The organism is Pseudarthrobacter sp. L1SW, assembly GCF_020809045.1.
Taxonomy (GTDB): domain Bacteria; phylum Actinomycetota; class Actinomycetes; order Actinomycetales; family Micrococcaceae; genus Arthrobacter.
Window position 1 is genome coordinate 2849501 of sequence record NZ_CP078079.1, and the last position, 111857, is coordinate 2961357.

121 protein-coding genes, 1 tRNA gene and 1 pseudogene (2 of these 123 running past the window's edge) are annotated in these 111857 nt (G+C 63.8%); 49 read left to right on the forward strand and 74 right to left on the reverse strand.

What is annotated here, in order from left to right; all coding sequences use genetic code 11:
• The 3 genes in view from coaA to mscL are tightly spaced (at most 21 nt apart) and all read left to right on the forward strand, a layout consistent with a single transcriptional unit that may run on beyond the window.
• On the forward strand, positions 1–747 hold the 3' portion of the coding sequence (coaA, locus tag KTR40_RS13070; protein ID WP_228403998.1) for a type I pantothenate kinase. Its footprint begins 249 nt before the window's first position; only the last 747 of its 996 coding nucleotides appear in the window; the start codon falls outside the window, past its left edge; it ends in the stop codon at positions 745–747.
• Positions 748–752: 5 nt separating this feature from the next.
• The gene (locus KTR40_RS13075) at positions 753–1628 is read left to right on the forward strand and encodes a D-alanyl-D-alanine carboxypeptidase family protein (RefSeq protein WP_228403999.1); all 876 of its coding nucleotides are present in this window, start codon (positions 753–755) and stop codon (positions 1626–1628) included.
• Positions 1629–1649: 21 nt separating this feature from the next.
• The gene (gene mscL / locus KTR40_RS13080; RefSeq protein ID WP_228404000.1) at positions 1650–2054 is read left to right on the forward strand and encodes a large conductance mechanosensitive channel protein MscL; all 405 of its coding nucleotides are present in this window, start codon (positions 1650–1652) and stop codon (positions 2052–2054) included.
• A gap of 64 nt (positions 2055–2118) precedes the next feature.
• Here mscL and glmM read toward each other — a convergent pair whose 3' ends face one another.
• Complete coding sequence (gene glmM / locus KTR40_RS13085) at positions 2119–3480, reverse strand: phosphoglucosamine mutase (RefSeq protein ID WP_228404001.1); 1362 nt, start codon at positions 3478–3480, stop codon at positions 2119–2121.
• Between the two features lie 52 nt (positions 3481–3532).
• Complete coding sequence (locus tag KTR40_RS13090) at positions 3533–5434, reverse strand: DUF6541 family protein (RefSeq protein WP_228404002.1); 1902 nt, start codon at positions 5432–5434, stop codon at positions 3533–3535.
• Positions 5435–5568: 134 nt separating this feature from the next.
• Here KTR40_RS13090 and KTR40_RS13095 point away from each other — a divergent pair, with 134 nt between their 5' ends.
• Positions 5569–6807 (forward strand): bifunctional glycosyltransferase family 2/GtrA family protein, encoded by a 1239-nt coding sequence (locus KTR40_RS13095; protein ID WP_228404003.1) that lies wholly within the window; start codon positions 5569–5571, stop codon positions 6805–6807.
• Between the two features lie 209 nt (positions 6808–7016).
• Positions 7017–8729 (forward strand): glycosyltransferase family 39 protein, encoded by a 1713-nt coding sequence (locus KTR40_RS13100; protein ID WP_228404004.1) that lies wholly within the window; start codon positions 7017–7019, stop codon positions 8727–8729.
• A gap of 377 nt (positions 8730–9106) precedes the next feature.
• Here the strand turns inward: KTR40_RS13100 and KTR40_RS13105 are convergent.
• The 3 genes and pseudogenes from KTR40_RS13105 to rplM all read right to left on the reverse strand — a co-directional run bounded on the left by KTR40_RS13105 (position 9107) and on the right by rplM (position 11494).
• A pseudogene (locus KTR40_RS13105) lies at positions 9107–10359 on the reverse strand (IS256 family transposase).
• Between the two features lie 146 nt (positions 10360–10505).
• Positions 10506–11012 carry a 30S ribosomal protein S9 gene (rpsI, locus tag KTR40_RS13110; RefSeq protein WP_050684362.1) on the reverse strand — a complete coding sequence of 169 codons (507 nt, stop codon included), beginning with the start codon at positions 11010–11012 and terminating at the stop codon, positions 10506–10508.
• Positions 11013–11050: 38 nt separating this feature from the next.
• On the reverse strand, positions 11051–11494 hold the full coding sequence (rplM, locus tag KTR40_RS13115) for a 50S ribosomal protein L13 (RefSeq protein ID WP_015937805.1): 444 nt from the start codon (positions 11492–11494) through the stop codon (positions 11051–11053).
• A 295-nt stretch (positions 11495–11789) separates the two neighbouring features.
• Between rplM and KTR40_RS13120 the strand changes: the two genes are divergently transcribed.
• The 19 genes from KTR40_RS13120 to KTR40_RS13210 all read left to right on the forward strand — a co-directional run bounded on the left by KTR40_RS13120 (position 11790) and on the right by KTR40_RS13210 (position 27905).
• Positions 11790–12455 carry a prepilin peptidase gene (locus KTR40_RS13120; protein WP_228404005.1) on the forward strand — a complete coding sequence of 222 codons (666 nt, stop codon included), beginning with the start codon at positions 11790–11792 and terminating at the stop codon, positions 12453–12455.
• 278 nt (positions 12456–12733) lie between these two features.
• Positions 12734–12928 (forward strand): Flp family type IVb pilin, encoded by a 195-nt coding sequence (locus KTR40_RS13125; RefSeq protein WP_228404006.1) that lies wholly within the window; start codon positions 12734–12736, stop codon positions 12926–12928.
• Positions 12929–13097: 169 nt separating this feature from the next.
• Complete coding sequence (locus KTR40_RS13130) at positions 13098–13211, forward strand: hypothetical protein (RefSeq protein ID WP_255707955.1); 114 nt, start codon at positions 13098–13100, stop codon at positions 13209–13211.
• A gap of 79 nt (positions 13212–13290) precedes the next feature.
• Positions 13291–13698, forward strand: a complete 408-nt coding sequence (locus KTR40_RS13135) for a TadE/TadG family type IV pilus assembly protein (RefSeq protein WP_228404007.1) — start codon at positions 13291–13293, stop codon at positions 13696–13698.
• An 86-nt stretch (positions 13699–13784) separates the two neighbouring features.
• A complete protein-coding gene (locus tag KTR40_RS13140; RefSeq protein WP_255707956.1) occupies positions 13785–14741 on the forward strand; it encodes a Tad domain-containing protein in 957 nt (318 codons plus the stop codon).
• Positions 14742–14790: 49 nt separating this feature from the next.
• The gene (locus KTR40_RS13145; RefSeq protein WP_228404009.1) at positions 14791–15519 is read left to right on the forward strand and encodes a Flp pilus assembly protein CpaB; all 729 of its coding nucleotides are present in this window, start codon (positions 14791–14793) and stop codon (positions 15517–15519) included.
• On the forward strand, positions 15516–16715 hold the full coding sequence (locus tag KTR40_RS13150; protein WP_228404010.1) for an AAA family ATPase: 1200 nt from the start codon (positions 15516–15518) through the stop codon (positions 16713–16715). The genes KTR40_RS13145 and KTR40_RS13150 overlap by 4 nt, the downstream gene beginning before the upstream one ends.
• Positions 16712–18184 carry a CpaF family protein gene (locus tag KTR40_RS13155; RefSeq protein ID WP_228404011.1) on the forward strand — a complete coding sequence of 491 codons (1473 nt, stop codon included), beginning with the start codon at positions 16712–16714 and terminating at the stop codon, positions 18182–18184. The genes KTR40_RS13150 and KTR40_RS13155 overlap by 4 nt, the downstream gene beginning before the upstream one ends.
• Before the next feature lie 14 nt (positions 18185–18198).
• A complete protein-coding gene (locus KTR40_RS13160; RefSeq protein ID WP_228404012.1) occupies positions 18199–19128 on the forward strand; it encodes a type II secretion system F family protein in 930 nt (309 codons plus the stop codon).
• Positions 19129–19137: 9 nt separating this feature from the next.
• On the forward strand, positions 19138–20016 hold the full coding sequence (locus KTR40_RS13165) for a type II secretion system F family protein (RefSeq protein ID WP_228404013.1): 879 nt from the start codon (positions 19138–19140) through the stop codon (positions 20014–20016).
• A gap of 271 nt (positions 20017–20287) precedes the next feature.
• On the forward strand, positions 20288–20479 hold the full coding sequence (locus tag KTR40_RS13170; RefSeq protein WP_228404014.1) for a Flp family type IVb pilin: 192 nt from the start codon (positions 20288–20290) through the stop codon (positions 20477–20479).
• Positions 20480–20606: 127 nt separating this feature from the next.
• A complete protein-coding gene (locus KTR40_RS13175) occupies positions 20607–20981 on the forward strand; it encodes a TadE/TadG family type IV pilus assembly protein (RefSeq protein ID WP_228404015.1) in 375 nt (124 codons plus the stop codon).
• Positions 20969–22009 (forward strand): pilus assembly protein TadG-related protein, encoded by a 1041-nt coding sequence (locus KTR40_RS13180; RefSeq protein WP_370633137.1) that lies wholly within the window; start codon positions 20969–20971, stop codon positions 22007–22009. The genes KTR40_RS13175 and KTR40_RS13180 overlap by 13 nt, the downstream gene beginning before the upstream one ends.
• Before the next feature lie 35 nt (positions 22010–22044).
• Positions 22045–22803: a Flp pilus assembly protein CpaB gene (locus tag KTR40_RS13185; RefSeq protein WP_228404017.1), complete on the forward strand. Its 759-nt coding sequence runs from the start codon at positions 22045–22047 to the stop codon at positions 22801–22803.
• Positions 22800–23996: an AAA family ATPase gene (locus tag KTR40_RS13190; RefSeq protein ID WP_228404018.1), complete on the forward strand. Its 1197-nt coding sequence runs from the start codon at positions 22800–22802 to the stop codon at positions 23994–23996. The genes KTR40_RS13185 and KTR40_RS13190 overlap by 4 nt, the downstream gene beginning before the upstream one ends.
• Positions 23996–25513, forward strand: a complete 1518-nt coding sequence (locus tag KTR40_RS13195) for a CpaF family protein (RefSeq protein ID WP_228404019.1) — start codon at positions 23996–23998, stop codon at positions 25511–25513. The genes KTR40_RS13190 and KTR40_RS13195 overlap by 1 nt, the downstream gene beginning before the upstream one ends.
• A gap of 8 nt (positions 25514–25521) precedes the next feature.
• Entirely contained in the window at positions 25522–26454 is a 933-nt protein-coding gene (locus KTR40_RS13200; RefSeq protein ID WP_228404020.1) for a type II secretion system F family protein, read from the forward strand.
• 7 nt (positions 26455–26461) lie between these two features.
• Positions 26462–27346, forward strand: coding sequence for a type II secretion system F family protein (locus KTR40_RS13205; RefSeq protein ID WP_228404021.1), 885 nt, complete (start codon positions 26462–26464; stop codon positions 27344–27346).
• A gap of 94 nt (positions 27347–27440) precedes the next feature.
• On the forward strand, positions 27441–27905 hold the full coding sequence (locus KTR40_RS13210) for an Hpt domain-containing protein (RefSeq protein ID WP_228404022.1): 465 nt from the start codon (positions 27441–27443) through the stop codon (positions 27903–27905).
• Positions 27906–27912: 7 nt separating this feature from the next.
• Here KTR40_RS13210 and KTR40_RS13215 read toward each other — a convergent pair whose 3' ends face one another.
• A complete protein-coding gene (locus KTR40_RS13215; RefSeq protein WP_228404023.1) occupies positions 27913–28704 on the reverse strand; it encodes a response regulator transcription factor in 792 nt (263 codons plus the stop codon).
• A gap of 253 nt (positions 28705–28957) precedes the next feature.
• On the opposite strand from KTR40_RS13215, the gene KTR40_RS13220 reads away from it, so the two are divergent.
• Positions 28958–30628, forward strand: coding sequence for a cell wall metabolism sensor histidine kinase WalK (locus tag KTR40_RS13220; protein WP_228404024.1), 1671 nt, complete (start codon positions 28958–28960; stop codon positions 30626–30628).
• A 68-nt stretch (positions 30629–30696) separates the two neighbouring features.
• On the opposite strand, the gene KTR40_RS13225 is transcribed toward KTR40_RS13220, so the two are convergent.
• The 31 genes from KTR40_RS13225 to rpsJ all read right to left on the reverse strand — a co-directional run bounded on the left by KTR40_RS13225 (position 30697) and on the right by rpsJ (position 49319).
• Positions 30697–31590 (reverse strand): tRNA pseudouridine(38-40) synthase TruA, encoded by an 894-nt coding sequence (locus tag KTR40_RS13225; protein ID WP_228404025.1) that lies wholly within the window; start codon positions 31588–31590, stop codon positions 30697–30699.
• Between the two features lie 32 nt (positions 31591–31622).
• Complete coding sequence (gene rplQ, locus KTR40_RS13230) at positions 31623–32192, reverse strand: 50S ribosomal protein L17 (RefSeq protein ID WP_228404026.1); 570 nt, start codon at positions 32190–32192, stop codon at positions 31623–31625.
• A gap of 72 nt (positions 32193–32264) precedes the next feature.
• A complete protein-coding gene (locus tag KTR40_RS13235) occupies positions 32265–33275 on the reverse strand; it encodes a DNA-directed RNA polymerase subunit alpha (protein ID WP_013601812.1) in 1011 nt (336 codons plus the stop codon).
• Positions 33276–33406: 131 nt separating this feature from the next.
• Positions 33407–33808: a 30S ribosomal protein S11 gene (rpsK, locus tag KTR40_RS13240; protein ID WP_018760435.1), complete on the reverse strand. Its 402-nt coding sequence runs from the start codon at positions 33806–33808 to the stop codon at positions 33407–33409.
• Between the two features lie 57 nt (positions 33809–33865).
• The gene (gene rpsM / locus KTR40_RS13245; RefSeq protein ID WP_003803743.1) at positions 33866–34240 is read right to left on the reverse strand and encodes a 30S ribosomal protein S13; all 375 of its coding nucleotides are present in this window, start codon (positions 34238–34240) and stop codon (positions 33866–33868) included.
• Between the two features lie 183 nt (positions 34241–34423).
• The gene (gene rpmJ, locus KTR40_RS13250; protein ID WP_009358722.1) at positions 34424–34537 is read right to left on the reverse strand and encodes a 50S ribosomal protein L36; all 114 of its coding nucleotides are present in this window, start codon (positions 34535–34537) and stop codon (positions 34424–34426) included.
• A gap of 70 nt (positions 34538–34607) precedes the next feature.
• Complete coding sequence (gene infA / locus KTR40_RS13255; RefSeq protein ID WP_009358723.1) at positions 34608–34829, reverse strand: translation initiation factor IF-1; 222 nt, start codon at positions 34827–34829, stop codon at positions 34608–34610.
• Between the two features lie 167 nt (positions 34830–34996).
• Complete coding sequence (locus KTR40_RS13260; RefSeq protein ID WP_228404027.1) at positions 34997–35932, reverse strand: P1 family peptidase; 936 nt, start codon at positions 35930–35932, stop codon at positions 34997–34999.
• A 102-nt stretch (positions 35933–36034) separates the two neighbouring features.
• Complete coding sequence (gene map, locus KTR40_RS13265) at positions 36035–36862, reverse strand: type I methionyl aminopeptidase (RefSeq protein WP_139029935.1); 828 nt, start codon at positions 36860–36862, stop codon at positions 36035–36037.
• Between the two features lie 72 nt (positions 36863–36934).
• Entirely contained in the window at positions 36935–37504 is a 570-nt protein-coding gene (locus tag KTR40_RS13270; protein ID WP_013601815.1) for an adenylate kinase, read from the reverse strand.
• 5 nt (positions 37505–37509) lie between these two features.
• A complete protein-coding gene (gene secY, locus KTR40_RS13275) occupies positions 37510–38820 on the reverse strand; it encodes a preprotein translocase subunit SecY (protein ID WP_228404028.1) in 1311 nt (436 codons plus the stop codon).
• A gap of 215 nt (positions 38821–39035) precedes the next feature.
• Positions 39036–39521, reverse strand: a complete 486-nt coding sequence (rplO, locus tag KTR40_RS13280; RefSeq protein ID WP_066277850.1) for a 50S ribosomal protein L15 — start codon at positions 39519–39521, stop codon at positions 39036–39038.
• On the reverse strand, positions 39522–39728 hold the full coding sequence (gene rpmD, locus KTR40_RS13285) for a 50S ribosomal protein L30 (protein WP_078027228.1): 207 nt from the start codon (positions 39726–39728) through the stop codon (positions 39522–39524).
• Positions 39729–39730: 2 nt separating this feature from the next.
• On the reverse strand, positions 39731–40453 hold the full coding sequence (gene rpsE, locus KTR40_RS13290) for a 30S ribosomal protein S5 (protein ID WP_139029937.1): 723 nt from the start codon (positions 40451–40453) through the stop codon (positions 39731–39733).
• Entirely contained in the window at positions 40450–40833 is a 384-nt protein-coding gene (gene rplR, locus KTR40_RS13295) for a 50S ribosomal protein L18 (protein ID WP_079596676.1), read from the reverse strand. Before rplR ends, rpsE begins: the two co-directional genes overlap by 4 nt.
• 2 nt (positions 40834–40835) lie before the next feature.
• Positions 40836–41372 carry a 50S ribosomal protein L6 gene (gene rplF / locus KTR40_RS13300; protein ID WP_050054319.1) on the reverse strand — a complete coding sequence of 179 codons (537 nt, stop codon included), beginning with the start codon at positions 41370–41372 and terminating at the stop codon, positions 40836–40838.
• Positions 41373–41390: 18 nt separating this feature from the next.
• On the reverse strand, positions 41391–41789 hold the full coding sequence (gene rpsH, locus KTR40_RS13305) for a 30S ribosomal protein S8 (protein WP_041652213.1): 399 nt from the start codon (positions 41787–41789) through the stop codon (positions 41391–41393).
• Between the two features lie 95 nt (positions 41790–41884).
• Entirely contained in the window at positions 41885–42466 is a 582-nt protein-coding gene (rplE, locus tag KTR40_RS13310; RefSeq protein WP_102975105.1) for a 50S ribosomal protein L5, read from the reverse strand.
• Positions 42466–42828, reverse strand: a complete 363-nt coding sequence (rplX, locus tag KTR40_RS13315; RefSeq protein WP_228404029.1) for a 50S ribosomal protein L24 — start codon at positions 42826–42828, stop codon at positions 42466–42468. Before rplX ends, rplE begins: the two co-directional genes overlap by 1 nt.
• Before the next feature lie 3 nt (positions 42829–42831).
• Positions 42832–43200, reverse strand: coding sequence for a 50S ribosomal protein L14 (gene rplN, locus KTR40_RS13320; protein ID WP_009358299.1), 369 nt, complete (start codon positions 43198–43200; stop codon positions 42832–42834).
• 757 nt (positions 43201–43957) lie between these two features.
• A complete protein-coding gene (gene rpsQ / locus KTR40_RS13325) occupies positions 43958–44263 on the reverse strand; it encodes a 30S ribosomal protein S17 (protein WP_013601827.1) in 306 nt (101 codons plus the stop codon).
• The gene (gene rpmC / locus KTR40_RS19080) at positions 44260–44589 is read right to left on the reverse strand and encodes a 50S ribosomal protein L29 (protein WP_013601828.1); all 330 of its coding nucleotides are present in this window, start codon (positions 44587–44589) and stop codon (positions 44260–44262) included. The genes rpsQ and rpmC overlap by 4 nt, the downstream gene beginning before the upstream one ends.
• Positions 44590–44591: 2 nt before the next feature.
• Entirely contained in the window at positions 44592–45008 is a 417-nt protein-coding gene (rplP, locus tag KTR40_RS13335) for a 50S ribosomal protein L16 (RefSeq protein ID WP_013601829.1), read from the reverse strand.
• Entirely contained in the window at positions 45009–45845 is an 837-nt protein-coding gene (gene rpsC, locus KTR40_RS13340; protein WP_104184333.1) for a 30S ribosomal protein S3, read from the reverse strand. It abuts the gene before it with no gap.
• Positions 45846–46211 carry a 50S ribosomal protein L22 gene (rplV, locus tag KTR40_RS13345; protein WP_009358304.1) on the reverse strand — a complete coding sequence of 122 codons (366 nt, stop codon included), beginning with the start codon at positions 46209–46211 and terminating at the stop codon, positions 45846–45848.
• A 38-nt stretch (positions 46212–46249) separates the two neighbouring features.
• Entirely contained in the window at positions 46250–46531 is a 282-nt protein-coding gene (gene rpsS, locus KTR40_RS13350) for a 30S ribosomal protein S19 (protein ID WP_003803803.1), read from the reverse strand.
• A 12-nt stretch (positions 46532–46543) separates the two neighbouring features.
• Positions 46544–47383 (reverse strand): 50S ribosomal protein L2, encoded by an 840-nt coding sequence (gene rplB, locus KTR40_RS13355; RefSeq protein ID WP_066277871.1) that lies wholly within the window; start codon positions 47381–47383, stop codon positions 46544–46546.
• Positions 47384–47412: 29 nt separating this feature from the next.
• Positions 47413–47718: a 50S ribosomal protein L23 gene (rplW, locus tag KTR40_RS13360; protein WP_009358306.1), complete on the reverse strand. Its 306-nt coding sequence runs from the start codon at positions 47716–47718 to the stop codon at positions 47413–47415.
• Positions 47715–48338 (reverse strand): 50S ribosomal protein L4, encoded by a 624-nt coding sequence (rplD, locus tag KTR40_RS13365; RefSeq protein WP_139029938.1) that lies wholly within the window; start codon positions 48336–48338, stop codon positions 47715–47717. The genes rplW and rplD overlap by 4 nt, the downstream gene beginning before the upstream one ends.
• 4 nt (positions 48339–48342) lie before the next feature.
• Positions 48343–48993, reverse strand: a complete 651-nt coding sequence (rplC, locus tag KTR40_RS13370; protein ID WP_013601833.1) for a 50S ribosomal protein L3 — start codon at positions 48991–48993, stop codon at positions 48343–48345.
• 17 nt (positions 48994–49010) lie between these two features.
• A complete protein-coding gene (gene rpsJ / locus KTR40_RS13375) occupies positions 49011–49319 on the reverse strand; it encodes a 30S ribosomal protein S10 (protein WP_003803825.1) in 309 nt (102 codons plus the stop codon).
• 411 nt (positions 49320–49730) lie between these two features.
• Here rpsJ and KTR40_RS13380 point away from each other — a divergent pair, with 411 nt between their 5' ends.
• On the forward strand, positions 49731–51167 hold the full coding sequence (locus KTR40_RS13380) for a GH1 family beta-glucosidase (protein WP_228404030.1): 1437 nt from the start codon (positions 49731–49733) through the stop codon (positions 51165–51167).
• A gap of 38 nt (positions 51168–51205) precedes the next feature.
• Here the strand turns inward: KTR40_RS13380 and KTR40_RS19040 are convergent, their stop codons facing one another.
• From KTR40_RS19040 to KTR40_RS13415, 8 genes are all read right to left on the reverse strand, one after another.
• A complete protein-coding gene (locus KTR40_RS19040; RefSeq protein ID WP_255707989.1) occupies positions 51206–51331 on the reverse strand; it encodes a hypothetical protein in 126 nt (41 codons plus the stop codon).
• A 102-nt stretch (positions 51332–51433) separates the two neighbouring features.
• Positions 51434–52624, reverse strand: coding sequence for an elongation factor Tu (gene tuf / locus KTR40_RS13385; protein WP_104998637.1), 1191 nt, complete (start codon positions 52622–52624; stop codon positions 51434–51436).
• Between the two features lie 263 nt (positions 52625–52887).
• Positions 52888–55002, reverse strand: coding sequence for an elongation factor G (gene fusA / locus KTR40_RS13390; RefSeq protein WP_139029940.1), 2115 nt, complete (start codon positions 55000–55002; stop codon positions 52888–52890).
• A gap of 69 nt (positions 55003–55071) precedes the next feature.
• Positions 55072–55542 carry a 30S ribosomal protein S7 gene (gene rpsG / locus KTR40_RS13395; protein WP_026531948.1) on the reverse strand — a complete coding sequence of 157 codons (471 nt, stop codon included), beginning with the start codon at positions 55540–55542 and terminating at the stop codon, positions 55072–55074.
• Position 55543: 1 nt separating this feature from the next.
• Positions 55544–55918, reverse strand: coding sequence for a 30S ribosomal protein S12 (gene rpsL / locus KTR40_RS13400; RefSeq protein WP_009358312.1), 375 nt, complete (start codon positions 55916–55918; stop codon positions 55544–55546).
• A 460-nt stretch (positions 55919–56378) separates the two neighbouring features.
• Positions 56379–60278: a DNA-directed RNA polymerase subunit beta' gene (locus tag KTR40_RS13405; protein WP_139029941.1), complete on the reverse strand. Its 3900-nt coding sequence runs from the start codon at positions 60276–60278 to the stop codon at positions 56379–56381.
• A gap of 98 nt (positions 60279–60376) precedes the next feature.
• A complete protein-coding gene (gene rpoB, locus KTR40_RS13410) occupies positions 60377–63886 on the reverse strand; it encodes a DNA-directed RNA polymerase subunit beta (RefSeq protein ID WP_139029942.1) in 3510 nt (1169 codons plus the stop codon).
• Between the two features lie 324 nt (positions 63887–64210).
• Positions 64211–64693 carry a hypothetical protein gene (locus KTR40_RS13415; RefSeq protein ID WP_228404031.1) on the reverse strand — a complete coding sequence of 161 codons (483 nt, stop codon included), beginning with the start codon at positions 64691–64693 and terminating at the stop codon, positions 64211–64213.
• Positions 64694–64942: 249 nt separating this feature from the next.
• Between KTR40_RS13415 and KTR40_RS13420 the strand changes: the two genes are divergently transcribed.
• Together KTR40_RS13420 and KTR40_RS13425 are read left to right on the forward strand one after the other, a co-directional pair.
• Complete coding sequence (locus KTR40_RS13420; RefSeq protein ID WP_228404032.1) at positions 64943–66142, forward strand: acetyl-CoA C-acetyltransferase; 1200 nt, start codon at positions 64943–64945, stop codon at positions 66140–66142.
• On the forward strand, positions 66142–66654 hold the full coding sequence (locus KTR40_RS13425) for an aminoacyl-tRNA deacylase (protein ID WP_228404033.1): 513 nt from the start codon (positions 66142–66144) through the stop codon (positions 66652–66654). Before KTR40_RS13420 ends, KTR40_RS13425 begins: the two co-directional genes overlap by 1 nt.
• 137 nt (positions 66655–66791) lie before the next feature.
• On the opposite strand, the gene rplL is transcribed toward KTR40_RS13425, so the two are convergent.
• The 9 genes from rplL to KTR40_RS13470 form a co-directional block, all read right to left on the reverse strand.
• Positions 66792–67166, reverse strand: coding sequence for a 50S ribosomal protein L7/L12 (rplL, locus tag KTR40_RS13430; RefSeq protein WP_139029946.1), 375 nt, complete (start codon positions 67164–67166; stop codon positions 66792–66794).
• 77 nt (positions 67167–67243) lie between these two features.
• Positions 67244–67825: a 50S ribosomal protein L10 gene (rplJ, locus tag KTR40_RS13435; protein WP_228404034.1), complete on the reverse strand. Its 582-nt coding sequence runs from the start codon at positions 67823–67825 to the stop codon at positions 67244–67246.
• Positions 67826–68133: 308 nt separating this feature from the next.
• Complete coding sequence (locus KTR40_RS13440) at positions 68134–69252, reverse strand: GNAT family N-acetyltransferase (RefSeq protein ID WP_228404035.1); 1119 nt, start codon at positions 69250–69252, stop codon at positions 68134–68136.
• An 8-nt stretch (positions 69253–69260) separates the two neighbouring features.
• A complete protein-coding gene (locus tag KTR40_RS13445) occupies positions 69261–70400 on the reverse strand; it encodes a GNAT family N-acetyltransferase (RefSeq protein WP_228404036.1) in 1140 nt (379 codons plus the stop codon).
• A 123-nt stretch (positions 70401–70523) separates the two neighbouring features.
• Complete coding sequence (gene rplA, locus KTR40_RS13450; protein WP_115525236.1) at positions 70524–71231, reverse strand: 50S ribosomal protein L1; 708 nt, start codon at positions 71229–71231, stop codon at positions 70524–70526.
• Positions 71232–71416: 185 nt separating this feature from the next.
• Positions 71417–71848 (reverse strand): 50S ribosomal protein L11, encoded by a 432-nt coding sequence (rplK, locus tag KTR40_RS13455; protein WP_003803853.1) that lies wholly within the window; start codon positions 71846–71848, stop codon positions 71417–71419.
• A 129-nt stretch (positions 71849–71977) separates the two neighbouring features.
• Positions 71978–72790, reverse strand: a complete 813-nt coding sequence (nusG, locus tag KTR40_RS13460; protein ID WP_139029949.1) for a transcription termination/antitermination protein NusG — start codon at positions 72788–72790, stop codon at positions 71978–71980.
• A gap of 114 nt (positions 72791–72904) precedes the next feature.
• Positions 72905–73189 (reverse strand): preprotein translocase subunit SecE, encoded by a 285-nt coding sequence (secE, locus tag KTR40_RS13465; RefSeq protein WP_139029950.1) that lies wholly within the window; start codon positions 73187–73189, stop codon positions 72905–72907.
• Positions 73190–73271: 82 nt separating this feature from the next.
• Positions 73272–73344 (reverse strand) — tRNA-Trp (locus tag KTR40_RS13470).
• 275 nt (positions 73345–73619) lie between these two features.
• Here KTR40_RS13470 and KTR40_RS13475 point away from each other — a divergent pair.
• Positions 73620–74837 (forward strand): pyridoxal phosphate-dependent aminotransferase, encoded by a 1218-nt coding sequence (locus KTR40_RS13475; protein ID WP_228404037.1) that lies wholly within the window; start codon positions 73620–73622, stop codon positions 74835–74837.
• Positions 74838–74976: 139 nt separating this feature from the next.
• Here KTR40_RS13475 and KTR40_RS13480 read toward each other — a convergent pair whose 3' ends face one another.
• Together KTR40_RS13480 and KTR40_RS13485 are read right to left on the reverse strand one after the other, a co-directional pair.
• Positions 74977–75666, reverse strand: coding sequence for a response regulator transcription factor (locus KTR40_RS13480; RefSeq protein WP_139029952.1), 690 nt, complete (start codon positions 75664–75666; stop codon positions 74977–74979).
• Positions 75663–77090, reverse strand: a complete 1428-nt coding sequence (locus KTR40_RS13485; RefSeq protein ID WP_139029953.1) for an ATP-binding protein — start codon at positions 77088–77090, stop codon at positions 75663–75665. The genes KTR40_RS13480 and KTR40_RS13485 overlap by 4 nt, the downstream gene beginning before the upstream one ends.
• A gap of 124 nt (positions 77091–77214) precedes the next feature.
• Here KTR40_RS13485 and KTR40_RS13490 point away from each other — a divergent pair, with 124 nt between their 5' ends.
• From KTR40_RS13490 to KTR40_RS13510, 5 genes are all read left to right on the forward strand, one after another.
• Positions 77215–78801, forward strand: coding sequence for a PspC domain-containing protein (locus KTR40_RS13490; RefSeq protein WP_228404038.1), 1587 nt, complete (start codon positions 77215–77217; stop codon positions 78799–78801).
• Position 78802: 1 nt separating this feature from the next.
• The gene (locus KTR40_RS13495) at positions 78803–79102 is read left to right on the forward strand and encodes a hypothetical protein (protein ID WP_228404039.1); all 300 of its coding nucleotides are present in this window, start codon (positions 78803–78805) and stop codon (positions 79100–79102) included.
• Positions 79103–79105: 3 nt separating this feature from the next.
• Positions 79106–79360 carry a PspC domain-containing protein gene (locus KTR40_RS13500; protein WP_139029955.1) on the forward strand — a complete coding sequence of 85 codons (255 nt, stop codon included), beginning with the start codon at positions 79106–79108 and terminating at the stop codon, positions 79358–79360.
• A 164-nt stretch (positions 79361–79524) separates the two neighbouring features.
• Positions 79525–80550, forward strand: coding sequence for an ATP-dependent 6-phosphofructokinase (locus KTR40_RS13505; protein ID WP_139029956.1), 1026 nt, complete (start codon positions 79525–79527; stop codon positions 80548–80550).
• A gap of 99 nt (positions 80551–80649) precedes the next feature.
• A complete protein-coding gene (locus tag KTR40_RS13510) occupies positions 80650–81366 on the forward strand; it encodes a GNAT family N-acetyltransferase (RefSeq protein WP_228404040.1) in 717 nt (238 codons plus the stop codon).
• A gap of 51 nt (positions 81367–81417) precedes the next feature.
• Here the strand turns inward: KTR40_RS13510 and KTR40_RS13515 are convergent, their stop codons facing one another.
• The 5 genes from KTR40_RS13515 to KTR40_RS13535 form a co-directional block, all read right to left on the reverse strand.
• Positions 81418–81837 carry an ankyrin repeat domain-containing protein gene (locus tag KTR40_RS13515; protein WP_228404041.1) on the reverse strand — a complete coding sequence of 140 codons (420 nt, stop codon included), beginning with the start codon at positions 81835–81837 and terminating at the stop codon, positions 81418–81420.
• Entirely contained in the window at positions 81834–82919 is a 1086-nt protein-coding gene (locus tag KTR40_RS13520; RefSeq protein WP_228404042.1) for a folate-binding protein YgfZ, read from the reverse strand. The genes KTR40_RS13515 and KTR40_RS13520 overlap by 4 nt, the downstream gene beginning before the upstream one ends.
• A 98-nt stretch (positions 82920–83017) precedes the next feature.
• Complete coding sequence (locus KTR40_RS13525) at positions 83018–83755, reverse strand: flavodoxin family protein (protein WP_370633138.1); 738 nt, start codon at positions 83753–83755, stop codon at positions 83018–83020.
• Positions 83756–83772: 17 nt separating this feature from the next.
• A complete protein-coding gene (locus tag KTR40_RS13530; RefSeq protein ID WP_139029959.1) occupies positions 83773–84381 on the reverse strand; it encodes an FABP family protein in 609 nt (202 codons plus the stop codon).
• Positions 84382–84555: 174 nt separating this feature from the next.
• Positions 84556–85323 (reverse strand): permease, encoded by a 768-nt coding sequence (locus KTR40_RS13535; RefSeq protein WP_228404043.1) that lies wholly within the window; start codon positions 85321–85323, stop codon positions 84556–84558.
• A 339-nt stretch (positions 85324–85662) separates the two neighbouring features.
• Here KTR40_RS13535 and KTR40_RS13540 point away from each other — a divergent pair, with 339 nt between their 5' ends.
• The 11 genes from KTR40_RS13540 to asd all read left to right on the forward strand — a co-directional run bounded on the left by KTR40_RS13540 (position 85663) and on the right by asd (position 95800).
• Positions 85663–86361, forward strand: a complete 699-nt coding sequence (locus tag KTR40_RS13540) for a response regulator transcription factor (protein ID WP_139029961.1) — start codon at positions 85663–85665, stop codon at positions 86359–86361.
• Positions 86362–86394: 33 nt separating this feature from the next.
• A complete protein-coding gene (gene mshD, locus KTR40_RS13545) occupies positions 86395–87366 on the forward strand; it encodes a mycothiol synthase (RefSeq protein WP_228404044.1) in 972 nt (323 codons plus the stop codon).
• Between the two features lie 128 nt (positions 87367–87494).
• Positions 87495–89744 carry an RNA degradosome polyphosphate kinase gene (locus tag KTR40_RS13550; protein WP_228404045.1) on the forward strand — a complete coding sequence of 750 codons (2250 nt, stop codon included), beginning with the start codon at positions 87495–87497 and terminating at the stop codon, positions 89742–89744.
• An 11-nt stretch (positions 89745–89755) separates the two neighbouring features.
• A complete protein-coding gene (locus KTR40_RS13555; protein ID WP_228404046.1) occupies positions 89756–90724 on the forward strand; it encodes an NUDIX hydrolase in 969 nt (322 codons plus the stop codon).
• A 44-nt stretch (positions 90725–90768) separates the two neighbouring features.
• A complete protein-coding gene (locus KTR40_RS13560) occupies positions 90769–91572 on the forward strand; it encodes a thymidylate synthase (protein WP_139029965.1) in 804 nt (267 codons plus the stop codon).
• Positions 91569–92153, forward strand: a complete 585-nt coding sequence (locus tag KTR40_RS13565; protein ID WP_139029966.1) for a dihydrofolate reductase — start codon at positions 91569–91571, stop codon at positions 92151–92153. Before KTR40_RS13560 ends, KTR40_RS13565 begins: the two co-directional genes overlap by 4 nt.
• A gap of 3 nt (positions 92154–92156) precedes the next feature.
• Complete coding sequence (locus tag KTR40_RS13570) at positions 92157–92375, forward strand: NF038396 family protein (RefSeq protein ID WP_139029967.1); 219 nt, start codon at positions 92157–92159, stop codon at positions 92373–92375.
• Between the two features lie 111 nt (positions 92376–92486).
• Positions 92487–93473, forward strand: a complete 987-nt coding sequence (locus KTR40_RS13575) for a WXG100 family type VII secretion target (RefSeq protein ID WP_228404047.1) — start codon at positions 92487–92489, stop codon at positions 93471–93473.
• Between the two features lie 23 nt (positions 93474–93496).
• Positions 93497–94135, forward strand: a complete 639-nt coding sequence (locus KTR40_RS13580; RefSeq protein ID WP_228404048.1) for a hypothetical protein — start codon at positions 93497–93499, stop codon at positions 94133–94135.
• A gap of 2 nt (positions 94136–94137) precedes the next feature.
• Positions 94138–94554: a hypothetical protein gene (locus KTR40_RS13585; RefSeq protein ID WP_228404049.1), complete on the forward strand. Its 417-nt coding sequence runs from the start codon at positions 94138–94140 to the stop codon at positions 94552–94554.
• 103 nt (positions 94555–94657) lie between these two features.
• Complete coding sequence (gene asd, locus KTR40_RS13590; RefSeq protein WP_228404050.1) at positions 94658–95800, forward strand: aspartate-semialdehyde dehydrogenase; 1143 nt, start codon at positions 94658–94660, stop codon at positions 95798–95800.
• Between the two features lie 86 nt (positions 95801–95886).
• Here asd and KTR40_RS13595 read toward each other — a convergent pair whose 3' ends face one another.
• The 3 genes from KTR40_RS13595 to KTR40_RS13605 form a co-directional block, all read right to left on the reverse strand.
• Positions 95887–96849 carry a type IV toxin-antitoxin system AbiEi family antitoxin domain-containing protein gene (locus KTR40_RS13595; protein WP_228404051.1) on the reverse strand — a complete coding sequence of 321 codons (963 nt, stop codon included), beginning with the start codon at positions 96847–96849 and terminating at the stop codon, positions 95887–95889.
• 163 nt (positions 96850–97012) lie between these two features.
• Positions 97013–98149: a winged helix DNA-binding domain-containing protein gene (locus KTR40_RS13600; protein ID WP_228404052.1), complete on the reverse strand. Its 1137-nt coding sequence runs from the start codon at positions 98147–98149 to the stop codon at positions 97013–97015.
• A 95-nt stretch (positions 98150–98244) separates the two neighbouring features.
• Positions 98245–99312, reverse strand: coding sequence for a UDP-N-acetylmuramate dehydrogenase (locus KTR40_RS13605; RefSeq protein WP_139029973.1), 1068 nt, complete (start codon positions 99310–99312; stop codon positions 98245–98247).
• Positions 99313–99504: 192 nt separating this feature from the next.
• Between KTR40_RS13605 and KTR40_RS13610 the strand changes: the two genes are divergently transcribed.
• On the forward strand, positions 99505–100482 hold the full coding sequence (locus KTR40_RS13610) for a serine protease (RefSeq protein WP_228404053.1): 978 nt from the start codon (positions 99505–99507) through the stop codon (positions 100480–100482).
• An 86-nt stretch (positions 100483–100568) separates the two neighbouring features.
• Here the strand turns inward: KTR40_RS13610 and KTR40_RS13615 are convergent, their stop codons facing one another.
• Both KTR40_RS13615 and KTR40_RS13620 read right to left on the reverse strand, forming a co-directional pair.
• Positions 100569–101006: a MaoC family dehydratase gene (locus KTR40_RS13615; RefSeq protein WP_228404054.1), complete on the reverse strand. Its 438-nt coding sequence runs from the start codon at positions 101004–101006 to the stop codon at positions 100569–100571.
• 2 nt (positions 101007–101008) lie between these two features.
• Entirely contained in the window at positions 101009–101470 is a 462-nt protein-coding gene (locus KTR40_RS13620; RefSeq protein ID WP_228404055.1) for a MaoC family dehydratase N-terminal domain-containing protein, read from the reverse strand.
• Between the two features lie 127 nt (positions 101471–101597).
• Here KTR40_RS13620 and KTR40_RS13625 point away from each other — a divergent pair, with 127 nt between their 5' ends.
• Both KTR40_RS13625 and KTR40_RS13630 read left to right on the forward strand, forming a co-directional pair.
• Positions 101598–101978, forward strand: a complete 381-nt coding sequence (locus KTR40_RS13625; protein WP_139030049.1) for a metalloregulator ArsR/SmtB family transcription factor — start codon at positions 101598–101600, stop codon at positions 101976–101978.
• Positions 101975–103648, forward strand: a complete 1674-nt coding sequence (locus tag KTR40_RS13630) for a SulP family inorganic anion transporter (protein WP_228404056.1) — start codon at positions 101975–101977, stop codon at positions 103646–103648. The genes KTR40_RS13625 and KTR40_RS13630 overlap by 4 nt, the downstream gene beginning before the upstream one ends.
• Here KTR40_RS13630 and KTR40_RS13635 read toward each other — a convergent pair.
• The 5 genes from KTR40_RS13635 to KTR40_RS13655 form a co-directional block, all read right to left on the reverse strand.
• Entirely contained in the window at positions 103636–103860 is a 225-nt protein-coding gene (locus tag KTR40_RS13635) for a DUF3188 domain-containing protein (protein ID WP_228404057.1), read from the reverse strand. The two genes, KTR40_RS13630 and KTR40_RS13635, sit on opposite strands and share 13 nt — an antisense overlap.
• Before the next feature lie 22 nt (positions 103861–103882).
• The gene (locus KTR40_RS13640; RefSeq protein WP_228404058.1) at positions 103883–104815 is read right to left on the reverse strand and encodes a DUF2797 domain-containing protein; all 933 of its coding nucleotides are present in this window, start codon (positions 104813–104815) and stop codon (positions 103883–103885) included.
• A 29-nt stretch (positions 104816–104844) separates the two neighbouring features.
• Positions 104845–105708 carry a CoA ester lyase gene (locus tag KTR40_RS13645; RefSeq protein ID WP_139029979.1) on the reverse strand — a complete coding sequence of 288 codons (864 nt, stop codon included), beginning with the start codon at positions 105706–105708 and terminating at the stop codon, positions 104845–104847.
• A gap of 167 nt (positions 105709–105875) precedes the next feature.
• Positions 105876–106817, reverse strand: a complete 942-nt coding sequence (locus KTR40_RS13650) for an aldo/keto reductase family oxidoreductase (protein WP_228404059.1) — start codon at positions 106815–106817, stop codon at positions 105876–105878.
• A gap of 34 nt (positions 106818–106851) precedes the next feature.
• A complete protein-coding gene (locus tag KTR40_RS13655; protein ID WP_228404060.1) occupies positions 106852–108564 on the reverse strand; it encodes a glycoside hydrolase family 13 protein in 1713 nt (570 codons plus the stop codon).
• Positions 108565–108660: 96 nt separating this feature from the next.
• Here KTR40_RS13655 and KTR40_RS13660 point away from each other — a divergent pair, with 96 nt between their 5' ends.
• Positions 108661–109866 (forward strand): ROK family protein, encoded by a 1206-nt coding sequence (locus KTR40_RS13660; RefSeq protein ID WP_228404061.1) that lies wholly within the window; start codon positions 108661–108663, stop codon positions 109864–109866.
• A gap of 6 nt (positions 109867–109872) precedes the next feature.
• Here KTR40_RS13660 and KTR40_RS13665 read toward each other — a convergent pair whose 3' ends face one another.
• The 3 genes from KTR40_RS13665 to KTR40_RS13675 form a co-directional block, all read right to left on the reverse strand.
• Positions 109873–110523 carry an SDR family oxidoreductase gene (locus tag KTR40_RS13665; protein WP_228404062.1) on the reverse strand — a complete coding sequence of 217 codons (651 nt, stop codon included), beginning with the start codon at positions 110521–110523 and terminating at the stop codon, positions 109873–109875.
• Between the two features lie 16 nt (positions 110524–110539).
• Positions 110540–111097 carry a dihydrofolate reductase family protein gene (locus tag KTR40_RS13670; RefSeq protein WP_228404063.1) on the reverse strand — a complete coding sequence of 186 codons (558 nt, stop codon included), beginning with the start codon at positions 111095–111097 and terminating at the stop codon, positions 110540–110542.
• Positions 111098–111166: 69 nt separating this feature from the next.
• Positions 111167–111857: the 3' portion of an acyltransferase family protein gene (locus KTR40_RS13675; protein ID WP_228404064.1), read on the reverse strand. Its footprint extends 506 nt past the window's final position; only the last 691 of its 1197 coding nucleotides appear in the window; its start codon lies off the right edge, out of view; the stop codon is at positions 111167–111169.

Sequence of the window (111857 nt, forward strand, 5' to 3'; positions counted from 1 at the left end):
GGGCAGCTGCACGCCGCCACCACCACGTTCCTGGGTGAGCACACCCAGCGCACCCCGTTTGTGATCGGCGTGGCGGGGTCCGTGGCGGTGGGGAAGTCGACCATTGCGCGCGTGCTCCGTGAGATGCTGCGGCGCTGGCCCGGCACCCCCAATGTGGAACTGATCACCACGGACGGCTTCCTGTACCCGCTCGCCGAACTTAAGCGGCGGCAGCTGCTGGAGCGCAAGGGCTTCCCGGAGTCGTACGACCGGCGTGCCCTGCTGCGTTTTGTGAGTGAAATCAAGAGCGGCGCGGAGGAAGTACGCGCCCCGTGGTATTCGCACGTGACGTATGACATCGTCCCGGAAAAGGAAGTGGTGGTCCGCCGGCCGGATGTCCTGATTGTCGAGGGGCTGAACGTCCTGGCACCGGCGCGGCCGCGGCACGACGGCCGGCAGGGCCTGGCGTTGAGCGACTTCTTTGACTTCTCCATTTACGTCGATGCCAAGACCTCCTACATCGAGGAATGGTACGTGGACCGGTTCCGCAAGCTGCGGAGCACCGCGTTTGCCCAGCCGGAATCGTACTTCCACCGCTACGCCACTCTGTCCGACGAGGAAGCCGAGGTCACCGCGCGGGACATCTGGAAGCGGATCAACGAGCCCAACCTGGAGGAAAACGTCCTGCCGACCCGGGGACGGGCGCAGCTGGTGCTGACGAAGGAGGCGGACCACTCGATCCGCCGGATGTTGCTCCGGAAGGTTTAACCCAGGTGTGCCACGACTGCTCCGCTGGCCCCTCCCTTGCGGCAGCCGCGACCAGCCGGCGCAGCTTCACCCGCTTCCTCGCGGCCGGTGCCGGACTGACCGTTTTGGCAGCGTGCACGCCGGAGGCACCCGCGGCAGTGGCGCCGTCGTCCGCTTTCGCCTCTTCACCCATTACCTCTACGCCCGCTCCGGAAAGCACGACGGCGGCGCCCGCCACCGAGGTTGCCGCGCCTGTTGCGCCGTCCCCCGCGCCGTCGCCCTCCGCAGCGCTGCCGCGGCAGTTCTCCGTCACGGACCCTGCAAGCCCTTGGCTGGTGGTCAACAAGCACCGCCCCCTGGTCCCGGCTACCTATGTGCCGGCTGACCTGGTGGCGCCCGCCGTCGCGATGACCGCTTCCGGTGAGGCTACGCTGCTGAACAGCACGACGGCGGCCGCTGCGGAGGCGATGTTTGCGGCTGCCGCGCGGGATGGCGTTGCCATGGTCCTGGCCAGCGGGTACCGCTCCTACGCCACGCAGGTGGCAACGTACAACAATTATGTTGCTGCGCGGGGCCAGGCGGATGCGGACACTGCAAGTGCCCGGCCCGGCTACTCGGAACACCAGACGGGGTGGGCGTTCGACATCGCCGACGGCGCGGGGGCGTGCAGTTTCCAGCCCTGCTTTGCGGACCAGCCCGCGGCAGTGTGGGCTAAGGCGAACGGGCACAGGTTCGGGTTCGTGGTGCGGTACCCGTGGATGTTCCATCCGATCACGGGGTACTACTACGAGCCGTGGCACCTGCGGTACATCGGGGTCGAGGCGGCCACGGACATGGTCGCGCGCGGGATTTTCACACTCGAGGAGTACTTCGGCGTGGAGGCTGCGCCGGGATATCCGTAGGCGTGCGCTAGTTTGGTTCCTATGCTGACTGGATTCAAGAACTTCATTATGAAGGGCAACGTTGTTGACCTTGCCGTCGCCGTGGTTATTGGCACTGCCTTCGGCGCAGTGGTGACGGCGATGGTGAACAAGGTGCTCATGCCGTTCATCGCCGGGCTGACCGGTTCACCCAACTTCGACAGTTTTGCCCGTATCGATTTCAACGGGAACTTCATCGAGTTCGGCGTCCTGCTGACGGCAATCGTCAATTTCCTGTTGGTCTCGGCAGCCATCTACTTCGTTGTGGTGATGCCCATGAACCTCATGATCGAGCGCCGTAACCGCAGGCTCGGGATTGGCCAGGACGTCAAGAAGGAGTCGGCGGAGGACCCGCAGATAGCCCTGCTTACGGAAATTCGGGACGCTTTGAAGAGCCGGGCGTCCTAGCGTCTTTCCAGACGACAGTGGCCCGTTCCCCTTGGGAACGGGCCACTTCTTGTTTGCCGGCGTGTTACTCGCTGACCAGTTCGAGTGCCAACTCGGTGCGCACCACCTGAGCCAGGTGTTCGGCGATGGACTGCGCTGTGTTTTCGTCAGCGGCTTCCACCATCACGCGCACCACCGGCTCCGTGCCGGAGGGTCGGAGCAGCACACGGCCAGTATCGCCAAGCGCGGCCTCCGCCGCCGCCACGGCCTGGGCCAGGACGTCGTTGTTGCCCACCCGGGTGCGGTCCACGCCCTTGACGTTGATGAGCACCTGCGGAAGCTTGGTCATCACGGTGGCCAGTTCCTTGAGCGGCTTTCCGGTCAGGGCAATCTGGGCCGCCAGCTGCAGGCCGGTGAGGACGCCGTCGCCCGTTGTGGCGTGGTCGGCGAAGATCACATGGCCGGACTGTTCGCCGCCCAGGTTGAACCCGCCGTCGCGCATCTCCTCAAGGACGTAGCGGTCCCCCACGGCTGTTTCGCGGATGGTGATGCCCGCGTTGCGGAGCGCGATCTTGAGGCCGAGGTTGCTCATGACCGTGGCCACCAGGACGTCGTCCTTGAGTTTGCCGGACTTTTTCAGGGCCACAGCGAGGATGGCCATGATCTGGTCGCCGTCCACCTCGTTGCCTTCGTGGTCCACAGCGAGGCAGCGGTCGGCGTCGCCGTCGTGGGCAATGCCGAGGTCGGCACTGTACTTCAGCACCGCCTCCTTGAGGGGGCCGAGGTGGGTGGAGCCGACGCCGTCGTTGATGTTGTGGCCGTCAGGCTCGGCGCCGATGACGACGACGTCCGCGCCGGCGTCCTTGAACACCTGGGGTGAGCAGCCGCTGGCGGCGCCGTGCGCGCAGTCGAGGACCACTTTGAGGCCTTCGAGGTTGTGCGGCAGCGTGCGCAGGAGGTGGACGATGTAGCGGTCCTCGGCGTCGGAGAAGCGCTGGATGCGGCCCACGTCGGCACCGACCGGGCGCACCGCTTCCTTGGACATCTGCGCCTCGATGGCGTCCTCAACGTCGTCCGGGAGTTTCTGGCCGCCGCGGGCGAAGAACTTGATGCCGTTGTCCGGCGCCGGGTTGTGGGACGCCGAGATCATTACACCGAAGTCAGCGTCCAGGTCAGCTACCAGGTAGGCCGCCGCGGGCGTGGGAAGGACGCCAGCATCGTAGACGTCAATGCCCGAGCTGGAGAGCCCGGCCTCCACCGCCGCGGCGATGAACTCACCACTGGCGCGCGGGTCACGGGCCACCACGGCACGGGGCCGGGAGCCGTTCGAGTTGCGGTCGTGGCCGAGTACGACGGCGGCCGCCTGGGCCAGCTGCATAGCCAGCTCTGCTGTCAGCAGGCCGTTGGCCAGCCCCCGGACACCATCAGTTCCAAATAATCTAGGCACCGGTCAAGTCTAGTGGATGGGGGTTCAGCACCTTGTATCTACGAGTCGGTAGCTAGGAGTCGCAGCCGACAAACCTGTACAGGACCGCGTCCCCTTCCTGGTCTACCTTGACGAAGGCTGAAGAGTTATTCGGGACCTCTATGCCCGGGAAGTCGTTGACTTCCTTGCGTTTTGGATCAATGTATTGCCTGCCAAAGTCCAAGACGAACTGAATGTTCTCCCTTTTCACGGCCTTGCATACGTCAGATTCAGGGTTTGCCTGGTTAAGCTTTTCCGCCGCTAGCAGGCGGTCCGGATTGGACCCTGTATACGCGTGCGCGAAGAGAACTCGGCGGTCTGCAATGGCGTATGCCGTAGAGCTGCCGTCCCACGGATTATTGGCAATAACGGCACCTTTTGGTACATGAGCACCTAACCGGTTGAGCAACTCAAGTTCGTTGGGACTGAGCAGAGGCGACACGTCAGCTAAAGCGTAGGTTCGCTCCCGGCCGGGCGCTGTTTCGGAGTTCGTTGGCCAAATGACGATGGACAGGGCCAATGCTGCGAGGCCCACTGGAACGACCCAGCGGACCCTGTATCGCTTCAAGCTTTCGAAGATCCAAGCACTGGCTGCGCCGGCAAGTACCGCCCAGAACATCGGAAGGAGTGCTGCAAGGCGAGGAGGGTCGCCGAACCACGCGCCGATGATAATCTCCCTGACCAGGGGCGCCGAGGCCGGAACAGCGGCTGCGACCAAGTACAGTGCCACCGCGCCCCCATAGGACGCCAGGAACCATCGTGCAGTTGGCTGCCGAACTAGCTTTGCGGTGCCAATCAAAGTCAGTGCGGCGAGGGCCCAAGCCACATCGCCATGGGTAGGTGCGGTGAGAAGTACACTCGCGGCTGCGGCCGGGAAGGAATCAATTGGATCCCAAGTAGTGGTCCAAGGCCGTACGACCACCCACACTATGAGGCCCGAGGACAATGCGGTAATCCATATAGCCGTCCACTTCAGATATCCAAAGAGATCCGACCGCCGTTGCTTGAGCTCGCGGAATGACCTCCAAGCTGCCATCACCGCGAAGAGTGAAGAAAGCCCAACGAGAGCTACGAGGCCTGACATGTGCGTGTTGACTAGTCCCGGTAGCCCTAGCACGAGGGTTCCTGCGGCCAATGGCCATGGCATCGGCGTCCTGTCTCCAAACTTCAATGCCGTCGCCAGAACCGCAAGGAGCGGCGGCAGGAAAGTCACAGCCAGCATGTAGGGAAACAGCGGCCCGAAATCACTCTGCTGGCTCTGCATCACTGTGAACGGGAAGGCAAAGAAACCCGCACTGGCAACTCCAGCGCATAGCAGGGCAACAGCTTGAGGCCCGACAACCAAGTAAACAAAAAGAAGCACGCCAAGCGGCCAGGAGACAGCGACTATCGCGAAGTTGAGGGCGTTGGCGGCTTCAACCACTGGCAGCCGAGTCACCTGCGCCGTCAACGCCGCCAGAGCATGCCAGATTTGAGGATAAAAACCGGACGACTCACCCATCAATGCCCGTACGGAAAATGGCGAGCCATCCCCGGAATTGAGGATTTGCTGTACGAAATTCACGTGAAACGGCGTATCGATGCCCTGATTGATGTTGCCAGGCCGCTCAACAATCTGGACATAACGGACTGTCAGGAAGAAGCCGCTCGTCAACAGGGCAATCCAGTATGCAGCCCCCGCGGCGTCGCCGGCTGGCCGCCAAGCAAAGCTGTCCGGCCAACGTTGGCTTATCAAACGAACCACGGCTAGGACCAATCCTGCGAGCAATACAGCTGTGACGGCGAAGATGCCGGCATTCCATCCAATATGCAGCCACCAACTGGCGAGCGTGGACACCGCAACAAGTGATGCCGTCAGGACGGGTGCAAGTGAAATCATCCATACGTGCCGGAGTCCCAGCGCCCACCCCAGGAGCAGGCCTGGAAATAAAAGCACGGCGACCGCTCCTGCAAGGCCTGGCAAAGCTAAAACCCACTCCATCAAGGATTCCCCAAGTTTTCCATCAGTTAATACCCAAGATCCCACTCTGCGCTAGCGGGTCCCCCCCGCGCGTCTATAGCATACACAGCATGAAACTTAGCCACGGGGGCCTGGCGCTTGAAATTGTTGTACCGGTTTTTAATGAGGAATCAGTACTCGAAAAGAGCATCATCGAGCTTGCCAATTATCTGAAACTGGAAATGCCGGCGTCGTGGCAGATTACCATTGCTGATAACGCCAGCACTGACAACACACCCATTATTGCCACTCGGCTGGCAGAGATTATGCCCAACGTTGCCTATAGGCGTCTAGACGTAAAGGGCCGCGGGCGTGCCCTTCGGGATGCATGGAGCGCGTCCACAGCCGAAGTCTTGGCATATGTGGACGTAGACCTCTCAACCGACCTGGCGGCCCTGCCACCTCTGGTTGCACCCCTATTGTCGGGTCACTCAGATATCTCCATTGGCACAAGACTCGGTCAAAGTTCCCGTGTCAGCCGTGGTCCTAAACGGGAATTCATTTCGCGCTCGTACAACTTTCTCCTGAAGCGCACGATGCAGGTCCGCTTCTCCGATGCGCAATGCGGTTTCAAGGCTATCCGCGCCGACGTTGCCAGGACGCTGCTTCCTCACATCGAGGACAACGGATGGTTCTTTGACACAGAGCTCCTGATTATCGCGGAGCGGTCAGGACTTCGGATCCACGAAATCCCAGTTGATTGGGTTGACGACCCGGACAGCAGGGTGGATATCAAACAGACGGCGATCGACGACATTCGGGGACTTGTGCGTGTTGCAGGATCCTTGTTGAGGGGGTCGATTCCGGTTCAGGCCATCTACGCTGAGCTCGGGCGACGCCCGATCGTTCCGCAGTCCCGGCCGAGTTTCTTCGGCCAGGTCATCCGATTCGGCGTGGTCGGAGGCATATCCACAATGGCCTTCGCTTTGCTGTTCCTGCTGTTTCAAGGACCCTTGGGGGCCCAGCAGGCCAATTTCTTTGCCCTCCTCCTGACAGCGCTCGGCAATACAGCCGCCAACCGACGTTTCACCTTCGGTATCAGCGGACCCGAAAAGCTCTTCACGCAGCAGTTCCAGGGACTAGTTGTGTTCGCTTTGGCATGGTCGATTACGTCGTCGTCGCTTTTGGTATTGCATACAGTTGCGCCGGACTCGTCGTCTACGATGGAGCTCGTGACACTAACAGGCGCCAACATTCTTGCAACTCTGATGCGGTTTGTTCTGTTGCGCATCTGGGTTTTCCGGCTGCGTAATCCGGAAAACATTCCGCAGGCGAACCCTTCGACAGTCAAAGTGGCACGGGTCGCTTGAGGGCTGTGGGCGGGAACGCGGCAGGATCAACCGTACCTTCAGTAAAGATACGGACCAAGCCGAAGACCCTCAGTGACTGGCGTCAGCTGTTCCAGAAAGTGGGAACACAGCGTGGAGCCCTGTGGGCGCTATTGGCTCTGACAGGCCTCCTGTATCTATGGGGCCTAGACCGCAATGGCTGGGCAAATTCCTACTATTCCGCAGCTGCCATGGCCGGTTCCCAGGACTGGACCGCCTTCTTCTTTTCGTCTTCTGACCCGGGCAACGCCATTAGCGTCGACAAGCCTCCGCTTAGTCTTTGGGTGATGTCGGCGTCCGTATGGGCGTTCGGCTTGAATCCCTGGAGCATTCTGGTGCCACAGGCGCTGATGGGAGTCGCAAGCGTTTATCTGCTTTACCGCATGCTTCATACACATGTCAGCGCAACTGCTGGCCTCCTTGCTGCCACCGCCCTGGCTGTAACGCCCGTGGCGACCGTTATGTTTCGCTACAACAATCCCGATGCGCTGCTCACTTTGCTGATGATCGGAGTTGCATGCGCCACCCTAGAGTCAATCCGGTGCAACAGTGTGCGGTGGCTTATTTTGGCCGGGGCCCTCACAGGAGCAGCTCTGCTAACCAAGCAACTTCAGATTGCACTCATTCTGCCTGCTGTTGCTATCACCTACCTTATGTTTGCCAATGCCCCGATCCTGAAGCGTTTGCTTCACCTCGTGGCCGCCCTCTTGGCGGCTGGCGTCACGGGCGGCTGGTGGTTCGTGCTGGTACAGATGACCCCCGCTTCCAGCCGGCCCTTTGTAGGAGGATCCCGTTTCAATAGCGCCGTTGAGCTCACGTTGGGGTACAACGGCCTGGATCGGCTGACCGGTGAAGACGCCAGCCGCACCATGTCCCCGGCTGCAGTCAACCTCGCGGAAAAACTCGATCCGGGGTTTCAACGTTTCCTTCAGCCCCAATTTACCGGGCAATTCGGGTGGTTCGTGCCCCTAGCGATCGCCGGCCTTTGCCTGGCAATCTGGCACATCAAGCGGCGCAGCGGCAGCACGCTATACCGGGCGCTCCTGGTTCTTTGCGGCGTCTGGTTTCTTTGTTCGGCCACTGTCTTGGCGTTCATGTCCGGGATCGTCCACCCCTACTATTCGTTGACCCTCGTCCCTCCATTGAGTTGTTTGGCGGCCATCGGCCTGGTTCACATGCATCGTCTCCGACACCGCCGAGGCATGCGCATCGCGCTAGCATGCACCCTCCTCGCAACAATGATCATTGGATTCCTCTCCGCGAGCCGCTCAACTGCTGATTTTCCCTTGGGGCCACAGGTTGCGCTGGCCTTAGGGTCGGCTGCAGTCGCACTGACGGTTCTTCCTCCGCCTTCGCAAATTCTTAGAACTGTCTCCGTAGGGATACTCGCGGTGGCGCTCGTCGTCGGCCCTGTCGTGTGGTCCGTCAACACGGTGTTTAGCCCTCACATCGGCGCTGGCGTTGTAGCTGGACCCAGTATCCTGGGCATCAGGACAGACCACCCTGATCGGAAACAGCTCGGATCAGACGTACCGGCCAGCTTCATCGCGGTGATGTTCGGCGACGTTCCGGAACAAGCGGTAGTCTCCAGGCTTCGCGCCAGCCCTGAAAGCACACGATGGACAGCTGCCATGGTGGGGTCCGAGACGGCGGCCAACTATCAACTGGAGAGTGGACGATCTGTGCTGCCGATTGGCGGTTTTGATGGGACGGATCCCTATCCAACACTGGAGCAGTTTCAGACACTAGTCAGAGAGGGCAAGGTAGCTTCATTTGTCATCCAGGAGTTGCCTCCTCTCACTCTTGAAGGACGCGGCGAGTCGGCGAGGATTGTCGCTTGGGTACGGCAAAGTTTTGCTGTCGAGCAGATTGTCAACGCGGAGTATTACGACTTGCTTCAATAGGAATTACCACATTGCCACGCACTTTGGCGGGTAGCTCTTCCGATTCAAGCTAATCATCGTGAGCTCCCGCCGTCTGAACGGGAACACAAAACCGTCCCCCGCCCCCGCCGGATGAATAGCCAACCTCACCGATTCCGCCCCCTGTATCTACATCAGGATTCTTTGGCGCTGGGCCAACATCACCGACGACCTTGAGGCGCCTCAGGCAAATTTTGTCATCCGGAACTAGCGACGCGGAGCCGTAAAAAGGGCGCCACACACGCCCAACTCTGCACCACTGAAAAGACTGCCTGGCTTCCACCTTCGCCGCGGCTTTCCTACCGAATGGGGCAACGGGACTGTCCGATAAACGGTGTGTGGAGGCCGGCCGGTTTTCATTATTGAGCGGTTCTGTCGAACCGGCCCGTGAAGGTAATCGCGAACGCGTTTAGTGCAGGCTTCCACCTCATCGCCCAGCGTGCCCGGCCACCGCCGGTGGGATCAAGAGATCTGGTGACCAGGTACAGGCATTTTCAGGGCCGCGGTCTCGTTCGGAAAGTGCCCGCGGGCCCTGACCGCCCTTCGGTAGCGCGCGTTGATCGACTCGATCGTATTCGTCGTGCAGATCACCCGTCGAATCTCCACGTCATACTAAAGGAACGGCACGAACTCGGTCCAGGAGGATTCCCAGAGCCGAACGATCGCCGGATACCGCTGGCCCCACTCGGCCGTGAACTCGGCGAACCGGTCCTTAGCGGCCTGTTCGGACGGGGCCGTATAGGCGGGCTTGAGCGCCTTGACGATGCCGTCGCGGTGCTGGCGTCCGGCGTAGCGGAAGCTGTTGGGGATCAGGTGCACGATGCACTGCTGCACCACCGCTCGCTCCCTCGTGGTGGTGATAGCCTCCGGCAGGCCTTTGAGCCCATCGCAGACGGCGATCTGCACATCCTCCACGCACCGGTTCTTCAGCTCGGAGAAAACCTGCAGCCAGAACCGTGCACCTTCGCCACCGTCGCCGGCCCAGATGCCCAGGATCTCCCGCTCCCCGCTGGTGGTGACGCCCATGCCGACGTAGAACGGGGTGTTGCGCACCTGCCCGTCACGGACCTTGACCACGACCGCGTCAAACGAACAGCACCGGGTAGACCGGATCCAAAGGCCGGGCCGACCATTCGGCCAGTTCCCCGGCGACTTTCTCCGTGATGCGGCTGATGGTGTCTTTAGAGACTCTGGCCCCGTAGACCTCCTCGAAGTGGGCGGCGATTTCCCCCGTGGTCAGCCCTCGGGCAGAGAGGGAGAGCACGATCTGATCGATCCCGTCCAGACGCCGTTTCCGCTTGGGCACGATCACCGGTTCAAACGACCCGTCCCGATCCCGGGGCACCTCAATCTCGACCGGGCCGATCTCGGTCAGCACGGTCTTTGACCTGGTACCGTTGCGCATATTGGCTGCGACCGGTGTCTGGCCATGCTCGTGCCCGAGGTGCTCAGTCAGCTCGGCTTCCAAGGCCGTCTCAAGCACGTTCCTGGTGAGCTGGTTCAGCAGCCCGCCCGGGCCGACCAAGCTCACGCCCTGTTCCTTGGCCTGCGCGAGCAACCGCTCCGCAAGTTCCTTCTGGTCGATGATCTCTCCCGTCACAGGATCGATCATCACCTCTGTCATCTCGGTCGTGGACTCTGACACGGCCGTCTCCTTTCGGATCAGGCCGGACCCACACACCGTTATTCCGACAGTCCCGGTGCAACAACAGAAGCCCGCCCCGCCGAACGGCGGGACGGGCTTCTGTGCAAGCAGAATTAGCGCTTGGAGTACTGCTGGGCCTTACGGGCCTTCTTGAGACCGGCCTTCTTACGCTCGATGACGCGGGCATCACGGGAGAGGTAACCGGCCTTCTTCAGGGTGGCGCGGTTGTTCTCGACGTCGATCTCGTTCAGGGACCGGGCGATGCCGAGGCGCAGGGCGCCGGCCTGGCCTGAGATGCCGCCGCCGTGGATGCGGGCGATGACGTCGTAGGCGCCTTCGAGATCAAGGATCTTGAAGGGCTCGTTGACGTCCTGCTGGTGCAGCTTGTTCGGGAAGTAGTTGTCCAGCGCACGGCCGTTGATGGTCCACTTGCCGGAGCCGGGGACAACGCGGACGCGTGCAACAGCTTCCTTGCGGCGGCCAACAGCTGCGCCGGCAACGGTCAGGGCCGGGCGCTCCTTCTTCGGCGCAGCAGCGTCAGCTGCTGAGCTTTCAGAGGTGTAGCTGGTCAGGGTTTCCTCAGCCTCAACGGCTTCGGTGGTCTCTTCGTTCTGAGCCACGATTCTCCTTGTATAGATAAGTTGTTTGGTGGCCAGGACTACTGGGCGACCTGGGTGATTTCGAAAGTCTTGGGCTGCTGGGCGGCGTGCGGGTGCTCAGCACCGCGGTACACCTTCAGCTTGCCGAGCTGCTGGGCAGCGAGGGAGTTCTTGGGGAGCATGCCCTTGATGGCCTTCTCCACGGCGCGGACCGGGTTGGACTCCAGGAGCTCCGCGTAGTTGACGGAGGTCAGGCCGCCAGGGTAGCCGGAGTGGCGGTATGCGCGCTTCTGCTCCAGCTTGGCGCCGGTCAGGGCAACCTTTTCAGCGTTGATGATGATGACGAAGTCGCCCATGTCCATGTGGGACGCAAAGGTGGCCTTGTGCTTGCCGCGCAGCAGGATTGCGGTCTGGCTCGCGAGACGACCAAGGACAACGTCTGTGGCGTCAATGACGTGCCACTGGCGGTTGATATCGCCGGGCTTCGGGGTGTACGTACGCACGGTGTTTGCCTCGTTCTTGTTCTGGCGTTCTTGTTAAGGTGTCACTAGCTCGTGCACCTACTATCTGCGCGCTACCGGAACAGAGGTGAGGGCTCTATGTAACCAGTCATCCTTTGCTTCCGAATGTGCACGTTGAGTAGTCATCCTGCAACCGGATTCTCAAGCGGGCACGCACCATCGGAATAGGACACGCACAACGACTACCAAGATTAGCGCGTTAAGGGGTTCAGGGTCAAAATGGGGTAGCCGGACGCTGGTGCGCGCCGAGCCGGATCGATGTTCGCAGGGGGACACAGTGAATTCTTGGGTCAACGATGGGTCTGCTGTGTGGCTTTTCGTCGTCGGAGCCGGCGTCCTTGGCGGCATCCTCTCCCCCGTCACGGAAGTTGCCATCACCCGCTTCCTCCCCAGGGTTGGTGTCCGCCCCAGCATCCCCGTCCAAATAACGACGGCGGCAATTACCTTCGCAGCGTGCGCAGCCTTTTCCATCCGTTTCGGAATGAGCTTTAGCTTGCCCGCTTTTCTATTATTGGCGGTGGTGGGTACGCAGCTGGGGCGAATTGATATCGCCCGGCACCTTCTGCCCAACCCACTTGTCCTTACTCTTCTTGTGGGCGGCTTCGTGCTGCTTTTGTTGCCGGCACTCGTCGATGATCGGGTTGGCGACCTCGCGCGCGCACTTGCCGGCGGCATGATTTTGTTCTCCGCGTACTTACTTTTGGCCCTCATCTCCCCGGGGGGCATCGGGATGGGCGACGTTAAGCTTGCTGCGCCCATCGGCCTTTACCTTGGGTACTTAGGCTGGCCGCAGCTTCTCTACGGGGGCCTCCTCGGCTTCATTATCAACGGGCTGGTCTCGGCGCTGGCCGCAAGTAGAAACCGCCGAATCAGCGGGGCAGAAGTAGCCCATGGGCCATCTATGCTTCTTGCCGCTGCAGTCGCTGCCCTTGTCGTTGTCTAGTCCTGATCGAGTTACATTGCCCGGCCAGCCTTCCCCTGGCGTGGGGTCGCCCAAGTAGTCGAACGCGCCAAATGGCCGATACCTGAGTACAGCAACCTCCCTCTGAGTACGGCCATATCCGCCCTGCCAGAAAATTCGAGTACAACTACGCATTGTTGCCCTTCCCTCCTGCTGACAATCTTTTCTTAGCGAAGTCCAGCCGCTAAAGAATTATGGGGGCAGCTGGAAATTCGTTGAAATCAAATCAACTCCATTTCACCGAATTAAAGGAAATTACAATGACTTCACTTATGGTCTCGATGATGGCTTTTGTCGCCGGCGTCAAGGATCGTTTCAGCCGCGAAGAAAAGGGCGCCACGATGGTTGAATACGGCATCATGGTCGCGTTCATCGCCGTTCTCGTGATGGCAGTTGTCATCATCCTCGGACCTCAGATCGCTGCACTGTTCGGGAAGGTTGTCACAGCGCTGTAATCCCTGACCTCAGTGGGTGGGACCGACCAATTCGGTCCCGCCCACCGACTAATGCAAGTGCGGCTGCAGTTTCCGTCAGGAACGAAAGAATGAAGGCACTCACTGCAACGCTTACTCAGATTTTCATATCGTCCAATCGCGTCTTAACTCAAATAAAAAAGGCGCAACCATGGTTGAGTACGGCATCATGGTCGCCTTTATCGCAGTACTGGTTTTGGCGGTCGTCGTTATCTTGGGCCCGCAGATCGCGGGTCTCTTCACCTCGGTTTCAGCCGCTCTCTAGAGCAGCAGCTGTGGCAGTGGCCAGGCGGTCGCTGCCACAGTGAACCTCACCAACTTCGCGGGACACTCTGGGAGAAGTCATGAAGATAAAAGGGAAGGAAAGAGGCGCCGTAGCGGTCGAGATGGCAATCGTCCTCCCGCTACTGCTGCTGATACTTCTGGGGATTATCGAATTCGGCAGGGTCTTAAACATCCAGGTGTCCCTGACTCAAGCAGCACGAGAAGGTGCACGTTACGCGGCTATTCATCATGGCGACCCTGGTTTTGATGTCCGGGGAGCCACTCTTGCCGCGGCACCCACACTTTCGGGGCTCCCTGTATCCGTAACTGATAATGCCAGCAGTTGCGCATCTGGTTCCAACGTCCAGGTCCAGACAAAGGTGGCGTTGCCTTCACTGACAGGCTTTCTGGATGCCGGCTTCTTTGGAGCGCCCGGCATCTTTCCGCTGTCCATGACAGGAGTGGGGGTAATGAGATGCGGCGGATGACACGGCGGGCAACTCAAGCAGAGGATCGTTGCGTTACGGCAGAGGAGCCCCAGCGGGGAGCGGCCACCATACTGGTGGCAGTCCTCATGGTGGCACTGCTCGGCTTCGCTGCCCTGGCCGTCGACGTAGGAGCGATGTATGCGGAGAAGGCGCAGATTCAAAACGGGGCCGACGCTACAGCCCTCGCCATCGCTGGGGACTGCGCCAAAGGACTGAACTGCGCCACCGCCATGAGCGCCCCTGTCAACCGCTTGGCTGATGCCAATGCCAACGACCGCTCCACGGGGGTATTCTCCGTTACGCGCCCCAATCCCAACACCATCCGTGTTGAAACGAATGCCCGCGAGGCCGGCTCCGGGAGTGATAGCTTTTCCCTCTTTTTCGCCAGGGCCCTGGGCATCGAATCAACCGGAATAACAGCAGTTGCGGAGGCTTCCTGGGGACCCCCGAATTCCGGATCAACCCTGCCGTGGACAGTCAGTGAGTGTGTTTTCCGCAGATACCTGACCCCGAGCCAGCTGCATGAGCTCGACACGACAGGAAGCTTCACCGGGGACCCGACACCTACCCACATTCTCCTGCGATACGACGAGAACACTCCCGACTACCCGGGGTGCGCAACTCAAAACGGCTACCAGCCGGGCGGTTTCGGGTGGCTAGAAACTACAGACGGCTGTACAGCAGATATCGACGTCGACTCCGCAGTCGAGGGCCAACCGGGAAATCACTTCCCCACCGCGGCAGAGTGCGACGCCATCCTGGCCACCATCATGGACCAACCAGCCTTGGTGCCGCTCTTCGACTCTGCCACGGATGGAGGTTCGAACACCGTCTACACGTTGGTGGGCTTCGCCGCCTTCCAGGTGACTGGCTATAAGTTCGGCGGCTCACTTGAAATCGATGACGACCTCGCTCCCGACTGCAGCGGAAATTGCCGTGGACTCCAGGGCTACTTCGTCCGCTTCGTGACTTTGGAAGAGGGCGCCCTAACCACAGGGGGCGGCACCAATTTCGGCGCCATAAGGGTTCACCTGACCCAATGAACGGAATACCACGCATCCCGCATTCCACGTCCACAAAGGAGCAAACGAAGTGAAATCACGCCTACTGGGAGGCTTGGCTGCGCTATTACTGGCAGTAATCGGAGCGGTTCTCCTCTTTGTTTATGTACAAGGCGCATCGGCCAGGGCACAGGCAGGTCTTGAACCTGTGAACGTCCTTGTCGTCGCTGAACGAGTTCCCGCCGGAACTCCCTCATCAGATCTTGCCGGCAAGGTTCGTTCCGAGGCCGTGCCAAAGTCCGCGGTGCCTGAGGGCGCCTTGGCCACCCTCGACCAGCAGGAGGGTAAAGTCACGGCGGTTAGCCTGGAGCCGGGCGAGCAGCTGCTCTCCGCCCGGCTGGTCGACCCCCGCGAATTGGTGCCAGGCACCGTGCCTGTGCCAGACGGTTTGGAAGAGGTGACGCTCCTGCTGTCGCCTGAACGCATCCTCGGTGGCCGGCTTGAAGCGGGAGACAAGGTGACCATCTACACCTCCTTCGAAAAAACGGACCAGCAAACGGGCCTGCTCTTCTACGACGTCCTGGTGACTGCAGTGCAGAAGGCCCCGTCCGAAGCGAAAAACGCGTCGGGCGCCGGTTCGTCCGACGCCGCAGTAGAAATGCCGACGGGATCCGCCTTCATCACTTTTGCCAGAAGCGACGCCGATGCCTCAAAGCTGATATACAGCGCGGAATTCGGCAAGCTTTGGCTTGCCAAGCAGACCGACACAACAACAAAGACTAATCCTCCTGTGACCACCTTTGGAGGGCTGTACCAATGAGTCGCTTCGTAGCCATTACCGCGGTCCGCGACTTCGAAGGCCGCATCCGGCAGGCCATCACGGGCGCGCTCCACGGTGAGCTGCAGACCTTATCCCCGACAGTGCTGGCAGGCGGGCCGGACGACGTATTCAAACTGCTCAACGGCGCACCGCCGGAAGTGCTCATCCTGGGCCCTGGCGTCGCACCGGATGAAGCCCTCAAACTGGCAACGGTCTTTGATCTCCAATATCCAGAGGTCAGCCTTCTTCTTATTGCCGAGCCCAGTCCTGAACTGGTGATGCGCGCCATGCACTCGGGAATCCGCGACGTAGTGACTTCAGAGATAGGCGTCAGTGAACTACGCGTTCTTCTTGAACGAGCCTGCCTTGCATCGGCAAGCCGCCGCCGCGGTATGGCTCCCGCGGCCGAGGGAAACCAGGACCGAGGCAGGGTCATTGCGGTCATGTCGCCGAAGGGAGGCGTGGGTAAGACAACGGTAGCCACGAACCTGGCCATCGGACTGGGTAAAGTCGCGCCGATGAGCGTGGTGCTCGTGGACCTTGACCTGCAATTCGGAGATGTTGCTTCCGGCCTTCTGCTTGATCCGGAGCACTCCATCACCGAGGCAGTCAATGGAGCAGCTTCCCAGGATTCCATGGTCCTAAAGGCCTTTCTTACCGTCCACCCAGCTGGCATTTACGCACTTTGTGGACCTAGGACTCCTGCTGAATCTGACTTCATTACTGCCGAACACGTCAGCCGGCTCATCAATCAGCTGGCGAGCGAATTCAAATATGTGGTTGTGGACACCGCACCTGGGTTGGGTGAACATGTCCTGGCAACCCTGGAACAGGCTACGGACGGGGTCTGGGTTTGCGGGATGGACGTGCCCAGTATTCGTGGACTGCATAAATGCTTCGCGGTGCTTCGGGAGCTCCAACTGCTTCCCCAGGGGCGCCACACAGTCCTGAACTTCGCCGACCGTAAGAGCGGGATCTCAGTTCAGGATGTTGAAGCGACCATTGGAGTGCCCGTGGATACGGTCATTCCGCGCTCGAGGACCCTTCCCTATTCCACTAATCGCGGCATACCTATCCTGCAAAGCAACGCCAGGGACTCCGCGTCCAAGGGGCTAAAAAAGCTCGTGGACCGCTTTGATCCCCAATGGTTAGCCTCCGCACAGACCAAGCAACACAGACGGGTGGTTGTCTCATGAAACTCTCAGATCGGCTTTCACGGTCCAGTGGCACTCCGGCTGGGCCAGGGCTAAATCCGGCCATCCCGGAAGTCCCAGCCGAGCCGCAGGCCTCTGCTCTGGCCTCATCACCATCCGCGCCCCCGGCGCTCCTGTCAGTTCCGGCAGCAGCTTCAGTGGCCGCTGGAGCATCACCCGCTGTGGATGCTTTGGCCGGCCTCAAGCAGAGGGCCGCCCAAGCGCTCTTCGAACGCATGGGAACCCGGTTCAGCGACTCGGCTTCTACTGAAGAAGCCCTCCGCGCTTCGGCTGTCGAAGAGTTGTCCGCGGTCATTGACCAGGAACAGGTTCCCCTGTCGCCTGAGGAACGCCGCAGGCTGATCCGCGAAATTGCAGATGAGGTGATGGGCTACGGTCCGCTACAGCGCCTCTTGGAGGATCCTTCAGTCACGGAAATCATGGTCAACCGATTTGACCAGATCTACATTGAGCGGCACGGTCGGCTGACTCTCACGGGTGCACGGTTCAGCTCCGATGACCACCTTCGGACTGTTATCGAACGGATCGTGTCCAAGGTGGGCCGCAGGATAGATGAGTCGTCACCCTTGGTGGATGCTCGGCTGGAGGACGGTTCCAGGGTCAACGCGATTATCCCGCCGCTTGCAGTCAATGGGCCATCACTGACGATCCGGAAATTCAGCCACGTGCCGTTGACCGTGCAGAACCTGATCGACTGGGGTTCGCTGACCCCGGAGATGGCAGAACTGTTGAGCGCCTGTGTGCGGGCGCGGTTGAACATCATCGTTTCGGGAGGCACAGGCACCGGCAAGACAACCCTGCTCAATGTCCTGTCCTCCTTCATTCCTCCGGACGACCGCATCGTCACGATCGAAGATGCAGTGGAGTTGCAGCTCCAACAGGAGCATGTCGTCCGCTTGGAGAGCCGCCCTCCTAACATTGAAGGCAAGGGTGCAGTGAACATCCGCGAACTGGTCCGCAACTCCCTTCGCATGCGGCCGGACCGCATTATTGTGGGCGAAGTTCGGAGCGGCGAGTCCCTCGACATGCTGCAGGCCATGAACACCGGCCACGACGGCTCATTGTCCACGGTCCACGCCAACTCACCCCGGGATGCCGTCGCACGCTTGGAGACCTTGGTACTCATGGCCGGCATGGACCTTCCACTGAGGGCGATCCGCGAACAGGTCTCATCCGCCGTCGACCTCATCATCCAGGTGACCCGCCTCCGGGACGGTAGCCGCCGCGTAACCCATGTGACAGAGGTCCAAGGAATGGAAGGCGACATTGTCACCTTGCAGGATGCGTTCCTCTTCGACTACTCGGCAGGCATGGATGCCCAGGGACGCTTCCTAGGCAGGCCAGTAGCCACCGGCATACGCCCCCGCTTTCTGGACCGCTTCTCCGAACTTGGCATTTCCGTATCACCAGCCGTCTTCGGTGCGGGAGTGGCACCAGCAGGAAGGCGGTAGCCATGGACTCCCCAATGATTTTCGTCCTTGCCGTGACGCTCTGCCTGTCCGCCATAGTGCTAGTGGTTTTCGTCGTCTTAAAACCACGGTTCGGGTCTGTTCCATTGGAACGAAGGCGGCTCGGCCTCCAGCAAGACAAGTCAGCAGTTGCCCGGGTTTCGCAAACGGCGGTCAACGCTGTTGAGAATGTCATTGGTGAATCAGGCGGGCCCTATAACCGCGAAGTGCTTTACAACGCGGGCGTCAAGATGGCACCCGCGGACTTTACGGTAGGTGTTGCACTTGCCTCGTTTGCGGTAGCGGCATTTGCGGCGCTGCTGACACACCCCCTTTTGGGGCTCGTGGCCGGAGCAGCAACACCCTTTCTTGCCAAGGTTGTCCTCATCATTCTCAGGGACAGGCGCCGGGCCAAGTTTGAGGAACAGTTGACAGACACCATTCAGATGCTCATTGGCGGGCTTAGGGTTGGTCATAGTGTTCTTCGATCGGTTGAAGCTGCGGCTCAAGAGGCAGACGCGCCGACCTCAGAAGAACTCCTTCGCATTGTTAACGAGACCCGGATCGGCAAGGATGCCCGGTTGGCCTTTGATGATGTTGCCAATCGTATGGACAGCGAGGACTTTCGCTGGATCTCCCAGGCGATCCAGATCAACCGCGAAGTCGGCGGGGATCTGGCGGAAGTACTCGAACAGGTTGCCGGGACCATACGTGAACGCAGTGAGATCAAGGGCCAGATCAGGTCCCTGAGCGCTGAAGGAAAGATGTCCGCTTACGTCTTGATGGCAATGCCAGTGGGCGTTGCTTTCATCCTGGCCTTCATCAATCCCGGGTATCTCAACGTGTTCGTAGAGAAGCCACTCGGCCTTCTGATGCTCGCCGGCGCCATAGTCATGTTCACAGTAGGCGGCTTCTGGATGAGCCGCGTCGTGAAGATCAAGTTCTAGGGGGACACTATGACACCGATAGCGTGGCTCTACATCTCACTGGTGGTACTACCAGTGGCGTACCTGGTCTGGGCACTGGCCACTACTGACCGCAAAGCCGCAATGGCCGTACAAGCCAATCTCGCTCAAGGCTTTACACAGGACGGCGGAGTGGCAATCCAACGTCCGCCTGCGCTCCTGGACGTGTCAAAGCGACTGACTCCAAAAGGCTATGAGGCAAAGCTGGACCGTTGGTTGTCACTCGCAGGGCGACCAGCCTCTCTGCCTTTGGACCGGTTGATCATTGCAAAACCGCTGCTAGCCCTCGCGGGTGCAACGCTGGGACTGCTGATGTTTGCCAGCTCCCCATCAGCGCAGATCATCGCACTGGGATTATTTTTGTCGGCTTTCCTTTATTTCCTCCCTGACCTGCTGATCTACAACAAGGGCATCAAACGCCAACAGGAAATTGAGCTTGAACTGCCAAACACCCTGGACCAGTTGCTCATCTCTGTGGAGGCTGGACTTGGCTTCGAAGCTGCAATGGCCAGAGCCGGCGGCAATGGCGGCGGGGCCCTTGCCCAGGAACTTATGCGCACGCTCCAGGACATCCAAGTCGGGCGTCCGCGGCAGGAGGCGTACGAGGCGCTGGCCAAGCGTTCCTCGGTACAAGACCTGCGGAGCTTTGTGCGCGCCGTGGTCCAGGCCGATAAGTACGGAATCGGCATCGCCAAGGTTCTACGGACACAGGCGAAACAGGCCCGCGTCAAGCGTCGCCAAAGGGCTGAAGAAAAAGCGATGAAATTGCCGGTGAAGGTACTCTTCCCGCTCCTGCTGTGCATTTTCCCTGTGCTCTTCATCGTTCTCCTCGGACCGGCGGCCATCAAGATCGTCGAAGCCTTCACCTAGGCAATCCCAACTGCGCCCAAGTGGCGCCCCAAAGACCGGACCCCCTCGGCACCCAGAACCGAGGGGGTCCGTTTGCGTTCCCTACGATGGTCGCCCCCGGCCCCGCATTCACTTTTCCTCAAGACATACGCTGGAAAAGCGCAGGAAAGGCACACTGCGAAAAGCCTTTGCGCAGGATGTCCCAAGATGCGGCCCGACGCCGTAAACCCGTTGCTAACTTCGTATTAGCGCTGGTACAGGGCCAGCCATCCGTCTCGCTCAGGAGTACAGAATGCTTTCTCTTATCGCCACCCTTCAGACCCTCGGCTTCAACCTCAAGAACCGTCTCAGCAACGAAAAGGGCGCAACCGCCGTCGAATACGGCATCATGGTTGGCCTCATCGCCGTCGTCATCATCATCGCGGTCACCACTCTGGGCGGCCAACTGAACACGATGTTCTTGCAGGTGACCGCTAAGCTCTGAGCCGCCATTCAGAGTCAGCAAGATCTGACGACCTAACACTGTTCGACCGTTGTGCGGTGCAGCCCAAGCCTGCACCGCACAAACTGTATACACGCCTAAACGGTGGAAAATGGAGGGACGCGGGAAGATGCATGAACCATCGGAGCGCGGTGCTGCCGCAGTTGAATTTGCGATCCTGCTTCCCGTGCTCCTCATGCTCGTCCTCGGAACCATCGAATTTGGCCGGGCGTACAACGCCCAGATCACCCTCACCAACGCGGGCCGAGAGGGAGTTCGGGTCATGGCGATTGCCAACGACCCAATGGCTGCCAGGGCTGCAGCAAAGGATGCTGCGTCGTCCGTCAGCACAGCAATCTCAGATTCAGATATCAACTTAAGCACCGATGTTTGCAGCACGGGTAACCAGGTCACCCTCACGATCAGGTTCAACTTGTCAACCATCACCGGCATCGCCGGCCCTTTCCCCATGACGGGCAAGGGGGTGATGCTGTGCGGCGGATGACCACGGGCAATGCATCAGACGAACATGGCGCCATCAGCGTCATTGTAGCCATCCTTCTCGTGGCCCTCCTCGGCTTCGTGGCAATCGCTGTCGACGTCGGAGTGATCTATTCAGAACGCGCCCAGCTGCAAAATGGTGCGGACGCCTCTGCAGTCGCCACGGCTCAGAAATGCGCCCGGGACGCAAACGGAGTGGAATGTTCGACAACGTCAGCACTTGCCGACACCCTTGCGAACGAGAACGCACTTGACGGCATGAGCAAGGTACGCGCCATCGACCTCGATAAAACGACGAGGAAGGTCAGCGTTACCACGTCTGCCAAGGAAATCGGGGGCACAGACAACTCCGTCTCCCTGTTCTTTGCGGACGTTCTCGGCATTCCAACCAAGGAAGTCGGTGCCCGGGCATCAGCCGTCTGGGGTAGTCCCATGGCCGGCCGTACCGCCTTTCCTCTGGCCTTCTCCATCTGCCAGGTCAAGGACAACATCGGAGGCTCGCTCCAGCTCCTACAGGAACACGGCAAGAACTCCAACCTCGACTGCAACTACGGCCCGTCCGGGGCGGCTGTCGAAGGGGGTTTTGGCTGGCTGGTCCAGGACCAGGGTAAGTGCGGTGGAACCATAGACCTAGCCGTCAGTGAAGGCGGTAGCGACCCAGGCAACAACGCCCCGGGCAACTGCGGGACCACCCTGCAGAAGTGGGCAGACGATATCAACGCCGGCCGGAAGGTCATAGTCCTCCTTCCGATCTTCAACAAGGTCACCGGAACCGGCAACGGCGCCATCTATGGATTGGTGTCCTTTGCTGCCTTTGAGGTGACGGGCTGGAAATTCACGGGAAGCGCCGGCCTGCCCTACGAGTTCCGTAGCGAAAGTTCGACGACGACCGGCGTCACCTCCACGACGGCCTGCACGGGTGAGTGCCGCGGCATTATCGGCAAGTTCGTCAAGTACGTCTCCCTCGCCGATGGCTACACGCTCGGACCCGTGGACGAGTACGGTGCCACGATCGTCCGCATGTCCCCCTGACCCGAACCCAGTTACACCTCACCAGGAGCAAATAAGTGAAGTCTCGCCTAGTGGCAGGAAGCGCCGCGGTTGCCTTGGCGATTGTGGGTGCCCTACTCATCATTTTCTATGCGCAGGGCGCCGACCAGCGTGCCATTGCCACCACCCAGCCGGTTGATGTACTGGTGGTGAAGACCGCCATTCCCGCCGGCACCCCTGTTAACGACATGGTTGCCTCCCTCGTGGTGGAGAAGCTTCCCGCCGCCGGAGTATCCGATACAGCCTTGAGCACATTGGACAACAAGGCCGGCACCGTCAGCGCCGTGGACCTGGTTCCGGGCGAACAGCTCCTCGCCGAGCGGCTCGTCGCCCCTGCCGACGTCAAAACCCAAGGCGCCGTCAAGGTGCCCGCCGGACTGCAGGAAGTCTCCTTCGAGGTGGAACCAAAGCGCGTGGTGGGTGGCCGGATTGATGTGGGCGACCATGTAGGTATCGCCCTGAACTTCGAGAGCGGTGCCTATAAGGCCAAGGCAGATGACGCAACAACACAGCTCACGCTGCGCAAGGTCCTGGTTACCGCTGTCCAGCGGGCCCCTCAGCCTGTTAGCACCCAGAAGCCAGCCGAAGGCCAGGCAGATCCCGCGGACACCACCCTCCCAGAGGGCTCCCTCATGATCACCGTCGCCGTGACCGACGTCGAAGCCAGCAAGATCATCTTCACCTCCATCAACGGCACTCTGTGGCTCACCAAGGAACCCCTCGACGCCCAGGACAACGGACCCAAGATCGAACGCAAGGAAGTGGTCTACAAGTGAGCCGCTTCGTCCTGCTCTCCCCCAGCGCCGAGTTCGACCAGAAGCTGCGCGACGCCGTCGCCCACGGCCTCCGCGGGTCCGTCCAGACCATCGCCTCGGACATCCTCCCGGCCGGACCACACGAATTGTTCGCCCTCCTCAACCAGGAGCAGCCGGAGGTCCTGATCATCGGACCTGAGGTCCCCTACGAGGAGGCGCTGCGGTTCGCCAAGGTCTTCGACGTCCAGCTCCCCGGCCTCAGCCTTGTGCTGGTCAGCGACATTGACCCGTCGTACCTCGTCCACGCCATGCGCGCAGGAATCCGCGACATCCTCAGCCCGCAGGCCGATGCCGCCGAAATCCGCGTGCTGCTGGAGCGGGCCTGCCAGTCGTTTGCCACGCGCAACCGCGGCCCCGAATCCATTCAAACGGAAAACAGCGGCAAAGGCCTCGTGATCGGCGTCTTCTCGCCCAAGGGCGGTGTAGGCAAGACCACCCTGGCCACCAACATCGCCATCGGGCTCGGCCAGATCGCGCCGATGAGCGTGGTGATCGTTGACCTTGACCTGCAGTTCGGCGACGTCGCCTCCGGCCTGTACCTCAACCCCGAGCACACCGTCACTGACGCAGTCACCCCCGCAGCCGCCCAGGACTCCCTGGTCCTCAAAGCCTTTCTCACTGTGCATCCCGCCGGGATCTACGCCCTGTGCGCTCCGCCGAACCCAGTGGACGCGGACCACATCATTCCGGAACAGGTCAGCCACCTGGTGGAACAGCTGTCCCACGAATTCCAGTACGTAGTTCTGGATACGGCCCCCGGGATGCAGGAGATCGGCCTCGCCGCCATGGAGCAGTGCACCGACGCCGTCTGGGTCAGCGCAATGGACATCCCCAGCCTCCGCGGCCTGCGGTCCGGCCTTGAGGTGCTCCGCCAACTGGAGATCATGCCCGAGTCACGGCACGTGGTCCTGAACATGGCTGACGCCAAGGCCGGGCTCAGCGTTCGCGACGTCGAGTCCACCATTGGCGCGCCCGTGGACGTCAGCGTCCCCCGGTCCCGCGCCGTGGCCCTGTCCACGAACCGGGGCATCCCCGTCCTCCAGGAATCCAAAAAGGACCCCGCTGTGAAGAGCCTCCGCCAACTGGTGGAGCGGTTCAACCCGGCGTGGCGTACCCAGGCCCAGCGCAAGCTTCACCGAAGGGTGGTCATCTGATGAAGCTCTCCGAGCGGATCAGCGCGGTTCAGGACCGCAACCAGGCGTCCGGCAGCAGCATTGGGCTGCTCGAACCGCCGCGTCCCGTGACTTCCTCGGCCCCGACGGGGGAGAGCGATCCGGGGCACCTTCTTGCCCGTCCCGCCGTCGACCTTTCAACGCCCGACGCCGGTGCCCCCAGTGTGCCCAAGGCTCAGCCCGTGGATGTCTTCGCGGCGATGAAGAACAGGGCGGCCACCGCCCTGTTCGAGCGGATGGGCACGCGCTTCAATGACGCGACGGCGACGGAGCAGGAGCTGCGGACCACCGCGAAGGAAGAACTTACGCGGATCATTGACGCCGAACAGGTTCCGCTGACGCCCGAGGAACGCACGCGCCTGGTCCGCGACGTTGCCGACGACGTGCTGGGCTACGGCCCTCTCCAGCGGCTGCTGGATGATCCCGCAGTCACCGAAATCATGGTTAACCGCATGGACCAGATCTACGTGGAACGCAAGGGCAAGCTGACGCTGACGGAATCCCAGTTCAGCTCCGAGGAACACCTGCGCAAAGTGATTGAGCGGATCGTCTCGAAGGTGGGCCGCCGCATTGACGAGTCCTCCCCGCTGGTGGACGCCCGCCTCGAGGACGGTTCCCGTGTCAACGCCGTCATCCCGCCGCTGGCCGTGGGCGGATCCTCGCTGACAATCCGTAAGTTCAGCAAGACGCCGCTGACTGTCCGGAACCTTATCGATTTCGGAACCTTGACGCCGGAGATGGCCGAACTGCTCAATGCCTGCGTCAAAGCCAAACTCAACATCATCGTCTCAGGCGGTACGGGCACCGGCAAGACCACGCTCCTCAATGTGCTGTCCTCCTTCCTGCCCTCTGACGAGCGCATCGTCACCATCGAGGACGCCGTGGAACTCCAGATCCAGCAGCAGCACGTGGTCCGCCTCGAAAGCCGCCCGCCGAACACAGAAGGCAAAGGCGAGGTAACCATCCGCGAACTGCTCCGGAACTCCCTGCGTATGCGCCCGGACCGGATTGTGGTGGGTGAGGTCCGCGGCGGGGAATCCCTGGACATGCTCCAGGCCATGAACACCGGCCACGACGGTTCCCTTTCAACCGTGCACTCCAACTCACCCCGCGACGCCGTGGCCCGACTCGAAACCCTGGTGCTGATGGCCGGCATGGACCTTCCATTGCGCGCTATCCGCGAACAGATCGCTTCCGCCGTCAATCTCATCGTCCAAATCTCCCGGCTCCGCGACGGCTCCCGCCGTATCACCCACGTCACCGAAGTCCAAGGCATGGAAGGAGACATCGTGACTCTCCAGGACGCGTTCGTCTTCGACTACTCCGCAGGTGTGGACGCCCAGGGCCGGTTCCTCGGTAAGCCTGTGGCCACCGGCATTCGGCCCCACTTCATCGATCGGTTTGAGGACTTGGGTATCCATGTGTCCCCCAGCGTCTTCGCCGGGCCGCAGCCTGTATTGGGCCAAACCCCGGCCGGTCAAAACCACGGCGGCAGGTGACGTCCGCCATGATCCTCGCCGTTGGAGCAGTAGTCCTGCTCGCAGCCGTCATCCTGTTCGGGGCCGTTGTGCTCCTGCCGAGCACACCCGAGGTCCCCCTGGACCGCCGTCGTCCATTTGACCCGGAACCGTCCTCCTCACTGACTCGGGTGGCGCTCTCCGCCGTCCGGTCATTCGAACGGCTCCTGGCGGGCAGGAACATTACGCTGTTCGCTCGGGCCGAACTTGAGAATGCCGGACTTCGCCTCAGCCAGGCCGAGTTCTTCCTGCTGGTGGGAATCGGCGCCGGCGTGGGCATGCTGGTGGGCATCGTCACCGTTGGCCCACTGGTCGGGCTTCTCCTTGCGCTGCTGGCACCTTTTATTGGGAAGCTCGTCCTTGGATTCCTGGCCGGAAAACGCCGCGCCACCTTTGACAGCCAACTCGGCGACACCCTGCAACTCCTTTCCGGCGGACTCCGCGCCGGGCACAGCATCCTGCGGGCCATCGACGCGGCGGCTTCGGAATCACAGAAACCCACGTCAGAGGAGATGCGGCGGGTCATCACGGAGACCAGCCTGGGCCGCGACTTGCTGGCCGCCCTCAACGACACCGCCGACAGGATGAAAAACGAGGACTTCGTCTGGATCTCCCAAGCAATCCAGATCAACCGCGAAGTGGGTGGCAACCTGGCCGACGTCTTGGACCAGGTCAATGAAACCATCCGCGAGCGCGCCGAAATCAAGGGCCATATCAAGGCCTTGGCAGCAGAGGGCAAGTTCTCCGCCTACATCCTCATCGCCATGCCCTTCGGCATCGTGGCCATGCTGCTCGCCGTAAGTCCCAACTACATGAACTCCATGTTCACCCATCCCCTGGGCTGGGCGATGATCGGGGCATCGTTCGTCCTCATGACCATCGGTGCGCTGTGGATGCGCAAAATCATCGACCTGAAGTTCTGAGGAAGCCATGAACCTGACAGTTCTCCTCTCCATCCTGCTGGTGTGTGTCCCCTTGGCAGGGATGGCCTGGTCCGTCCTGACCGTGGACAAACAAGGCCGCCTGGCAGCCAGTGAGCTCTTGGCCCGCGGTGCCGCACCCGTCACCGCTGCCCCAACCGCCGAGCCCGGCATGCTCGAAGGCATCGGCCGGCGCCTGACCCCATCGGCCTACGTAGCGTTCCTGGACCGCTTGCTGTCCCTCGCGGGGCGGCCCGCGTCCATGCCGCTGGGCAAGGTCCTCGGTTCCAAGCTGGGAATCGGCTTGGCGGGTGTCACCGTTGGCATTTACTTGACGGCGATCGGAAGCTCGCCGCTCATGAAACTGGCGGGCCTTTTCGTCCTCTTCCTGGGCTACTTCATCCCGGACCTCCTGCTGTACAGCAAGGGAATCGAACGCCAGAAAGTCATGCAGCTGGAGCTGGCCAACACGCTGGACCAGATGCTGATCTCGGTGGAGGCTGGCCTGGGTTTTGAAGGGGCCATGGCCCGCGCCGGAGAAAACGGCAAGGGTCCGCTCGCCGAGGAACTGGTCCGCACCCTCCAGGACATGCAGGTGGGCCGCAGCCGCAGGGAGTCGTACCAGGCGCTTGCCGAACGGACCAATATCCCGGAGCTGCGCAGTTTTGTGCAGGCCGTGGTCCAGGCGGACACCTACGGCATTGCCATCAGCCGGGTGCTCCGGGTCCAGGCGAAGGTGATGCGCGTAAAGCGGCGCCAGCGCGCAGAAGAAAAGGCAATGAAGCTTCCCGTGATGATCCTGTTCCCGCTGCTCTTCTTCATTTTCCCGGTCCTGTTCATTGCCATTCTTGGCCCGGCCGTCATCAATACAGTGGTGACTTTCAGCTCGCAGTAGGGCATCCCAGTGCCGGCTGCAAAATCGCTCAAGGTTTCCACAGGATCACCCGAAATAGGACAACGGAAAGAATTACAGGAAGTAGCCTTGAACAATGCACAGTCAAGATCCCGGTTCCGGCAGCGAGGCCGCCGCTGCGGACTCCCTTCCGTCCGGGGTCGCTTCAGCAGCAGGAACCCCACTCTCACAGGAAGCGGCCGGACTCTTGCCGCTCGTTGACGCAGCCGTCCTCGAAGAGCTCGAGGACGAGCTCGCCGGCTCCGGCCTGGCCCAGCGATTCGCCCGCGACTACGCGGCCATGTGGGACCAGCGCTACGCCCGGCTGGCAGCAGCCGTTGCCAGCCAGGACCGGGCCTCAGCCCTGGATGCCGTGATCAGCCTGAAGATCACGTCAGCCATGGTGGGCGGGCTCCGGCTGGCCAAACTTGCGGAACTGCTGGAAGCGGTCATCCGGATGGGTGACTTCGGCCAGGGCCAGGTGCTGATGGCGCGGGTGGCCGAGGACGGCGGGCAGACGGTGTCCGAGCTCCAGGCCAACTACATCCTGGAAAACGACTGAATCCTGCTTACCTTTCCGGCGGCCTTGCGGGAGCCAGCCGGTAGCCCACGCCGCGGACTGTCTGCAGCCAGCGCGGGGATACCTGGTCCTCCTTGAGCTTGCGCCGCAGGTTTCCGACGTGGACTTCGACGGCGCGTTCGTCCGCCTCGCTGATGTACGTGTCGTGGTCATAGAACTCGCCCCGCACAGCCCGGACCAGGTCCGCCCGGGTGCACACTGCGCCGCCGCCGCGCAGCAGCACGTGGAGCAGATCGAACTCACTGCGTGTGAGCCCAAGCGGCTCGCCTTTGATCTCCACCGTTCGCGTGCGGTGGTTCAGCGTCAGTCCATTGTGCTGCAGGATGGCGGAGTCGTGGGTCCGCGGGACGGCGGCCGCCGCGGGCGGTGCTCCCCACCCGGGCACGGTCTGCTTCTGGGCGTGGATCTCATGCCGCGGCCTGCGCATCATGGCGGCAACGCGGGCGCGCAGTTCCCTGGGCCGGAAAGGCTTGGCGATGTAGTCGTCCGCACCTGCATTGAGTGCGGACAGCAGGTCCGGCTCCTCTGTCCTGCCGGTCAGCATCACCACGTAGGCGTTGCTGAAATGTCGGATCCGCCGCAGTACTTCAAAACCGTCGATATCCGGAAGCCCGATATCCAGCGTCACCACGTTTGCCTGCTTATTGCGGACCACTTCCACACCGGCCCGTCCGTCTGCCGCTGTATGTACTTCAAAACCTGCCTGCGTCAACACTCCTTCAAGGAGGTTGCGCACGTCGGCATCGTCTTCAATTACTACAGCCACACCAAGTTCGTCCATTGATATCCCCATGCCAGGCGGACATGGCCCCCCATCAGCCCAGCGCCAATGCCATACCCGCTCCAACCATTTATACGCTACTCGTTCACCCTGCTGATCACATCTTCATCCCCATTCATTTCAGAAAGTCAATTATCATGACAAGACATGTGGATTACGAGCCGAAAGGATGTGCTAAGGGTGACCCGCAGGAATTCGAACGCACTTGCCGCCCGGCCTCTCAATTCAGGTCCGCGGGGTTTGAAACGCACTCATGGCTGAGCACCTGTTCCAGCGTGGACCTGCACGGTTTTTCCGAGGTCTCGGACCCCGGGCCCAGGTAGTTCTGTGCCAGCTGCCGCTCACCTTGATCGTTGCCGCCCTGGCGGCCGCCACGCCCGCCGCCTGGCCAACGTTGCTGCACAGTCCCCTCTATATGGCCGGAATCCTCCTGCACGGCATCCTCTTCCTGGGCTGCTTCCTGGTGCCGTGGGAACGCCTTGCCCACCGGCCCTACTTGCTGGTCCCCATCCTGGACTTCGCCGCCATCGGGCTCCTGCGCAACGGCGCTGCTCCGCTCCTCCCGGGCCTGGCCGTCCTGGTGGTGTTCCCGGTGATCTGGCTTTCCGCCTCGGGAATGCTGACGCGCAGCAGCATGGTACTCAGCTTTGTTGGCCCACTGTTCATCATGGTCCCCACTGTGGCCGGACGTTTCCCCAACGTGACCGCCTCGGACGTCACCACCGTGGTCCTCTTCCCCCTCATGATGCTCGCCGTGTCCCTCGCCATCCGGTTCGCCAGTATTCACGTCCGCATCCAGCAGCGTGAACTCGCTGAGAAGGACAGGGAGCTCAGGAAGCTGCTGCGCGAGAGCCGGGAACGGGAAAAGCTGCTCCAGACGGTGCTGGACGCAACTGACGTAGGAATTGCCGCCGTCGACCGTTCCGGCCACTTCCTCGTCTCCAACGACAGGCAGCGGAACTTCCGCCGGGCCACCGGTGCCGACGATGCCGTGCCGGGGCAGGGACACCAGCTGATCTTCGGCCAGGACAGGCGGACCCTGCTGCCGCCGGAGAAACGCCCCATCAGCCGGGCGATCGCGGGCGAGTCCTTCGCCGACTACCTGGTGTGGGCCGGTGAAGGTGCAGAGCAGCGCGCCGTATCCACGGCCGCGCGGCCCTTGGTCAAGGAGGACGGCAGCTTCAACGGCGCAGTGGTGGTGTACAGCGATGTCACCGGCTGGGTGGAGGCCCTGGCGGCCAACCAGGAACTCGTCACCAACGTCTCCCACGAGTTCAAGACGCCCCTGAACTCCATCATCGGCAACATCGACCTTGTCCTGGACGACGTCGGCGCGGAACTGCCGCCGCAGGCAGCCCGGCGCCTGCTGGTGGTCCAGCGGAACGCGGAGCGGCTGATGGCCCTTGTGGCGGACCTCTCGGCGTCGGCGTCGGCTGCCCTCAACGTGCACCCCAAGCGGACAGACCTGGCCAGCCTGGTGGAAACCAGCCTCGGCTCCGCGCAGGCCGAGGCAGAGCGGGCACACATCGAGCTCAGGGCTGACGTTCCCTCGCCGCTGTGGGCCTACGCGGACCCGCTGCGGATCGGGCAGGCACTGGACAACCTCGTCTCCAACGCCATCAAGTACTCCCCCGACGGCGGCACGGTCAGCGTCAGCGCCAGCTTCAGTGAGGATTGGGTCCGGCTCAGCGTCAGCGACACGGGGATGGGCATGAGCAGTGAGGACACTGCCAGTGTCTTCAAGCGTTTCTTCCGGACGGAATCTGCGCGGAAGGCGGCCATTTCCGGCGCTGGCCTGGGCCTGTCCATCACCAAGATGATCGTGGAGGGGCACGGCGGCACCATCACCTGCGAGAGCGGCCAGGGAAAGGGCAGCACGTTCACGCTGACGCTCCCGGCGGACGGCCCGCCGCCGTCGTTCTAGAGAATCGAGTGCTCCGTAACTGCCCTTTTAGCAGCTCAAAACGGCGTCTACGCAGCAATCGATGGGGACTAGTGCTCGCGCAGCGCCCTGGTGAGTTCGGCACGTGCCAGCAGCTCGTCGTCGGACGGGTAGGCCACTTCCTCCAGCACCAGCGGATGCGGCGCGGCCAGCACGGACTTCGCGTCGCGTTTCCGGGCCAGCAGCCGCTCGTACAGCCAGCCCGGTTCTTCCACGCCCTCGCCCACATACAGGGCGGAGCCGATCAGGGCACGCACCATGTTGTGGCAGAACGCGTCCGCCTGGACGGTGGCCACAATGACGCCGTCCTCCGCGCGGGTGAACTCGAAGCGCTGCAGCTCCCGGATGGTGGTGGCGCCCTCGCGCGGCTTGCAGAAGGACAGGAAGTTCTGCAGCCCCAGGAGCTTGGACGCACCTTCGTTCAGCAGGCCAACGTCCAGCGGGTTCTTGTGCCACAGGGTGGAGTACCGGCCCAGCGGGTCCCACAGGGCAGGCCCGTCCGCAATGCGGTAGCTGTAGCGGCGCCAGAGGGCCGAGAACCGTGCGTCGAAGCCGGGCGGGGCCAGTGAAATCCGGTGCACCTCCACCGCCCCGGTGAGATCCCCGAGGATGCGGCTGAGGGCGCCACGGATCCTGCGCAGCATGGCGACGGCGGGATCCAGTTCGTGCCCGCGCGGGAGTCCCCGCCACTCGGCTTCGGTCAGGTCGAGATGGACAACCTGGCCGCGTGCGTGCACCCCGGCGTCAGTCCGGCCTGCGACGGTGACCCGGATCGGCCGGCGGACCAGCAGGTGCAGGGCCTCTTCCAGGACTCCCTGGACCGTCCGCAGCCCTGGCTGCAATGCCCACCCGCTGAACGGGCCGCCGTCGTAGGACACATCAAGCCGGACACGCAAAAACCCGCCGCCCCCCAAAACGGGGGCAGCGGGTTTTTGGTCGTTCATAGACTCAAGTCTATGCGAAGGAAGTCAGCGAATTACTTCGCGTCCTTCTCCTCGGCAGCGGGCTCTTCAGCAGTTTCCTCAGCGGCCGGAGCCTCTTCGGTTGCAGCCTCTTCAGCGGCAGGAGCCTCGGTGGTTTCCTCGGCCGGAGCATCGGTAGCCTCAGCCTCGGGTGCTTCCTCGGCAGCCGGAGCGGCCTTGGCAGCAGCCTGGGTAGCCTCGGCTACAACGGCCTGCTTGGCGGAAACGGGCTCGAGGACCAGCTCGATGACAGCCATGGGGGCGTTGTCGCCCTTGCGGTTGCCGATCTTGGTGATGCGGGTGTAGCCGCCGTCGCGGTTCTCCACTGCCTGGGCAATGTCGGTGAACAGCTCGTGGACGACGCCCTTGTTGCTGATCAGGCCGAGCACGCGGCGGCGGGAAGCAAGGTCGCCACGCTTGGCGAAAGTCACCAGGCGCTCTGCGTACGGCTTCAGGCGCTTCGCCTTGGTCACCGTGGTGGTGATCCGCTTGTGCTCGAACAGGGATGCTGCCAGGTTCGCGAGCATGAGGCGCTCGTGAGCCGGGCCGCCTCCGAGGCGCGGACCCTTAGTGGGGGTAGGCATAATTGTTTCTCCTCAAATGGAAGCCGTGGGCGCTGCACACCGTGGTGCCCTGCCCGCCGGCCAAGGTCTGGTTTAGAGTTCGTCGTCGCCGAAGGCGGCGTCGTCCTCTTCGATTGCTGCGGCGCGTGCTGCGAGGTCAAAACCGGGAGGCGAGTCCTTGAGGGACAGGCCCAGTTCAACCAGCTTTGCCTTGACCTCGTCAATGGACTTTGCACCGAAGTTGCGGATGTCCATCAGGTCAGCCTCGGAGCGGGCAACGAGTTCACCCACGGTGTGGATGCCCTCACGCTTGAGGCAGTTGTAGGAACGGACGGTAAGGTCCAGATCCTCGATCGGCAGTGCCATGTCGGCTGCCAGGGCAGCGTCGGTGGGCGACGGACCGATCTCGATACCTTCAGCTGCGGTGTTCAGCTCACGTGCCAGACCGAAGAGCTCCACCAGGGTGGTGCCTGCGGAAGCAACAGCATCGCGCGGGGCGATGGCCTGCTTGGTCTCGACGTCGACAATCAGCTTGTCGAAGTCGGTGCGCTGCTCAACACGGGTTGCTTCCACGCGGAAAGTAACCTTCAGCACCGGCGAGTAGATGGAGTCGACCGGGATACGGCCGATCTCTGCGTCGCCGGACTTGTTCTGAGCTGCCGAAACGTAGCCGCGGCCGCGCTCGATGGTCAGTTCGAGTTCGAACTTGCCCTTCGAGTTCAGCGTGGCGATGTGCAGATCCGGGTTGTGGAATTCGACGCCGGCCGGCGGAGCGATGTCCGCGGCGGTGACGACTCCGGGGCCCTGCTTGCGCAGGTATGCGACAACCGGCTCGTCGTGCTCAGAGGAGACCGACAGGCTCTTGATGTTCAGGATGATCTCAGTGACATCTTCCTTCACACCCGGAACCGTGGTGAACTCGTGCAGCACGCCATCGATCCGGATGCTGGTTACGGCAGCACCGGGGATGGAGGAGAGCAGGGTACGGCGGAGGGAGTTTCCGAGGGTGTAGCCGAAGCCCGGTTCCAGCGGTTCAATGATGAAACGCGAACGGTTTTCGGAGACTACCTCTTCGGAGAGGGTGGGGCGCTGTGCAATGAGCACTTAGGTTTCCTTTCGGCGAGCATCCGCTATATGACGCAACACAGGTGGTGGAAATTCGGTCTGAAGACTTAACGCGCTGGGCTTGCCCGGACCATCGACGGTCCGGGCAAGCTCAAGCGGCGCTGGAAGCCTTAGACGCGGCGGCGCTTCGGCGGGCGGCAGCCGTTGTGCGCAGCGGGGGTGACGTCCTGGATGGAGCCAACCTCGAGGCCGGCGGCCTGGAGCGAACGGATGGCGGTCTCGCGTCCGGAGCCCGGGCCCTTGACGAAAACGTCTACCTTGCGCATGCCGTGCTCCTGCGCACGCTTGGCAGCAGCTTCGGCAGCCATCTGGGCTGCGAACGGGGTGGACTTACGCGAGCCCTTGAAGCCAACCTCACCTGAGGAAGCCCAAGAGATAACAGCGCCGCTCGGGTCCGTGATGGAAACGATGGTGTTGTTAAAAGTGCTCTTGATGTGCGCCTGGCCAAGCGCGATATTCTTCTTGTCCTTCTTACGCGGCTTGCGAACCGCGCCACGAGTCTTCGGGGGCATTTTTTCTCCTACAGAAAGTTATTGGGGAATGCTCCGTAAAAAATCCCGGCCGGGATTTTAACGGGCCTTCTTCTTGCCGGCGACGGTACGCTTCGGGCCCTTGCGGGTACGTGCGTTGGTCTTCGTACGCTGTCCGCGTACGGGCAGGCCCTTGCGGTGGCGCAGGCCTTCGTAGCTGCCGATTTCAACCTTGCGGCGGATATCTGCTGCTACTTCGCGGCGAAGGTCACCCTCAACCTTGTAGTTGCCTTCAATGTAGTCACGCAGCTCAACCAGCTGGGCGTCAGTCAGGTCCTTGACGCGAACGTCAGCGCTGATGCCCGTGGCAGCCAGGGTTTCGTGTGCACGGGTCTTGCCCACGCCGTAGATGTAAGTAAGCGCAATTTCCAGCCGCTTTTCGCGGGGAATGTCTACGCCAGCGAGACGAGCCATAGTGGCAGTACTCCTTGATAAACCGGAGGTCCTAGGCAGTACACCCGCACGTTCTGTGCGGCCCCAGCCTCCGACCGGGGGTTAGCTGTCCGGACTCTTTCGAGCTCAATGTTCCAGATCAGCTTGTGCTGCCTTTATTTACTTGCGTGGGTTAGCAACCCAGGATTTCCCGGTGAAGGGAAATTAGCCCTGGCGCTGCTTGTGGCGCGGGTTCTCGCAGATCACCATGACCCGGCCATTACGGCGGATCACTTTGCACTTTTCGCAGATCTGCTTGACGCTCGGCTTGACCTTCATGGCATTCCTTTGCGTGTAACAGTTGGTCAGCTGGAGCGGCAGTCAGCATTCACTGAAGCCGCCCAGCAATTTACTTGTAGCGGTAGACGATACGACCACGGGTGAGGTCGTACGGGCTCAGCTCCACCACTACGCGGTCCTCTGGGAGGATTCGGATGTAGTGCTGACGCATCTTTCCAGAGATGTGTGCCAGAACGATGTGCTTGTTGGTGAGCTCAACGCGAAACATCGCGTTAGGCAGCGCCTCGGTCACAACGCCTTCGATCTCAATGACCCCGTCCTTCTTGGCCATACCCTCCGCTAACTGTTGTTGCCGCAGCCCTGCCGGATTGCACCGGGCATGGCCACGAACGTTTTGGTTGGATCGATTGCCGGTTCCAGACCCAAAAGGGCGTGGCAGTCCAGACAACCAACAAACAACACTACGCCACTTTGCGGCGAAAGTTAAATCCAGCCATGCTAGCGCATCTCGCCGCCGTACGCACCATAATCCCCCGCCGGAGTGCTCACTGCTTGGGCACTGGCCACCCCGTCGAGTATGGCCAGGCGTACGACGTCGGCTGCCGCGCTCTGCAGTGTAATAAGGCTGAGCTGCCGGGCAGCTTCGTCCGAGCGGTCCAGGTGCACGGCGCCAGTTGCGAGGCAGAAGACCGTATCACCGTCAGCAAGGGTGTGGGAGGGATTAAGCGCCCGTGCGATCCCGGCATGCGAAGCCGACGCCGTTCTTTTGCATTCCGCCACATCCAGGACGGCGTTGGTGGCGACAACAACGAGGGTGGTGTTCAGCGGCGCGTCTGCATCATGGTGATCGGGCTTTTCGAAACCAAACGGGAGTCCCAACGCGTTGACGATGGCTAGGGCTCCGACAATGACGCCGTTGTCCAGCGCGATGGAGGCCGTGCCAGCGCCGCCTTTGAACTGTCGCCTGCCGATGAGGGCCCCGGTGCCGGCACCCACGTTGCCGCGTCCGACGTCGTGCCCGTCCTGCTCCGCAGCCGCCGCGGCGGTGGCCGCGTAGCCCATGTCCGGCGTCGGACGTGCCTTAAAGTCGCCGCCCCGGCCGAGGTCGAAGATCGCGGCGGCCGGGACGATGGGGACTACTCCCCCGGGCACCGGGAACCCGCGGCCGTGCTCCTCGCACCAGCGCTGGGCGCCTCCGGCTGAAGCGAGGCCGTAGGCGCTGCCGCCGGTGAGGACTATGGCGTGAACGGTACTGACCAAGGTGGTGGGATCCAGCGCGTCCGTCTCGTGGGTGGCCGGTCCGCCTCCCTGGACTTCCACAGAACCTACCGTGCCCGGCGGCGGCAGGACCACCGTCACGCCAGTCAGCCAGCCGTCGTCGGATTTCTGCACATGGCCAACCCGGATCCCGGGCACATCAGTGATCGCTCCCATGGCACCCATTCTTCCCCCTCCCCCAACCAGGTAGCGCTAAGTGTCGTTTTGAACCCTCAAAACGACACTTGGCGCTACTCAGTTGGGAAGGCGGCGGAGAACTTAGGGGATCGGCACGGGGGTGACGCCGAGGGGCACCAGGTGCTCGGCGCCGCCGTCGGGCGCTGACAGCACCCAGATGCCCTTCTCATGGACAGCCACCGAGTGCTCCCACTGGCAGGAACGCTTGCCGTCCGTGGTGACCACGGTCCAGTCGTCCTCCAGGACTGCGGTGTCGATGCCGCCGCGCACCAGCATGGGCTCAATGGCGAGGCACAGGCCCGGCCGGATTTTCGGGCCGCGGTGGCTGGTGCGGTAGTTCAGCACATCCGGAGCCATGTGCATTTCCGAGCCGATGCCGTGGCCCACGTAATCTTCCAGGATGCCAAGCGGCTTGCCGGGAACGGAGGAGACGTAGTCGTCGATGGCCGCCCCGACGTCGCCGACATGCTTGCCGGTGGCCAGCGCCGCGATCCCCCGCCACATTGCAGCACGGGTGACGTCCGAAAGGCGCTGGTCCTCCGGATCCGCCGTGCCCACAATGACGGTCCGGGCGGAATCGGAGTGCCAGCCGTTGACGATCGCGCCGCCGTCTATCGAGATGATGTCACCGTCTTTGAGGACCCGGCTGCCGGGGATGCCATGCACCACCTCCTCATTGACCGAGGTGCAGATGGTGGCCGGAAAGCCGTGGTAGCCGAGGAAGTTCGACTTTGCGCCGGCCTCGTTCAGCACAGCGGCGAAGACGTCGTCCAGGTGCTTGGTTGTCACGCCGGGCACGGCGGCGGCTACGGCAGCATCGAGCGCGCGGCTCAGGACCAGGCCTGCCTCGTGCATGGTGCGCATCTGGGCGTTGGTCTTGTATTCGATGCGGGGCTGGCCAAAGGCCATGGGGTTCCTTCTTTCAAATGGCTGAGGCTCCTCCCGGATGACGGGAGGAGCCTCGATGTACTGCCGGCTGGATCAGGCTGCCTGGGCTGCCTTGATAGCCTCCATGACGCGGTCGGTGACCTCGTCGATGGGGCCGATTCCGTCCACCTGGGTGAGGATGCCGCGCTCGGCGTACTTGGCCACCACAGCTTCGGTCTGCTCGTGGTACAGGTCAAGGCGGTGGCGGATGACGGCTTCGTTGTCGTCGCTCCGGCCCGTTTCCTTGGCCCGGCCCAGGAGCCGGTGGACCAGTTCCTCATCGTCCGCAGTCAGCTGCAGGACGACGTCAAGCTTCTCCTCACCCTTGGCGAGGATCTCGTCCAGGTAGTCCACCTGGGCGGTGGTGCGGGGGTAGCCGTCCAGCAGGAAGCCGTTTTCGACGTCGGCCTCGCTGAGCCGGTCCCGCACCATCTTGTTGGTCACGCTGTCCGGAACGAAGTCGCCATTGTCCATGTACTTCTTGGCCTCAATGCCAAGCGGCGTCTCGCCCTTCACGTTCGCACGGAAGATGTCGCCGGTGGAGATGGCCACAACGCCGAGGCGCTCTGAAATCCGTTCCGCCTGCGTTCCTTTTCCGGACCCCGGAGGTCCAATAATCAGCATTCTCGTCATCGCAAAAGCCCTTCGTAGTGACGTTGTTGTAGCTGCGCATCAATCTGCTTGACGGTCTCCAGACCCACGCCCACCATGATCAGGATCGAGGTGCCACCGAACGGGAAGTTCTGGTTCGCGTTGATCAGTACCAGTGCCACGAGCGGGATCAGCGCCACGAAGCCCAGGTAGAGGGCTCCGGGCAGGGTGATCCTGGAGAGCACGTACTGCAGATAGTCAGCGGTCGGCTTACCCGCGCGGATACCCGGGATAAAGCCGCCGTACTTCTTCATGTTGTCCGAGACCTCTTCAGGGTTGAAGGTGATCGCGACATAGAAGTAGGTAAAGAACACGATCATGGCGAAGTACAGGACCATGTAGATCGGCTGGTCGCCGCGGACCAGGTTGTTGTTAATCCATTCAACCCACGGCTGCAGCTGCTCGCCCTGCTTGGGCTGGTTGAACTGCGCAATCAGGCCCGGCAGGTACAGCATGGAGGAAGCGAAGATCACCGGGATGACACCGGCCATGTTGACCTTGATGGGGATATAGGTGCTGGTTCCGCCCACGGTCCGGCGGCCGATCATCCGCTTCGCGTACTGCACCGGAACCCGGCGCTGCGACTGCTCAACGAAGACCACCAGGGCAACGGTGAGCAGGCCCACGGCAAGGACGATGAAGAACGTTCCGGGACCCTGCGAGGTCCAGATGGCGCCGAGGGAGGTGGGGAAGGTGGCGGCGATGGACGTGAAGATCAGCAGCGACATGCCGTTGCCCACGCCCTTCTCGGTGACGAGCTCGCCCATCCACATGATCAGGCCGGTGCCTGCCGTGAGGGTGATGATGATCAGGATGGTGGTGATCACGCTGTTGTCAGGAATGATCGGCAGGTTGCAGCCCGGAAGCAACTGGCCGGAACGCGCCAGGGACACCAGGGTCGTGGCATTGAGCAGGCCCAGTGCAATGGTGAGGTAACGGGTGTACTGGGTCAGCTTCGACTGACCTGAGGCGCCCTCTTCGTAGAGCTCCTGGAACCGGGGAATGACCACCCGGAGCAGCTGGACGATGATGCTTGCCGTGATGTACGGCATGATGCCCAGGGCGAAGATGGACACCTGGAGCAACGCGCCGCCGCTGAACAGGTTCACGAGCTGGTACAGCCCGCCTGCCGTCTGACCGTTCTGCAAGCATTGCTGGACATTCTGGTAGTTCACACCAGGCGAGGGAATGAAAGCACCCAAGCGGAAGATGGTGATGATTCCCAGCGTGAACAACAACTTGCGTCGCAGATCAGGCGTGCGAAAGGCCCGGCCAAATGCGCTAAGCAAGCGTCCTCCTGTGGTGTATATAAGAGTGGTGTGATGGGGATCTATAAATCCCAACAACCGAGTCTAACGGGTGTATGCGCCCTGCGAACAATCCGCGGAAGCGGCACTGCGCCGGATGGCGGCGAAAAAACGCCGGGCGGATGGAAAAAACTCCCGGCCCCAGGGCCGTAGCCCCGGGACCGGGAGTTCAACAACGGGCTTGGCGCCCACCGGCTCTAGAGAGCGGTGGTGCTTCCGCCTGCTGCGGCGATCTTTTCAGCAGCGCTGGCCGAGAATGCGTGGGCGGTGACGTCAACCTTGACGGTGATGTCGCCGGTGCCCAGCACCTTGACGGGCTGGTTCTTGCGAACGGCACCCTTTTCGACCAGGTTCTCCACGGTGACTGCGCCACCTTCGGGGAACAGCTCGTTGAGCTTGTCCAGGTTCACAACCTGGAACTCAACCCGGAACGGGTTCTTGAAGCCGCGCAGCTTCGGCAGGCGCATGTGCAGCGGCAGCTGGCCGCCGGCAAAGCCAGCCTTGATCTGGTAACGGGCTGCAGTACCCTTGGTACCACGTCCGGCGGTCTTACCCTTGGATCCCTCGCCACGACCAACGCGGGTCTTGGCGGTCTTGGCACCCGGGGCGGGACGCAGGTGGTGAACCTTCAGGGCGTTCTGCTTCTCAGCAGCCTGTGCCTTATCAGCAGTGTTCTCTGCCATTTACTTCGCCTCCTCTACCTTTACCAGGTGCGGAACCGTGTTGAGCATTCCCACGGTCACGGCATCGGCGGTGCGGACAACGGTCTGTCCAATACGCTTCAGGCCGAGGGACCGCAGGGTGTCGCGCTGGTTCTGCTTGCCGCCAATGGCGGACTTGATCTGAGTGATCTCCAACTGGGCGTCGGAGGGAATCAGGTTCTTAGCCATGACTAGGCACCTGCCTTCGGAGCCAGGAGAGCCTTCACCAGTGCCGCCGGAGCGATCTCGTCGAGGGGCAGGCCGCGGCGTGCTGCCACTGCTGCCGGCTCTTCGAGGCGCTTCAGGGCGTCAACAGTCGCGTGAACGATGTTGATGGCGTTGGAGGAACCGAGCGACTTGGAGAGGATGTCGTGGATTCCCACGCATTCCAGTACTGCACGGACCGGACCACCGGCGATAACACCGGTACCGGCGGAAGCCGGACGCAGCATTACGACGCCTGCGGCAGCCTCACCCTGAACGCGGTGCGGGATGGTGTTGCCAACGCGGGGAACGCGGAAGAAGGACTTCTTAGCTTCTTCAACGCCCTTCGCGATTGCGGCAGGAACTTCCTTAGCCTTGCCGTAGCCAACGCCGACCATGCCGTTACCGTCACCAACGACGACCAGGGCGGTGAAGCTGAAGCGACGACCACCCTTGACCACCTTGGAAACGCGGTTGATGGTGACGACGCGCTCTACGAACTGGCTCTTCTCGGCTTCACGGCCGCCGTCGCGGCCGCCACGGCCACCACGGTCGCCGCGGCCCTGGCCACGGTCGCCACGCTCGCCGCGACGAGCGCCACCACGGCGGTCATCGGCAGCTGCGGGGGCAGTGGTCTCAGCGGCAGCTACGGCTTCAGTAGCCTTCTGATCTGCAGACACAGTGTCCTTTTCCTTGTTTGCTTCCGTCACAGTGACAGCCCACCTTCACGTGCACCGTCAGCGACGGCGGCGATCCGGCCGTGGTACTTGTTACCACCGCGGTCGAAGACAACAGCTTCGATACCGGCAGCCTTGGCACGCTCTGCGACGAGTTCGCCAACGCGCTTGGCCTTGGCAGTCTTGTCGCCGTCGAATGCACGAAGGTCGGCTTCCAGAGTGGAGGCGCTCGCTACGGTCAGGCCCTTGGTGTCATCGACAACCTGGACAAATACGTGGCGTGCGGAGCGGTTGACGACCAGACGCGGACGTACAGCCGTACCGGAGATGCGCTTACGGATACGAAGCTGGCGGCGGCTGCGCGAAGCAGACTTGCTCTTGTTCGTACGCTTCTTGTTAATTGAGATGGCCATGGTTACTTACCAGCCTTTCCGACCTTGCGGCGGATGACTTCGCCGGCGTAACGGATGCCCTTGCCCTTGTAGGGGTCCGGCTTCCGCAGCTTGCGAATGTTGGCAGCAACCTCGCCGACCTGCTGCTTGTTGATACCTGAAACAGAGAGCTTGGTCGGGGTCTCAACTGCAAAGGTGATGCCCTCCGGTGCGGAGACATTGACCGGGTGGCTGAAACCGAGAGCGAACTCAAGGTCAGATCCCTTGGCCTGAACGCGGTAACCGGTACCAACGATTTCAAGCTTCTTCTCGTAGCCCTTGGTAACGCCCTCGATCATGTTGGAGATCAGGGTGCGGGTCAGGCCGTGGAGTGAACGGGAGGCGCGCTCGTCGTTCGGGCGGGCGACAGTCAGGGTGTCTGCATCCAGGGTGACCTCGATCGGGCTGGCCACAGTGTGGTTCAGCTCGCCCTTGGATCCCTTGACGCTGACGACAGAGCCGTCAACCTTGACCTCAACGCCGGCAGGAACGGTGATGGGGAGACGTCCAATACGTGACATTATTCTCTTCCTTTCCCGTTACCAGACGTACGCGAGGACTTCGCCGCCCACGCCCTTCTTGCCGGCCTGCTTGTCAGTCAGGAGGCCGGAAGAGGTGGACAGGATTGCGACACCCAGGCCACCGAGCACGTGCGGCAGGTTGGTGGACTTTGCGTAAACACGCAGGCCCGGCTTGGAGATACGGCGAACACCAGCGATTGAACGCTCGCGGTTCGGTCCGAACTTGAGCTCGATGGTCAGCTTCTTGCCAACCTCAGCGTCCTCTTCCTTCCAGCCGGCAATGAAGCCTTCGGCCTTGAGGATGTCGGCGACGCGTGCCTTGAGCTTGCTGTACGGCATGGTCACGGTGTCGTGGTATGCCGAGTTTGCATTGCGCAGACGCGTAAGCATGTCTGCGACAGGATCTGTCATTGTCATGGTGGGCTCTTGCCCTTCCTCGTAACGGTTTCCGCGGTGCAGCGTCCCCGGCCTGGGCCAGGGATCCGTACCGCCGGACCTTTTACGTAGTTAGATTAGTCTTCGGCCTTGAACGGGAAGCCAAGCGCCTTCAGCAGCGCGCGGCCTTCGTCATCGGTCTTGGCAGTGGTAACAACCGTGATGTCCATACCGCGGACGCGGTCGATCTTGTCCTGGTCGATTTCGTGGAACATAACCTGCTCGGTCAGACCGAAGGTGTAGTTGCCGTTGCCATCGAACTGCTTGCCGGAGAGACCGCGGAAGTCCCTGATTCGGGGCAGCGCCAGGGTGACAAGACGATCCAGGAATTCCCACATGCGGTCGCCACGCAGGGTAGCGTGTGCACCGATGGGCATGCCTTCGCGCAGCTTGAACTGTGCGATCGACTTGCGGGCCTTGGTTACCTGCGGCTTCTGGCCGGTGATCTGGGTGAGGTCGCGGACGGCGCCGTCGATCAGCTTGGAGTCCTTGGCGGCATCTCCAACACCCATGTTCACAACAACCTTCACGAGGCGGGGAACCTGGTTGACGTTCTGGTACTTGAATTCCTCAATGAGCGTGCTCTTGATGGATTCGGCGTACTTGGTCTTCAGACGAGGAACGATCTTCGTTGCCGGAGTCTCGAGAGTCTCAGTCATTAGATGTCCTTCCCTGAGCTCTTGGCCACGCGGATGCGGACTTCGCGCTGCTTGCCGTTGCGCTCAACGGTCTCAGTGCGGAAGCCAACGCGGGTGGGCTTCTTGGTGGACGGGTCGACCAGAGCCACGTTGGAGATGTGGATCGGGGCTTCAACAACCTCGATGCCACCGGTCTTGGTGCCGCGCTGCGACTGACCGACCTTGGTGTGCTTGGTTACGCGGTTAACGCCTTCAACCAACACGCGGTTGGTGTCGGTGAACACGCGCAGGACCTTGCCCTGCTTGCCGCGGTCGCCGCCGCGCTCAGCCTTGGCGCCAGTGATGACCTGAACCAGGTCACCCTTCTTGATCTTTGCAGCCATGGACTAGAGCACCTCCGGAGCCAGAGAAACGATCTTCATGAACTTCTTGTCACGGAGTTCACGACCAACCGGTCCGAAGATACGGGTACCGCGGGGGTCACCGTCGCCCTTCAGGATCACAGCTGCGTTCTCGTCAAACTTGATGTAGGAACCATCCGCACGGCGGCGTTCCTTCTTGGTACGGACGATGACTGCCTTAACAACATCGCCCTTCTTTACGTTGCCGCCCGGGATTGCATCCTTGACGGTGGCGACAATGACGTCACCGATGCCTGCGTAGCGACGGCCAGATCCACCGAGAACGCGAATGGTAAGGATTTCCTTAGCACCCGTGTTGTCGGCGACCTTGAGTCGCGACTCCTGCTGAATCACTATTTACTCCTTGCGTCGCGCCGGTTCTCAGACCGAAAATCTTCCTACGGAATGAGCCTTGCGGAACGGTTGATCGGGGTGTCTCTTGACCTGCCTGGATTTTGCCAGACCAGGCCTAAACTCCCGTGCCAGAAGCAGTTGCTCCCATCCGGTCCAGGACTGGTCCTGGGCGCAAGGGGGCACTATGCCGTGGCACGCTTGTTTACGAGGTTGATGACGGCGCACGAAAGGCGCCATACAAACTCAAAATCTTAGCACAGTTTCGGCCGGTTCCCATATCACCGGGAGGCGCTCTCCCGCAAGGCGGACGACGGCGGGCACGGCGGACTTCCGCGGGCACGGCGGACGACGGCGCCACGCGCGGCAGCCTCACACCCCGCCTTTGGTGCCACTCCCCCCGGGTCCCGCCCACCGCCGTCGGACGCTCTCTCACTTAACGCGCCCTTTCGGCGGACGCTCTCTCACTTAACGCGTCGTTTCGGCCGGCGCTCACTCATTTAACGCGTCCTTTCGGCCGGCGCTCTCTCACTCAACACGCCCTTTCGGCGGACGCTCTCTCACTTTCTTGAGGACAGTGAGAAAGCGTCCCGGAATTTCCCGCGTTAAGTGAGAGAGCGTCCGGGGAAGAGGCACGGCGGCGGGACGCGCCGTCGTGCCTTCGCCAAGGCCTGCCCCGCGTGGCGCGGTTGCATGGTTAAGCGCGGAAACCCCCGCTCCCAGAGGGAGCAGGGGCTTCCGGATACCGAAGCAGCAGGTGCTACTTGGCCTTCTCGAGGATCTCCACGAGCCGCCAGTTCTTGGTGGCGGACAGCGGGCGGGTCTCGGCGATGACAACGAGGTCGCCGATGCCGGCGGTGTTGTTCTCATCGTGAGCCTTGACCTTGGAGGTACGGCGGATGACCTTGCCGTACAGGGCGTGCTTCACGCGGTCCTCAACCTGGACAACGATGGTCTTTTCCATCTTGTCAGAGACCACGTAGCCGCGACGCGTCTTGCGGTAACCGCGCTGCTCAGCCGTGGCTGCGGTAGCAGTTTCCGTCACGTTCTCGTCCTTTTCACTCACTTGGCATCCTCCTCGGTCTCAACCGTTTCAGCCGGCTCGGCCTTCTTGGTTGCTGCCTTCTTGGACTTCTTCTCTTCCTTGGCTTCCACAACCGGTGCGGCAACCTCGGCACGAATGCCCAGCTCGCGCTCACGGAGAACGGTGTAGATGCGGGCGATGTCCTTCTTTACCGCGCGCAGACGACCGTGGTTCTCCAGCTGTCCGGTGGCGGACTGGAAACGCAGGTTGAACAGCTCTTCCTTGGCCTTGCGGAGTTCTTCAACGAGACGCTCGTTGTCGAAACCGTCCAGCTGTGCGGGAGCCAGATCCTTGGATCCTACTGCCATTTCTATTCACCACCTTCGCGACGCAGAATGCGTGCCTTCAACGGGAGCTTGTGGATTGCCAGGCGCAGGGCCTCGCGGGCTACCGATTCCTCGACACCGGAGATCTCGAAGAGAACCCGGCCCGGCTTGACGTTTGCGACCCACCATTCCGGTGAACCCTTACCGGAACCCATGCGGGTTTCGGCAGGCTTCTTGGTCAGGGGACGGTCCGGGTAGATGTTGATCCAGACCTTACCGCCACGCTTGATGTGGCGGGTCATCGCGATACGGGCAGACTCGATCTGACGGTTGGTGACGTATGCCGGGCTCAGGGCCTGGATGCCGTACTCACCGAAGGAGACCTTGGTGCCGCCCGTAGCAGCGCCGGAACGACCCGGGTGGTGCTGCTTACGGTGCTTGACTCGACGTGGGATAAGCATTTAAGCCTGTCCTCCTTCTACAGCTGCAGCAGGTGCAGCCTCAGCTGCCGGAGCCTCGGCAGCAGGAGCTGCGTCAGCGGCCGGGCGGTCGTTGCGACGGCGGCGGTCACCACGGTCAGCGCCACCCGGGCGGCCCGGACGGTCGCTGGGACCGCGGCCACGGGACGGGGCGGAAGCGGCCTGCTGGGCCAGTTCCTTGGCGGTGACGTCACCCTTGTAGATCCAGACCTTCACGCCGATGCGGCCGAAGGTGGTCTTGGCTTCGTAGAAGCCGTAGTCGATGTTCGCGCGGAGGGTGTGCAGGGGCACACGGCCTTCCCGGTAGAACTCCGAGCGGGACATTTCAGCGCCACCGAGTCGACCGGAGCAGGCGATACGGATGCCCTTGGCACCTGCACGCTGCGCGGACTGCATGGCCTTCTTCATTGCACGGCGGAATGCCACGCGTGAAGTCAGCTGTTCAGCAACGCCCTGGGCTACAAGCTGGGCTTCCATCTCGGGGTTCTTGACCTCGAGGATGTTCAGCTGGACCTGCTTGCCGGTGAGCTTTTCGAGCTCGCCGCGGATGCGGTCTGCTTCTGCTCCACGGCGGCCGATGACGATGCCGGGACGGGCCGTGTGGATGTCCACGCGGACGCGGTCACGGGTGCGCTCGATCTCAACCTTGGCGATCCCGGCGCGCTCCATGCCCGTAGACATGAGCTGGCGGATGCGGATGTCTTCGCGAACGAAGTCCTTGTACCGCTGGCCGGCCTTGGTGCTGTCAGCGAACCAGTGCGATACGTGATCGGTGGTGATGCCGAGTCGGAACCCGTGCGGGTTTACTTTCTGTCCCACTTAGCGAGCCTCCTCTTTCTCCGGGGTAGCGACTACCACGGTGATGTGGCTGGTGCGCTTCTTGATCTGAAATGCACGACCCTGGGCACGCGGCTGGAACCGCTTCATGGTCGGGCCTTCATCAACAAACGCTTCGCTGATGATGAGGTCACCTTCGTCAAACGCCACGCCGTCGCGGTCCGCGAGGACCCGGGCGTTGGAGATTGCCGACTGTACTACCTTGAATACCGGCTCCGAAGCTGCCTGGGGGGCAAACTTCAGAATTGCCAGAGCCTCATTCGCTTGCAATCCACGAACAAGGTTGACGACGCGCCGGGCCTTCATAGGCGTTACGCGGATGTGGCGCGCAATTGCCTTGGCTTCCATTGCTTTCCTTCTCTCGTCTTTGACGTAAGTGCAGGCGCCTAGCGGCGCTTGCCCTTACGGTCGTCCTTGACATGGCCGCGGAATGTCCGCGTGGGAGCGAATTCGCCGAGCTTGTGCCCGACCATCGACTCGGTGACAAACACCGGGATGTGCTTGCGTCCGTCGTGTACGGCGATCGTGTGTCCGAGCATGTCGGGGATGATCATCGAACGGCGGGACCAGGTCTTGATGACGTTCTTGGTGCCCTTTTCGTTTTCCCTGGCTACCTTCACAAAGAGGTGCTGGTCGACGAAAGGACCTTTTTTCAGGCTGCGTGGCATGTGTCCAGGCTCCTATCGCTTGTTCTTGCCAGTACGACGGCGACGAACAATAAGCTTGTCGCTCTCTTTGTTGGGGCGGCGGGTGCGGCCTTCCCGCTGACCGTTGGGGTTGACGGGGTTACGTCCACCGGACGTCTTACCCTCACCACCACCGTGCGGGTGGTCAACCGGGTTCATGGCGACACCACGGACGGTCGGGCGGACGCCCTTCCAGCGCATGCGGCCGGCCTTGCCCCAGTTGATGTTCGACTGCTCGGCGTTGCCGACCTCGCCGACGGTTGCGCGGCAGCGCACGTCAACGTTGCGGATTTCGCCGGAAGGCAGACGCAGCTGGGCGAAGCGGCCTTCTTTGGCAACAAGCTGAATGGATGCGCCGGCGGAGCGGCCCATCTTGGCGCCGCCACCCGGACGCAGTTCAACTGCGTGGATAACGGTACCCACGGGGATGTTGCGCAGGGGCAGGTTGTTGCCAGGCTTGATGTCAGCGTTGGCGCCGGCCTCTACGAAGTCACCCTGGGACAGCTTGTTCGGGGCGATGATGTAACGCTTGGTGCCATCAACGTAGTGCAGGAGGGCGATGCGAGCCGTACGGTTCGGATCGTACTCAATTTCAGCAACGCGGGCGTCCACGCCGTCCTTGTCGTGACGACGGAAGTCGATCAGACGGTACTGGCGCTTGTGTCCGCCACCCTTGTGACGGGTGGTGATCTTACCGGTGTTGTTACGGCCGCCCTTTTTGGGCAGCGGACGTACCAACGACTTTTCCGGCGTCGACCGCGTGATTTCGGTGAAGTCCGCTACGCTCGAGCCACGACGGCCCGGGGTAGTCGGCTTGTATTTACGGATTCCCATAATTTATTTCCTCGTTAAAGTGGTCTCCGCTACGAGAGCGGACCGCCGAAGATGTCGATGGTGCCTTCTTTGAGGGTGACAATCGCACGCTTGGTGTTCTTGCGGGTACCCCATCCGAATTTGGTGCGCTTGCGCTTACCGGCACGGTTGATGGTGTTGATCGATTCGACCTTGACGGAGAAAATCTTCTCCACGGCCAGCTTGATCTCGGTCTTGTTCGAGCGGGGGTCCACCAGGAAGGTGTACTTGCCCTCGTCGATCAGGCCATAGCTCTTTTCCGACACGACGGGTGCAAGCACGACGTCGCGGGGATCCTTGATGGTGGCTGCACTCACTTGGCATCCTCCTCGTTCTTTGCCACTGCCTTGCCGGCAACGAATGCGTCGTAGGCAGCCTTGGTGAAGACAACGTCATCAGACACGAGAACGTCGTAGGTGTTCAGCTGGTCTGCGTACAGAACGTGAACACCGGCGAGGTTGCGCACGGACAGTGCAGCAACATCGTTGGCGCGCTCGATGACGACCAGCAGGTTCTTGCGCTCGGAGACACCGCGCAGTGCTGCCAGTGCAGCCTTGGCGGAAGGCTTGGTGCCTTCTACCAGCTCGGCGACAACGTGGATTCGTCCGTTGCGTGCCCGGTCAGACAGTGCGCCGCGCAGTGCAGCAGCAATCATCTTCTTGGGGGTCCGCTGGCTGTAGTCACGCGGGGTGGGACCGTGGACAACGCCACCGCCGGTCATGTGGGGAGCACGGATTGAACCCTGACGGGCGCGGCCGGTGCCCTTCTGCTTGAACGGCTTGCGTCCTGCACCGGAAACTTCAGCGCGGGTCTTGGTCTTGTGGGTACCCTGGCGAGCAGCAGCGAGCTGTGCAACGACAACCTGGTGCAGCAGCGGCACGTTGGTCTGGACGTCGAAGATCTCTGCAGGCAGGTCAACCTGGACAGTGTTAGCCATTGGACTAAGCTCCCTTCACGGCGGTGCGTACGAGGACGACCTGGCCGCGGGCGCCGGGAACGGCACCCTTGATGAGGAGCAGCGACTTCTCGACGTCAACCGCGTGAACCGTGAGGTTCAGCGTGGTGTGACGAACGGCGCCCATGCGGCCGGCCATTTTCATGCCCTTGAAGACGCGGCTCGGGGTGGATGCGCCACCGATTGAACCGGGCTTACGGTGGTTCTTGTGGGCACCGTGGGAAGCTCCAACGCCGTGGAAGCCGTGACGCTTCATAACACCGGCGAAGCCCTTACCCTTGGTGGTGCCGATGACGTCGATCTTCTGGCCGGCTTCGAAGACCTCTACGGAGAGCTCCTGGCCAAGCTCGTACTCAGCAGCATCTGCGGTACGGAGTTCGACGACGTGGCGGCGAGGCGTGACGCCCGCCTTTTCAAAGTGACCAGCCAGCGGCTTGGTGACCTTGCGGGGATCGATCTGGCCGTAGCCGATCTGAACGGCGACGTAGCCATCAGCTTCTGCATTGCGCAGCTGGGTGATGACGTTCGAATCTGCCTGGACCACAGTGACGGGGATGAGCTTGTTGTTCTCGTCCCAGACCTGGGTCATGCCGAGCTTCGTGCCCAGCAGGCCCTTTACGTTACGGGTTGCGGTCATAGTCTCTCAGCACCTCCCTACAGCTTGATTTCGATGTTCACGTCAGCCGGCAGGTCGAGACGCATGAGCGAGTCAACAGCCTTCGGCGTGGGATCGATGATGTCGATAAGACGCTTGTGCGTGCGCATTTCGAAGTGCTCGCGGCTGTCCTTGTACTTGTGCGGAGAGCGGATCACGCAGTACACGTTCTTCTCCGTAGGCAGCGGCACGGGGCCGACTACCGTTGCGCCTGCGCGCGTGACCGTCTCAACGATCTTCCGTGCTGAAACGTCAATGACCTCGTGGTCGTATGACTTCAGCCGGATGCGGATTTTTTGTCCCGCCATGTCGCCTGACTCTCTTTCAGTCTGTGCTTCCCCTGGTTAGGGCTGCCCTGTTCATTTCTCGTTGTATGGCTGCCGAAGCATTTGAAGTCGTAACTACCACCCGCCGCACAAACTGAATCCGGATGAATCCGGGTTCCTCACCTTGCCGGCGCAACCGACCCCCGCGGTCGGGCGTGTCGCGCTTTTCACGCATACAAATCCGCTATCCATGGGGAGTGGGTTATGTTTGGTCTTCCACTTGGACCCTGGCATCCGGCATTATCCGGATCGGGACGCGAAGAAGCGCTTGAACAACTCATCTAGTATGCCGGAATTTGGCGGCAGAAGCGAATCGCGCCGCTAAGGCCTCCGCTGAGGGAGGCCCGGCCGGGGCCATTGCCCCCGGGTCCCTACCGAATGGATGATAGGGGCATGACCCTGGAACGCACCGAATCGGCGACGGAGCTCGCCAGCCGCATGCCGCCGTCGTTCACTTTGGGGGTAGCCGCCGCTGCCTTCCAGATTGAAGGAGCATTGGCCGACGGCGGGCGGGGGCCCTCCGGCTGGGACGCCTTCGCCGAGAAGCCAGGCGCGATCGTGGACGGCCACTCCCCCGCCGTGGCGTGCGACCACTACAACAGGTTGCCGGAGGACGTGGCCCTGCTGCAGGACCTGGGCGTGGACTCCTACCGCTTTTCGCTGTCCTGGCCGAGGATCCAGCCCGAAGGGCGGGGAGGTTTCAACAAGGAGGGCCTGGACTTCTACGACCGTCTCCTTGATCAGCTGCTGGCAGCGGGGATCAGTCCCATGGCAACGCTCTACCACTGGGATACCCCGCTGCCACTGGAACACCGCGGCGGCTGGATGAACCGGGAGACGGCCGAGCGGTTTGGCGAATACGCCAGTGCTGCGGGCGAACGCTTCGGGGACCGTGTGGCGCAGTGGGTCACGTTGAACGAACCTGTCTCGGTGACCCTGAACGGCTACGCCCTGGGCGTCCATGCCCCCGGCCACGCGCTCATGTTCGATGCACTCCCGTCCATCCACCACCAGCTGCTGGCCCATGGCCTCGGCGTACAGGCCCTGCGGGCGGCGGGCGTGGCCGGGGGCATCGGCGTGACCAACCTGCACGCGCCCGTGCGGCCAGCCACCGGCAAGATCGGCGACCGGCTGGTGGCCCACCTCTATGACCTGCTGATGAACAGGATCTACGCAGACCCGGTGCTGCTGGGCCGGTACCCGAAGCTTCCGCTGTATGCCAAGCCGTGGCTGCGCTCCATCGGCAGGATTTCCGATGCCGATCTGCGCACCATCCACCAGCCACTGGATTTTTACGGACTGAATTACTACTTCCCGGTGAAGGTTGCCCTGGGACGCGGCGCAGCATCAATCCCGGCGGACATCCACAAGGCGGTGGCGAGGCTGCCGTTCCACGAGGTGGGCTACCCGGAGTACGACAGCACCGGGTTTGGCTGGCCTGTGGCGCCGGACCATCTGGGCGTCCTGCTGAAGGAGCTCCAGGACCGGTACGGCGAAGTTTTGCCGCCGGTGTTCATCACTGAGGGCGGGGCCAGCTTCCCGGAGCCCGAGACAGTGTCAGGGACACTGCAGGACGAGGAGCGGGTGCGCTATTTGGCAACGCATCTTGGGGCGGCCCTCGATGCCACGGCTCCCGGCGGGATGGCATCCGGCGTGGACCTCCGCGGCTACTACGTGTGGACCCTTATGGACAACTTCGAATGGGCGGCCGGGTATTCGCAACGCTTTGGACTGGTCCACGTGGACTTTGACTCCCTGGCGCGCACCCCGAAACAGTCCTTCTACTGGTACCAGGCACTCAGCCAGGCAAGGAAGGCCGGCGGGCTTTAGCCTGCGCCCTGCCGAGGACAGTGATACTGCGGGAGCAGCTACAAGTCCTTGTTTGACCTGTTGATGCGCTTGGCGCGGTCGATCTCGTGGCGGAAATACTTCTTCGCCCAGAAGACGCCGGCAACGACGGCAACAGCGATGATCAGGAAAATAAGCCAGCCCATGGTGAGCTCCTTTCGGTCCAGTAACAGTATCAGGGCCCTGTTAACAGAAAAGAACAGCCCCGCTGCAGTAGCAGCGGGGCTGTTCTTCAGTTCAACAAGGAATTACTTGATGATCTTGGTAACGCGTCCTGAACCAACGGTGCGGCCGCCTTCGCGGATTGCGAAGCCGAGGCCCTCTTCCATTGCGATCGGCTGGATGAGCGCAACGGTCATCTCAGTGTTGTCGCCAGGCATAACCATTTCCGTGCCCTCGGGCAGGGTGATAACGCCGGTTACGTCCGTGGTACGGAAGTAGAACTGCGGGCGGTAGTTGGAGTAGAACGGGTTGTGACGTCCGCCTTCGTCCTTGGAGAGGATGTAGACGTTAGCCTCGAAGTCGGTGTGCGGGGTGATGGAACCCGGCTTGACGACAACCTGGCCACGCTCGACATCGTCGCGCTTCAGACCGCGGAGCAGGAGGCCACAGTTCTCGCCGGCCCATGCTTCGTCGAGCTGCTTGTGGAACATCTCGATACCGGTAACCGTGGTCTTCTGGACCGGACGGATGCCGACGATCTCGACCTCGGAGTTGATGGCGAGGGTTCCACGCTCGGCGCGGCCCGTAACAACGGTGCCACGGCCGGTGATGGTGAAGACGTCTTCGATCGGCATCAGGAAGGGCTTGTCGCGGTCGCGGATGGGGTCCGGAACGGACTCGTCCACAGCAGCCATCAGGTCCTCAACGGACTTGACCCACTCGGGGTCGCCTTCCAGGGCCTTCAGGCCGGAGACGCGGACAACCGGTGCTTCGTCGCCATCGAAGCCCTGCGAGCTGAGGAGCTCACGAACTTCCATTTCAACGAGGTCCAGCAGTTCCTCATCGTCAACCATGTCAGCCTTGTTCAGGGCGACCAGCAGGTAGGGAACACCAACCTGGCGGGCGAGCAGAACGTGCTCGCGGGTCTGTGCCATGGGGCCATCGGTAGCAGCAACCACGAGGATTGCGCCGTCCATCTGGGCAGCACCGGTGATCATGTTCTTGATGTAGTCAGCGTGACCCGGGGCGTCTACGTGTGCGTAGTGGCGCTTTTCGGTCTGGTACTCCACGTGGGAGATGTTGATGGTGATACCGCGCTGACGCTCTTCGGGAGCAGAGTCGATCGACGCGAAGTCGCGCTTCTCGTTGAGATCCGGGTACTTGTCGTACAGCACCTTGGAAATGGCGGCCGTCAACGTCGTCTTACCGTGGTCAACGTGACCAATGGTGCCGATGTTAACGTGCGGCTTAGTCCGCTCGAACTTTGCCTTTGCCACAGGTTCCTCCTAGAACGTTTTCAAATGACGTACCCTTCAGCCGCGCTTGTCGCGGCGGAAACTCAGGTAAGTCTACTTGGGGGGCTTTGGATTGGTGAAATTGCAGATTCAGGAACTAATACTAGTGCCTTGGACCTGTTCGTGCAGATGGCCGGAACCCGGCTTGACCGGATGAATCCGACCGGCCCGGCCACCTGCACCGGCTGCGCTGTCCGTTTCCGGCCAGGCGCACCCGAGGTTGTTCGCTTTGAAAAGTCCTAGGACTATTCGCCGCGGCTCTTCTGGATGATCTCGTCGGCAACAGCCTTCGGGACCTCGGCGTAGCTGTTGAACGTCATGGAGTACACAGCACGGCCCTGGGTCTTGGAGCGCAGGTCACCGATGTAGCCGAACATGCCGGACAGCGGGACGTGTGCACGGATGACCTTGACGCCCTGTGCATCCTCCATGGACTGCATCTGGCCACGGCGGGAGTTGAGGTCGCCGATAACTTCACCCATGTATTCCTCAGGGGTGCGGACCTCGACATCCATCAGCGGTTCGAGCAGGACAGGGTTCGCCTTGCGTGCAGCTTCCTTGAAAGCCATACGGCCGGCGATCTTGAATGCCATTTCCGAGGAGTCGACATCGTGGTACGCGCCGTCAACCAGCGTGGCCTTGATGCCGACAACCGGGTAGCCGGCCAGGACGCCGTCGTTCAGTGCATCCTGGATACCCGCATCAACCGAAGGAATGTACTCGCGGGGAACGCGGCCACCGGTGACCTTGTTCTCGAACTCGTACAGCTCGCCCTCGGCAGTGTCCAGCGGCTCGATCGCGATCTGGATCTTTGCGAACTGGCCCGAACCACCGGTCTGCTTCTTGTGCGTGTAGTCGTGACGCTCTACAGCACGCTTGATGGTTTCGCGGTAGGCGACCTGCGGCTTGCCCACGTTGGCCTCGACCTTGAACTCGCGGCGCATGCGGTCCACCAGGATGTCCAGGTGGAGCTCGCCCATGCCGGCGATGATGGTCTGGCCGGTGTCTTCGTTGAGGGACACCTGGAAGGTGGGGTCCTCAGCGGAGAGCTTCTGGATGGCCGTGGAGAGCTTCTCCTGGTCACCCTTGGTGTTCGGCTCGATGGCAACCGAGATCACGGGCTCCGGGAAGCTCATGGACTCGAGGACGATCTGGTTCGCGGAATCACACAGGGTGTCACCCGTGGTGGTGTCCTTCAGGCCGATCGCTGCGTAGATGTGGCCGGCGGTAGCGCCCTCGACGGGCATTTCCTTGTTGGCGTGCATCTGGAACAGCTTGCCGATGCGTTCCTTCTTGCCCTTGGTGGAGTTGACCACCTGCGCGCCTGCTTCCACGTGACCGGAGTACACGCGGATGAAGGTGAGCTGGCCGAAGAACGGGTGGGCCGCGATCTTGAACGCGAGAGCGGAGAACGGCTCGTCAGCGGAAGGCTTGCGGGTCAGTTCCTTCTCTTCGTCGCGGGGATCGTGACCGATCATCGGGGGGACGTCGAGCGGGTTCGGCAGGTAGTCCACAACTGCATCGAGCATGGGCTGGACGCCGCGGTTCTTGAACGCGGAGCCGCAGAAGATCGGGTACAGCTCGGAGTTGATCGTCATCTTGCGGATGCCGGCCTTGAGCTCGTCGATCGAAATCTCTTCGCCCTCGAGGTACTTCTCCATCAGTTCTTCGGAGGACTCTGCGACGGTCTCAACCAGGTTCGCACGGTACTCTTCAGCCTTGGCCTGGAGGTCGGCAGGGATCTCGCGGATCTCGTACTTCGCACCCATGGTCACGTCACCCTTGGCATCGCCGGGCCACACGAGGGCGCGCATGTAGAGCAGGTCCACAACGCCGATGAAGTCGTTCTCGGCACCGATCGGCAGCTGCATGACCAGCGGCTTGGCGCCGAGGCGGCTGATGATGGTGTCTACGGTGAAGTAGAAGTCAGCACCCAGCTTGTCCATCTTGTTGACGAAGCAGATGCGGGGAACGTTGTACTTGTCAGCCTGGCGCCAAACGGTCTCAGACTGAGGCTCAACGCCTTCCTTGCCATCGAAGACGGCAACGGCACCGTCGAGGACGCGCAGGGAGCGCTCAACCTCAACGGTGAAGTCAACGTGGCCGGGGGTGTCGATGATGTTGATCTGGTTGTTTTCCCAGAAGCAGGTCACGGCGGCAGACGTGATGGTGATGCCGCGTTCCTTTTCCTGTTCCATCCAGTCAGTGGTCGAAGCGCCGTCGTGCGTTTCGCCGATCTTGTGGTTCACACCCGTGTAGAACAGGATGCGCTCGGTGGTGGTGGTCTTGCCGGCATCAATGTGGGCCATGATGCCGATGTTGCGGACCTTACTAAGGTCGGTAAGCACGTCCTGTGCCACGGTGTCTCCCTTTCGGATGGACTGCACGTTCGCCGCCGGCTCGGTTGAGCCGGCGGCGTCCGGGAAGTATTACCAGCGGTAGTGTGCGAAGGCCTTGTTGGACTCGGCCATCTTGTGGGTGTCTTCGCGACGCTTCACAGCGGCACCGAGACCGTTGGACGCATCCAGGATTTCGTTCTGGAGGCGCTCGGTCATCGTCTTTTCGCGGCGGGCCTTGGAGTAGCCAACCAGCCAGCGCAGGGCGAGTGCGGTGGAACGGCCCGGCTTGACCTCAACCGGAACCTGGTAGGTGGCGCCGCCGACGCGGCGTGAGCGGACCTCGAGGGAAGGCTTGACGTTGTCCATGGCCTTCTTGAGGGCTGCTACGGGGTCGCCGCCGGACTTGGCGCGAGCACCTTCGAGGGCACCGTAGACGATGCGCTCTGCAGTGGACTTCTTGCCGTCAACAAGCACCTTGTTGATGAGCTGGGTGACCAGCGGGGAGCCGTAAACGGGATCTAGTACGAGCGGCCGCTTGGGGGCCGGACCCTTGCGAGGCATATTACTTCTTCTCCATCTTTGCGCCGTAGCGGCTGCGTGCCTGCTTACGGTTCTTGACACCCTGGGTATCGAGGGCGCCACGGACGATCTTGTAGCGGACACCCGGAAGGTCCTTCACACGACCACCGCGAACGAGCACAATGGAGTGCTCCTGCAGGTTGTGGCCAACACCGGGGATGTAGGCGGTAACTTCCACGCCGCCGTTGAGGCGCACACGTGCCACCTTACGCAGAGCCGAGTTCGGCTTCTTCGGGGTGGTGGTGTAGACGCGGGTGCAGACACCGCGGCGCATGGGGCTGCCCTTAAGCGCGGGAGCCTTGGTCTTTGAGACCTTAGGCGTGCGGCCCTTACGGACCAGCTGGTTAATCGTAGGCACTCTCGTGTTCTCCGTTTTATCCGGAGTGGCCGCTTCCGGCCACTCTCTTGTTGCGTTGCCCCGCCGCCCGGGCCTTGAAGAAGTTCTCCATGGCGGCGAAGGCGAAGCCTTAATAGTCGGATCGCATCCATAGGGACTGACTCACGTCTTCAATGGTCCCTAGGCATGCAAAAATGTGGCATACGTTGCACAAGAACCCTGCAAACCGGAAACGTCGCTCTGGTTCAGCTTTTCAGCTGGTACCGGCGCACTCATCCACTGCCACAATAACAATTGGTAACAAGTCTAGCACGGACGGCCCATACCCCTTAATCAGGGCCCCACTCCCCCAAGTAGGTAGCGCTAAGTGTCGTTTTGAACCCCCAAAACGACACTTAGCGCTACCTAGTTGGGTTAACGGGAAGACCCCGCCTCCCCCTGCCGGCAAGCAGGTTGAGGCGGGGCCCACGCGGACTGCCTTTTAGCGGAAGTCGTTGCCCAGGTCGTAGTCATCCAGCGGGATGGCGTGGAACTCAGGAGCTCCGTCGCCGCCCAGGGTGTCGTACGAGAAGTCACTGAATGCGCTGGGGCCGGTGAACAGGTTGGCCTTTGCTTCTTCAGTGGGCTCCACGGTGACCTCGGTGTAGCGCGGGAGGCCCGTGCCGGCCGGGATCAGCTTACCGATGATGACGTTCTCCTTGAGGCCCAGCAGCGGATCGCTCTTGCCTTCCATGGCCGCCTGCGTCAGGACGCGGGTGGTCTCCTGGAAGGAAGCAGCGGACAGCCAGGACTCGGTGGCCAGCGACGCCTTGGTGATGCCCATGAGCTCAGGACGTCCGGATGCCGGAGTCTTGCCCTCGGACACAACGCGGCGGTTGGCGTCCTCGAAACGGCTGCGCTCGGCGAGCTCGCCGGGCAGCAGGTCCGATTCGCCGGACTCGATGACCGTGACGCGGCGCAGCATCTGGCGGACGATAACCTCGACGTGCTTGTCGTGGATACCGATGCCCTGGCTGCGGTACACGCCCTGGACCTCGTCCACCAGGAACTTCTGTGCCGCACGCGGACCCATGATGCGCAGGACCTGCTTGGGATCCACCGGTCCGTTGATCAGCTTCTGGCCGACGGTGACGTGGTCGCCGTCCTCGATCAACAGGCGTGAACGGCGCAGGACCGGGTAGGCGATCTCTTCGGTTCCGTCATCCGGGGTGATGACCAGGCGCATCTGGCGCTCGGACTCTTCGATGGTGATGCGGCCGGCTGCTTCTGCAATCGGTGCAACACCCTTCGGAGTACGGGCTTCGAAGAGCTCCTGGATACGGGGCAGACCCTGGGTGATGTCGTCGCCACCGCTGGCGGAGACAGCACCACCGGTGTGGAACGTACGCATGGTCAGCTGGGTACCGGGCTCACCGATGGACTGTGCGGCGATGATGCCCACGGCCTCGCCGATGTCCACGGTCTTGCCAGTGGCCAACGAACGGCCGTAGCACAGTGCACAGGTTCCAACGCTGGACTCACAGGTGAGTACGGAGCGGACCTTGACCTCGGTGATGCCTGCCTTGAACAGCTCGTCGATGACGACGTCGCCGCAGTCGGTGCCGGCGGCTGCGAGAACCTTGCCCTCGGAGTCCACGACGTCGACGGCGAGGGTACGTGCGTAGGCACTGTTCTCGACGTTCTCATCCAGGACCAGCTCACCGTTGGAATCGGCGACGGCGATCGGCGTGACCAGGCCACGCTCCGTGCCGCAGTCCTCTTCACGGACGATGACGTCCTGCGAGACGTCCACCAGGCGACGGGTCAGGTAACCCGAGTTGGCGGTACGCAGCGCGGTGTCGGCAAGACCCTTACGGGCACCGTGCGTGGCGATGAAGTATTCCAGAACCGACAGGCCCTCACGGTAGGAGGACTTGATGGGACGGGGAATAATTTCACCCTTCGGGTTGGCCACCAGGCCACGGATACCCGCGATCTGGCGGACCTGCATCCAGTTACCACGTGCACCGGAGGACACCATGCGGTTGATGGTGTTCATCGGGGACAGGCTGTCACGCATCGCCTGGGCGATCTCGTTGGTTGCCTTGTTCCAGATCTCGATCAGTTCCTGGCGACGCTCGTCGTCGTCGATCAGGCCCTTGTCGTACTGGCCCTGGATCTTGGCGGCGCGCTCTTCGTAGCCGGCGAGGATCTCCGGCTTTGCGGCCGGAACCTCGATGTCCGAGATGGCAACGGTGACGCCTGAGCGGGTGGCCCAGTAGAAACCGGCGTCCTTCAGGTTGTCCAGCGTTGCCGCGGTGACGACCTTCGGGTAGCGCTCGGCGAGGTCATTGACGATGCGGGACAGTTCGCCCTTGTCGGCAACAGCCTCAACCCAGGGGTAGTCCTCGGGCAGGGTCTCGTTGAAGAGAACCTGGCCCAGGGAGGTCTGGACGAGTGCGGGCTGACCCGGCTCCCAGCCTTCCGGAGCTTCCCAGCCTGCGTACGGTACGAAGCCTTCGAGGCGGATCTTGACCTGCGAGTTCAGGTGCAGCTCGCGGGCGTCGAAGGCCATGATGGCTTCGGAAACCGAACCGAAGATGCGGCCTTCGCCAGCTGAACCGACACGCTTGGTGGTCAGGTGGTAGAGGCCGATGATCATGTCCTGCGAGGGCAGGGTGACCGGACGTCCGTCGGAGGGCTTCAGGATGTTGTTCGAGGACAGCATCAGGATGCGGGCTTCAGCCTGGGCTTCGGGGCTCAGCGGCAGGTGGACTGCCATCTGGTCGCCGTCGAAGTCGGCGTTGAAGGCGCCACAAACCAGCGGGTGGAGCTGGATTGCCTTGCCTTCAACAAGCTGCGGCTCGAAGGCCTGGATGCCGAGGCGGTGCAGGGTAGGTGCACGGTTGAGCAGCACCGGGTGTTCGGTGATGATCTCTTCCAGCACGTCCCAGACCTGCGGGCGGTAACGCTCAACCATGCGCTTGGCCGACTTGATGTTCTGGGCGTGGTTGAGGTCAACCAGGCGCTTCATCACGAACGGCTTGAAGAGCTCCAGCGCCATCTGCTTGGGCAGGCCGCACTGGTGCAGCTTCAGCTGCGGGCCGACGACGATGACCGAACGGCCGGAGTAGTCCACGCGCTTGCCGAGGAGGTTCTGGCGGAAACGGCCCTGCTTGCCCTTGAGCATGTCGCTCAGGGACTTCAGCGGACGGTTGCCCGGTCCGGTGACCGGACGGCCGCGGCGGCCGTTGTCGAAGAGGCTGTCAACAGCTTCCTGAAGCATGCGCTTCTCGTTGTTGACGATGATCTCCGGAGCACCCAGGTCAAGCAGGCGCTTGAGGCGGTTGTTGCGGTTGATCACACGGCGGTACAGGTCGTTGAGGTCGGAGGTCGCGAAGCGGCCGCCGTCCAGCTGGACCATGGGGCGCAGTTCCGGCGGGATCACCGGGACGGCGTCGAGGACCATGCCAAGCGGGCTGTTGTTGGTGGTCAGGAACGCATTGACCACCTTCAGGCGCTTGAGGGCACGGGTCTTGCGCTGGCCCTTGCCGTTGGCGATGATGTCGCGCAGCAGGTCCGACTCGGCCTGCATGTCGAAGCTTTCAAGACGCTTCTTGATGGCTTCGGCACCCATGGAGCCTTCGAAGTACATGCCATAGCGGTCGCGCAGCTCGCGGTACAGTCCTTCGTCACCTTCAAGGTCAGCGACCTTGAGGTTCTTGAAGCGGTCCCAGACCTGCTCGAGGCGCTCGATGTCGGCGTCGGCGCGCTTGCGCACGTTGGCCATCTGGCGGTCGGCGGAGTCGCGGGCCTTCTTCTTGTCGGCAGCCTTGGCGCCTTCGCCTTCGAGACGGGCGATTTCGCCTTCGAGGTCGCGGGCAATGGCCGCGATGTCGGAGTCGCGGTTGTCGATCAGCTGCTTCTTCTCGATGTCGTGCTCAACCTGCAGGTTGGGCAGTTCCTCGTGGCGGGCGGCTTCATCAACGCTGGTGATCATGTAGGCAGCGAAGTAGATGACCTTTTCGAGGTCCTTCGGTGCCAGGTCAAGGAGGTAGCCCAGGCGGGAGGGAACACCCTTGAAGTACCAGATGTGCGTGACGGGTGCGGCCAGTTCGATGTGGCCCATGCGCTCGCGGCGGACCTTTGCGCGGGTGACCTCAACGCCACAACGCTCGCAGATGATGCCCTTGAAGCGCACGCGCTTGTACTTGCCGCAGTAGCATTCCCAGTCCCGGGACGGGCCGAAGATCTTCTCGCAGAAGAGTCCGTCCTTCTCGGGCTTGAGCGTGCGGTAGTTGATGGTTTCCGGCTTCTTAACCTCGCCGTAAGACCAGCCGCGGATGTCTTCCGCGGTGGCGAGGCCGATCTGCATGAGGCCGAAGGAGGATTCGCTGGACATATGGTCCCTGTTCTCTCTTGTTCTCTAAATTCTGAAGTCTTGGGTGCGGGATGAGGAAGGAGGACGACGACGGGCGCGGCCCGCCGTCGTCGGGCTCCTTAGACCTCTTCTACGGAACTGGGCTCTGCGCGGGACAGATCGATACCCAGTTCCTCCGCAGCCGTGAAGACTGCGTCATCAGAGTCACGCATTTCAATTGTGGTTCCGTCCGTGGAGAGGACTTCCACGTTCAGGCACAGCGACTGCATTTCCTTGATCAAGACCTTGAAGGACTCGGGAACACCCGGCTCGGGGATGTTCTCGCCCTTCACGATGGCTTCGTAGACCTTCACGCGACCATGGATGTCGTCAGACTTGATCGTGAGGAGCTCCTGGAGCGTGTAGGCGGCGCCGTAAGCTTCGAGCGCCCACACTTCCATTTCACCGAAGCGCTGGCCACCGAACTGTGCCTTACCACCCAGCGGCTGCTGCGTGATCATGGAGTACGGGCCAGTGGAGCGCGCGTGGATCTTGTCGTCCACCAGGTGGTGGAGCTTCAGGATGTACATGTAGCCGACCGAGATCGGATCCGGGAACGGCTCGCCGGAGCGGCCGTCGAACAGGCGGGTCTTGCCGGAGGAGTTGATCAGGCGTTCGCCGTCGCGGGTCACGTTGGTGGAGTCCAGCAGGCCCGTGATTTCCTCTTCGCGGGCACCGTCGAACACCGGCGTTGCAACAGTGGTCTGGCCACTCTCGCGCGGCAGGTTCGGCAGCTGCTTGACCCACTCGGGCTCGCCTTCGATCTTCCAGCCGGTCTTGGCAACCCAGCCGAGGTGCGTCTCGAGCACCTGGCCCACGTTCATACGGCCCGGGACACCCAGCGGGTTCAGGACGATATCAACGGGGGTGCCGTCGGCAAGGAAGGGCATGTCCTCAACGGGGAGGATCTTGGAGATAACACCCTTGTTGCCGTGGCGGCCGGCGAGCTTGTCGCCGTCAGTGATCTTGCGCTTGGCAGCGACGTAGACGCGGACCAGCTGGTTGACGCCCGGGGGCAGCTCGTCGTCGTTGTCGCGGTCGAAGACGCGCACGCCGATGACCGTACCGGACTCGCCGTGCGGCACCTTCAGGGAGGTGTCGCGGACTTCGCGGGACTTCTCACCGAAGATCGCGCGCAGCAGGCGCTCTTCCGGGGTCAGCTCGGTTTCACCCTTCGGGGTGACCTTTCCGACCAGGATGTCCCCTGCCTCAACCTCGGCACCAATGTGGATGATGCCGCGCTCGTCCAGGCCAGCCAGGACTTCCTCGGACACGTTGGGGATGTCACGGGTGATTTCCTCGGCACCAAGCTTGGTGTCGCGGGCATCGATCTCGTGCTCCTCGATGTGGATGGAGGAAAGGACGTCCTCGGCAACAATGCGCTGCGAGAGGATGATGGCGTCCTCGAAGTTGTGGCCTTCCCATGACATGAATGCCACGAGCAGGTTCTTACCGAGGGCGAGCTCACCCTGGTCCGTTGCCGGGCCGTCGGCGATGATGCCGCCAACTTCCAGGCGCTGGCCTTCGTTCACCAGGACACGGTGGTTGTAGCAGTTGCCCTGGTTGGAGCGGGCGAACTTGTTGATGCGGTAGTTGGTCTCGGTGCCGTCGTCGTTAAGCATGATGACGAGCTCGGCGGAAACCTCGGTGACCACACCGGCCTTCTTCGCGATGACAACGTCACCGGCGTCGACGGCTGCGGCGCGCTCCATGCCGGTGCCCACGAAGGGAGCCTCGGAACGGACCAGCGGCACGGCCTGGCGCTGCATGTTGGCACCCATGAGTGCTCGGTTTGCATCGTCGTGCTCAAGGAACGGGATCAGGGCCGTAGCCACGGACACCATCTGGCGCGGGGAAACGTCCATGAACTCGACGTCCTCGGCGGGCACGAGGACAGGCTCGCCTCCACCACCGCGGGCACGCACCAGGACGGTGTCTTCGGCGAACTTCTTGTTCTCGTCCAGCGGCGCGTTGGCCTGGGCGATCAGCACCTCAGCCTCATCGTCGGCCGTCAGGTACTGGACGTCGTCGGAAACAACGCCGTCCTTGACCAGGCGGTACGGGGTCTCGATGAAGCCGAACGGGTTGATGCGACCGTAGGATGCCAGCGAACCGATCAGGCCAATGTTCGGGCCTTCAGGCGTTTCGATGGGGCACATACGTCCGTAGTGGGACGGGTGCACGTCACGGACTTCCATGCCGGCGCGGTCACGGGACAGACCACCCGGGCCAAGGGCCGACAGGCGGCGCTTGTGGGTCAAACCCGAGAGCGGGTTGTTCTGGTCCATGAACTGCGAGAGCTGGGAGGTTCCGAAGAACTCCTTGATCGCGGCGACCACGGGGCGGATGTTGATCAGGGTCTGCGGCGTGATGGCCTCGACGTCCTGGGTGGTCATACGCTCGCGGACAACGCGCTCCATGCGGGACAGGCCGGTGCGGACCTGGTTCTCGATGAGCTCGCCGACGGCGCGGATGCGGCGGTTGCCGAAGTGGTCGATGTCGTCGATTTCGACGCGCAGGTCCACTTCCTGGCCATCGCGGGTGCCCTTGATGGTCTTCTCGCCGGCGTGCAGCGCCACGAGGAACTTGATCATGGCAACGATGTCTTCAACGTGCAGGACCGAGGCTTCCTTGTCGCCAAGGGAGCGGTCGATGCCAAGCTTGCGGTTGATCTTGTAGCGGCCAACCTTGGCCAGATCGTAGCGCTTGGAGTTGAAGTACAGGTTGTCCAGCAGCGACTGGGCAGCCTCGACGGTGGGCGGCTCGCCCGGGCGCAGCTTCCGGTAGATGTCCAGCAACGCGTCTTCGCGGGTTTCGGTGGCGTCCTTCTCCAGGGTTGCCCGCATGGAGTCGTACTGGCCGAACTCTTCGAGGATCTGGCCTTCGGTCCAGCCGAGGGCCTTCAGCAGGACGGTGACGGACTGCTTGCGCTTGCGGTCAAGGCGCACGCCCACCTGGTCGCGCTTGTCGATCTCGAGCTCGAACCAGGCGCCGCGGGACGGGATGATCTTCGCGGTGAAGATGTCCTTGTCGCTGGTCTTGTCAGCGGCACGCTCAAAGTAGGCGCCCGGGGAACGGACCAGCTGGGAGACAACGACACGCTCGGTGCCGTTGACGACGAAGGTGCCCTTCTCGGTCATCAGCGGGAAGTCACCCATGAACACGGTCTGCTGCTTGATTTCGCCCGTGTTGTTGTTCATGAACTCGGCCTTGACGTACAGCGGAGCCGAGTACGTAGCGTCCCGGTCCTTGCACTCGGCCATGGTGTACTTGGGGTCAGCGAACTCCGGATCGGAGAAGCTCAGGGACATGGTGCCCTGGAAGTCCTCGATCGGGGAGATCTCTTCGAAGATGTCCGACAGGCCGGACGTGGTGGCGACGCTGAGATCGTTTTCTTCGACAGCCTTCGCTACGCGTGCCTGCCAGCGCTCATTTCCGACCAGCCAGTCGAAGCTGTCCGTCTGGAGGGCAAGCAGATTCGGAACGTCAAGAGGTTCGTGAATCTTTGCGAATGAGAGCCGGCGAGTGGCACCATCAGTGCTGTCGGCGGTGTTAGCGGTTTCGTTATTAGAGGTGCTCGAGGCGACCAAGAGGGATCCTTCCACAGACCTTCAGGCGTTTTCAGATCTCCCCCGCTGTGCACCCTGCGGAATGCTCCGCAGTGCTACCAGTCCGGTTCCGCTATATGACCCGGGGCCCGTGCTGACCATGCTGTGACGTTGTTGACGGCACGTTGATTGTCAGCTGCCAGGCAAAGCCCACCGCTATATGAAGGCTGAAGGTAAACAGGGAAGACGCAAATATCTACGATACGGCAAAATAACCTACATGTCTACCCCACATCCGGCCCGATTGCAAGCACTGAATCCGGGGCAGCTCCTGCGCAGGTCCGCGACGCCCGCCCCGACGGGCCGCTAGAGGGTCAGAGTGACGCCCTCCGCGGTGCACGTCCCGGCATTGGCGAAGACGGCATCCCGCATGGCGTCCTTTGATTCCTGCTGGGGCTCCCCGCCGGAGGCTGCAGCGGCTGAATGGTCAATCGCGAGGAGGCTGAGCGAGGCGAACAGTCCGCGGAGGTCGCCTGACACAGTGTCCTTGGCGCCCACGGCCCTCCGGTAGATGTCCTCATACCCTTCGGCGTCCCCGGAAGGGACCGCTGCGTAGCCAGCAAAAAGGGAGTTGAAGAGCAGGCATGCTTCCTTGGCGCCGCTCGAAGCGGACGACGACGGCGGCCTGGCAGTGCCGCCTCCCGCGCCTGTGGAGGGGGCGGACTGGGCCGCGGTTGGCTCCGGCTGGACCGGCGCAGTTGCGCGGTCCTCCTGGACGGGGGCGGATCCGGAGCAGGCGGTCAGCCCCGCGAGGGCGGCGACCGCCGCCGTGGCCAGGAATCTTGTCACGCTGCTGCTCCAACCGCCTCCGGAACACGGACCTGCCGTACCCCTGCAAAAGTTTCCGCTGCCCACCCTACGCAGGCCGCCGTCGTCGTGCACTCTGCGCGGATGGGGACCCCTCCCCCACAGTGCCGTCCGCTTTCCGGGATGCCCCTCGCGGAATGCAGCCGGCGGCACAGGCGTTTGAATAGTTAGGTGACCAGGGTCACGGTAGCCTTGATGGCCTAGACCGAAAACGGACCGGAAGAGATAACCATGGGCAACTCTCCTGACAACACTGACGTTGTCATACTCGCAGCAGCGCGCACACCGCAGGGCCGGATCAACGGGCAACTTGCAAGCTTCACAGCGGTGGAGCTTGGTGCCCGCGCCATCACGGCTGCACTGGAGGCCAGCGGCGTGGACGCCGCCGATGTGGACGCCGTGATCATGGGACAGGTGCTGCAGGCGGGCGCCGGCCAGAACCCCGCGCGGCAAAGTTCCATCGGCGCCGGCATCGGCTGGGACGTCCCTGCCGTGACCGTCAACAAAGTGTGCCTCTCCGGGCTCACTGCCGTGATTGACGCCGCCCGGCTGATCCGGAGCGGGGAAGCCGAAGTTGTGGTGGCCGGCGGCCAGGAATCCATGACCCGGGCTCCGCACCTGTTGCCCGGATCCCGGCAGGGGTGGACGTACGGCTCAATCCAGGCTTTGGACGCCGCCGCCCACGACGGCCTGACCGACGCCTTCGACGGGCAGTCCATGGGCCTTTCCACCGAAACCCGCAATCTGGCACTGGGGATCGACCGGACGTCCCAGGACAACGTGGCTGCCCAGTCCCACCAGCGTGCCGCGCTGGCTGCAAAGAATGGGACGTTCGACGACGAAATCGTCCCGGTCAGCGTGAAGCAGCGCAAGGGCGACCCCATCGTGGTGGCCATGGACGAGGGGGTCCGGCCCAACACGTCGGTGGATTCACTCGCCGGCCTCCGCGCGGCCTTCGTCACGGACGGCACCATCACCGCGGGCAACTCCTCTCCCCTGTCCGACGGGGCCGCGGCGCTGGTGCTCGCCTCCCGCGGCTATGCGGAGAAGCACGGCCTGGAGTACCTGGCTGTGGTCGGGAAGCCCGGCCAGGTGGCTGGGCCGGACAACTCCCTGCACTCCCAGCCGTCCAACGCGATCCGGAACGCATTGGCGCGGGCGGGCTGGACCACCGCCGACCTCGACTTCATTGAAATCAACGAGGCCTTCGGTTCGGTGGCGGTTCAGTCGCTGAAGGACCTGGACTACCCCCTCGAGAAGTGCAATATCCATGGCGGGGCCATTGCGCTGGGCCATCCCATCGGGGCTTCGGGCGCGCGCCTGGCCGTGCACGCCGCGCATGAGCTCAAGCGCCGCGGAACGGGCAAGGCGGCGGTGTCCCTGTGCGGCGGCGGCGGGCAGGGCGAAGCTCTCCTGCTGTACCGCGACTGATGGCGGAGGCAACTGCCGCCGGCAATGGCACCCAGGATGGCGCCCCCGTCGGCCGGGAACGCTTCCTGGCGGACGCCGCCGCGCGCGGACTGCAGGTTGACGTTGTGGAACGGCCAGCCGCCAGGAGCCTGGAGGAGGCGGCCGGCATCCTGGGAATCACGGCGGCGGACATCGTGAAGTCGCTGGTGGTCAAGCACAAGGACGGCTCGTTCCTGTTTGCGCTGATCCCCGGCGACCGCCAGATCTCGTGGCCCAAGCTGCGGACCCTGGTGGGCGTCAACAAGCTGTCGCTGCCGCCCGCGGACGTGGCCCTGGACGCCACCGGCTACGAGCGCGGGACCATCACTCCGCTGGGCAGCACCAACAGTTGGCCGGTGTATGCGGACGCCACCGTCACCGGACGCAGGATCTCAATGGGTGCGGGCGCCCATGGCTACAGCGCTTTCGTGGACGCCGACGCCCTGACCGCAGCCCTGGGTGCCGTGGTCGCGGACATCAGCGACCCCGCCTGACCTCCCCGGACCCAACTGGGTAGCGCCAAGTGTCGTTTTGAAGCCCCAAAACGACACTTGGCGCTACCTACTTGGGCTGGGAACGCAAAAGCCCCGCCCACACAACGTGGACGGGGCTTTTCGCGGAAAAGGCGTTGTTACTTGAGGGTAACGGTGGCGCCTGCAGCCTCGAGCTGCTCCTTGGCCTTCTCGGCAGCTTCCTTGGTAGCACCTTCGAGGACAGCCTTGGGAGCGCTGTCAACCAGGTCCTTTGCTTCCTTCAGGCCCAGGGAAGTGATGGCGCGAACTTCCTTGATCACTGCGATCTTCTTGTCACCGGCTGCTTCGAGGACGACGTCGAAGTCAGTCTTCTCTTCAACCTCTTCAGCAGCAGCGCCGGCGGGGCCAGCAACAGCTACGGCAGCAGCGGTAACTTCGAAGGTCTCTTCGAAGAGCTTGACGAACTCGGAGAGCTCGATGATGGTCAGTTCCTTGAAAGCTTCAATGAGCTCTTCGTTGCTGAGCTTCGCCATGGCAGGCGTCCTTCCTGTTGTGGTGTTCAGCGGCGCGGGGCCGGGCATCACACCGGAGTCTGGTGGGGTGAAGAGTCTTAGTTCTCTTCAGCTGCGGGAGCTTCAGCCGGGGCTTCAGCTTCTGCGGCAGGTGCTTCTTCAGCGGCGGGCGCCTCGGCAGCTGCCGGTGCACCGTTCTCTTCTTCAAGCTTGAGGCGCAGTGCGTCAATGATGCGTGCAGCGGCGGCGGCAGGGGCCTTGAGGACGCCTGCAACCTTGGCGAGCTGCAGCTCACGGGACTCGAGGGCTGCCAGTTCGGCAACCTCGCTGGCGTTCAGTGCCTTGCCCTCGAAGTAGCCGGTCTTGATGACGAGCTGCTTGTTGGTCTTGGCAAAATCCGTCAGGCTCTTGGCAGCGGCAACTGCGTCACCCTTGATGAACGCGATTGCAGTGGGGCCGGAGAGCTGGTCGTTGAATGCTTCAACGCCGGCTTCCTTGGCTGCAATGGCGGTCAGGGTGTTCTTGACGACCGCGAACTTGGTGTCCTGGCCGAGAGAAACACGCAGCTGCTTGAGCTGTGCAACGGTGAGCCCGCGGTATTCGGTCAGGACAGCGGCGTTCGATTCCTTGAAATCGTTAGTGATCTCAGCTACTGCTGAAACCTTGGTAGGCGTTGCCATAACCCTCCTTCCGGGGATAGTGCCGGTATTCGACGGTCCCCGCTCAAGGTGAGCTAAAACTAAAAACGCCCCGCGCAGATGCACGGGGCTTGGCTCAACACGGATAATCCATGGAGCTGCTGCTTCGTTCACCTGCGCTGGCCGCCCTACGTTGAGGGTCCTTCGTCCAGAAATCCACTGCATCTCCCGCGCACAACTGCAGAGTTGAGCCATGTTCGAGAGAGTGGATTTCCAACAACCGACGGTCTTTGGTCCTTCAAGTCTACGGGAGAGCCTGCAGCTCCGCAAAATCGGGTCAAATCGCGCCCTCAGCTGGTGCTTGTGCCCAGGTGCGGGAGTTCCTTCTGCCAGATGCCGGTCACGCCTGCCGTCTGGAACCCCAACTGCTTGTTGACCGTGAGGAGGTACCGGTTTTCCGGGGCATTCCAGGTGTAAATGATCCGGGCGTCGGGGAACTGTTCGGTGAGCCGTTCCATGTTGGCCACCTTGATCAGCAGGCCGAGCTTGTTGCCTCGGTGTTCCTGCAGCACCAGCGTGTCGTCCTGGAAGACAACATCGGCGCGGTGCGCCAGGACAGTGATGGTGGTGAGGCCCACGAGGGCTCCGGTGGCGAGATGCTCCACGGCGGTGACCACCGTGCGCCGTCCCTGCGCGATGGCGACGTCTTCCGCTTCCCGGAGGATGCCGCCGTCGAACACCATGTCCTGCTCTACGGGCGCTTCCAAGGCGGGATCGACGTCGGCGCCCGCCTGGTTCTCAAGGACGGCGACAGCTTCGAGCCACTCGTCCGGGCATCGGTCCGTCCAGTGGTGCAGCCGGTACCGGCCGTTGTTGGCCTCCTCCGCCTCCGCCTGCAGGTCAGCCACCAGCTTCGAGTCCAGCGGCAGGAGGCACGAGCTGAACTGCTCGATGTGCTGCAGCGTGTACCCGGTCTTCTGCGCGAACTCCACTTCGCGGCTTTCCAGGGGCACGAAGCCCTGCCCCGAGCCGGGGACCAGCTGCGCCTTTTCGAACTCGTGAAGGGACGCGCCCGGATGGTTGGTGTCCACCAGGATCATGGTGCGGCCTTCGGCGCGGGCCAGCTGTTCGGCGGCCTGGAGCAGCCGCCTGCCCACGCCCTGGCGCTGGAACTCCGGCAGGATGTCGAGCGTGAACTCCGCGAGGTCCAGGTTGTCGGTGAGGGGCAGGGCGATGTCCACCGTGCCCACGATGTCGCCGTCAATCTTGGCCACCAGGATGAGCTGCCGCTCGTAGGGATCTTCAAATTCCAGGAGCTTTTCCAGCGGCCCGTAGGCGAGGTCGTCGCTCCCCCAGGTCTGCATCCGGACCTTCCGGCCCACCTCCACGGCGGCAAGGAAGTCCGCGGCGTCCGGTGACTCCAGGGAGTCCGGGATCCAGAGCTGTTCGATCTTCACGTCTTTTGCCATTGGCGTCTTCATCCCAGCCGTTTCTGCCACTCACCTTCATAGCCGGCGGGCCTGAATCCAAGGGCAATATTAATGGCCAGCATATGTTGGTTTTCGGTGGCATTCCATGTCAACACCGAGCGGGCCGAGGGCCACCGGGCCTGGGCCCGCCGGAGGTTCGCCGCTTTGATCAGGAGCCCGAGCCGGTGGCCGCGGTGCCTTCCGACGACCAGCGTGTCCTGCTGGGCGATCGTGTCGGGGACTCCGGGCCGCCAGTTCAGGACGGTGTAGGCAACGAGTTCTCCCGTGGTTTGGTGGCGGGCCGCCGTCACAGCGGACTGGACTCCGCCCTGGACCAGCGCCCGTTCCTCTTCACGCACCCGGGCCGCATCCCAGTCCTCCCCTTCCCAGTCCATGCCGGCGATGGGAACGTCCTCGGTCATCGTGGCCTTGAGCCGGGCGTAGGCGTCAACCAGGCCCTCCGGGCAGTGGTCGTCCCAGCCGGTGAGTTCGTAGCCTGCAGCCCGGGAAGAGGCTTCAGCCTCCAACCGGTCCAGCAGTTCCGGCGCCACCGGCAAGGGAAGGCGGCTGGAGCACTCCACCTGCTCCAGCTCATAGCCGGAAGCAACGGCAAAGGCCACGGCGGGTTCAGCGAGCGGCAGGCCACCCGCACCGGATTTGGCCGGCAGCAGTTCGGCTCCGTCCCCACTTTCCAGCGGAACCTCATGATAGGCGTCCAAGGATGTCCTTCCCCGCTCCCTGGCTATGGCCTCGGCGTGCTCCAGAAGGATGCGCCCAAAGCCGTGGCGCCGGTGGGCCGGGGAAATGAGGACGTCGATTCCGGCGGTGGACGTGTTCTCCCGGAGCGGGAGCGTCACGGAGCAAAGGCCTACCGGATCCCGGCCCAGCCTGGCAAGGAAAATCTGCCGTTCCTCGTACTCATTGCCCCGCCAGAATTCCACAGCTTCCGCCAGCGTGGGGCAGCGGTCCAGGTTGCCCCAAAGCTCCAGCTCGTGTGTCACACGCATGGCGTGGCAGGCGTTGAAGTCGGCGGTTACCTCCCGGGGATCCGCCACTGTTTCGCTACCTGGCGCCAGGAGGACGTCCACCGGGGAGATGGTGAGGTCAGGGGGCGTTCCTGGGACGGCGTCCAGTTCCGGTTCAGCCATTTCTCCAGCTTAGGCAAGCGCACCCCTTCCGGGACAGGCACGTTAAAACACAACCGCCCGGCACGGGTGCCGGGCGGTTGTGTTTGCTGCGGACGGGTCCGCAGCAGAAGTTCAGGTGAGGATTTACGCCTCGGTCAGAACCTTGGTGACGTTCGGGTCAACCGAGATGCCGGGACCGAACGTGGTGGCAACGGTGGCCTTCTGGATGTAGCGGCCCTTGGAAGCGGACGGCTTCAGGCGAAGCACCTCTTCCAGTGCTGCTGCGTAGTTCTCGGCCAGCTTGACGGCGTCGAAGGACACCTTGCCGATGATGAAGTGCAGGTTGGAGTGCTTGTCGACGCGGAAGTCGATCTTTCCACCCTTGATGTCGTTGACGGCCTTGGTGACGTCGGGGGTCACGGTGCCCGTCTTGGGGTTCGGCATCAGGTTACGCGGACCCAGAACCTTACCGAGGCGGCCAACCTTGCCCATAAGGTCAGGGGTGGCGACGGCGGCGTCGAAGTCGGTCCAGCCGCCGGCGATCTTTTCGATCAGGTCATCGGAACCAACGAAGTCGGCGCCGGCAGCGATTGCTGCCTCAGCCTTGTCACCCGTGGCGAAAACCAGGACGCGGGCAGTCTTACCGGTGCCGTGGGGCAGGTTGACCGTGCCGCGGACCATCTGGTCAGCCTTACGGGGGTCGACGCCGAGGCGGAATGCAACCTCAACGGTGGCGTCGAACTTGGACGGGTTGGTGTCCTTGGCGAGCGTTACTGCCTCGAACGGCGCGTAGAACTTCTCCGCGTCGATCTTGGCGGCTGCTGCCTCATATGCTTTGCTGCGCTTTGCCATGCTGCTTGTTTCTCCTTGTGCAGTTGTGGTCTGCGGACCGCGCTGGGCCCTGCCACAGTTGGTGCTCCGGACCGTTATCCGTGCCGGATGTCCAACATCTCAATAGTGATGGTGCCGGTTGTCCCGGCGGTGACGCCCGTCGTCGTGATCGGTTCCCCGACCAAAATCCCAAGCGGCGGAAACGACTAGCCTTCGACGGTGATGCCCATGGAGCGGGCGGTGCCGGCGATGATCTTCGCGGCGCCTTCGAGGCTGGTTGCGTTGAGGTCTTCCATCTTGGTGGAAGCGATCTCGTTGACCTGGGCCTGGGTCAGCTTGGCCACCTTGACGGTGTGCGGGGTAGCTGAACCCTTGGCAACGCCTGCAGCCTTCTTGATGAGCTCTGCAGCCGGCGGGGTCTTGGTGATGAACGTGAAGGAACGGTCCTCGTAGACCGTGATTTCCACGGGGATGACGTTTCCGCGCTGGGCTTCTGTCGCAGCGTTGTACGCCTTGCAGAATTCCATGATGTTGACACCGTGCTGGCCAAGTGCAGGACCGATCGGCGGAGCCGGGTTAGCGGCACCTGCCTGGATCTGCAGCTTGATGAGGCCGGTGACCTTCTTCTTGGGAGCCAATGTAGGGTCCTTCTCTCAATAACGTCCTGGGGCACAGGAGCGTGCCTCAGGTTTTTGGCCGCCATGGCGAGGCGGCCGGCCGTTCCGGTGCTGCTAAGCGGGCAGCGCCGGGACGAATTCTTTGGATAATCAGATCTTGGTGACCTGGTTGAACGCCAGGGTGACCGGCGTTTCGCGCTCGAAGATGGAAACCAGCACCACGAGGGTCTGGGATTCGACCTTGATCTCGGAGATCGTGGCGGGAAGGGTCTCGAACGGGCCTTCCTTGACGATGACGGACTCGCCGACCTCGAAGTCGACGTCCACCGGGGCCTGGTTCTGCTTGTTGACCGGCTTGCCCTTCTCCGCCTGCTCTTCCTCGAAGACGGGGGCGAGCATGGAGAAGACCTCGTCGAGGCGCAGCGGCACGGGGTTGTGGGCGTTGCCCACGAAGCCGGTCACGCCGGGGGTGTGCCGGACGGCGCCCCAGGAGGCGTCGGTCAGGTCCATGCGGACCAGCACGTAGCCCGGGATCCGGACGCGGTTGATGACCTTGCGCTGAGCGTTCTTGATCTCAACGACTTCTTCCATCGGCACCTGGATCTCGAAGATGTAATCTTCCATGTCCAGGGTCTGGATGCGGGTTTCCAGGTTGGCCTTCACGCGGTTTTCGTAACCTGCGTAGGAGTGGATGACGTACCAGTCACCTTCCTGGCGGCGCAGCTTGGCTTTGAACTCTTCTGCGGGGTCAACGTCAGCCTTGGCGGCGGCAGCGGCGAGGGCGTCGGTGGACTCTTCCTCGGTGCCGGCCTCGTCATCAGCCTCTGCGTCGAAGTCATCGGAATCGGCGTCATCGGATTCGGGCGCGGAGGACTCAACCTCAGACTCGTTACCGGCTTCTGCCGTGATGTCCGCGGACTCTTCCAGCTCAGTCTCGGTTACCTCGAGCTCCTGCTCAGACACTTGGTCTCCTGCTTCCTCATTGCCTAACATGCCTATTTAAATGGCTCAATTCCGCACACCGGTGCTTCCCTCCGGATTCCCGGACGGAACACTCGGCCTGCGGACGGTGCAGCCTTAGCTGTCCGTGGGGCCTTTACCGCCGAAGAGCCAGCCGACGGCGGATCCGAAACCAACGTCCAGCAGGCTGACGATGACCATCATGATGCCCACGAACACCAGCACCACGAGTGTGTAATTAATCAGTTCCTTGCGGGTTGGTGCAACAACCTTCTTCAGTTCGCCAATGATCTGGCGGACAAAGAGTGCAATGCGGGCGAAGAAGTTTGCCTTGGCGTCCTTCTTAGCTGGGCGGCCCTTGGAGCTGCTGGCAGCTGTTTCGGTCACCTGGTCCTCGCTCATCTTTGCAATGTTGGATTACCCGGCCCTGATCAGAACCATGGTTGCTGCGCGTGCCCCGGACCCTGGTCCGGGGCAGCTTGCGCAGGGCAGACAGGACTCGAACCTGCAACCTGCGGTTTTGGAGACCGCTGCGCTACCAATTGCGCCACTACCCTATGGAGTGAATGCCACTCTCCGATGACCGACCGCCAGCTGCACTGGGGCGCACGTCATCATCCGTGTTTTCAACACCGGTGAACCAGTCTACGCAACAACTTCGCGTTCGTCGAACCGGCCCGTTTCCGGCCCCCAACCGCCGCCCTGGCTGACATTGACTGCAACAGTCACAAATCAAAACGGGCAACCCGGAGGGTCCGGTGAACAGCATAGAGTAGAACTCGTCGAATCCCACATTCCAGCCGCCAGGCTGCAAGCGAAGAACGGACCTGCCATGTCTGCCGCCCGCGTTTCCCAGCGCATTTCCGCCATTGCCGAATCCGCAACCCTCGCCGTTGATGCCAAGGCGAAGGCGCTGAAGGCAGCAGGACGGCCGGTTATTGGCTTCGGTGCGGGTGAACCCGACTTTCCCACCCCGGACTACATCGTCCAGGCTGCCATCGAAGCGGCAAGCCAGCCCAAGTACCACCGCTACTCCCCTGCTGGCGGGCTGCCCGAGCTGAAGAAGGCCATCGCCGAGAAGACCCTGCGGGACTCCGGCTACGCCGTCGAGCCTTCCCAGGTCCTGGTGACCAACGGCGGCAAGCAGGCCGTCTACAACACCTTCGCCACGTTGGTTGACCCGGGCGATGAGGTCATTGTTCCCACTCCTTTCTGGACCACCTACCCGGAGGCCATCCGGCTCGCCGGCGGCGTGCCCGTGGAGGTCTTCGCCGGACCGGAGCAGGACTACCTCGTCACGGTTGAACAGCTTGAGGCTGCTGTCACGGACAGGACGAAGATCCTGCTGTTCGTCTCGCCGTCGAACCCTACCGGTTCTGTCTACTCCCCCGGGCAGGTGGCCGAGATCGGCAAGTGGGCAGCGGCGAAGGGCCTGTGGGTGGTCACCGACGAGATCTACGAGCACCTGACCTATGACGGCGTTCCCTTCACGTCCGTCGCAACCGCCGCCCCCGAGCTGGGCGACAAGGTGGTCATCCTCAACGGTGTTGCCAAGACCTACGCCATGACCGGGTGGCGCGTGGGCTGGATGATCGGCCCGGCCGACGTCATCAAGGCCGCCACCAACCTGCAGTCGCACGCCACGTCCAACGTTTCCAACATCATGCAGATTGCCGCCCTCGCCGCGGTGTCCGGCCCGTTGACCGCCGTCGACGAGATGAAGGTTGCTTTCGACCGCCGCCGCAAAGCCATTGTCGCGGGCCTGAACGCCATCGACGGGGTGGAATGCCCGACGCCGAAGGGCGCCTTTTACGTGTACGCGGATGTCCGCGCGCTGCTGGGCAAGGAATTTCCGACGGCGTCCGGCACCGCCACGCCGCAGACCTCCGCCGAGCTGGCTGCATTGATCCTGGACGAGGTTGAGGTGGCAGTGGTTCCCGGCGAGGCCTTCGGCCCCTCCGGTTTCCTCCGCCTTTCCTACGCGTTGGGCGACGACGACCTGGCCACAGGTGTGCAGCGCCTGCAGGACTTCCTGGGTAAGGCGCAGTAAGACCCTCTCTCACTTAACGCGGGAAAAACGCAAACGCTCTATCACTCCCTTCGGGAGAGTGATAGAGCGTTTGGGTTTAATGCGCATCGAGTGAGAGAGCGTCGGGGGAAAAGCCGCGTCAAGTGAGAGAGGGACTGGGTCAGAGGAGGCGGCGTTCGGCGGCCCACTTGGTCAGCTCGTGGCGGCTGGACAGCTGGAGTTTGCGGAGCACTGCCGAGACGTGGGTTTCCACCGTCTTGATGCTGATGAAGAGCTCCTTGGCCACTTCCTTGTAGCTGTAACCGCGGGCGATGAGGCGCATCACCTCGAGCTCCCGCGCGGAGAGCCTGTCCAGCTCGTCATCGGCGATGTCCGCTGGCGCGGTGCCAAAGGCGTCCAGGACAAAACCGGCCAGCCGCGGCGAGAAGACGGCGTCTCCCCCGGCCACCCGGTATACGGCGTCGGTGATTTCGGCCCCGGAGATGGTCTTGGTGACGTAGCCCCGGGCTCCGGCCCGGATGACCGCCACCACGTCCTCCGCGGCGTCGGAGACGCTGAGCGCCAGGAACCTCGTAGTGGACAGGAGGGCGGCAGAGCCGGCGATGACCTCCCGGCCACCGCCGCCGAGGCCGCCGGGGAGGTGGACATCCAGCAGCACCACGTCCGGCCGCTCCTGCGCGATGACGGCGATGGCTTGCTCCACCGTGGCAGCTTCGCCCACCACCTGGACGCTGGGGTCGAGGTCCGCTTTCAACCCCGAACGGAAAATCGCATGATCGTCCACGAGCACCACCCGGACAGACTGTGCGGCGCGGCCGGTCCCGCTGCCGGCTCCTTGTGCTGGGTTCATGGCTTGCCTTCCATGTTCTGCAGTTGCTTGTCCGCCTGCGCGGCCGGGAATCCCAGCCGGACTTCCGTGCCTTCACTGGTGCTGGTGATGATGGCCGAGCCTCCGTGCCGGTTCATCCGGCCGATAATGGATTCCCGCACGCCCAGCCGGTCTTCGGGGACATCCTGGAGCTCGAAGCCGGGGCCGCGGTCCTTGACGAACACTTCGGCGCGTCCGCCGGTGACCTCAAGATAGACCGCAACCGCACCGCCGCCGTGCCGGGAGGCGTTAAGCATGGCCTCACGGCTGGCCTGGATCAGCGCTTCGTGGCCTTCGGTGACTGCAGTGTCTCCCACGCTGACCACCTCCACCGCGTTGCCCAGCAGGTCCTCAACTTCCGCGGCGACTGCCTTGATCCTGTCCGAGAGCTGCCCGGCGTCCTTTCCGGGGTCCTCGAACAGCCAGCCCCGGAGTTCGCGCTCCTGCGCCCGGGCCAGGCGGATGACGTCGTGCTCGTTTGCGGCGCGCCGCTGGATGAGTGCCAGCGTCTGCAGTACCGAATCGTGGAGGTGTGCCGCGATTTCCGCGCGTTCGGTTTCGCGGATCCTGCCCGCGCGCTCAGCTTCGAGGTCCCGCCAGAACTTCAGCGCCCACGGCAGCAGGACCAGCACCACCCCGCCAAGAACCGCCACGGATGCCAGCAGCGCCAGCCAGGTCTGCTCCCAGGAACCGGAACCGGACACCATCACCAGGACGCCTGCCACCACCAATGCCAGGCCGGCGGCAAGCCGGGCCCAGCCGCCCGCCTGGTTGGCTTTGGTCTTGTCCACCAGCCCGGCCCTCCGGGTCTCATCAAGCTGCATCCACGCGATGGAGGCTCCGCCCAGGACCGCAGCCGCGGGAATGATGGTTCCCAGCGGGACGTCGACGCCCAGCAGCTGCGCGCTCAGGATGCCCGCCACCAGGAGCAGCCCCACACCGAGCAGGATCTCCTTGCCGTACCGCATCTCGCGGAAGCGGAACCACGGCGCGGGCACGGCCTCCGCGGGGAGCGCGGCGCCAGGAACATTGCCCGGGCCGGCATCCGCCGGCGGCGCGCCTAATCCGGCGCCGCCCGTCCCGGCTCCTGCTGTCCCGGCGCCGCCCGCTCCTTGAAGGTGCTCCACCGGGATCCCGGCGGGCACGGGCTCGAGGCTCACGGCTGGAGCAATGGGCGACGCCGGCCGCCGTTCCTGGCGCCGGGCGCTTTCGTAGGCGGTGGGCACCATAATCCAGAGCCAGGCGTAAAACACGACGCCGGCCCCTCCTGCGAATGACGCCAGCACCATCGCCACGCGCACGGTATTCACCGGCAGCCCAAGATGGGCAGCGAGGCCTGAGCAGACGCCCGCGATGAAGCGGTCGCTGCTCCGGACCAGCGGCGGGCGGGCGGGGGCGGATGTCATGGTTCAATCCAAGCACGGATCAGGGCAGCCCGGACCGGGTTGGCACGGGAACCGGGGGCCTCTCAGGGACGGCTCAGGGTGTCCCCCAGTAGAGCGGACAGGGAGGCAGCGGCAGGATCGAGGTATGAACTCGCTAACCCCAAACCCCCATGACGGCCAGCCGGACGAGCCCCCAACCAGCCCGGAAAAAGAAAACCCCACGGAGCCGCTCCCCCGGCGGGAAAACCCAACGCAGCCCCTGGTGCCGCATCCTTCCCCGTCCGCATCTTCACAGGAGTCCTCCACGCCGGGCCCGGCACAGGACACGGCCTTCGGCACGCAGCAGGAATCCGCCCAGGACTATCCGCATGCTCCCCGGTCCCAGGATCCTCCGCGGCAGGAAACCCCGGGCGGAGGCGGCTACTCCTATGCCGGGATCCCGGGCCAGCAAACTGATTTCTTCACCTGGGTCCGCAGCCAGGGAATAACGCGCGGCCAGGACCGCTGGGTGGGCGGCGTTTCCAGCGGCATCGCGCAACGTATGGGAATCGACCCCTTGATTGTCCGCGGCATCTTCATCATCCTTGCCCTCTTCGCCGGGATCGGCGTGCTCCTCTACGGCCTTGCCTGGGCCTTCCTGCCCGAGCCCGACGGGCGGATCCACGTCCAGGAGGCCGGCGCGGGGCGCTGGACCACCGGCATGACGGGTTCCCTGATCGCGGTCGTGGCAGGATTCAGCGGCCTCGGCAACGGCTTCTGGGGCTGGGGCAACCAGGGTGTGGGCCCCTTCCTGTGGTCCCTTTTGTGGGTTGGCGGTGCCATCTACCTGGTCTATTACCTGGTGCAGCGCAACAAAACAGCCGCCGGCACGCCGACGCATTCCGCCGCGGCCGGCACCACCGCCTACTCAGCGGGCACGTCCACCCCAACGACGCCGCCATACTCGGACGTCGCCGGCAGCGGCCCCTTTGCCGGCAACGCGTACGGAGGCAGCGGTACAGGCAGCGCCACAGGCGCCGGTTCCGGCGGTGGCGGATGGGCCGGCGGCGGGTACGGCGGCAGCCAGCCCTCGCCTGTTCCACCCCCCGCACCCAAGGTGCGGGCCGCAGGTCCCGGCACACCCGCCGTCGCAATCGCCGCAGGCAGTGCCCTGTTGGTGGGCGCTGGCCTGAAAGCCCTGGACATCACCAACGTGATCGACCTCGGTAACTCCGCCAATGCAGTTGCCTGGGCCAGCGCGGCAGCCGTCCTGGGCCTGGGCATCCTCATCCTTGGCCTCCGCGGCCGCACCGCCGGAATCCTCTCGTTCTTGGCGGTGGCGGCCCTGATCACAGGGGGAATCTTCAACGTGGTGGGCAACAACGGAGACCGCGTCCGCTTCCAGCAGGTTGACTGGGCGCCGACGAGCATCCAGCAGGCCAGCGGCGGGTTCGACATCACGGCCGGCAGCGGAACCGTGGACCTCACGGCCATGTCCCTGGATACTCCGCTCACGTCGGAGGTCCGCGTCCCCCTGGACATCACCGCCAGCAACGTCACGGTGATCATTCCGGGCGACGTGCCCGTGGACATCAAGGCAGACATGACCCTCGGAAACCTGAACGAACGAGGGAACCAACGGGGCGGCATCACCACCCGGCAAAGCAGCTACAACTCCGACAAGCCCGGCAGCCATCTGGTCGTCCAGATCAACGGCACCGTCAGCAACGTCACCATCCAGGAAGGCAACTGACATGAGCAGCCAAACTCCGGGCCCAAACCCGTACGTTCCGGATCCCTATGCGCAGGCAAGCACGACGGCGGCAGGCGCCTCTCCTGCCCCAGCTTCCGGGGCACGCGTGGGAACCATCGTCTGGGGCCTGATCGTCCTGGCCCTCGCCGCACTGATCATCATCGCCCAACTGGGCATCGTCACCCTCAACGGGACCTACGTCCTGATAGGACTGATGATCGGAGCGGGCGCGGCCCTGGTGCTGGGCGGCCTCCTGTCCGCCCGGAAACGTGACAACAACCCAACAACACGGAAGTCTTGAATCATGGACAAGTTTTTCAGCATCGTCAGGGGCCTCGGCCTGAAACGCGGACCGGAACGCTGGCTCGGAGGCGTGCTGGGAGGCATAGCGGCCAAGCTCAACGTGGACGTCGCCTTCGTCCGCATCGCATTCCTGGTCTTCTGCCTGCTCCCCGGCCCGGCCGTCATCTTCTACCTCCTGGCCTGGGCGGTCCTCCCGGACCAGAAGGACGTCATCCCGCTCCAGGTATTCCTCGAGAGGAGGTCCCTGAACGGCTAGGAACCGTCCCCGGCAACAGCATTCAAAGGCCCCCGCTCCGACTGAAACGGAGCGGGGGCCTTGTGTAACCGGTTTGTGTCGTACCCCACACACGCCACTAGACTCTATGTGAGCTCAGCGTGGCGCTCTGCCTGTAAACCCTCTCCCCAGGATTTGAGCGAGACATGAAAATTGGAATCCTTACCAGCGGTGGCGACTGCCCCGGATTGAACGCGGTCATCCGCGGCGCCGTCCTCAAAGGCATCGCTATCCATGGCCACGAGTTCGTTGGTTTCCTCGACGGCTGGCGCGGCGTTGTTGAGGGCGACATCATCGACATCCCCCGGACCATGGTCCGCGGCATCGCCAAGCAGGGCGGCACCATCCTTGGCACCTCACGCACCAATCCGTTCGAAAACGGCGGCGGCCCTGAGGTCATCAAGGCCCACATGGACCGGCTGGGAATTGATGCCATCATCGCAATCGGCGGTGAGGGAACCCTGGCCGCGGCGAAGCGCCTCACCGACGCTGGCCTGAAGATCGTGGGCGTCCCCAAGACCGTGGACAACGACCTTGACGCCACGGACTACACGTTCGGCTTCGACACCGCCGTGCAGATCGCCACCGAAGCGATCGACCGCCTGCGCACCACCGGCGAGTCCCACCACCGCTGCATGATTGCCGAAGTCATGGGCCGGCACGTGGGCTGGATCGCCCTTCACGCCGGCATGGCCGCCGGCGCCCACGCCATCCTCATCCCGGAGCAGAAAGTAAGCATCGACCAGATCACCGAATGGGTGAAGGAAGCCCATGCCCGCGGCCGTGCGCCGCTGGTGGTGGTGGCGGAAGGTTTCGTCCCGGAACACATGGAAACCCCGCATTCCGAGCGCGGCCTGGACACGTTCGGCCGGCCCCGCCTGGGCGGCATCGCAGACCAGCTCGCCCCGGAACTGGAAGCCCGGACCGGCATCGAGACCCGAGCCACCATCCTTGGCCACATCCAGCGCGGCGGCGTGCCCTCCGCTTTCGACCGCGTCCTGGCCACCCGCCTGGGCATGGCGGCCATCGACTCCGTGGTGGAAGGCTACTGGGGCACCATGGTGGCGCTCAAGGGGACGGACATCGAGCACGTTGCGTTCCAGGAGGCCCTCGGCCAGCTCAAAACGGTGCCGCAGAAGCGCTACGACGAAGCCGCCGTCCTGTTCGGCTGAGTTGCCCCGGGACGCCGGCCCTCCATGTAAGTCCGGTTCTCCCTGGCGGCGCGTGTGGTCCTGTTCAGCGGCACGCGTTGCCCGCCCTAGGCTGGAGGCATGACACTTGACCCCGGTTCCGCCGCCATCATCCAGCTCGCGTGGGCCCGGCACCTGGGACTCGACGACGACGCCTTTGGGTCCGCCCTGGCGTCCGGGGAACGGATCGTCCGCGCAGACAACGACGCGCGGACAGTGGAATTTGTCAGGCTCTTTGGCAGCTCTGCCCTGGTGGGGCCGCAGTGGGTCATTGACGCCGCGGAGGGCATCTCCGACGAGGAGATGGCCCAGCATGTCACGCTCCTGACGCTGACGCGGACCCACGGCGGCCACGGCCTGGGCGCAGCGGCCTTGTTCTTCGCTGACGACCTCCCCCTGAAGCAGCCCCCGGAAGAGATGACTGTTTCGCACGGCAACCCGGAGGCTATCGAGCTGGAGGGCAACTGCCCGCCGGACGACGTCAATGAGGTGGGCCTGTCGGACCTTGAGAACCGCTACACGATCGTCCACGAAGTGGAGGGCCGGCGCGTGCCGCTTGCCTGCGGAGCCTACTCCGAGTGGGAGGGCCTGCTGGCCCACTTGGGTGTCCTGGTGGATCCGGAATGGCGGCGCCGGGGCCTGGGCACCCTGGCTGCCTCCATCGCCGCCCACGAGGCCCTGGCCGCCGGGCTTACCTTGCAATGGCGGACGGACGTCAGCAACACCGGAGCCTTGGCGCTGGCGCGCAAGCTCGGCATGTCAGCCGGCGGAATCCAGACCAGCGTCCACCTTGGCTGACCCCGGACTGGCGCCGCGCCCGGTCACCCAAATGACCGGGCTGACGTCCACCTAGCCCAGGAGATCTAGGATCTCCGCGCGGGCGAACATTTGGGCAGCTGCGCGCGCGGACGGCGAGCCCGCCTCCGGATCGGCTCCGGCGTCGAGCAGGACGCGGGCAACGTCCGTGTAGCCCTTGAATGCGGCGCCAGCGAGCGGGGTCTGGCCCCGGTCGTTGGCGGAGTTCGCGTCGGCACCGTGTTTCAGGAGGAGCTGAACGGTCTCCGCGTGGCCGTGGTAGGCGGCCAGCATCAGCAGCGAGTCCCCCGCCGCATTGGTCAAGGTGGCGGGAGCACCTGCGTCGAGATAGGCACGCAACAGTGCAGTCTCCCCCTCCCGCGCCGCCTGGAAAAGCGTCTGCGCCAAAGCCAGCGTCTCGTCGTCGGGCGCTGTGTTTTGCGTTGCTGGGTTCGGTTCGGCGTCTTCGGTCATGAGCGTGGCCCCCTGAGGAATCCGGTCTGGCGCCCCACCACCTGGCCGGCGTCCGGGGCAACGATGAGTTCCTGGGCAGCGGGGTACGGCTCGTCGCCGTCCAGGACCGTCAGTATCTCATCGGGTGCAACCGAACGCTTGATGACTGCCAGGGCCACCGGGCCCATCTCGTAATGCTGCGCCACGGACGTTACGGTCCCCACCTTCCGCTCGCCCGCCAGCACGGGGCTGCCGGCCTGGGGCAGCGTGTGCTGGGAGCCGTCCAGCTGGAGGAAGACGAGCCGCCGGGGCGGGTGGCCCAGGTTGTGCACCCGGGCGATGGTTTCCTGGCCTTTGTAGCAGCCCTTGGCCAGGTGCACGGCAGTCCGGAGGAGGTCCAGTTCGTGCGGAATCGTCTTGTCGTCCGTCTCGGCCCCGATCCGGGGACGCCACGCGGCCACGCGCAGCGCCTCCGCGGCGAGGACACCGGCAAGGGGGCGCTCTCCCACCCTCTGCTCCAGCTCGTTGGCCGGCACCAGGTACTCGAACCAGGGCCGCTCCAGCCCGGGATGGCTCGACTCCGGGACCGTGGCGTAGGAGTAGCCGCCCGCCCCCACATGCGGCCACGGGTCCTGCCAGGACAGCAGGTCCTGCCATTCGGGGACTGCCTTCGTGCTGCCAACAACCGCCCAGTCGGCTGAGACATCGGCGATCTCGACGCGCAGCATGAACTTCATCCTGTTGAGGAACTCGGCCAGCGGGGCGGCCTCGGCGGCCTCGACGATCAGCCAGGTGGTGCCGCCGTCGTCAATGACCCGGGCGTCAAAATCGATCCTGCCCTGCACGCTCAGGAGGAGCAGCTCGCTGGACTCACCCGGCTGCAGGCCCGTGACCTGCTGCGAAGAGAGAGTGTTGAGCCAGCTGAGGCGGTCCGGGCCGATCACCGTCACCACGCCCCGGGAGGAGAGGTCGACGACGGCGGTTCCGGCCGCGAGGGCGCGCTGCTCGCGGAGCGGCTCGCCGTAATGGGCGGCAACACCGGCGTCGGCACCGGCCGCCTCGACGGCGCCAGGGCGCGACAACAGTGGGCTGGGAGTAGTCATACTTGGGGCAACGTCCTTCAGTCAGTGGGTATTCCGGTTTTCGGAGGCTCGCTGGCCAGGGCCCCCGACCGCAGGGTTCCCTGGCAAAGCCTGCGAGGTTAGGGAGCGGTTGGGGAGCGATATTCCGGATTTTCGAAGCCGAACCGGGTTCCTGCCGACCATTCCTGCGGAAGGTTGCCGTAGGCAGGCAACCCGTCCGCATCCTTGAGGATCCGGGCGAGGTGCAGGAGGTTCCAGGTCATGAAGGTGGTGTTCCGGTTGGTGAAGTCGCTTTCGGGACCGCCCGAACCTTCGTCGAGGTAGCTGGGCCCCGGACCCACCGGCCCGATCCAGCCCGCGTCGGCCTGGGGCGGAATACTGAACCCGATGTGCTGCAGGCTGTAGAGAATGTTCATGGAGCAGTGCTTGATGCCGTCCTCGTTGCCGGTGATCAGGCAGCCGCCCACTTTCGGGTAGAAAGCCCACTGGCCCTTGCTGTTGAGCTGGCCGGAGTGGGCGTACAGGCGTTCTATCAGCTTCTTGGTCTGGGACGAGTTGTCGCCAAGCCAGATGGGCCCGGCAACCACCAGGATGTCTGCCTCCTGGACCGCAGGGTACAGCTCCGGCCACTCGTCAGTCTCCCAGCCGTACTGGGTCATGTCGGGGTAGACGCCGCTGGCGATGTCGTGGTCCACGGTGCGGATCAGGCGGGTGCTGACGCCCTGCTTTTCCATGATCCGCCGGCTGATGGCGATCAGGCCGTCAGTATTGCTGACCTGGGGCGACCGCTTCAGTGTGCCGTTGAAGAAGACAGCCTTGAGGTCGCTGTAGTCCCTCAGGTTTCCCACGTCATCCACGGCAACGCTCCCTCTGCCTAGGAAACCCTCTTCAGGAAGGCCGAGGCATGCGCTTCCAGGCCTTTTCCTTCCTTGCCGCCAACGGCGACGTCCCAGCGCCACAGGAGGTTTCCGTCCACAAGGCCGAAGATGCGCGTGGCGGCGCTGTAGTCCTTGGAATGGCTGCCCCGCATCACCATATCCGTGGTGAGCTGGATCTGCGGGCCCTTGATCTGGCCGTAATAGAGCTCCGAAATGCCGCCGGGATGCGAGATCGACACCGAGATGTCGAACCCGCCCTCGCTGTTGCGGAGGGCCTCCACCTCGTCGGCACTCTTCAGCGCGGGGACGATGTCCGCGGGGATCAGGCCGGGGCCGCCGTCGGCATCAAGCTGTTTGCGCTCCAGCGCCCAGAAGCCGGTCTCGACGGTGAGCGGCCGCAGGCGCGTGCCGTCGTCGTCCGTCAGCCAGCTCTCCGCGCGGTACTGAAGGTACGGCAGCCCGTTGTGCGTAAAGGAAACGTGCTGCAGGAAATGCTCCGAGTCCTCGTCCCCGCTGCCGAGGCGGCCGCGGCCTTCCCACTCACCAATGAGCCAGGAAAGCGGAACAAGTTCTGGAGTCAGGTCTGTAGGAATCTCAATGGGCACTGCGATTACCTCGGGAAACGGCTAGCTCCGGAAAGGAAGGGGACTACTTCTGGCCTTTGAACAGGCGGTAGACCACGAAGCCGGCAAACCAGGCCATGGCGAGGCTGGCAACGCCGAGCAGGACAAGGAAGAAGATTTCAAATGCAAGTACGGACATGATGCCATCCTAACGCGTTAGTAGATGAGTAGTTTGTCTATGAAGTAGGCCAGTGAACCCACCGCAGCAACGGGGGCAAGGCCAATGCTAAGGGCTGCCTGGACGTTCAGGGGTGCACCCCGGAGCGTGACCAGCCGCCGGAAGCTTGCCAGCACAGCGCCCACCACCACACCGAAAATGGCGGCCGGCAGGACCGCTATGTCCGAGAACACCAGGCCGGCGAGGGGCCCGGCAAGGCCGGCCATCACGATTCCGAGGGGCGCCACGATGCTGTCCGGCCAGCGGATCAGCCCCGCGAGCAGGGCGACGGCGGCACTGATTGCCGCCACCAGGAGCATCTCGCGGACACCGTTGAACCGCGCGCCCGCTATCCATCCCGAGCCCAGGCACGCGAGCAGCACCCCTGCGCAGCAACCCAGGGTGGATTCCAGCCGCTGCGCCTGCCCGGTTCCGCGGACCAGCTGCACCACGAACACGGCGATCATGCCCAGCGCGATGAACGCGGGGGTCCAGTCCAGGTACCCGGGAGCGGGAGCGAGGGCCGCACCAACCGCGGCGCCCGCTCCGGGCACGGCAATCACAGCGGCAAGGGTCTTCTTGGCAGGAATACGGAGGAAGTGGGGCCAGCCGGCCCCGATGGCGGCGGCGATGGCCACCGCGACACCCACGAGGACCTCGCGGGACGTGTAGACGCCGGCAATGATCGCGGCCAGGCCGGCCATTCCCACCACGCCGATGGTCCACGAGCCCAAGGACCGCGCAGGAGCCTGCAGTTCCGCCGTCATGCGGAACCCGGCCTGGACTTAGTTTCTGCACTCACTGCGCTGCAATCCCATCCTGGCGTCGACCTGGAAAGGCGGGCCGCCCTTCGCGGAGGGCGTCGGGGCCCCTGGCTCAATCCTGCCTTATATGAACGGCATATGTCGCAAAACGTACCCGCATCCGGGCCGGATCCATGGCTGCGAAGGCGCCGCCGGGTATACTCAAAGCTCAGCTACGCTCCCTGCTGAGGTGGCCGGCCGGCGCCCTGAACAATGGCCCCAGACCCCAGCAGGAAGCCAGTACCGGCCGGTGGAAACCCGGTTCAGTCGCCCAATGATGCGCGGACGGCCCTTGGAGGAACAATGTCGCACATCCTGCTCTTGACGAACAGCTCTGGCTCTTCGGTGGACATCCTGCCTGCCTTGGAATTGCTGAACCACCGGGTCCACATCCTCCCTGCCGAGCCCACGGCGCTGCTGGAGACCGATCCCTGCGACATCGTGCTGCTGGATGCCCGCAAGGACCTGGTGGGCGCCCGCTCCCTTACCCAACTGCTGAAGGCCACCGGCCTGAGCGCTCCCCTGGTGCTGATCCTGACCGAAGGCGGCATGGCCGCTGTTTCCTCAGCGTGGGCCGTGGACGACATCGTCCTGGACTCCGCCGGGCCGGCTGAAGTGGAAGCCCGCATCAGGCTGTCCGTTGCCCGTGCCGTCCCCGACCAGGAGGACACGCCAACAGAGATCCGCGCCGCGGGCGTCGTCATCGACGAAGCGAGCTACACCGCCCGCGTGAACGGCGCACCGCTGAACCTGACCTTCAAGGAATTTGAGCTGCTGAAGTACCTGGCGCAGCACCCCGGCCGTGTTTTCACCCGGCAGCAGCTGCTCACCGAAGTGTGGGGCTACGACTATTACGGCGGCACGCGCACCGTGGATGTCCACGTCCGGCGCCTGCGGGCGAAGCTGGGCGCCGACCACGAGAACCTCATCAGCACCGTACGCAACGTGGGCTACCGCCTGACCTTGGTGCGGCAGCAGGAGGACGAGCTCACCGAGGCCTGAGCACCGGCGCCGCTTCCCGTATAGCCTTGCCTCATGACTCCAGCGCACCCAGAGAAGTGGCCCGTCCATGCTGAACGGGGCGGGGTTGACCGGCAGCTCCTGAAGGACTGCCGGAACCTCCTGGCCGCGGCAGAGGAATCGGACGGCAATCCCTCCATTTCGGAGCAGACCCAGGTGACCATGCGCGCCGGGGATTCTGCGGAGCACTCAGTGCTGACCCTGGCGCTGTATGCCCCGGACGAGGACAACGATCCCTCAAGCGGGCAGGACCTGGCCGGGTTTGCCGTGGTGGTGGAATCCGCGGACGGCAGCGGGGTGCTGGAGATCGCCGTCCACCCCAGCTACCGGAACCAGGGAGTGGCGGACCGCCTGGTTGCCGCGCTGAAGGACAGCCGCGGTCTCGACGGGCTGAAGGCGTGGTCCCACGGCAACCATGAGGCCGCCGCGGAGCTGGCCGCCCGCTACGGATTTGGGCCTGTCCGTGAGCTGTGGAAGATGAGGATGACGACGGCGGGGGCGGACCTTCCCGAGGCCGTCCTGCCGGAGGGCGTGTCCCTCCGGGCCTTTGTCCCCGGCCAGGATGAGGACGCCTGGCTGGCCCTGAACCGGGCCGCCTTCGCCCACCACCCGGAACAGGGCAGCCTGACCCGGTCCGACCTTGAAGCCCGGATGGCCGAGGACTGGTTCGATCCCGAAGGCTTCCTGCTGGCCGAGGACCGGCAGGGCCGGCTGCTTGGTTTCCACTGGACCAAGGTCCACCCCAAGCACGGTCCCCACCCCGCCATCGGCGAGGTTTATGCCGTGGGTGTTGCACCCGAAGCGCAGGGCATGGGCCTCGGCAAGGCACTTACCGTGGCCGGGATCAGGTACCTCCAGGACCTGGGGCTGCACGCCGTCATGCTCTACACCGACGCCGACAACGCCACGGCCGTTTCGCTGTACCGGCGGCTGGGGTTCACCCGCTGGGACATGGACGTGATGTACGGGCCGGTGGCAGCGGGGTAGTCCTGCAGGCGGATTATCCGGTGCGGGCTGGAAATCAGCGGTCGTCGGCGTGCTGAATGCTTGTAAGGTTGAAGCAGGACCGCGCAGGCCGGAAGCGCCAGCATCAACCGCCAGGTAAAGGAGATGCCATGAACCCGGAACCTTCCGGATCAGCCACGTCACAGGATGTTGCAGTGCCGGTGCGTGCCCGCTTCGGCTCCTCGGAGGTTCCAGCGTCCAGGGCCACCCAGGACCGCATTGACATCCCCGAGTTCGCGCCGAACCTGCAGCCTGAGGGCGACATCCGGCCGGACCGTTTCCTGGACCGCGAGCTGAGCTGGCTCAGCTTCAACTCCCGCGTGCTGGAACTGGCCGAGGACGCCACCCTCCACCTGCTGGAGCGCGTCAGCTTCCTGTCGATCTTCGCCTCCAACCTGGACGAGTTCTTCATGGTCCGGGTTGCCGGCCTCAAACGGCGCATCGCCACGGGATTGGCCGTCCCCTCCCCCGCAGGCCTCAGCCCGGTGGAGGTGCTGGAGCGGATCAGCGAAGAGGCCCACCGGCTCCAGCAGCGGCACGCGCAGGTCTACGCCGAGCAGATCCGCCCCGCCCTGGCCTACGAACACATCCACCTCATGCACTGGGACGAGCTGGATGAGACGGCCAAGCAGCAGCTCAGCGTGATGTTCGCCGAGAAGGTGTTCCCCATCCTCACGCCCCTGGCAGTGGACCCGGCCCACCCCTTCCCCTACATTTCCGGGCTTTCACTCAACCTCGCCGTGGTGGTCCGCAACCCGGTCAGCGACAAGGAGCTCTTCGCGCGCGTCAAGGTGCCGGACCAGCTCCCGCGCCTGATCTCCATCGACGGTCCGCGTGCCGGCGCCGTGGCCGGGCGCGTGGCCCGGTTCATCGCCCTTGAGGAAGTCATCGCCGTCCACCTGGACAAGCTCTTCCCCGGGATGGAGGTCCTGGAGCACCACACCTTCCGCGTCACCAGGAACGAGGACGTGGAGGTGGAGGAGGACGACGCCGAGAACCTCCTGCAGGCACTCGAGAAGGAACTCCTGCGGCGGCGCTTCGGCCCGCCCGTGCGGCTTGAGGTCACCAACGACATCAACCCGAACATCCGCGCGCTGCTGATCCGGGAGCTGGGCGTCGAGGAATCCGAGGTGTACTCCGTTCCGGCCCCACTGGACCTGCGCGGACTGTCCGTGATCGCCGGCATCGACCGTGCCGACCTCCACTACCCCAAGCACGTCCCGCACACGTCCCGGTACCTCAACGAGTCGGAGACGTCCAAGGCTGCCAACGTGTTTGCGGCCATGCGCCGGCGTGACATCCTGCTCCACCACCCCTACGACTCGTTCTCCACCTCCGTCCAGGCGTTCCTGGAGCAGGCCGCCGCGGACCCCAAGGTCCAGGCCATCAAGCAGACCCTGTACCGCACATCCGGCGACTCGCCCATCGTGGACGCGCTGATCGATGCCGCCGAGGCCGGCAAGCAGGTCCTGGCCCTGGTAGAGATCAAGGCGCGGTTTGACGAGCAGGCGAACATCTCCTGGGCCCGCAAGCTGGAACAGGCCGGCGTGCACGTTGTCTACGGCATCGTGGGCCTCAAGACGCACTGCAAGCTCTCGCTGGTGGTCCGTCAGGAGGTGGACGGGCTGCGCCGCTACTGCCACATCGGCACCGGCAACTACCACCCCCGGACTGCCCGCTACTACGAGGACCTGGGCCTGCTGACCGCCAACGAGCAGGTGGGCGAGGACCTGTCCAAGCTGTTCAACCAGCTCTCCGGCTACGCCCCCAAGTCAACATTCAAGAGGCTGCTGGTGGCGCCTCGTTCCGTCCGTTCCGGGCTGATCGACCGCATTGAAACCGAGATCCGCAACGCCCGGGCCGGGATCCCCGGCCGCGTGCAGATCAAGGTCAATTCCATGGTGGACGAGGCCATCATCGATTCCCTGTACCGCGCCTCGCAGGCCGGAGTGAAGGTGGACGTGGTGGTCCGCGGGATCTGTTCCCTCCGCCCGGGAGTGCCGGGCCTCAGCGACAACATCACCGTCCGCTCCATCCTGGGCCGGTTCCTGGAGCACTCCCGGGTGTTCGCCTTCGCCAACGGTGGGGATCCTGTGGTGTATATCGGTTCCGCGGACATGATGCACCGCAACCTGGACCGCCGGGTGGAGGCCCTGGTCCAGCTGGCCAGCGCCGACGACATCACCTACGTCCTTGACCTGCTGCGGCGCTACATGGCTCCGGAAACCGCCAGCTGGCACCTGGACAACCATGGGGTCTGGACCCGGCACCACCTGGACGACGACGGCAACCCACTGGAGGATGTCCAGTCCTGGCTGCTGGCTTCCCGCCCCCGGCAGCGCAGCCTGAGCCGCCGGTAAGGGCCACTGTTTTGTCGAGCGATGCACTTGTAGCAGACCAGACAGACCACCCGGGGGAACCAGTAGCCGTAACGGCTGCCGGGGCCCTGCCCTGGCGGGTGGTGAAGGACAAGCTTGAGGTCCTGCTGATCCACCGCCCGCGCTACGACGACTGGTCGTGGCCCAAAGGCAAGATTGACGACGGCGAAACGGTGCCTGAGTGCGCGGTCCGGGAGGTGCAGGAGGAAATCGGGCTCGTCGCGCAGTTGGGCATTCCCCTGCCGCCCATCCATTACCACGTGGCCTCCGGCCTCAAGGTTGTCCACTACTGGGCCGTCAAGGCCAACGGGGTCAGGCTGCTTCCCGATGGCAACGAGGTGGACAGCGTCATGTGGTGCGCCCCCGAGAAGGCGGCCGCGCTGCTGTCCAACCCCTCCGACGTCGTGCCCCTCCAGTACCTTTCCGCGGCGCATAAGCGCGGGGAGCTGGACACCTGGCCGCTGGTGGTGCTCCGCCATGCCAAGGCGAAGCCCCGCTCATCCTGGAGCAAGGCCGAGGGCGAGCGGCCCCTGGCCGCCACGGGGACGCGGCAGGCGCAGGCGGTCAGCCGGCTGCTGCACACCTGGATGCCGCTCCGCGTGGTGACCAGCCCCTGGCTGCGGTGCGTCGCAACGGTGGCGCCCTACGCAAAAGCCGCCGGCGCGAAGGTGAAGCTGGCGGAAGCGCTCACGGAGCACCGGCACCAGCGCAGCCCCAAGAAAACGGCCGCCGTCATCGAGGGCCTGTTCGACAAGCAGCGGCCAGTGGTGGTCTGCACGCACCGCCCTGCGCTGCCCACCGTGTTCAGCCAGCTCGGCGAGCACATGCCGCCGCACCTGCGTGACCTCCTCCCGGGCAAGGAGCCGTACCTTACCCCCGGCGAGTTGCTGGTGTGCCACGTGGCCCTGGACGGGCGGAAGCGGGTTGTGGCGGTGGAGCAGTTCAAGCCGTTCGATGATTGAATGTCGCGCAGCTGCTCCAGGGATCAGCCAAGTAGACTTTAGGCGTGAGCATCCCAACCCCCTATGAAGACCTCCTGCGCGATGTCCTGGCTTCAGGCACGCACAAATCGGACCGCACGGGAACCGGAACCACCAGCGTTTTCGGACGCCAGATGCGCTTTGACCTGACGAAGAGTTTCCCGCTGATCACCACCAAGCGGGTGCATTTCAAGTCCGTGGCAGTGGAGCTCCTGTGGTTCCTGCGCGGTGAGACGAACGTGAAATGGATGCAGGACCAGGGCGTCACCATCTGGAACGAATGGGCCGACGCCGACGGCGACCTGGGCCCGGTGTACGGTGTGCAGTGGCGCAGCTGGCCCACCCCCGACGGTGGCCACATCGACCAGATCGCCGAGCTCATTGAGAACCTGAAGTCCAACCCGGACTCACGCCGGCACATTGTGTCCGCCTGGAACGTCTCCGAACTCCATGACATGGCCCTGCCCCCGTGCCACGCGTTTTTCCAGTTCTACGTGGCGGAGGGCAAGCTGTCCTGCCAGCTGTACCAGCGCTCCGCGGACATGTTCCTGGGCGTCCCCTTCAACATTGCCTCCTACGCGCTGCTCACCTGCATGGTGGCCCAACAGGTGGGGCTGGAGCCCGGCGAGTTCATCTGGACCGGCGGGGATGTCCACATCTACGAGAACCACATGGACCAGGTCCTCAAGCAGCTCGAGCGGGAGCCGTATGAGTACCCGCAGCTGAAGATCACCCGCAAGCCGGCGTCGATCTTCGACTACACGCTTGAGGACTTCGAAGTGGTGGGCTACCGGCACCACCCCACGATCAAGGCACCGATCGCCGTATGAGCACAGAGAACTTCACCGACCCGCAGTCCTTTACTGAAGAGCTCGCCGCCTCGGTGACGGGCGTCGGCCTGGTCTGGGCGCAGACCCCGGACGGCGTGATCGGCAAGGACGGGGACATGCCCTGGCACCTCCCCGAGGACCTCAAGCACTTCAACCGGCTGACCATGGGCCACCCCGTGATCATGGGCCGCAAAACCTGGTTGTCCTTTCCGGACAAGTTCCGCCCCCTGCCCGGCCGCACCAACATCGTGGTCACCCGGCAGAAAAGCTGGGCCGAAACGCCCGAGGCGGAGGGCGCCGTCGTGGTTCCTTCCCTGGATGACGCCCTGCTTGAGTCCCAGTTCGTGGACGGCGGGGACACGGTCTGGATCCTGGGCGGCGGCGAGATCTTCCAGCAGTCCACTGAGCTCGCCAACGTTGCGGTGGTCACCACCATTGACGTGAAGGCCGACGGCGACACGTTCGCCCCCGAGCTGGGCACCAGCTGGGAGGCGTCCGCCTCCGTCCCTCCCGACGGCTGGCTCACCGCCGCCAACGGCACGCGCTACAGGTTCACCAAATGGTCAAGGACGGAGGGCTAGGACATGCTGAAGAAACCCGAAACCCTGTTTGTGCTGGGCTACATGCTGCTCCCGCTGCTGGCGCTCCTCTCCGCAATTGTCGGGCTGACCATGATCCTGGGCGGCAACAAGATCGCGGGAGCCATCGTGCTGGTGGTGGTCACCCAGGTGTTCGCGTTCGGTGCGTTCTTCGCGTTGCGCGCCCGAAAAACCGCCGTGCGGGAGGAATCCGACCGCGGCTAGCCGCCCTCGCGCACATGGGGAGGACACCCCATCGCGCACGCCCCGGGTTGTTCACTAGGCTGGGGCCGGCAGCGTCAGGGACGGCTGTTTTCGAAGATTGGGGGATGCCTGGTGGCAGGAAACTTGTGGGGCGCGGACGCAGCCCAGTTGCGGACGCTCGCGCGGCAGTTCAGCTCAACGGCAGACCTCCTGCTGCAGCAGTCCACGCAGCTGAGCAGCCAGATCAACAACAATCCGGCATGGAAAGGCCAGGACGCGGAACATTTCCGTTCCGACTGGAACGGCAACCACCGGGCACTCCTCCAAAAGACGGCTGCACGCCTGAAGCAGGAATCGAAGCTTTTGCTCACCAACGCCGAAGAGCAGGAGAATGCGAGCCGTTCCGAAGGTGCAGGATCTGGCGGCGGCCTGCAGGGTGTCCTCCCGGCGGGCTTCCCGGGCCGCCCCTCCGTCGCGCCCGGTGCACCCTTCCAGCTCGGCCCCGACTGGATTGCCGACAATGACAACTCTCCCTTCCGCAAGGGCTGGGACATCTACAACCTGGCCAAGGCCCTTCCCAACCTTCGGGCTGGTCTCTTTGATCTGCCACACTTCATCACGAAGGCAGACAGCTTCGCCGAGTTCTTCTCCAAGGACTTCCGCGACGTGGCAAAGGCATTTCAGGACACCAACATGCTCAGCCAGTATTTCAACACTTCGTCCGAGCTGTTCGACGGCCGGTGGGATACTGCCTTGAACCTCGTTGACGGCGGCAAGGCTGCAACGTTCTTCGAGTTCGGCGGCAAGGCCCTCGGAGGGCTGGGGGTTGGACTCGATGCCCTCGACGCTTTCAACAACTTCAGCAACGGCAACCAGGATGACAACGGCGCAGCCTACTATTCGACCGCAAAGGCAGCCCTGGGCGTATTGGGCTTCGCGCCGCCACCTGTTGGAACCGCCGCAATGGTTGCATCCGGCGCGCTCGCCATCTACGACAACGTCCCGGTGGTCAAGGAGACTGTCAATGCCATCGGCGGATCCATCGCTGACGGTGCCAAAGCGGCGTGGGAAGGTGCCGGGGACGCGGCCGAAAATGTCGGCGACTTCTTCGGGTTCTGAGCACACTAAGAGAGGTACTGACGATGACTGAAACACCAGCACAAGGCATCCCCGACGCCATCGGTTATGGATTTGCCGAGATGGCCGCCCTGGCGAGCTTGCGGGGCGGTGACGCAGCTGTGCTCAGCGCGGAGGCCTTGCGGGTTGGCAGCTACCTTGGCGATAGGGACATGGTGAGCGCCGGCGCATCCTCCCTGGTGGCCCGCGGCCTGGCAACCGCCGGAAGTGACGGGCTTCTGGCGGTGGCAGGACCCACCGCGGCAGTTGCCACCGTCCTTTCTTCGGCCAGCCGCCGCATGGAGATTGCGCTGCTCACTGCAGAAGGAGGCGACAGCGTGATCGCGATGGAAAGCGCGGACATCCACCTTCTGTTCCAGCCGCGCTCCTACTTCACCTGGTGGGCCATGGCGCAGAGGCCAGACGTCACAGCTGCCGAGGCCAACCTCATGGTTATCAAGCAGCACCTGCACAGCAACCCGCAGGGCGGCGCAACAGTTCGCCGCCGGGAGGAACCCACGGGGCAGACCCTTTACGTGAAGAATGGCGGTGGCGGAACCTGGACCATCGGCACCTCCAACGCTCAGCAGAAGGACATTGTTGAGGCCACTGGCCTTGACGACGCTGCCCTGCTTGACCAGATCCGCACCATCCGTCAGGACTGACAATGACATTCGATCGCGAGCGTGAGCGCCGCAACGATGAGGTCTATGCCGAGCACAAGGCGGCCCTCGCCCGGGGAGAGAAGCGCGTCCTGCGGCGAACCGATGCCGGCGAGCTGCACAGCTACCCCGGCGACGAAATCGGTTTTTCTCCCGGCCGGGGCCAGGTGCAGGTCCGATCCTGGTGGGGCATGGGAATTGTGTCAGCCTTTCTGGGCCTCCTGTTCCTCGGTTCTTCGGTGGTGTTCCTTGCCTCGTTCGGGCAAGGTGGGGGGCCGGAGTGGGGTGCATTGTTCCCTATCGTGCTGGGGGGTTTCGGCGCCTGGTACACCTTTGGCATGGCCAGGGACGAGTACCGGGCCAAGAAGATAAGGAAGGAACGGCACGCCCCTGAGCCAGGAGCAGGGCATGTCTCCCAGTGATCCTCCCGCCAGGCACGCGGCGCCGTCCGCCGGTGGCCTCCTTCCGGTCCGGCAGTGACGTAACCGACTGCGCCCTGCCGGCTCCGAAGTCTAAACTGGACCAATGACTACAGCAGCTACCCCTTCCGTCGGCCTGGTCGGATGGCGCGGCATGGTCGGTTCCGTCCTCATGCAGCGCATGCAGGACGAGGGCGACTTCGCCAACATCAACCCGGTGTTCTTCTCCACGTCCAATGCGGGAGGTGCCACGCCGACGCTTGCTGGAACAGCAGCAGGCAGCGCGGGCAGGCTCGAAGACGCGTTCGACGTCGACACGCTGGCCAAGCTGCCCATTATTGTCACCGCCCAGGGCGGCGACTACACCAAGCAGGTCCACGGCGAACTGCGCAGCCGCGGCTGGGACGGCCTCTGGATCGACGCAGCGTCCACCCTGCGCATGAACGATGACTCCATCATCGTGCTGGACCCGATCAACCGGGATGTCATCGACAAGGGCCTGGTCAACGGCACCAAGGACTTCATCGGCGGCAACTGCACCGTGTCCTGCATGCTCATGGGACTTGGCGGCCTGTTCAAGAACGGGCTCGTTGAGTGGGGCACGTCCATGACCTACCAGGCTGCCTCCGGCGGCGGCGCCCGGCACATGCGTGAACTGCTCAGCCAGTTCGGGACGCTCAATGCCGAGGTCAGCACGGAACTGGACGACCCGGCGTCGGCCATCCTGGACATCGACCGCAAGGTCCTGGCCCACCAGCGCACGGATATCGACGCCACCCAGTTCGGCGTCCCCCTGGCCGGCTCCCTGATCCCCTGGATCGACGCAGACCTGGGCAACGGGCAGTCCAAGGAAGAGTGGAAGGCCGGGGTTGAGACCAACAAGATCCTGGGCACCTCCGAGGAAAACCGCGTCATCATGGATGGCCTCTGCGTCCGGATCGGCGCCATGCGCTCCCATTCCCAGGCGCTCACACTCAAGCTCCGCGAGGACCTGTCCGTTGCCGAGATCGAGAAGCTGCTGGCCGAGGACAACGAGTGGGCCAAGGTGGTTCCGAACACGAAGGAAGCCTCCATGGCTGACCTGACCCCCGTCGCCGCCTCCGGCACCCTGGACATTCCGGTGGGCCGTATCCGCAAGATGGAAATGGGCCCGCAGTACATCAGCGCCTTCACCGTGGGCGACCAGCTTCTCTGGGGCGCCGCCGAGCCGCTCCGCCGGATGCTTAACATCGCCACCGGGAACCTGTAGCCTCTTCACAGCTGCCCAAGAGCGGCCGTGCCCCGCATAAGCGTTGCTGCCCAGCACCGCTCATGCGGGGCACGGCCGCTCGTGTTTCAAGCAGGAATGCGTTGAGCGCGCTCTGCCAGAGCCAGGACACGGCGTTTCAGGTCCGCAGGCCGGTCGAGGTGCTTCCAGACGAGCCGAAGAACCAGCCATCCCTCCTCGATGATCGCGTTCTCCCTGTGGCGCTCTGCCAGGAGGACATCCGCTGTTGGGCGGTAGTCCGAGTACTTCCCGGCGCCGTCAAACTCTATGATGAGCCGCGACTCCGGGTCAGCGAAGTCCGCCCGGAACAATCCAGAGGCAGTGGGAATCTCGAATTGGGGGATGAAACCGCGCAGGCCCAAGGAGTCCAACAGGAGCCTGGTCCGTGTCTCACCGGCAGATTCGGACCGTCCATCAAGTGCATCGAGCAGGAGCCGCGCCCGCCGGCTCCCCCGCTTCTCCGGCCCTTCGTCAAGGCGCCTCGTGATCTCGGAGAGGCTGGCACCCATGCGCAATGCGTGATCACCAATCACGGCCGCCTGCTCGAGCGGCAGGATGCGGGCACAGTCCAGGACCGTCCTTTCCAGGCTGGTAGTCCGGATTTCCCTGCCGTCCGCGGTCCAGAGCGTGGTGATGTCCCGTTCAGTCAACTCCGCCCGGTGCGTCCGAACGTCCTTTCCCGCGCTCGTCCGGGAATTGGCATAGCTGGTTGTGACGTGGATCAGCGGTCCGGCATTCCACACCTGGCATTCGTGGAGCCGTGCGGCGCTCACATGACTGTAGCGGGAGGTCCCTCCTGTGGCGGCATGATGAGCGTGAACGAGCACCCTGTCCCGGGTCCACGGCTTTATCCCCAGCCAGTACGAGCTCCGGACGTAGGCCCCACGGAACAGGCGGAGAATCAGGCCGCTCCGGACTGCCGATGTCAGGAGGCGGTCCCCAATTCCGGCCCGCGCCAGCTCCGCAGTTGACGCCACAGGTGTTGCCGGCCAGCGCCCATCCACCAATTCCCGGATCATTTCAAGCTTCATGGTCCTAGGTTCCGGGGCCGCGGGCTTCATACGAAGCCCCGAGGCGCCGGATGTGGATAACCCGGTGGCCCTCCAACTGCAACAGCGGCCGTGCCCCGCATGAACGGTGCTGCCCGGCACCGGTTAAGCGGGGCAGGGCCGCCCGTGCAGTTCCGGGAAGCGGTCAGCCTTCGAGGAAGGCCAGGTAGCGCCGGGCCGCCTTGGCGAGGGCAGCCGTGGCGGCAGGGCCGAGTGGCTGGGTCCCATCGAACAGTTCAGGCGCGACGGCGGCGCGAGGGCCGGTACCGCTGCGGGACCAGGTGCCAATCACCTCTCCCCCGGCTACCAGGGTCTTTTTGAAGACGCCATTGCCGCCCGGCACGATTTTGCCGGCATGCTCCGCTGCCAGGACCAGGCTCCGGTCCTGGTACCCCAGCACAAACTCGTCGAAGCCGGGCAGCAGGAGGACGGACCGCTGGCCGGGGACTCCGCCGTCGAGCAGTGATGCCGTTTCCGGGGACAGCAAGTAGCTTGTCCCGTCGTAGCCAAGCCCCACCAGCTGGTCTTTTACATCCTCGAAAGCCGCCCGGACCTCGGTCAGGGGTAGCTGCGTCCACCAGGCGAAGTCGCGCAGGGTTGCCGGGCCATGGCTGCGGAGGTAGCGCAGCAGGAACTCCGCCACGGCCTCTTCCCGCGACAGGCTCCGCGAGACGGGAATCCAGTCGTCGAAGGCCGCAAACAGCTGCTGGTTCCCGGCCAGCGGGCCCAGGACCAGCCAGCCGTGCCGGCACAGGGTCCCCAGGATGTGGATGCCCCGCTGGCCGCGCGTGGGCTGCCCGGCAGCGTCGAAAATCCCAAAGAGTTCAGCGCGGCTGGCGGGACCGTCGGCGGCAATCTGCTCCATCGCGATGTCCCGGCATTTCTCCACGTCCGCCCAGGCGATGCCGAGTTCGCGGTGCCGGGAGGCGATGCCCTTGGTGAGCCGCTCCGCTGTGAGGCCAAGCATCCACCGAAGGTCCTCCGGTGCCACCAGGTGCAAAGTCCCGCGCATGGGCCAGGAGCGGACCACAGCGCCGGCATCGAGGGCGGCGCGGACATCTGACAGGCCCGCTTCAGGGACCCTGGCGCCCACAGCCCACGCTGCCGCCTGCAGGTCCTGGGCCTGCATGGCGGTCATCCAGCGGACGGTCGCGGCAATGGAGCCCGGCACGTCTGGCCCCAGCTCTCTTGGCTGCACCCGGCCCGCCGGGACCGGCACCAGCCGCTGCGACACCAGCCGCAGCCTGCCCATCGTCTTGCGGCTGATGCGCTTCCCGGCCATGGCCCCATCCTATGCGCCGTACAGGCCCGGACCATGGCCACCGGGCAACTGGGGCAGCACTGATGCACGGGAAAGGCCCCTGTGTGGGAAAGCCGCTAAAGCTGCACGCCGATAAGCAGGGGTTCCGGGTGCAGCTCGATGCCAAAGCGCTTTTCGACGCCGGCACGCACCTCGCGCGCCACCGCCACCACGTCCATGGCGCTGGCCGAGCCACGGTTGGTGATGGCGAGCGTGTGCTTGGTGGACAGGGACGCCCGGCCCCCGCTCACGCTGCCCGGCTCCAGTCCAAAGCCCTTGCCGAAGCCCGCCTGGTCGATGAGCCATGCCGCAGACAGCTTCACCAGCCCGTCCTTGCCTGCCGGGTAGCGGGGTGCGTTTTCGGGCAGGGCTTCTGCGACCTCTGCGGGAACAATCGGGTTGGTGAAGAACGACCCCGTGGAGTAGGTGTCCCGGTCGGCCGGGTCCAGCACCATACCCTTTGATGCCCGCAGCCGCAGCACTTCCCGGCGCACGTCCGTGGAATAGGCGCGCTTGCCCTGCTCGACTCCCAGTGAGCGGGCCAGCTCCGCGTACCGGATGGGTGCGCTCATCCGGCCGATGGGCAACTGGAACTCCACGGTCAGCACCACGTATCGCGGCGATCCCTTGGTGGTGGTCTGTTTGAGAATGGAATCCCGGTAACCGAACTTCAGCTCAGAGTTCGTGAAGGTCTTGACGGCGTTGCGCCCGCGGTCCCAGGTCCGGACGGCGGCGATGGTCTGGGACACGTCGGAGCCATAGGCGCCCACGTTCTGCACGGGCGTGGCCCCCGTGGAGCCCGGGATTCCGGCGAGGGCTTCAATCCCGGACCAGGCGTGAAGAACCGCGTACTCCACCAGCTTGTCCCAGTTGTGGCCGGCCTGCACCACCACTGCCACGCCGCCGCAGGAATCCTCGGCGTTGACCGTAAAGCCTTCCGAGGCGATCTTCACCACGGTACCGGGGAACCCGTCGTCGGAAATCAGCAGGTTGGAGCCGCCGCTGATGATCAGCAGAGGCTCCCCGGCTGCGTCGGCAGACCGGACGGCCTCGATGATCTCAGCCTCGGTGCGGGCCTCGACGTAGGTGCCGGCGGGGCCTCCGACGGCGGCCGTGGTCAGCTCGGAAAGCAGGGTGGAAGTCACCAGACCACAATACTAGGGAACCGGAAGGGCCCTCACGGCGTCCACCGAAGTGCACCCTCACCGCTCAGTAACAAGATCGACGATTAACTAACATAATTAGTATTTGATATTTACAAACTTGTCATATCTGCGTACCTTCAAGCCAGCGGATCACACACTTGGGCCCGCTTCCCCAAACCGCATAGGACAGCTATGACTATTACCAGGACTCTGGCCACAAGCCTCATGAGCCTCTCGACAGCCACCTTGTTCGCCCTTTCGTCTGCAGGGGGCGCCACGGCGGCACCTCCTTCCCCTGACGACGGTGGCGCTCCGGGGGTGAGCAGCACCAGGACGGTCGGAGACGCTGACTACTGGACTCCCGAGCGGATGCGGGCAGCCACACCGGGCGATGTACTCGCCAAAAAGGCACTGCAGCGGCAAAAGGCCAACGCGGCGCCGGCAGGAGAAGCCGTCAGCAAGGGAGCTGAAAGCAAAGTCAAGGGCTCGGATCCCTCAGTCCAGCCCATGGCGAACGCCAGCGAAAACCCGGTCCCGCATATCGGCAAGGTGTTCTTCACGCTGGGCGGCGCCGACTACGTCTGCTCGGCCAACTCGGTCGCGTCCACCAACCGAAGCACTGTCTCCACGGCAGGGCACTGCCTCAATGAGGGGCCCGGCGCTTTCGCGACAAGGTTCACCTTTGTCCCCGCCTACCTCAACGGGGCCGCGCCCTACGGCAAGTGGACGGCCAGGGCGCTCTACGCCCCCACGCAGTGGAGCTCATCGGGCAACATGCAGTACGACACGGGGTTCGCCGTGATGTCACCGCTGAACGGCCGCAACCTTGCCGACGTGGTTGGCGCCTCCGGAGTGGCGTTCAATGCAGCCCGCGGCCTCAGCTACAAGGCCTTCGGCTACCCGGCCGCTCCGCCCTTCAATGGAGAGTCCCTCAAGAGCTGCTCCGGGACCGCCACCAATGATCCCTACAACCCTCAGTTCAACACCCAGGGGATTCCCTGCAACATGACCGGGGGTTCCTCCGGCGGTCCGTGGTTCATCGGCTCGTCGTCCGGCGGATACCAGAACTCGGTCAACAGCTACGGCTACGGGAGCAACTCCACGAAGATGTACGGCCCGTACTGGGGCTCTGTCATCCAGTCGGCCTACAACGCTGCCGGGGCTTCCTGACCCGCGTATCGCGTCAGGGCATTCCATAAAGCAGACTGAGGGAGGATACCCATGGGGGATCCTCCCTCAGTCCTTGACACAGGAGTTCAGGAGAGCTTGACGACGGCCTGGGCCTTCATCAGGACCTTCTGCCCGGCGGAAACAACAGTGAGGTCAACGCGCGCGGTGTTCGCCTCGGCGTCGAGCTTGCCGATGATGCCGCTGACCTCGATGGTGGCGCCGGGTTCGTCGGTGCCCGTGGTGTCGGCGACCAGGACGGGCTTGGTGAAGCGCGTCTGGAAGTCGACGACGGCGGCAGGGTCACCTGCCCAATCCGTCACCAGCTGCACGGCGGAGCCCATGGTGAACATGCCGTGGGCAATGACGCCGGGCAGTTCAACGCTGGTGGCGAAGGCTTCGTTCCAGTGGATGGGATTGAAGTCGCCGGAGGCGCCGGCGTACTTGACCAGGTCGGTGCGGGTGACCTCGATGGTGCGGCTGCCGATCTCCTGGCCGGCGCTGAGGTCGTGGATGCTGAGGCTCATGGTTACTGTCCCTCTCCGCGGACCAGGATGGATGAGGTGGTGGTGGTGACAGGCTCACGGGCCTCGCCGGAACCGAGGGCGAAGATTTCGGAGCGGGTGGTGATCATCGCTCCCCCGCCCATTGCACGGACGCCGTCCACGTGGAGTTCCGCCACCAGCCGGTCGCCGGCGAAGATGGGCCGGTGATGCGTAAAGCGCTGGTCGGCATGCACCACACGGGAGAAGTCGATGCCGGCTTCCGGATCCTCAATGAGCTGGGCGTCGGCGCGCTGGGCAATGATAATGGCGAACGTCGGAGGGGCAACGAGGTCCGCGTGGCCCAGGGCCCTGGCGGCGTCGACGTCGAAATGTGCAGGGTGGACGGCCTTGACCGCACGGGCGAATTCGCGGATCTTCTCGCGGCCAACGTCGTACACCTCTGCGGCAGGGTAGCTGCGGCCCTGCAGGTCCGGATTGATAGTCATGGGCCCAAGCCTATCGTTGCCGTACCGGGCAGGACCTTGCACCACACTGATATGATGGATTTATCATTCCATCATGCCGCTCGGCACTGTGCGTGCCTGGCGGCACCGCGCACAGGAGCGCTTTTCCATGTTGTCCTCCGCCCAGGCCCCGCTGTACGAGATCAAAGCCAACCTCTTCAAGGGCTTGGCGCACCCGGCCAGAATCCGGATCCTCGAGCTGCTGGCCGCGGCCCCGCAGGAAACGGCGGCCGTCAGCTACCTGCTCGCAGAAACCGGCCTTGAAGCCTCGCACCTCTCCCAGCACCTGGCCACCTTGCGCAAGCACAGGGTGGTGACCTCGGTCCGCACGGCCAACGCCGTAACGTACCAGCTGGCACACCCCGGAATTGCGCAGCTGCTTTCCATCGCGCGGACCTTCCTCCTGGACAGCCTTGCCGGCTCCAACGAGCAGCTCCGGCTGGCGCAGCAGCTGCCCGCAGGCCACCTCGACGGCGGGAACACCCCGTGAGTGCTGGTGTGCGCGCCCCGGGCAAGCGCGCCAACCAGTTCCTGCCCTCCAGGCTGGATTACACGGGACTCGGGAAATCGTGGCGAACCGACCTGCTTGCCGGCATCACCGTGGGCATCGTTGCCCTGCCTTTGGCGCTGGCGTTTGGCGTCAGTTCTGGGGTGGGCGCAGAGGCCGGCCTGATCACCGCGATCGTGGCCGGCCTGGTGGCAGCCGTCATGGGCGGATCCCCGGTGCAGGTCTCCGGCCCAACCGGCGCCATGGTTGTGGTCCTCGCCCCCGTCGTGGCAGTGCACGGCGCCGGCAGCGTGGCCCTGCTCTCGGTCATGGCGGGGCTGCTGGTCTGCGTCCTGGGATTCAGCGGCCTGGGCCGGGCTGTTGCGTTCATTCCCTGGCCCGTGGTGGAGGGCTTCACGCTCGGGATCGCCGCCATTATCTTCCTCCAGCAGGTTCCGCTGGCCACCGGCACGTCCGGTGTCCCGGGCCACAACACCCTGCTCGCCGCTGTTGAGGCGGCATCGGGGGCCCGCGTCCCCACCGCGCTGGTGACACTTGCGCTCGTGGCGGGGGTCGCCGTCGTGATGGTCCTGGTGCAAAAGCTGTTCCGGGCGCTTCCGGCCAGCCTGCTCGCGGTCCTCCTGGCCACTGCGGCCGCCGAGCTCTTCCAACTGGGCATCCCGCGCATTGGTCCGCTGCCGCACTCCCTTCCCGCGCCGGCCATCCCCGCATTTGACTTGGCCTCCCTGGGCAGCCTCGCGATGCCGGCGGTGGCAGTGGCCTGCCTTGCCGCCATTGAGTCGCTGCTCTCCGCCCGGGTGGCAGCCGGCATGAGCGGGCCTGACGGAACCCCGAGCGGGCCCTACAGCCCGGACAGGGAACTGACGGGCCAGGGCCTGGCTTCCATTGCGGCCGGGCTGTTCGGCGGGATGCCAGCCACCGGAGCCATCGCCCGGACGGCGGTGAACGTCCGCTCAGGAGCGAAAACGCGCCTCTCCGCCGGGGTCCATGCCGTGGTGCTGCTGGCCATTGTCTACCTCGCTTCCGGAATGGTCAGCCGCATTCCCCTTGCGGCGCTGGGCGGAGTCCTGATGGTCACCGCGGCGAGGATGGTGTCCCGGCGGACCGTCACGGCCATCGTCCGCTCTACCAGGGCCGACGCCGCCGTCTTCATCCTCACGGCCACCATCACCGTTGCTTTCGACCTGATCGTCGCCATCCAGATAGGGCTCGCGGCGGCCGCACTCTTCACCCTGCGCAAATTCGCGTCGCTGAGCAGCGTGCAGCGCGAAGAAATCCCCGGGCCGCAGGCAGAAGGGGATGAGCACATTGCCGTGCTCCGGCTGGACGGCGCCATGTTCTTCGGTGCCGCAGAACGCATCCTCCAGGAGATCAGCCAGATCAGGGACGTGCAGGTGGCCATCATCAGGCTCTCCCAGCTGCGCATGCTGGACGCCACCGGGGCGCATGCTCTGGTGGAGGTCATCTCCGCCCTGGAGCTGCAGGGCATCACCGTGCTGCTCAAGGGGGTCCGTCCGGACCACCTGGGCCTGGTCACGAACGTGGGGGTGATCCGGTCACTGCGGCACCACAGGCACCTGTTTGAGGACCTCGATGACGCCGTGGAACATGCCCGCAGCCACGTCCGCCGTAACGCCGCCTACCGTTTGTAGTTTTTCCTGATCGTCTGGCCGCGGACCACGATGCCGGCGATATGCAGGACGAGGCCCAGCCCGATCAGCGGAAGGGATGCTGTGGCGAGGCCGGTGTTGCCGCTGGTGTTGCCCGCCAGGTTCAGGATGATGCCGACGGCGATCAACCCCATGGCGCTGAAGACCAGGACTTTGTAGCGGGTTGGGGCGGTGGCCCAGAATTCGTTCAGCACCCTGAAAGTCTACCGGCCAACCCTAGAACAGGGCTTCCTGCACGGCCGGGACCTCCGAGGAATAGTCTCCAAGCTCGATGCGCCTGCCCTTGAGCCGGCCGAGGTCCACAACGAATTCGAGGTCCGTATCGTCCAGCGTGGCCAGCACAAAACTGCCGCAGACGGACCGGATGGTGAAGCCGTGCGGCCCGTCAGCCAGGCTGTGGGGGTAGGCGTGCCTGGGGCTTGCCGAACACAGCCGTTCAGCCAGTCCGTGCCTGGCCCAGGCTTCGTCCACCACCTCGAACCCATCCAGGCCAGAGCGGGAAATGACGCGGCGCGCTGTGGCCGCCAGCGCCGCATTGTGCGCCTTGAGGAAGCCCGCAGGGGCGGGGTCGGCGAGGGCTCCTGCCTTGGCGGCTGACCGCACCTGCTGCGGGAGCCCGCCGTCGCGCGTTACCAGGTCCTCAAGGATCCGTACTATCCGGCCGTCCGCGGCGCGGGCTATGTACCTGGCCACCACCGCGCCCTGTTCGGCCAGCCGCTGCCATTTCCTCAGGTTGGAAGCCGTTCCCACCTTGCTGGCCCCGTTGGCGAAGGTGGCCACGTAGAGCCAGTGCGGCTGCATCAGGTAGCTGCGGAGCCCGGGCGGGACGCGTCCGTCACGGTGGAAGTCGTGCATGAGCCGGAAGTCGTCCGCCAGGAAGCACCGTTCGCACTGGTGTCCGCGGGCCGAGGGCAGGCGGCCGGCACACAGCACGTGGTCCCGGTGGGCAGGGCCATGGACCCGGTGGTGGCCGAGGCAGTACTTTCCGTCGGCCGCGAGCCGAACGCCCAGCCTGGTGCCGTCGTCGAGCGCCGTTTCCCGGAAGGTGCTGTCCGCAGCCTGCAGCCGCAGGACAGGAGGCGCGCCGTTGGCAGAACCGTCCCCCGCAGGCCAGAAGACCCCGTGGACCAGATAGCGCGCATCGGTCACGGGGTCTCCTGGTGTGAAAAGCGTGGGTGCTACAGCGCGGGCTGCACCCCAAAGGCTACCGCGAGCTTCATGATCTTCTCGGCGCGGCCCAGGCGCGGCAGGTCGGACCCGTCACGGATCACGCGGCCGTTGGCTTCGAAGTCGGCCATGAAGTCGGTGGCCCAGGCAACGTCCGACGGCGTGGGGCTGATGACCTCGTTGATCACGGGGGTCTGGTCGATGGCCAGGCAGAGCTTGCCGGTCATGCCCATCATCACCGTGATGCCGGTCTGCTCGCGCAGGATGGGGTGGTTGGTGCCCACGGTGGGTCCGTCAATGGGCCCTGGCAGGTTGCCCACCCGGCTGGCGACGACGAGCTTGGCGCGCGGGTAGGCCATGGCTTCGGGGGTGGCGGCCATGCCGGTGTCGCGGCGGAAGTCGCCGGAGCCGAAGGCCAGGCGGAAAGCGCCCTGGGCCTTGGCGATGTTGTTGGCTTCCTCGATGCCGACGGCGGATTCCACCAGCGGGATGACGGGCGTCTTGCCGTCCATGCGGTGGAAGCTCTCGGTCACCTGGTCCGCGGATTCGGTCTTGGCCAGCATGACGCCGAGCAGTCCCGGGGTGCCGCGGAGGCCGGCCAGGTCCGCTGCCCAGAACGGGCTGGTGGCGTCGTTGATGCGGACCCAGGCCTTGCCGCCGGCGGTCAGCCAGTCAACCACGTTGTTCCGGGCCTGGTCCTTCTGGGAGGGATCCACGGCATCTTCAATATCCAGGATGATCGAGTCGGCGCGGGACACTGCCGACTGGTCGAAGAGCTCCGTCTTCATGGCATTCACAAGGAGCCATGAACGGGCGATCTCTGCGGGGATATTGCGTTCCGGCCTTACGGTCTCGGTGGCGATGGTAGACGTCATGTATCTACCGTATCCGCCCCGGAAGGGGCACGGGGGCGAAAACGGCCGGCTCGGGAGGTTCAATACGAACTAAACGGGATATGACAGGCCCGGCAGCGAAAGCAGGTTGCGGCAAGTGTCGTTTCGGGGCGCCAGAACGACACTTACCGCTACCTGGTTGGGGTGGGTCAGGGGATGTTGCTGCCGCGCGCAGTCACCCAGAGTTGGTACCAGTCCGCGCGGGTCATGGCCTGGGCCACGCGGGCGGCGTCGGCACAGGCACGGATCCGGCCGGGGTTGACGGTCCCGATCACCGGGGCTATGCCGGCCGGGTGCTTCATCAGCCAGCCCAGCAGGACCGACTCCCCCGTGCTGCCGTATTCCCCCGCCAGCGCCGCCACGAGCTCGGCGGTGGCTGCCTCAGCGGACGAAGGGCTTTCCGGTTCCGCCCCGGTGTACAGGCCCTTGGCAAGCGAGCCGTAGGCCTGGAGCGTGATGGAGTTCCTCACGCAGTACTCCAGGGTGCCGTGCGGGAAGCTGTAGTCCAGGTGCTCGGCATGGTTCACCAGCACCTGGCTTTCCAGCCAGGCCCGCTTGAGCAGGCTCATCTCCAGCTGGTTCGCCACCACCGGGGTTTCCAGCCGGTCCTGCAGCGCCTCGATCTGCGCCCCGGACATATTGGACACGCCGAGCTGCCGGACCTTGCCTTCCGCCATCAGCTGCCCGACGGCGGCCGCCACCTCCGCCGGGTCCGCCAGGGGGTCCGGGCGGTGCAGCAGGAGGATGTCCACGTAGTCCGTCCGCAGCCGCTTCAGGCTTTCGTTGACGCGCTCCAGGATGGCTTCCCGGCTGAGGTCATAGTGCGTCTTCAGTCCGCGCTCGTTGAGCCTGATCCCGCACTTGGTCTGCAGCCGGATACGGTCACGCAGCCCCGGGGTGGACGCGAGCACCTCGCCGAAGACTGCCTCGGACTTGCCGCTGCGGTAGATGTCCGCGTGGTCAAACAGCGTGATTCCCGCGGCCAGGGCAGCCTCGACGGCGGCAGCGGCCTCGTCCACATGCTCACCGGCATGCGGCTCGTCGGACCAGCTGCCGCCCAGGCCCATGCAGCCATAGATCAGTTCCTGCATCAGGAGGGCCGCCGTTCGGGGACCGGTCCAGGCATCAGCGCAGCCATGCGGTGGTGTTGGCGGGCAGCTTGCCGTCCTCAAGCGGCGCGCTGCTGGCCAGGACCTCACCGTCGGGAAGCGCGACGGCGGTGTCCCCGAAGTTGGTCACGGACTGCCAGCCGTTGGGACGGCGGAAGTGCAGGACCTCCGGGTTGCCGGTCTCCAGCCATTCCAGCTCCTCGTCCGTCTGCAGTTCGCGGCGGAGCTTCAGGGCCTTGCGGTAGAGCTCCAGCGTGGAACCCTGGGTCCCGTCCTGCGCCTCGACGGCGTACTTGCTGAACCAGTCGGGCTGGGGCAGGTGCGAACCGCCTTCGCCGAAGCCGAAGGAGGTTCCTTCAACCTTCCACGGCAGCGGGACGCGGCAGCCATCGCGGCCGATCTCCACGCCCTTGTTGCGGAAGAAGGACGGATCCTGGCGCTCGGATTCAGGGATCTCCGCCACTTCCTGGAGGCCCAGTTCTTCGCCCTGGTAGAGGTAGGCGGAGCCCGGGACAGCCAGCATCAGCAGGGTGGCGGCGCGGGCGCGGCGCTCGCCGAGCTCCGTGTCCAGTTCCTCCTTGGGGCCACCGGCGAGCAGCCAGTCCTTACCGTCCTGGCCCTTGGTGCCTGCCTTGCCCTTCGAGACCTGGGGCAGGCCATAGCGGGTGGCGTGGCGGACCACGTCGTGGTTGGAGAAGACCCACGTGGAGGAGGCACCGGTGGCGGCCGCCTCGGCCAGGTTCCGGGTGATGATCTCCTTGTACTCGGCGGCGTCGAAGTCAGCCTGCAGCAGGTCGAAGTTGAAGGCCTGGCCAAGGCCCTCCGGGCTGGCGTAGCGTGCCCGGCGGGTGGCGTGGACCCAGGCTTCAGCCACGGCGGTGCGCGGCGGGTTGTACTCGTTGAACACCTCGCGCCATTCGGCGTAGATCTCGTGCACTTCGTCGCGGTCCCAGAAGGGGTGCGTGCCGTCGTCGAAACCGTCCACGCCGGTGTTGGCCGCGCTCAGTTCCAGCTTGGACAGCAGCGGTTCGGTGAGGTCCTTGGTGAGGGCGTGGGCCACGTCCACCCGGAAGCCGTCCACGCCGCGGTCGGACCAGAAACGCAGGGTCTTCAGGAAGTCCTCGCGGATTTCCCGGTTGGACCAGTTCAGGTCCGGCTGCTCCTTGGCGAAGATGTGCATGTACCACTGGCCGGGGGTGCCGTCCGGCTCGGTGATGCGCTCCCAGGCGGGTCCGCCGAACACCGAGTCCCAGTCCGACGGCGGGAACTCGCCGTTGGGGCCCTTGCCGTCACGGAAGATGTAGCGGTCACGGGCAGGCGATCCCTTGGGTGAGGCAAGCGCTTCCTTGAACCACTCGTGCCGGTTGGAGGAGTGGTTGGGGACGATGTCCGCGATCAGCTTGATGCCGGCCTCGTGCAGGGCGGCGGCCATTTCGTCGAAGTCCTCGAGGGTGCCCAGCTTGGGGTCAACGTCCCGGTAGTCGTCCACGTCGTAGCCGCCGTCGGCAAGCGCCGAGGGGTAGAAAGGGCTCAGCCAGACGGCGTCGATCCCGAGCGACTTCAGGTACGGGACCTTGGAGGTGATGCCCTTCAGGTCGCCGATGCCATCGCCGTTGGAGTCCGCGAAGCTGCGCGGATAGATCTGGTACACAGAGGCCTGGCGCCACCAGTTCGGATCGGCCAGGCGGTCGGAATCGGAAAGGGTTGCCAGGGTGGCGGTGGTGGACAAGGGGTGATCCTTTGCTGCTTGTCGACTATATTTATTTTGGTTCTAAATTTAGTTGCCCGATCATTATCTGGCCCGCCGCACGGAAAGGTCAACAGCATGGCTGAAACCACGGCTGCCACCCCGCAGCTGCTCCGCCGCGTCAGTGCCGGCGCCGTGCTGGAATTCATGCGCTCCTCCGGGATCGTCACGGTCACGGAAGTCATGGAAGCCACCGGCCTCACCCGCGCCACGGCCATCGCCGTCTGCGAGGACCTCAAGGAGCGGGGCTGGCTCCGCGAACTGGAGAACCAGCGGGCCTTCGGCGGGTACCGGAAGGGCCGGCCCGCCCGCCGCTTCGAACTCAACGAGCGCGCCGGCTACGTGCTCGGCATGGACATCGGGGTTTCCAAAGCCACGGTGGTGGTGTCGGACCTTCGCGGGCAGGTGCTGGGGCGCTCCAGCCTGCCCTTCGCGGAAGCCGAAATATCCGCCGCGGAACGCGTCTCGGTCATCGACCGCACCGCGCTCTCCGCACTCCGGGGGGTGGGCGCCCCGCCCGATTCCGTCCTGGCCGTCTGCGCCGGCATTGCCGCGCCGGTGGACCGGAACGGCGAGGTACTGCTGGCGCAGCATTTTTGGGGATTGTTCGACGTCGGCCTGAAGGCAGCCATGCGGGACCGGCACGGCTGGACGGTCCTGCTGGAAAACGACGCCAACCTGGCCGCGCTCGGCGACCGCTGGCGGGGTGCTGCGGCGGGGGTGGACGACGTCGTGGTGATCCTTGCCAGCGAACGCTTCGGCTCAGGGGTGATCGACGGCGGGCGGCTGCTGCATGGAAGCCGCGGTGGCGCCGGTGAGCTCGCGTTCCTGGACCGGGTGGAGGGTGTGGGGGACACGTTTGGCATCGCCAGCCTGGCCAGGACGTGGGCGGCCGAGGCGCTGGCCGGCAAAACCAGGACATCCCTCCGGGAGTATGCGGCCCAAGGCGGCGCGGAGGCTGAGCACGTCTTCGCAGCCGCCGCCGAGGGGGACGCCATGGCCCTGCGGATACTGGACCGCCTGGCGGATCGCGTGGCACGGGTGATCGGCGCGGTGGCCACCGTGTTCAACCCGGAGCTTGTGGTGATCGGCGGGGCAGTGGCCAACTCCGCGGGCGTCCTGCTTGAACCGATTACCCGGCAGCTGAAGGATTTCACTGCCACTCCCCCGCGTATTGCAGTTTCACCGCTGGGCGACTCGATTGTTACCGTTGGGGCTGTCCGGGGCGCGCTGGATTATGTGGAGAAGCATTCCCTCGACCTCCAACTGGTCCCCGGGGCCTAGCCGGCGCTAGGGCTGCAGGGCAGCGGCGATAGGCAGCGTGCCGTCACAGAATTCGATGGTCTTGCCCGCCGTTTCCGGCAGGTCCAGCACGGCCACCGCGACGCTTGCGGTATTGCTTCGGGAGGTTTCCCGGCTGCCGCCGGGCGCGGGGCTGACATCGATCAGCCCGGTTCCCGGCTTGTCCGTCAACGCCCCCGGGCCCAGGATGGTCCAGGCAAGGCCGGTGCCCCGCAGGTACTCGTCAGCGGCGGCTTTGGCCTCGGCGTACGCAAAGAAGGAGTGGTGCGCCGGCATGCCATGGTCCTTGCCGGCGCCCAGGTAGGACACCATCACGTAGCGGCCCACATTGGCTTCGGCGGCCGCATCCATCGAACGGATTGCCGCGTCCCGGTCCACTGCGTAGGTGCGTGACGGGTTGCCGCCGCCGGCGCCGGCGGACCAGACCACGGCGTCATGGCCTTTCAACGCTTCGGCGATGGCCGCCGTCGTCGCATTTTCAATGTCCAGGACCGACGGCGCTGCCCCCGTTGCCGCGACGTCCGCGGCATGGTCCGGGTTGCGGACGAACGAGGTGACGCTGTGGCCTTCTTCCGTGAGCAGGGCGGACAGGTGAAGGGCCACTTTGCCGTGGCCGCCGATGATTGCGATTCGGGTCATGCCCCCATTCTGCCCCTCAGGGCAGGCAACGGTAGCGAAGGTACACCACGCCGTTGCCGAACCGGCGCTCGTCCAAGAGTTCAAGCCGGGCTTCCAGGTTGTCCGGCAAGGCCCGCAGGCCTCCCCCGACCACCACCGGATTGATCAGGAATCCGCATTCGTCCACCAGTCCTGCCGCGAATGCCAGTCCGGCCAGGTTGGCACCGCCGATGCTCATCGTCCCGTCCGTTGCCGCCTTCATCGCCCGGACGGCGTCCGGGTCGAAGGTGCGCTCGATCCGGGTCCTGGACGTCCCGGCGACTGCAAGCGAAGAAGAGTAGACAACCTTGTCTGCCTCCTTCCAGATCCGGGCGTAGTCCTGGATCACCGGCGGCTCGCCGGGACCGCCCATGGTTTCCCAAACGGCCATAACGTCGTACATCCTGCGGCCGAGCAGGAACGTCCCGACGTCCCGTTCGAGGTCGTTGACGAAGGCGTGGACTTCCTCGTCGGGCGCGCTCCAGTCGAAGTTGCCGTTCCTGTCCGCCACATACCCGTCCAGGGAGGTGATGCAGGTGTAGGTGAGCTGGCCCATGGTCCCTATTGTGGCCTCGAAGGCGGGGAGTTGGAAGCCACCGCGTTCACGCGCAGTTCGCGGGAACAGTCAGACTGCCCGCCGGCGCTCCGGGACGGTGCCAAGCAGTATCCGCAGTCCCGGCACCGAGCGGGAAATGTGGCCCAGGCCAAAGGAAACCACGACGCCGAGCACGGCAACCAGGAGGAACTTAGCCCTGGCCGGCCAATTGGCCTGCAGGATGGCCACCTGGAGGCCCACCACGACAAAGATGTGGAGGATGTACGCGGCATAGCTGGCGGCGGCCATCGCTGCCAGCAGCCGTACGGGACGGTGGAAGAGCTCCCGGGACGTGACCACCAGGCCCACGGACAGGCCGGCGCACACCATCGTCTCCAGGAAGACCCGCACCAGCGACCGCCCATCAAGCCCTCCCGTCGCGGTGGCAACATTCCAGAGATGGAAGGCCTGCAGGGAGAAGATGGCCGCGGACGCAATGAGGCCCACCGCCAGCCAGGTGAAGCCGATGTGGCGCGGGATCCGCCGGAACCAGTCGTTCCGGTAGGCCAGGATGCCCAAAACGAACAGGCTCACGTACTGGGCGAGGTTGGCGGGCTCCGCTGGAATGACGAAGAACAGCGGCACCCAGTCATCAACGGGAAACCACCACCGGACAACCCAGGTGACCAGGACCAGGGCCGCTGCGAAGGCCAGGATGGCCCGGTGGCCAGGCGGGGGCAGTGTCCGCCGCGGGCCCCCTGGTGCGGCCGGGCGCAGCCGG

Excerpts from the sequence above, each read along its gene's own strand:
- mscL (WP_228404000.1), top strand. The coding sequence starts at position 1,650 with ATGCTGACTGGATTCAAGAACTTCATTATGAAGGGCAACGTTGTTGAC.
- KTR40_RS13095 (WP_228404003.1), top strand. The coding sequence starts at position 5,569 with ATGAAACTTAGCCACGGGGGCCTGGCGCTTGAAATTGTTGTACCGGTT.
- KTR40_RS13100 (WP_228404004.1), top strand. The coding sequence starts at position 7,017 with ATGGCCGGTTCCCAGGACTGGACCGCCTTCTTCTTTTCGTCTTCTGAC.
- KTR40_RS13125 (WP_228404006.1), top strand. The coding sequence starts at position 12,734 with ATGACTTCACTTATGGTCTCGATGATGGCTTTTGTCGCCGGCGTCAAG.
- KTR40_RS13130 (WP_255707955.1), top strand. The coding sequence starts at position 13,098 with ATGGTTGAGTACGGCATCATGGTCGCCTTTATCGCAGTACTGGTTTTG.
- KTR40_RS13135 (WP_228404007.1), top strand. The coding sequence starts at position 13,291 with ATGAAGATAAAAGGGAAGGAAAGAGGCGCCGTAGCGGTCGAGATGGCA.
- KTR40_RS13140 (WP_255707956.1), top strand. The coding sequence starts at position 13,785 with ATGGTGGCACTGCTCGGCTTCGCTGCCCTGGCCGTCGACGTAGGAGCG.
- KTR40_RS13150 (WP_228404010.1), top strand. The coding sequence starts at position 15,516 with ATGAGTCGCTTCGTAGCCATTACCGCGGTCCGCGACTTCGAAGGCCGC.
- KTR40_RS13155 (WP_228404011.1), top strand. The coding sequence starts at position 16,712 with ATGAAACTCTCAGATCGGCTTTCACGGTCCAGTGGCACTCCGGCTGGG.
- KTR40_RS13160 (WP_228404012.1), top strand. The coding sequence starts at position 18,199 with ATGATTTTCGTCCTTGCCGTGACGCTCTGCCTGTCCGCCATAGTGCTA.
- KTR40_RS13165 (WP_228404013.1), top strand. The coding sequence starts at position 19,138 with ATGACACCGATAGCGTGGCTCTACATCTCACTGGTGGTACTACCAGTG.
- KTR40_RS13170 (WP_228404014.1), top strand. The coding sequence starts at position 20,288 with ATGCTTTCTCTTATCGCCACCCTTCAGACCCTCGGCTTCAACCTCAAG.
- KTR40_RS13175 (WP_228404015.1), top strand. The coding sequence starts at position 20,607 with ATGCATGAACCATCGGAGCGCGGTGCTGCCGCAGTTGAATTTGCGATC.
- KTR40_RS13195 (WP_228404019.1), top strand. The coding sequence starts at position 23,996 with ATGAAGCTCTCCGAGCGGATCAGCGCGGTTCAGGACCGCAACCAGGCG.
- KTR40_RS13200 (WP_228404020.1), top strand. The coding sequence starts at position 25,522 with ATGATCCTCGCCGTTGGAGCAGTAGTCCTGCTCGCAGCCGTCATCCTG.
- KTR40_RS13205 (WP_228404021.1), top strand. The coding sequence starts at position 26,462 with ATGAACCTGACAGTTCTCCTCTCCATCCTGCTGGTGTGTGTCCCCTTG.
- KTR40_RS13210 (WP_228404022.1), top strand. The coding sequence starts at position 27,441 with ATGCACAGTCAAGATCCCGGTTCCGGCAGCGAGGCCGCCGCTGCGGAC.
- KTR40_RS13215 (WP_228404023.1), bottom strand. The coding sequence starts at position 28,704 with ATGGACGAACTTGGTGTGGCTGTAGTAATTGAAGACGATGCCGACGTG.
- KTR40_RS13220 (WP_228404024.1), top strand. The coding sequence starts at position 28,958 with ATGGCTGAGCACCTGTTCCAGCGTGGACCTGCACGGTTTTTCCGAGGT.
- KTR40_RS13225 (WP_228404025.1), bottom strand. The coding sequence starts at position 31,590 with ATGAACGACCAAAAACCCGCTGCCCCCGTTTTGGGGGGCGGCGGGTTT.
- rplQ (WP_228404026.1), bottom strand. The coding sequence starts at position 32,192 with ATGCCTACCCCCACTAAGGGTCCGCGCCTCGGAGGCGGCCCGGCTCAC.
- rpsK (WP_018760435.1), bottom strand. The coding sequence starts at position 33,808 with ATGCCCCCGAAGACTCGTGGCGCGGTTCGCAAGCCGCGTAAGAAGGAC.
- rpsM (WP_003803743.1), bottom strand. The coding sequence starts at position 34,240 with ATGGCTCGTCTCGCTGGCGTAGACATTCCCCGCGAAAAGCGGCTGGAA.
- rpmJ (WP_009358722.1), bottom strand. The coding sequence starts at position 34,537 with ATGAAGGTCAAGCCGAGCGTCAAGCAGATCTGCGAAAAGTGCAAAGTG.
- infA (WP_009358723.1), bottom strand. The coding sequence starts at position 34,829 with ATGGCCAAGAAGGACGGGGTCATTGAGATCGAAGGCGTTGTGACCGAG.
- KTR40_RS13260 (WP_228404027.1), bottom strand. The coding sequence starts at position 35,932 with ATGGGAGCGATCACTGATGTGCCCGGGATCCGGGTTGGCCATGTGCAG.
- map (WP_139029935.1), bottom strand. The coding sequence starts at position 36,862 with ATGGCCTTTGGCCAGCCCCGCATCGAATACAAGACCAACGCCCAGATG.
- KTR40_RS13270 (WP_013601815.1), bottom strand. The coding sequence starts at position 37,504 with ATGCTGATTATTGGACCTCCGGGGTCCGGAAAAGGAACGCAGGCGGAA.
- rplO (WP_066277850.1), bottom strand. The coding sequence starts at position 39,521 with ATGGCAGAGAACACTGCTGATAAGGCACAGGCTGCTGAGAAGCAGAAC.
- rpmD (WP_078027228.1), bottom strand. The coding sequence starts at position 39,728 with ATGGCTAAGAACCTGATTCCCTCCGACGCCCAGTTGGAGATCACTCAG.
- rplR (WP_079596676.1), bottom strand. The coding sequence starts at position 40,833 with ATGGCCATCTCAATTAACAAGAAGCGTACGAACAAGAGCAAGTCTGCT.
- rplF (WP_050054319.1), bottom strand. The coding sequence starts at position 41,372 with ATGTCACGTATTGGACGTCTCCCCATCACCGTTCCTGCCGGCGTTGAG.
- rpsH (WP_041652213.1), bottom strand. The coding sequence starts at position 41,789 with ATGACAATGACAGATCCTGTCGCAGACATGCTTACGCGTCTGCGCAAT.
- rplE (WP_102975105.1), bottom strand. The coding sequence starts at position 42,466 with ATGACTGAGACTCTCGAGACTCCGGCAACGAAGATCGTTCCTCGTCTG.
- rplX (WP_228404029.1), bottom strand. The coding sequence starts at position 42,828 with ATGGCTGCAAAGATCAAGAAGGGTGACCTGGTTCAGGTCATCACTGGC.
- rpmC (WP_013601828.1), bottom strand. The coding sequence starts at position 44,589 with ATGGCAGTAGGATCCAAGGATCTGGCTCCCGCACAGCTGGACGGTTTC.
- rplP (WP_013601829.1), bottom strand. The coding sequence starts at position 45,008 with ATGCTTATCCCACGTCGAGTCAAGCACCGTAAGCAGCACCACCCGGGT.
- rplV (WP_009358304.1), bottom strand. The coding sequence starts at position 46,211 with ATGGAAGCCAAGGCAATTGCGCGCCACATCCGCGTAACGCCTATGAAG.
- rpsS (WP_003803803.1), bottom strand. The coding sequence starts at position 46,531 with ATGCCACGCAGCCTGAAAAAAGGTCCTTTCGTCGACCAGCACCTCTTT.
- rplB (WP_066277871.1), bottom strand. The coding sequence starts at position 47,383 with ATGGGAATCCGTAAATACAAGCCGACTACCCCGGGCCGTCGTGGCTCG.
- rplD (WP_139029938.1), bottom strand. The coding sequence starts at position 48,338 with ATGGCTAACACTGTCCAGGTTGACCTGCCTGCAGAGATCTTCGACGTC.
- rplC (WP_013601833.1), bottom strand. The coding sequence starts at position 48,993 with ATGACCGCAACCCGTAACGTAAAGGGCCTGCTGGGCACGAAGCTCGGC.
- rpsJ (WP_003803825.1), bottom strand. The coding sequence starts at position 49,319 with ATGGCGGGACAAAAAATCCGCATCCGGCTGAAGTCATACGACCACGAG.
- KTR40_RS13380 (WP_228404030.1), top strand. The coding sequence starts at position 49,731 with ATGACCCTGGAACGCACCGAATCGGCGACGGAGCTCGCCAGCCGCATG.
- KTR40_RS19040 (WP_255707989.1), bottom strand. The coding sequence starts at position 51,331 with ATGGGCTGGCTTATTTTCCTGATCATCGCTGTTGCCGTCGTTGCCGGC.
- rpsG (WP_026531948.1), bottom strand. The coding sequence starts at position 55,542 with ATGCCTCGCAAGGGTCCGGCCCCCAAGCGGCCGCTCGTACTAGATCCC.
- KTR40_RS13405 (WP_139029941.1), bottom strand. The coding sequence starts at position 60,278 with ATGTCCAGCGAATCCTCCTTCGGCCTCATGCAGATCGGCCTCGCCACC.
- KTR40_RS13420 (WP_228404032.1), top strand. The coding sequence starts at position 64,943 with ATGGGCAACTCTCCTGACAACACTGACGTTGTCATACTCGCAGCAGCG.
- KTR40_RS13425 (WP_228404033.1), top strand. The coding sequence starts at position 66,142 with ATGGCGGAGGCAACTGCCGCCGGCAATGGCACCCAGGATGGCGCCCCC.
- rplL (WP_139029946.1), bottom strand. The coding sequence starts at position 67,166 with ATGGCGAAGCTCAGCAACGAAGAGCTCATTGAAGCTTTCAAGGAACTG.
- rplJ (WP_228404034.1), bottom strand. The coding sequence starts at position 67,825 with ATGGCAACGCCTACCAAGGTTTCAGCAGTAGCTGAGATCACTAACGAT.
- KTR40_RS13440 (WP_228404035.1), bottom strand. The coding sequence starts at position 69,252 with ATGGCAAAAGACGTGAAGATCGAACAGCTCTGGATCCCGGACTCCCTG.
- KTR40_RS13445 (WP_228404036.1), bottom strand. The coding sequence starts at position 70,400 with ATGGCTGAACCGGAACTGGACGCCGTCCCAGGAACGCCCCCTGACCTC.
- rplA (WP_115525236.1), bottom strand. The coding sequence starts at position 71,231 with ATGGCAAAGCGCAGCAAAGCATATGAGGCAGCAGCCGCCAAGATCGAC.
- secE (WP_139029950.1), bottom strand. The coding sequence starts at position 73,189 with ATGAGCGAGGACCAGGTGACCGAAACAGCTGCCAGCAGCTCCAAGGGC.
- KTR40_RS13475 (WP_228404037.1), top strand. The coding sequence starts at position 73,620 with ATGTCTGCCGCCCGCGTTTCCCAGCGCATTTCCGCCATTGCCGAATCC.
- KTR40_RS13480 (WP_139029952.1), bottom strand. The coding sequence starts at position 75,666 with ATGAACCCAGCACAAGGAGCCGGCAGCGGGACCGGCCGCGCCGCACAG.
- KTR40_RS13485 (WP_139029953.1), bottom strand. The coding sequence starts at position 77,090 with ATGACATCCGCCCCCGCCCGCCCGCCGCTGGTCCGGAGCAGCGACCGC.
- KTR40_RS13490 (WP_228404038.1), top strand. The coding sequence starts at position 77,215 with ATGAACTCGCTAACCCCAAACCCCCATGACGGCCAGCCGGACGAGCCC.
- KTR40_RS13495 (WP_228404039.1), top strand. The coding sequence starts at position 78,803 with ATGAGCAGCCAAACTCCGGGCCCAAACCCGTACGTTCCGGATCCCTAT.
- KTR40_RS13500 (WP_139029955.1), top strand. The coding sequence starts at position 79,106 with ATGGACAAGTTTTTCAGCATCGTCAGGGGCCTCGGCCTGAAACGCGGA.
- KTR40_RS13505 (WP_139029956.1), top strand. The coding sequence starts at position 79,525 with ATGAAAATTGGAATCCTTACCAGCGGTGGCGACTGCCCCGGATTGAAC.
- KTR40_RS13510 (WP_228404040.1), top strand. The coding sequence starts at position 80,650 with ATGACACTTGACCCCGGTTCCGCCGCCATCATCCAGCTCGCGTGGGCC.
- KTR40_RS13515 (WP_228404041.1), bottom strand. The coding sequence starts at position 81,837 with ATGACCGAAGACGCCGAACCGAACCCAGCAACGCAAAACACAGCGCCC.
- KTR40_RS13520 (WP_228404042.1), bottom strand. The coding sequence starts at position 82,919 with ATGACTACTCCCAGCCCACTGTTGTCGCGCCCTGGCGCCGTCGAGGCG.
- KTR40_RS13535 (WP_228404043.1), bottom strand. The coding sequence starts at position 85,323 with ATGACGGCGGAACTGCAGGCTCCTGCGCGGTCCTTGGGCTCGTGGACC.
- KTR40_RS13540 (WP_139029961.1), top strand. The coding sequence starts at position 85,663 with ATGTCGCACATCCTGCTCTTGACGAACAGCTCTGGCTCTTCGGTGGAC.
- mshD (WP_228404044.1), top strand. The coding sequence starts at position 86,395 with ATGACTCCAGCGCACCCAGAGAAGTGGCCCGTCCATGCTGAACGGGGC.
- KTR40_RS13550 (WP_228404045.1), top strand. The coding sequence starts at position 87,495 with ATGAACCCGGAACCTTCCGGATCAGCCACGTCACAGGATGTTGCAGTG.
- KTR40_RS13565 (WP_139029966.1), top strand. The coding sequence starts at position 91,569 with ATGAGCACAGAGAACTTCACCGACCCGCAGTCCTTTACTGAAGAGCTC.
- KTR40_RS13570 (WP_139029967.1), top strand. The coding sequence starts at position 92,157 with ATGCTGAAGAAACCCGAAACCCTGTTTGTGCTGGGCTACATGCTGCTC.
- KTR40_RS13580 (WP_228404048.1), top strand. The coding sequence starts at position 93,497 with ATGACTGAAACACCAGCACAAGGCATCCCCGACGCCATCGGTTATGGA.
- KTR40_RS13585 (WP_228404049.1), top strand. The coding sequence starts at position 94,138 with ATGACATTCGATCGCGAGCGTGAGCGCCGCAACGATGAGGTCTATGCC.
- asd (WP_228404050.1), top strand. The coding sequence starts at position 94,658 with ATGACTACAGCAGCTACCCCTTCCGTCGGCCTGGTCGGATGGCGCGGC.
- KTR40_RS13595 (WP_228404051.1), bottom strand. The coding sequence starts at position 96,849 with ATGAAGCTTGAAATGATCCGGGAATTGGTGGATGGGCGCTGGCCGGCA.
- KTR40_RS13600 (WP_228404052.1), bottom strand. The coding sequence starts at position 98,149 with ATGGCCGGGAAGCGCATCAGCCGCAAGACGATGGGCAGGCTGCGGCTG.
- KTR40_RS13610 (WP_228404053.1), top strand. The coding sequence starts at position 99,505 with ATGACTATTACCAGGACTCTGGCCACAAGCCTCATGAGCCTCTCGACA.
- KTR40_RS13615 (WP_228404054.1), bottom strand. The coding sequence starts at position 101,006 with ATGAGCCTCAGCATCCACGACCTCAGCGCCGGCCAGGAGATCGGCAGC.
- KTR40_RS13620 (WP_228404055.1), bottom strand. The coding sequence starts at position 101,470 with ATGACTATCAATCCGGACCTGCAGGGCCGCAGCTACCCTGCCGCAGAG.
- KTR40_RS13625 (WP_139030049.1), top strand. The coding sequence starts at position 101,598 with ATGTTGTCCTCCGCCCAGGCCCCGCTGTACGAGATCAAAGCCAACCTC.
- KTR40_RS13645 (WP_139029979.1), bottom strand. The coding sequence starts at position 105,708 with ATGACGTCTACCATCGCCACCGAGACCGTAAGGCCGGAACGCAATATC.
- KTR40_RS13650 (WP_228404059.1), bottom strand. The coding sequence starts at position 106,817 with ATGCAGGAACTGATCTATGGCTGCATGGGCCTGGGCGGCAGCTGGTCC.
- KTR40_RS13660 (WP_228404061.1), top strand. The coding sequence starts at position 108,661 with ATGGCTGAAACCACGGCTGCCACCCCGCAGCTGCTCCGCCGCGTCAGT.
- KTR40_RS13665 (WP_228404062.1), bottom strand. The coding sequence starts at position 110,523 with ATGACCCGAATCGCAATCATCGGCGGCCACGGCAAAGTGGCCCTTCAC.
- KTR40_RS13670 (WP_228404063.1), bottom strand. The coding sequence starts at position 111,097 with ATGGGCCAGCTCACCTACACCTGCATCACCTCCCTGGACGGGTATGTG.